At 74.7% G+C, this 112,530-nt stretch carries 100 protein-coding genes and 2 tRNA genes (1 of these 102 only partly in view); 66 read left to right on the top strand and 36 right to left on the bottom strand.

Annotation, left to right across the window (positions count from 1 at the left end; translation table 11 throughout):
- From ACFQ80_RS02505 to ACFQ80_RS02475, 7 genes are all read left to right on the top strand, one after another.
- Positions 1-287, top strand: the end of a protein-coding gene (locus tag ACFQ80_RS02505; RefSeq protein WP_430562434.1) for an ABC transporter substrate-binding protein. Its footprint begins 1,330 nt before the window's first position; the window shows 287 of its 1,617 coding nt (coding positions 1,331-1,617); the start codon falls outside the window, past its left edge; it ends in the stop codon at positions 285-287.
- Positions 288-373: 86 nt separating this feature from the next.
- Positions 374-1,378 carry an ABC transporter permease gene (locus ACFQ80_RS02500; RefSeq protein ID WP_430562433.1) on the top strand — a complete coding sequence of 335 codons (1,005 nt, stop codon included), beginning with the start codon at positions 374-376 and terminating at the stop codon, positions 1,376-1,378.
- A complete protein-coding gene (locus ACFQ80_RS02495) occupies positions 1,371-2,318 on the top strand; it encodes an ABC transporter permease (protein ID WP_430548765.1) in 948 nt (315 codons plus the stop codon). The genes ACFQ80_RS02500 and ACFQ80_RS02495 overlap by 8 nt, the downstream gene beginning before the upstream one ends.
- A 5-nt stretch (positions 2,319-2,323) precedes the next feature.
- Positions 2,324-3,376 carry an ABC transporter ATP-binding protein gene (locus ACFQ80_RS02490; protein WP_430548766.1) on the top strand — a complete coding sequence of 351 codons (1,053 nt, stop codon included), beginning with the start codon at positions 2,324-2,326 and terminating at the stop codon, positions 3,374-3,376.
- A complete protein-coding gene (locus ACFQ80_RS02485) occupies positions 3,369-4,625 on the top strand; it encodes an ABC transporter ATP-binding protein (RefSeq protein WP_430562432.1) in 1,257 nt (418 codons plus the stop codon). The genes ACFQ80_RS02490 and ACFQ80_RS02485 overlap by 8 nt, the downstream gene beginning before the upstream one ends.
- A 2-nt stretch (positions 4,626-4,627) precedes the next feature.
- Positions 4,628-5,455, top strand: coding sequence for a type 1 glutamine amidotransferase (locus tag ACFQ80_RS02480; RefSeq protein WP_430562431.1), 828 nt, complete (start codon positions 4,628-4,630; stop codon positions 5,453-5,455).
- Entirely contained in the window at positions 5,455-6,252 is a 798-nt protein-coding gene (locus tag ACFQ80_RS02475; protein WP_430548769.1) for a serine hydrolase, read from the top strand. The genes ACFQ80_RS02480 and ACFQ80_RS02475 overlap by 1 nt, the downstream gene beginning before the upstream one ends.
- On the opposite strand, the gene ACFQ80_RS02470 is transcribed toward ACFQ80_RS02475, so the two are convergent.
- From ACFQ80_RS02470 to ACFQ80_RS02460, 3 genes are all read right to left on the bottom strand, one after another.
- The gene (locus tag ACFQ80_RS02470) at positions 6,230-7,501 is read right to left on the bottom strand and encodes a CynX/NimT family MFS transporter (protein WP_430548770.1); all 1,272 of its coding nucleotides are present in this window, start codon (positions 7,499-7,501) and stop codon (positions 6,230-6,232) included. The genes ACFQ80_RS02475 and ACFQ80_RS02470 overlap by 23 nt on opposite strands.
- 52 nt (positions 7,502-7,553) lie before the next feature.
- Positions 7,554-8,057 (bottom strand): MarR family winged helix-turn-helix transcriptional regulator, encoded by a 504-nt coding sequence (locus ACFQ80_RS02465; RefSeq protein ID WP_429764450.1) that lies wholly within the window; start codon positions 8,055-8,057, stop codon positions 7,554-7,556.
- Positions 8,058-8,149: 92 nt separating this feature from the next.
- Positions 8,150-9,697 carry an MFS transporter gene (locus ACFQ80_RS02460; protein WP_430562430.1) on the bottom strand — a complete coding sequence of 516 codons (1,548 nt, stop codon included), beginning with the start codon at positions 9,695-9,697 and terminating at the stop codon, positions 8,150-8,152.
- A gap of 133 nt (positions 9,698-9,830) precedes the next feature.
- On the opposite strand from ACFQ80_RS02460, the gene ACFQ80_RS02455 reads away from it, so the two are divergent.
- A complete protein-coding gene (locus ACFQ80_RS02455; RefSeq protein WP_430562429.1) occupies positions 9,831-10,289 on the top strand; it encodes a MarR family winged helix-turn-helix transcriptional regulator in 459 nt (152 codons plus the stop codon).
- 72 nt (positions 10,290-10,361) lie between these two features.
- On the opposite strand, the gene ACFQ80_RS02450 is transcribed toward ACFQ80_RS02455, so the two are convergent.
- Positions 10,362-12,689, bottom strand: coding sequence for an FdhF/YdeP family oxidoreductase (locus tag ACFQ80_RS02450; RefSeq protein WP_430562428.1), 2,328 nt, complete (start codon positions 12,687-12,689; stop codon positions 10,362-10,364).
- On the bottom strand, positions 12,686-13,555 hold the full coding sequence (gene fdhD / locus ACFQ80_RS02445) for a formate dehydrogenase accessory sulfurtransferase FdhD (protein ID WP_430562427.1): 870 nt from the start codon (positions 13,553-13,555) through the stop codon (positions 12,686-12,688). The genes ACFQ80_RS02450 and fdhD overlap by 4 nt, the downstream gene beginning before the upstream one ends.
- A gap of 143 nt (positions 13,556-13,698) precedes the next feature.
- Here fdhD and fdhA point away from each other — a divergent pair, with 143 nt between their 5' ends.
- Positions 13,699-14,922, top strand: a complete 1,224-nt coding sequence (fdhA, locus tag ACFQ80_RS02440; protein ID WP_430562426.1) for a formaldehyde dehydrogenase, glutathione-independent — start codon at positions 13,699-13,701, stop codon at positions 14,920-14,922.
- A 53-nt stretch (positions 14,923-14,975) separates the two neighbouring features.
- On the opposite strand, the gene ACFQ80_RS02435 is transcribed toward fdhA, so the two are convergent.
- Positions 14,976-15,896 (bottom strand): alpha/beta fold hydrolase, encoded by a 921-nt coding sequence (locus ACFQ80_RS02435; protein ID WP_430562425.1) that lies wholly within the window; start codon positions 15,894-15,896, stop codon positions 14,976-14,978.
- A 98-nt stretch (positions 15,897-15,994) separates the two neighbouring features.
- Between ACFQ80_RS02435 and ACFQ80_RS02430 the strand changes: the two genes are divergently transcribed.
- A complete protein-coding gene (locus ACFQ80_RS02430; protein ID WP_430562424.1) occupies positions 15,995-16,651 on the top strand; it encodes a TetR/AcrR family transcriptional regulator in 657 nt (218 codons plus the stop codon).
- Positions 16,652-16,672: 21 nt separating this feature from the next.
- Here the strand turns inward: ACFQ80_RS02430 and ACFQ80_RS02425 are convergent, their stop codons facing one another.
- Positions 16,673-17,272: a TetR/AcrR family transcriptional regulator gene (locus ACFQ80_RS02425; protein ID WP_430549030.1), complete on the bottom strand. Its 600-nt coding sequence runs from the start codon at positions 17,270-17,272 to the stop codon at positions 16,673-16,675.
- A gap of 216 nt (positions 17,273-17,488) precedes the next feature.
- Here ACFQ80_RS02425 and ACFQ80_RS02420 point away from each other — a divergent pair.
- The 9 genes from ACFQ80_RS02420 (at position 17,489) to ACFQ80_RS02380 (ending at position 27,492) form a co-directional block, all read left to right on the top strand.
- Positions 17,489-17,560, top strand: a tRNA-Gln gene (locus ACFQ80_RS02420).
- A gap of 171 nt (positions 17,561-17,731) precedes the next feature.
- Positions 17,732-19,348, top strand: a complete 1,617-nt coding sequence (gene glmU / locus ACFQ80_RS02415) for a bifunctional UDP-N-acetylglucosamine diphosphorylase/glucosamine-1-phosphate N-acetyltransferase GlmU (RefSeq protein WP_430549031.1) — start codon at positions 17,732-17,734, stop codon at positions 19,346-19,348.
- Positions 19,345-20,328, top strand: coding sequence for a ribose-phosphate diphosphokinase (locus ACFQ80_RS02410; RefSeq protein WP_430548778.1), 984 nt, complete (start codon positions 19,345-19,347; stop codon positions 20,326-20,328). The genes glmU and ACFQ80_RS02410 overlap by 4 nt, the downstream gene beginning before the upstream one ends.
- A 75-nt stretch (positions 20,329-20,403) precedes the next feature.
- Positions 20,404-21,543, top strand: a complete 1,140-nt coding sequence (locus tag ACFQ80_RS02405) for a glycosyltransferase family 2 protein (RefSeq protein WP_430562438.1) — start codon at positions 20,404-20,406, stop codon at positions 21,541-21,543.
- 318 nt (positions 21,544-21,861) lie between these two features.
- Positions 21,862-22,482 carry a 50S ribosomal protein L25/general stress protein Ctc gene (locus ACFQ80_RS02400; RefSeq protein ID WP_430548779.1) on the top strand — a complete coding sequence of 207 codons (621 nt, stop codon included), beginning with the start codon at positions 21,862-21,864 and terminating at the stop codon, positions 22,480-22,482.
- A 107-nt stretch (positions 22,483-22,589) separates the two neighbouring features.
- The gene (gene pth, locus ACFQ80_RS02395) at positions 22,590-23,192 is read left to right on the top strand and encodes an aminoacyl-tRNA hydrolase (protein ID WP_430548780.1); all 603 of its coding nucleotides are present in this window, start codon (positions 22,590-22,592) and stop codon (positions 23,190-23,192) included.
- A 138-nt stretch (positions 23,193-23,330) separates the two neighbouring features.
- Positions 23,331-24,488, top strand: a complete 1,158-nt coding sequence (locus ACFQ80_RS02390) for a glycosyltransferase (RefSeq protein ID WP_430562423.1) — start codon at positions 23,331-23,333, stop codon at positions 24,486-24,488.
- Positions 24,485-26,290 (top strand): hypothetical protein, encoded by a 1,806-nt coding sequence (locus ACFQ80_RS02385; RefSeq protein ID WP_430562422.1) that lies wholly within the window; start codon positions 24,485-24,487, stop codon positions 26,288-26,290. The genes ACFQ80_RS02390 and ACFQ80_RS02385 overlap by 4 nt, the downstream gene beginning before the upstream one ends.
- Positions 26,287-27,492, top strand: coding sequence for a glycosyltransferase (locus tag ACFQ80_RS02380; protein WP_430562421.1), 1,206 nt, complete (start codon positions 26,287-26,289; stop codon positions 27,490-27,492). Before ACFQ80_RS02385 ends, ACFQ80_RS02380 begins: the two co-directional genes overlap by 4 nt.
- Here ACFQ80_RS02380 and ACFQ80_RS02375 read toward each other — a convergent pair.
- From ACFQ80_RS02375 to ACFQ80_RS02360, 4 genes are read right to left on the bottom strand one after another with little or no spacing between them, the layout of a single operon-like run.
- Positions 27,440-28,633 carry a glycosyltransferase gene (locus tag ACFQ80_RS02375; protein WP_430562420.1) on the bottom strand — a complete coding sequence of 398 codons (1,194 nt, stop codon included), beginning with the start codon at positions 28,631-28,633 and terminating at the stop codon, positions 27,440-27,442. The two genes, ACFQ80_RS02380 and ACFQ80_RS02375, sit on opposite strands and share 53 nt — an antisense overlap.
- Positions 28,630-29,655, bottom strand: coding sequence for a glycosyltransferase family 4 protein (locus ACFQ80_RS02370; RefSeq protein ID WP_430562419.1), 1,026 nt, complete (start codon positions 29,653-29,655; stop codon positions 28,630-28,632). Before ACFQ80_RS02370 ends, ACFQ80_RS02375 begins: the two co-directional genes overlap by 4 nt.
- The gene (locus ACFQ80_RS02365) at positions 29,652-31,121 is read right to left on the bottom strand and encodes an O-antigen ligase family protein (RefSeq protein WP_430562418.1); all 1,470 of its coding nucleotides are present in this window, start codon (positions 31,119-31,121) and stop codon (positions 29,652-29,654) included. Before ACFQ80_RS02365 ends, ACFQ80_RS02370 begins: the two co-directional genes overlap by 4 nt.
- Complete coding sequence (locus ACFQ80_RS02360) at positions 31,118-33,163, bottom strand: glycosyltransferase (RefSeq protein WP_430562417.1); 2,046 nt, start codon at positions 33,161-33,163, stop codon at positions 31,118-31,120. Before ACFQ80_RS02360 ends, ACFQ80_RS02365 begins: the two co-directional genes overlap by 4 nt.
- 196 nt (positions 33,164-33,359) lie before the next feature.
- Here ACFQ80_RS02360 and ACFQ80_RS02355 point away from each other — a divergent pair, with 196 nt between their 5' ends.
- From ACFQ80_RS02355 to ACFQ80_RS02345, 3 genes are read left to right on the top strand one after another with little or no spacing between them, the layout of a single operon-like run.
- A complete protein-coding gene (locus ACFQ80_RS02355; RefSeq protein ID WP_430562416.1) occupies positions 33,360-34,394 on the top strand; it encodes an NAD-dependent epimerase/dehydratase family protein in 1,035 nt (344 codons plus the stop codon).
- The gene (locus tag ACFQ80_RS02350) at positions 34,391-35,728 is read left to right on the top strand and encodes a methyltransferase domain-containing protein (protein ID WP_430562415.1); all 1,338 of its coding nucleotides are present in this window, start codon (positions 34,391-34,393) and stop codon (positions 35,726-35,728) included. Before ACFQ80_RS02355 ends, ACFQ80_RS02350 begins: the two co-directional genes overlap by 4 nt.
- Positions 35,725-36,924 carry a class I SAM-dependent methyltransferase gene (locus ACFQ80_RS02345; protein WP_430562414.1) on the top strand — a complete coding sequence of 400 codons (1,200 nt, stop codon included), beginning with the start codon at positions 35,725-35,727 and terminating at the stop codon, positions 36,922-36,924. The genes ACFQ80_RS02350 and ACFQ80_RS02345 overlap by 4 nt, the downstream gene beginning before the upstream one ends.
- On the opposite strand, the gene ACFQ80_RS02340 is transcribed toward ACFQ80_RS02345, so the two are convergent.
- Both ACFQ80_RS02340 and ACFQ80_RS02335 read right to left on the bottom strand, forming a co-directional pair.
- The gene (locus ACFQ80_RS02340) at positions 36,896-38,470 is read right to left on the bottom strand and encodes a DUF222 domain-containing protein (protein ID WP_430562413.1); all 1,575 of its coding nucleotides are present in this window, start codon (positions 38,468-38,470) and stop codon (positions 36,896-36,898) included. The two genes, ACFQ80_RS02345 and ACFQ80_RS02340, sit on opposite strands and share 29 nt — an antisense overlap.
- Positions 38,471-38,653: 183 nt before the next feature.
- Positions 38,654-39,232, bottom strand: a complete 579-nt coding sequence (locus ACFQ80_RS02335; protein WP_430548792.1) for a dTDP-4-dehydrorhamnose 3,5-epimerase family protein — start codon at positions 39,230-39,232, stop codon at positions 38,654-38,656.
- A 175-nt stretch (positions 39,233-39,407) separates the two neighbouring features.
- On the opposite strand from ACFQ80_RS02335, the gene ACFQ80_RS02330 reads away from it, so the two are divergent.
- Genes ACFQ80_RS02330 through ACFQ80_RS02305 form a run of 6 tightly spaced genes read left to right on the top strand, consistent with a single transcriptional unit; the run spans position 39,408 to position 45,930 of the window.
- Complete coding sequence (locus ACFQ80_RS02330) at positions 39,408-40,853, top strand: glutamate-1-semialdehyde 2,1-aminomutase (RefSeq protein WP_430562412.1); 1,446 nt, start codon at positions 39,408-39,410, stop codon at positions 40,851-40,853.
- The gene (locus tag ACFQ80_RS02325) at positions 40,850-41,701 is read left to right on the top strand and encodes a sugar phosphate nucleotidyltransferase (RefSeq protein ID WP_430547287.1); all 852 of its coding nucleotides are present in this window, start codon (positions 40,850-40,852) and stop codon (positions 41,699-41,701) included. The genes ACFQ80_RS02330 and ACFQ80_RS02325 overlap by 4 nt, the downstream gene beginning before the upstream one ends.
- Before the next feature lie 7 nt (positions 41,702-41,708).
- The gene (locus tag ACFQ80_RS02320) at positions 41,709-42,923 is read left to right on the top strand and encodes a polysaccharide pyruvyl transferase family protein (RefSeq protein WP_430562411.1); all 1,215 of its coding nucleotides are present in this window, start codon (positions 41,709-41,711) and stop codon (positions 42,921-42,923) included.
- Positions 42,920-43,570: a PIG-L deacetylase family protein gene (locus tag ACFQ80_RS02315; RefSeq protein WP_430562410.1), complete on the top strand. Its 651-nt coding sequence runs from the start codon at positions 42,920-42,922 to the stop codon at positions 43,568-43,570. The genes ACFQ80_RS02320 and ACFQ80_RS02315 overlap by 4 nt, the downstream gene beginning before the upstream one ends.
- A complete protein-coding gene (locus tag ACFQ80_RS02310; RefSeq protein ID WP_430562409.1) occupies positions 43,567-44,451 on the top strand; it encodes a glycosyltransferase family 2 protein in 885 nt (294 codons plus the stop codon). Before ACFQ80_RS02315 ends, ACFQ80_RS02310 begins: the two co-directional genes overlap by 4 nt.
- A 60-nt stretch (positions 44,452-44,511) precedes the next feature.
- Positions 44,512-45,930 (top strand): DUF4038 domain-containing protein, encoded by a 1,419-nt coding sequence (locus ACFQ80_RS02305; protein WP_430562408.1) that lies wholly within the window; start codon positions 44,512-44,514, stop codon positions 45,928-45,930.
- 9 nt (positions 45,931-45,939) lie between these two features.
- Here ACFQ80_RS02305 and ACFQ80_RS02300 read toward each other — a convergent pair whose 3' ends face one another.
- Positions 45,940-47,136 (bottom strand): glycosyltransferase family 4 protein, encoded by a 1,197-nt coding sequence (locus ACFQ80_RS02300; RefSeq protein ID WP_430562407.1) that lies wholly within the window; start codon positions 47,134-47,136, stop codon positions 45,940-45,942.
- Positions 47,137-47,310: 174 nt separating this feature from the next.
- Here ACFQ80_RS02300 and ACFQ80_RS02295 point away from each other — a divergent pair, with 174 nt between their 5' ends.
- Genes ACFQ80_RS02295 through ACFQ80_RS02285 form a run of 3 tightly spaced genes read left to right on the top strand, consistent with a single transcriptional unit; the run spans position 47,311 to position 51,034 of the window.
- Positions 47,311-48,900: a lipopolysaccharide biosynthesis protein gene (locus ACFQ80_RS02295; RefSeq protein ID WP_430562406.1), complete on the top strand. Its 1,590-nt coding sequence runs from the start codon at positions 47,311-47,313 to the stop codon at positions 48,898-48,900.
- A 23-nt stretch (positions 48,901-48,923) separates the two neighbouring features.
- Complete coding sequence (locus ACFQ80_RS02290) at positions 48,924-49,982, top strand: glycoside hydrolase family 99-like domain-containing protein (RefSeq protein ID WP_430562405.1); 1,059 nt, start codon at positions 48,924-48,926, stop codon at positions 49,980-49,982.
- Positions 49,979-51,034, top strand: coding sequence for a glycosyltransferase family 4 protein (locus ACFQ80_RS02285; protein ID WP_430562404.1), 1,056 nt, complete (start codon positions 49,979-49,981; stop codon positions 51,032-51,034). The genes ACFQ80_RS02290 and ACFQ80_RS02285 overlap by 4 nt, the downstream gene beginning before the upstream one ends.
- 44 nt (positions 51,035-51,078) lie before the next feature.
- On the opposite strand, the gene ACFQ80_RS02280 is transcribed toward ACFQ80_RS02285, so the two are convergent.
- Positions 51,079-52,884, bottom strand: coding sequence for a hypothetical protein (locus ACFQ80_RS02280; protein ID WP_430562403.1), 1,806 nt, complete (start codon positions 52,882-52,884; stop codon positions 51,079-51,081).
- Positions 52,885-52,893: 9 nt separating this feature from the next.
- Complete coding sequence (locus ACFQ80_RS02275; protein ID WP_430562402.1) at positions 52,894-53,565, bottom strand: hypothetical protein; 672 nt, start codon at positions 53,563-53,565, stop codon at positions 52,894-52,896.
- A 224-nt stretch (positions 53,566-53,789) separates the two neighbouring features.
- Here ACFQ80_RS02275 and ACFQ80_RS02270 point away from each other — a divergent pair, with 224 nt between their 5' ends.
- Both ACFQ80_RS02270 and ACFQ80_RS02265 read left to right on the top strand, forming a co-directional pair.
- A complete protein-coding gene (locus tag ACFQ80_RS02270; RefSeq protein ID WP_430562401.1) occupies positions 53,790-54,782 on the top strand; it encodes a GDP-mannose 4,6-dehydratase in 993 nt (330 codons plus the stop codon).
- Entirely contained in the window at positions 54,779-55,735 is a 957-nt protein-coding gene (locus ACFQ80_RS02265) for a GDP-mannose 4,6-dehydratase (protein ID WP_430562400.1), read from the top strand. The genes ACFQ80_RS02270 and ACFQ80_RS02265 overlap by 4 nt, the downstream gene beginning before the upstream one ends.
- Before the next feature lie 6 nt (positions 55,736-55,741).
- On the opposite strand, the gene ACFQ80_RS02260 is transcribed toward ACFQ80_RS02265, so the two are convergent.
- Entirely contained in the window at positions 55,742-55,999 is a 258-nt protein-coding gene (locus ACFQ80_RS02260; protein WP_429764490.1) for a PqqD family protein, read from the bottom strand.
- 211 nt (positions 56,000-56,210) lie between these two features.
- Here ACFQ80_RS02260 and ACFQ80_RS02255 point away from each other — a divergent pair, with 211 nt between their 5' ends.
- The 4 genes from ACFQ80_RS02255 to ACFQ80_RS02240 all read left to right on the top strand — a co-directional run bounded on the left by ACFQ80_RS02255 (position 56,211) and on the right by ACFQ80_RS02240 (position 59,002).
- Positions 56,211-56,324 carry a lasso RiPP family leader peptide-containing protein gene (locus tag ACFQ80_RS02255; protein ID WP_176168750.1) on the top strand — a complete coding sequence of 38 codons (114 nt, stop codon included), beginning with the start codon at positions 56,211-56,213 and terminating at the stop codon, positions 56,322-56,324.
- Positions 56,325-56,431: 107 nt separating this feature from the next.
- The gene (locus tag ACFQ80_RS02250; protein ID WP_430562399.1) at positions 56,432-57,586 is read left to right on the top strand and encodes an asparagine synthase-related protein; all 1,155 of its coding nucleotides are present in this window, start codon (positions 56,432-56,434) and stop codon (positions 57,584-57,586) included.
- Positions 57,583-58,023 (top strand): lasso peptide biosynthesis B2 protein, encoded by a 441-nt coding sequence (locus ACFQ80_RS02245; protein WP_430562398.1) that lies wholly within the window; start codon positions 57,583-57,585, stop codon positions 58,021-58,023. Before ACFQ80_RS02250 ends, ACFQ80_RS02245 begins: the two co-directional genes overlap by 4 nt.
- Before the next feature lies 1 nt (position 58,024).
- Entirely contained in the window at positions 58,025-59,002 is a 978-nt protein-coding gene (locus tag ACFQ80_RS02240; RefSeq protein ID WP_430562397.1) for a hypothetical protein, read from the top strand.
- Here ACFQ80_RS02240 and ACFQ80_RS02235 read toward each other — a convergent pair.
- Complete coding sequence (locus tag ACFQ80_RS02235; RefSeq protein WP_430562396.1) at positions 58,933-60,822, bottom strand: ABC transporter ATP-binding protein; 1,890 nt, start codon at positions 60,820-60,822, stop codon at positions 58,933-58,935. The two genes, ACFQ80_RS02240 and ACFQ80_RS02235, sit on opposite strands and share 70 nt — an antisense overlap.
- Positions 60,823-60,960: 138 nt before the next feature.
- Here ACFQ80_RS02235 and ACFQ80_RS02230 point away from each other — a divergent pair, with 138 nt between their 5' ends.
- Complete coding sequence (locus tag ACFQ80_RS02230; RefSeq protein WP_430562395.1) at positions 60,961-62,136, top strand: nucleotidyltransferase family protein; 1,176 nt, start codon at positions 60,961-60,963, stop codon at positions 62,134-62,136.
- On the opposite strand, the gene ACFQ80_RS02225 is transcribed toward ACFQ80_RS02230, so the two are convergent.
- Positions 62,103-62,744, bottom strand: a complete 642-nt coding sequence (locus tag ACFQ80_RS02225; RefSeq protein WP_430562394.1) for a phosphatase PAP2 family protein — start codon at positions 62,742-62,744, stop codon at positions 62,103-62,105. The genes ACFQ80_RS02230 and ACFQ80_RS02225 overlap by 34 nt on opposite strands.
- A 22-nt stretch (positions 62,745-62,766) precedes the next feature.
- Complete coding sequence (gene lhgO, locus ACFQ80_RS02220; RefSeq protein WP_430562393.1) at positions 62,767-63,978, bottom strand: L-2-hydroxyglutarate oxidase; 1,212 nt, start codon at positions 63,976-63,978, stop codon at positions 62,767-62,769.
- 201 nt (positions 63,979-64,179) lie between these two features.
- Between lhgO and ACFQ80_RS02215 the strand changes: the two genes are divergently transcribed.
- The 4 genes from ACFQ80_RS02215 to mfd all read left to right on the top strand — a co-directional run bounded on the left by ACFQ80_RS02215 (position 64,180) and on the right by mfd (position 73,206).
- Positions 64,180-64,812 carry a DUF4190 domain-containing protein gene (locus ACFQ80_RS02215; protein WP_430548816.1) on the top strand — a complete coding sequence of 211 codons (633 nt, stop codon included), beginning with the start codon at positions 64,180-64,182 and terminating at the stop codon, positions 64,810-64,812.
- A gap of 132 nt (positions 64,813-64,944) precedes the next feature.
- Positions 64,945-67,995: an endo-1,4-beta-xylanase gene (locus ACFQ80_RS02210; protein ID WP_430562392.1), complete on the top strand. Its 3,051-nt coding sequence runs from the start codon at positions 64,945-64,947 to the stop codon at positions 67,993-67,995.
- A 218-nt stretch (positions 67,996-68,213) separates the two neighbouring features.
- Positions 68,214-69,287 (top strand): DUF4190 domain-containing protein, encoded by a 1,074-nt coding sequence (locus tag ACFQ80_RS02205; protein WP_430562391.1) that lies wholly within the window; start codon positions 68,214-68,216, stop codon positions 69,285-69,287.
- A 313-nt stretch (positions 69,288-69,600) separates the two neighbouring features.
- Positions 69,601-73,206 (top strand): transcription-repair coupling factor, encoded by a 3,606-nt coding sequence (mfd, locus tag ACFQ80_RS02200; RefSeq protein WP_430562390.1) that lies wholly within the window; start codon positions 69,601-69,603, stop codon positions 73,204-73,206.
- Positions 73,207-73,238: 32 nt separating this feature from the next.
- Here mfd and ACFQ80_RS02195 read toward each other — a convergent pair whose 3' ends face one another.
- Positions 73,239-74,438, bottom strand: coding sequence for an oxygenase MpaB family protein (locus ACFQ80_RS02195; RefSeq protein ID WP_430562389.1), 1,200 nt, complete (start codon positions 74,436-74,438; stop codon positions 73,239-73,241).
- 192 nt (positions 74,439-74,630) lie between these two features.
- Positions 74,631-75,065, bottom strand: a complete 435-nt coding sequence (locus tag ACFQ80_RS02190) for a TIGR03618 family F420-dependent PPOX class oxidoreductase (RefSeq protein WP_430548821.1) — start codon at positions 75,063-75,065, stop codon at positions 74,631-74,633.
- Between the two features lie 189 nt (positions 75,066-75,254).
- Here ACFQ80_RS02190 and ACFQ80_RS02185 point away from each other — a divergent pair, with 189 nt between their 5' ends.
- Both ACFQ80_RS02185 and ACFQ80_RS02180 read left to right on the top strand, forming a co-directional pair.
- Positions 75,255-76,673 carry a hypothetical protein gene (locus tag ACFQ80_RS02185; RefSeq protein ID WP_430548822.1) on the top strand — a complete coding sequence of 473 codons (1,419 nt, stop codon included), beginning with the start codon at positions 75,255-75,257 and terminating at the stop codon, positions 76,671-76,673.
- Between the two features lie 79 nt (positions 76,674-76,752).
- On the top strand, positions 76,753-77,424 hold the full coding sequence (locus tag ACFQ80_RS02180) for a DNA alkylation repair protein (RefSeq protein ID WP_430562388.1): 672 nt from the start codon (positions 76,753-76,755) through the stop codon (positions 77,422-77,424).
- A 20-nt stretch (positions 77,425-77,444) separates the two neighbouring features.
- Here ACFQ80_RS02180 and ACFQ80_RS02175 read toward each other — a convergent pair whose 3' ends face one another.
- Positions 77,445-78,137 (bottom strand): hypothetical protein, encoded by a 693-nt coding sequence (locus ACFQ80_RS02175; RefSeq protein WP_430562387.1) that lies wholly within the window; start codon positions 78,135-78,137, stop codon positions 77,445-77,447.
- A gap of 177 nt (positions 78,138-78,314) precedes the next feature.
- Here ACFQ80_RS02175 and eno point away from each other — a divergent pair, with 177 nt between their 5' ends.
- Positions 78,315-79,598 carry a phosphopyruvate hydratase gene (gene eno / locus ACFQ80_RS02170; RefSeq protein ID WP_430557988.1) on the top strand — a complete coding sequence of 428 codons (1,284 nt, stop codon included), beginning with the start codon at positions 78,315-78,317 and terminating at the stop codon, positions 79,596-79,598.
- 243 nt (positions 79,599-79,841) lie between these two features.
- A complete protein-coding gene (locus tag ACFQ80_RS02165; RefSeq protein WP_430562386.1) occupies positions 79,842-80,654 on the top strand; it encodes a septum formation initiator family protein in 813 nt (270 codons plus the stop codon).
- Positions 80,655-80,676: 22 nt separating this feature from the next.
- Here the strand turns inward: ACFQ80_RS02165 and ACFQ80_RS02160 are convergent, their stop codons facing one another.
- Positions 80,677-81,528, bottom strand: coding sequence for an IclR family transcriptional regulator (locus ACFQ80_RS02160; protein WP_430562385.1), 852 nt, complete (start codon positions 81,526-81,528; stop codon positions 80,677-80,679).
- 71 nt (positions 81,529-81,599) lie between these two features.
- Here ACFQ80_RS02160 and ACFQ80_RS02155 point away from each other — a divergent pair, with 71 nt between their 5' ends.
- The 9 genes from ACFQ80_RS02155 (at position 81,600) to ACFQ80_RS02115 (ending at position 89,549) form a co-directional block, all read left to right on the top strand.
- Positions 81,600-82,655: a 2-dehydro-3-deoxygalactonokinase gene (locus ACFQ80_RS02155; protein WP_430562384.1), complete on the top strand. Its 1,056-nt coding sequence runs from the start codon at positions 81,600-81,602 to the stop codon at positions 82,653-82,655.
- Positions 82,652-83,269, top strand: coding sequence for a 2-dehydro-3-deoxy-6-phosphogalactonate aldolase (locus tag ACFQ80_RS02150; RefSeq protein ID WP_430562383.1), 618 nt, complete (start codon positions 82,652-82,654; stop codon positions 83,267-83,269). Before ACFQ80_RS02155 ends, ACFQ80_RS02150 begins: the two co-directional genes overlap by 4 nt.
- Before the next feature lie 28 nt (positions 83,270-83,297).
- On the top strand, positions 83,298-84,446 hold the full coding sequence (dgoD, locus tag ACFQ80_RS02145; RefSeq protein WP_430562382.1) for a galactonate dehydratase: 1,149 nt from the start codon (positions 83,298-83,300) through the stop codon (positions 84,444-84,446).
- 90 nt (positions 84,447-84,536) lie between these two features.
- The gene (locus tag ACFQ80_RS02140; protein ID WP_430562381.1) at positions 84,537-85,061 is read left to right on the top strand and encodes a DUF501 domain-containing protein; all 525 of its coding nucleotides are present in this window, start codon (positions 84,537-84,539) and stop codon (positions 85,059-85,061) included.
- Positions 85,062-85,128: 67 nt separating this feature from the next.
- Positions 85,129-86,109, top strand: a complete 981-nt coding sequence (locus ACFQ80_RS02135) for an exopolyphosphatase (protein WP_430562380.1) — start codon at positions 85,129-85,131, stop codon at positions 86,107-86,109.
- A 103-nt stretch (positions 86,110-86,212) separates the two neighbouring features.
- Complete coding sequence (locus tag ACFQ80_RS02130) at positions 86,213-86,545, top strand: PadR family transcriptional regulator (protein WP_430548833.1); 333 nt, start codon at positions 86,213-86,215, stop codon at positions 86,543-86,545.
- Positions 86,545-87,840 (top strand): hypothetical protein, encoded by a 1,296-nt coding sequence (locus ACFQ80_RS02125; RefSeq protein ID WP_430562379.1) that lies wholly within the window; start codon positions 86,545-86,547, stop codon positions 87,838-87,840. Before ACFQ80_RS02130 ends, ACFQ80_RS02125 begins: the two co-directional genes overlap by 1 nt.
- A 112-nt stretch (positions 87,841-87,952) precedes the next feature.
- Positions 87,953-89,404 (top strand): NAD(P)/FAD-dependent oxidoreductase, encoded by a 1,452-nt coding sequence (locus ACFQ80_RS02120; protein WP_430548835.1) that lies wholly within the window; start codon positions 87,953-87,955, stop codon positions 89,402-89,404.
- A gap of 71 nt (positions 89,405-89,475) precedes the next feature.
- Positions 89,476-89,549: transfer RNA gene (locus tag ACFQ80_RS02115), tRNA-Leu, on the top strand.
- A gap of 39 nt (positions 89,550-89,588) precedes the next feature.
- Here the strand turns inward: ACFQ80_RS02115 and ACFQ80_RS02110 are convergent.
- Both ACFQ80_RS02110 and ACFQ80_RS02105 read right to left on the bottom strand, forming a co-directional pair.
- Positions 89,589-89,858, bottom strand: coding sequence for a hypothetical protein (locus tag ACFQ80_RS02110; RefSeq protein WP_430562378.1), 270 nt, complete (start codon positions 89,856-89,858; stop codon positions 89,589-89,591).
- Positions 89,859-89,957: 99 nt separating this feature from the next.
- Positions 89,958-90,878, bottom strand: coding sequence for a LysR family transcriptional regulator (locus ACFQ80_RS02105; protein ID WP_430562377.1), 921 nt, complete (start codon positions 90,876-90,878; stop codon positions 89,958-89,960).
- A gap of 72 nt (positions 90,879-90,950) precedes the next feature.
- On the opposite strand from ACFQ80_RS02105, the gene ACFQ80_RS02100 reads away from it, so the two are divergent.
- Genes ACFQ80_RS02100 through ACFQ80_RS02090 form a run of 3 tightly spaced genes read left to right on the top strand, consistent with a single transcriptional unit; the run spans position 90,951 to position 92,885 of the window.
- Positions 90,951-91,889 carry an EamA family transporter gene (locus ACFQ80_RS02100; protein WP_430562376.1) on the top strand — a complete coding sequence of 313 codons (939 nt, stop codon included), beginning with the start codon at positions 90,951-90,953 and terminating at the stop codon, positions 91,887-91,889.
- 10 nt (positions 91,890-91,899) lie between these two features.
- Positions 91,900-92,304, top strand: a complete 405-nt coding sequence (locus tag ACFQ80_RS02095) for a helix-turn-helix domain-containing protein (RefSeq protein ID WP_430562375.1) — start codon at positions 91,900-91,902, stop codon at positions 92,302-92,304.
- Positions 92,305-92,318: 14 nt separating this feature from the next.
- Complete coding sequence (locus ACFQ80_RS02090) at positions 92,319-92,885, top strand: YciI family protein (RefSeq protein WP_430562374.1); 567 nt, start codon at positions 92,319-92,321, stop codon at positions 92,883-92,885.
- Here the strand turns inward: ACFQ80_RS02090 and ACFQ80_RS02085 are convergent.
- The 4 genes from ACFQ80_RS02085 to ACFQ80_RS02070 form a co-directional block, all read right to left on the bottom strand.
- On the bottom strand, positions 92,882-93,490 hold the full coding sequence (locus ACFQ80_RS02085; RefSeq protein WP_430562373.1) for a ClpP family protease: 609 nt from the start codon (positions 93,488-93,490) through the stop codon (positions 92,882-92,884). The two genes, ACFQ80_RS02090 and ACFQ80_RS02085, sit on opposite strands and share 4 nt — an antisense overlap.
- An 11-nt stretch (positions 93,491-93,501) precedes the next feature.
- On the bottom strand, positions 93,502-94,158 hold the full coding sequence (locus tag ACFQ80_RS02080) for a ClpP family protease (protein ID WP_430562372.1): 657 nt from the start codon (positions 94,156-94,158) through the stop codon (positions 93,502-93,504).
- Positions 94,159-94,259: 101 nt separating this feature from the next.
- Positions 94,260-96,755, bottom strand: a complete 2,496-nt coding sequence (locus tag ACFQ80_RS02075) for a hypothetical protein (protein ID WP_430562371.1) — start codon at positions 96,753-96,755, stop codon at positions 94,260-94,262.
- A gap of 143 nt (positions 96,756-96,898) precedes the next feature.
- Positions 96,899-97,420, bottom strand: a complete 522-nt coding sequence (locus ACFQ80_RS02070) for a MarR family winged helix-turn-helix transcriptional regulator (protein ID WP_430562370.1) — start codon at positions 97,418-97,420, stop codon at positions 96,899-96,901.
- A gap of 135 nt (positions 97,421-97,555) precedes the next feature.
- Between ACFQ80_RS02070 and ACFQ80_RS02065 the strand changes: the two genes are divergently transcribed.
- On the top strand, positions 97,556-98,788 hold the full coding sequence (locus ACFQ80_RS02065) for an MFS transporter (RefSeq protein ID WP_430562369.1): 1,233 nt from the start codon (positions 97,556-97,558) through the stop codon (positions 98,786-98,788).
- 222 nt (positions 98,789-99,010) lie between these two features.
- Complete coding sequence (locus ACFQ80_RS02060; RefSeq protein WP_430562368.1) at positions 99,011-102,430, top strand: efflux RND transporter permease subunit; 3,420 nt, start codon at positions 99,011-99,013, stop codon at positions 102,428-102,430.
- 83 nt (positions 102,431-102,513) lie between these two features.
- On the opposite strand, the gene ACFQ80_RS02055 is transcribed toward ACFQ80_RS02060, so the two are convergent.
- Together ACFQ80_RS02055 and ACFQ80_RS02050 are read right to left on the bottom strand one after the other, a co-directional pair.
- Entirely contained in the window at positions 102,514-103,383 is an 870-nt protein-coding gene (locus ACFQ80_RS02055) for an ABC transporter permease subunit (protein WP_430562367.1), read from the bottom strand.
- Positions 103,380-104,348 carry an ABC transporter ATP-binding protein gene (locus ACFQ80_RS02050; RefSeq protein ID WP_430548848.1) on the bottom strand — a complete coding sequence of 323 codons (969 nt, stop codon included), beginning with the start codon at positions 104,346-104,348 and terminating at the stop codon, positions 103,380-103,382. The genes ACFQ80_RS02055 and ACFQ80_RS02050 overlap by 4 nt, the downstream gene beginning before the upstream one ends.
- A gap of 200 nt (positions 104,349-104,548) precedes the next feature.
- Between ACFQ80_RS02050 and ACFQ80_RS02045 the strand changes: the two genes are divergently transcribed.
- Together ACFQ80_RS02045 and ACFQ80_RS02040 are read left to right on the top strand one after the other, a co-directional pair.
- A complete protein-coding gene (locus ACFQ80_RS02045) occupies positions 104,549-104,689 on the top strand; it encodes a hypothetical protein (protein ID WP_430562366.1) in 141 nt (46 codons plus the stop codon).
- A gap of 105 nt (positions 104,690-104,794) precedes the next feature.
- Entirely contained in the window at positions 104,795-105,667 is an 873-nt protein-coding gene (locus ACFQ80_RS02040) for a Bax inhibitor-1/YccA family protein (protein ID WP_430548850.1), read from the top strand.
- Positions 105,668-105,718: 51 nt separating this feature from the next.
- Here the strand turns inward: ACFQ80_RS02040 and ACFQ80_RS02035 are convergent, their stop codons facing one another.
- From ACFQ80_RS02035 to ACFQ80_RS02025, 3 genes are read right to left on the bottom strand one after another with little or no spacing between them, the layout of a single operon-like run.
- Positions 105,719-106,462, bottom strand: a complete 744-nt coding sequence (locus ACFQ80_RS02035; RefSeq protein ID WP_430562365.1) for a hypothetical protein — start codon at positions 106,460-106,462, stop codon at positions 105,719-105,721.
- Positions 106,459-107,076: a TetR/AcrR family transcriptional regulator gene (locus tag ACFQ80_RS02030; protein ID WP_430562364.1), complete on the bottom strand. Its 618-nt coding sequence runs from the start codon at positions 107,074-107,076 to the stop codon at positions 106,459-106,461. Before ACFQ80_RS02030 ends, ACFQ80_RS02035 begins: the two co-directional genes overlap by 4 nt.
- Positions 107,069-107,950 (bottom strand): alpha/beta fold hydrolase, encoded by an 882-nt coding sequence (locus ACFQ80_RS02025; protein ID WP_430562363.1) that lies wholly within the window; start codon positions 107,948-107,950, stop codon positions 107,069-107,071. Before ACFQ80_RS02025 ends, ACFQ80_RS02030 begins: the two co-directional genes overlap by 8 nt.
- Positions 107,951-108,104: 154 nt before the next feature.
- On the opposite strand from ACFQ80_RS02025, the gene ACFQ80_RS02020 reads away from it, so the two are divergent.
- The gene (locus tag ACFQ80_RS02020; protein ID WP_430548854.1) at positions 108,105-108,542 is read left to right on the top strand and encodes a YciI family protein; all 438 of its coding nucleotides are present in this window, start codon (positions 108,105-108,107) and stop codon (positions 108,540-108,542) included.
- A complete protein-coding gene (locus ACFQ80_RS02015; protein WP_430562362.1) occupies positions 108,539-109,849 on the top strand; it encodes an RNA polymerase sigma factor in 1,311 nt (436 codons plus the stop codon). Before ACFQ80_RS02020 ends, ACFQ80_RS02015 begins: the two co-directional genes overlap by 4 nt.
- A gap of 84 nt (positions 109,850-109,933) precedes the next feature.
- Here the strand turns inward: ACFQ80_RS02015 and ACFQ80_RS02010 are convergent, their stop codons facing one another.
- Positions 109,934-110,896 (bottom strand): DMT family transporter, encoded by a 963-nt coding sequence (locus ACFQ80_RS02010; RefSeq protein ID WP_430562361.1) that lies wholly within the window; start codon positions 110,894-110,896, stop codon positions 109,934-109,936.
- Positions 110,897-110,980: 84 nt separating this feature from the next.
- Between ACFQ80_RS02010 and ACFQ80_RS02005 the strand changes: the two genes are divergently transcribed.
- Positions 110,981-111,886 carry a LysR family transcriptional regulator gene (locus ACFQ80_RS02005; protein WP_430562360.1) on the top strand — a complete coding sequence of 302 codons (906 nt, stop codon included), beginning with the start codon at positions 110,981-110,983 and terminating at the stop codon, positions 111,884-111,886.
- An 83-nt stretch (positions 111,887-111,969) separates the two neighbouring features.
- Positions 111,970-112,371, top strand: coding sequence for an FKBP-type peptidyl-prolyl cis-trans isomerase (locus tag ACFQ80_RS02000; RefSeq protein ID WP_430548858.1), 402 nt, complete (start codon positions 111,970-111,972; stop codon positions 112,369-112,371).
- The last annotated feature ends 159 nt before the right edge of the window (positions 112,372-112,530 follow it).

Raw genomic sequence — 112,530 nt, 5'->3', positions numbered from 1 at the left:
TCGCCCCCGTGTACGGCAGCGGTGACGAGAAGAACGGCAACGTGGAGTTCGGGTACTACAGCGCGGACTTCGAGGCGGCGATCCAGGCCGGCGACGAGGCCGCGACGCTCGACGAGGCGATCACCCAGTACCAGGAGGCGGAGAAGATCCTCGCGGCCGACTTCCCGACGATCCCGCTCTTCGTCGCGCAGAACACCGACTACTACAGCGAGAACGTGTCGAACGTCGTGCTCGACCCGTTCAGCGGTGAGCCCAAGCTGCGCCTCCTCGAGGTCACGAACGGCTAGTCACCACGTCGTCGGTCGGGCCTGTCGGGACCGCGTCACAGGGTCCCGACAGGCTCGACCGGCATCACCACCAGAAAGTTCCGTGAATGGGCCGCTACATCCTGCGCCGCTCCCTCCTGGGGGTGGCGACCCTGCTGCTCGTGATGTTCGTGCTGCACCTGCTCACGACGTTCGCGATCCAGCTCAACGGCAACCCCGCCCTGGCGTTCTTCGGCGACAAGGTGCCGACCGCGTCGCAGCTCGCCGCGGTCGAGGCGCGCTACGGCCTCGACGACCCCTGCTACGACCAGACCGGCAACCCGTGCCTGGGCCCGTTCGTGGAGCGGCTCGGGCAGTACGCGCAGGGTGACTTCGGCACCAACCTGCGCGGCCGCGAGGTGACGGACATCGTCGCGACCGCCGCCCCGAACACGCTCAAGCTGTTCCTCGTCGTGACGATCGTCTGGTTCGTGCTCGGGATGGGGCTCGGCACGATGGCGGCGCGCCGGCGCGACCGGTCCGCGGACCACGGCATCCGGCTCACGTCGGTGCTCATCGACGCGTTCCCCATCTTCGTGCTGCTGCTCGTGTACCGGTACGTGTTCGCGGTGCCGCTGAACGGCTGGGCCGAGGACACGTTCGGTGCGGACAGCCTGCCCGCCCTGTGGTTCAGGCCGTCGTTCGACGACGACCACCCGTGGGCGACCCTGCTCGTGCCCGGCATCCTGCTCGGCCTGGCCGGGTCGGCGGCGTTCATCCGCCTGGTCCGGGCGAGCCAGCTCGAGTCGTACGCGGGCGACCACGTGCGCACGGCGCGCTCGCGCGGACTGAACGAGCGGCACGTCGTGACCCACCACGTGGTGCGCAACTCCGCGGTGCCGGTCGTGACCGCCGTCGGCCTGACGTTCACCGAGGCGCTCGCGGGCGCCGTCGTCACCGAGGGGATGATGAACATCTACGGCATGGGCGGGGTGCTCTGGGAGGCCGTCCGCGCCGCGGACGTGGCGCTCATCCTCGGCATCGTGACGATCCTCGCCGCGGTGACGGTCGTCGTGATGCTGGTCGTCGACATCGCCTACGCCGCCCTGGACCCGAGGATCCGTTATGCCTGACCGCACCGCACCCGAACCCACGGCGGCCACCACCACCCCGGACGCGCCGGCGGTCGACGCGTCGACGTCGCTCGGCGGGGACGCCTGGCGCCGTCTGCGCCGCCGGCCCGACGTGATCGCCGCGGCCGTCGTCGTGGTCTTCTTCGCCGTGATGGCGGCCTTCCCCCGGCTGTTCACCAGCACCAACCCGCAGAGCTGCGTCATCGGGAACTCGAAGATCCGCCCGCAGGGCCTCGGGTCGGAGCACCCGCTCGGCACCGACGTGCACGGGTGCGACCTGCTCGCCCAGCTCGTGCACGGCGCCCGTCCGTCGCTGACGCTGGCGTTCGTGGTGGTGGGCGCGTCCCTCGTCATCGGCGTCACGCTGGGCCTGCTGGCCGGGTACTACCTCGGGTGGGTGGACACGGTGGTGTCCCGCACGATCGAGGTGTTCCTCGTGATCCCGCTGCTGCTCGCCGCCCTGCTGCTCCTCACGCTGTTCCGCAAGGTGAGCGTGGGCGGCGGCACGTTCGACGTCATCCTCCTGCCGGCGGTGGTGCTGACCCTGTTCGGCTGGATGGCCTACGCGCGCTACGTGCGCGCGGCCACCCTCGAGGCCAAGAACCTCGACTACGTGACGGCGGCGCGCGCGCTGGGCGCCTCCGACCTGCGCGTCATGGTGCGGCACGTGCTGCCCAACGCGATCGGCCCGGTCACGGCGCTCGTGCCGACGGCGATCGCGGGCGTGATCAGCACCGAGGCGGTGCTGGCGTTCCTCGGCATCGGGGTGCGGCCGCCCGCCATCAGCTGGGGGATCATGATCACGAACGGTGCGGACTGGGTGACCGGCGGGTACGCGTACCTGCTCCTGTACCCGCTCGGGTGCCTGGTCCTCACGGTCCTGGCGCTCGTCGCCCTCGGCGACGCCCTGCGCGACGCCCTCGACCCGAGGCTCCGGTGACCGACATGACGGAAACCCTGATCACACCGACCGACACCGAGCGGTCCGCCGGCGACGTGCTGCTCGAGGTGGAGGACCTGGCGGTCGAGTTCCGGTCCGACGACGGCGCGGTGCGCGCCGTCGACGGGCTCGGCTACCGGGTGGAGGCGGGCCGCACCCTGGCCCTGGTGGGCGAGTCCGGCTGCGGCAAGTCGGTGAGCTCGCTGGCCGTGATGGGGCTGCTGCCCCCGACGGCGCGCGTCGTGCGGGGCACCGCGCGCTACCGCGGCACCGACCTGCTCGCCCTGTCGCCCGCCCAGCACCGGGCGCACTGCGGCACGCACGTCGCGATGGTCTTCCAGGACGCGCTGGCCGCGCTCAACCCGGTGCACACGGTGGGCTACCAGCTCACCGAGTCCCTGCGGGCGCGCACCGGGACGTCGCGGCGGGAGGCCCGGCGGCGCGCCGTCGAGCTGCTGGACCTCGTGAAGGTGCCGAACGCGGCGCAGCGGGTCGACGAGTACCCGCACCAGTTCTCCGGCGGCATGCGGCAGCGCGTGATGATCGCGTCCGCGCTGGCCCTCGACCCGGACGTGCTCATCGCCGACGAGCCGACGACGGCGCTGGACGTCACCGTGCAGGCGCAGGTGCTGCGGCTGCTCGCGGAGATCCAGGCGGAGCGGCAGATGGGGCTCGTGCTGATCACCCACGACCTCGGCGTCGTCGCGGGCGTCGCCGACGACGTCACCGTGATGTACGCGGGCCGGGCCGTCGAGCACGCGCCCGTGCGCGACCTGTACGCCGCGCCCGCGCACCCCTACACGCGGGCCCTGCTGCGCTCCGTGCCGCGGCTCGACACCCGCGCCGGCGACGAGCACGCCGTCGGCGGCCGGCTGCCCGTCGTGCCCGGCCGGCCCCCGGCACCGGGTCGCGTCCCGCCGGGCTGCTCGTTCCACCCGCGGTGCGACCTCGCGCAGGACGTGTGCCGCACCGACGAGCCGTCGCTCGACGACGTCGCCCCCGGGCGGACGTCGGCCTGCCACTTCGCCGCCGAGCTCCTGGGAGGCGCCCGTGCCTGAGACCGTCACGACCGACCCCGCCGCCGCACCCGCGACGTCCGACGACGTCGTCCTCGAGGTGCGCGACCTGGCCAAGTCGTACCCGGTGCGCCGCGGCGTCGTCCTCAAGCGCACGGTCGGCCAGGTGCAGGCCGTGGACGGCGTCTCGCTGGCGCTGCGCCGCGGGCGCACGCTCGGCCTCGTGGGGGAGTCCGGCTCCGGGAAGTCCACGCTGGCGCGCGTCCTGGTCGGCATCGAGAAGCCGACGCGCGGGCAGGTGCTGGTCGACGGCGAGGACGTCTCGACGATGTCGCGCGCCGCGCGCCGCGAGCTGCGGCGCAACGTCCAGATGGTCTTCCAGGACCCGTACACGTCGCTCAACCCCCGCATGTCGGTGGGGGAGATCGTCGCCGAGCCGTTCCGCATCCACCGCGACGCCGTCCCGGCCGGCGGCCGGCGACGCGCGGTGGCCGAGCTGCTCGAGCTCGTCGGCCTCGATCCCGACCACGCCCACCGCTACCCGCACCAGTTCTCCGGCGGGCAGCGGCAGCGCGTCGGGATCGCCCGGGCGCTCGCGGTCAAGCCGCGGGTGCTCGTGTGCGACGAGCCCGTCTCCGCCCTCGACGTGTCCGTGCAGGGCCAGGTCATCAACCTGCTGGAGGACCTCCAGGACGAGCTGGGGCTCGCCTACCTGTTCATCGCGCACGACCTCGCCGTGGTGCAGCACATCGCCGACGAGGTCGCGGTCATGTACCTGGGCCGCGTCGTCGAGGAGGGCGACCGGCCCGCGGTGTACGACGACGCGCACCACCCGTACACCCGGGCGCTGCTGTCCGCGGTGCCCGTGCCCGACCCCACCGTCCGGCGCGACGACGAGCTGATGCTCGAGGGCGACCCGCCCTCGCCCGCCGACCCGCCGTCCGGGTGCCGCTTCCACACGCGCTGCTGGCTCGCCCATCGGCTCGCCGCGCAGGAGGGGGCCGTGCCGCCGGACGGTGTCGACGGCGCGGACGCCGTGCCCGCGCGGTGCCGCACGGAGGACCCGGTGCTCGTGCCGCTCGGCCGGCTCGACGGCGAGGGCGACGTCGGCGCTCGCGGGGCGACGCCGCCGACCGTGCCGACGGTGCCGACGGTACCGACCGTGCCGCACGCCGCCGCGTGCCACTTCGCCCGGGAGGCGGCCGCGCTCGGCGGGCGCCCGACGGCGGGTGCCGCCGCCGTGCCCGAGACCGTCCCCGAAGGCCCCGTCCTCGAGAGCAGGGAGCGCTGACCGTGACCGACCGCCGACCGACCGTCGTCCTCGTCCAGAACTCGCCGCACAGCGGCCCGGGCCGCCTGCCGGGCTGGTTGGAGGCGGACGGCGCCACCGCCGTCGTCGTGCAGGGCGCGGACCTCGTGGAGCAGGTCCCGTCGCTCGCGGGCGGGGGAGCCGCGCCCGACGGGGTGGCCGGTCTCGTGCTGCTGGGCGGCGGCCTGCTGCCCGACGAGGACGAGCGGGCGCCGTGGCTGCCGCACGAGCGCGCGCTCGTCGCCGAGGCCCTGGACGCCGGCGTCCCCGTGCTGGGCATCTGCCTGGGCGGGCAGGTGCTCGCGCACGTCACGGGCGGCACCGTGACGGGCCGGTCGGGGGAGACGGAGAAGGGGCTGTGCCCCGTGCGCCTCCTCGACGACGCGGCCGACGACGCGCTGCTGGGACCGCTCGGCGGGCTGGCCGAGAACGGTGAGGTCCGCATGGTCGAGAGCCACGTCGACTCGATCACGGGGCTGCCGCCGCGGGCCGTGCACCTCGCGACGAGCGACGCGTGCGGTGTCCAGGCGTTCCGCGTGGGCGACGTCGCGTGGGGGCTCCAGTTCCACCCCGAGGCGGCGCCGGAGCGCATCGGCACCTGGGACGTCGACGAGCTCGCCGAGCTCGGCTTCGACCGCGACGAGCTGCTGGCCGCCGCCCTCGAGCGCGCCCCCGAGAACGAGAAGCAGGCCCGTGCGCTCGCGGCCGCGTTCGCCGCCGTGGTCCACGACCGCCGTGAGCATGGGACACGCCCACGACACGCCGAGGACCAGGGCCGGGACCACGCCCACCACGTCTCGGGGGTGCGCTGATGCCGAGCACGGGCACGCACTCCGACGGCGTCCCCGTCGTCGCCTACCAGGTGCGGCGCGCGGGGGGCGAGGTGCTCGCCGAGCGCGACGCGGACGCCCCGTTCTACGCGGCGTCGACCGTCAAGCTGGCCGTGCTGGTCGCGGCGGCCCGTGCGCTGGACGCCGGGGAGCTCACGCTCGACGAGGAGGTGGCCAGCACCGACACCTTCCGCTCCCAGGTGCCGGGCGAGCCCGACTACCGCATCGAGCCAGACGACCTCGACCCGGGCATGCCGCCGCCCGGCACGTCCATGCCCGTGGGGCTGGTGGTGGAGCGGATGATCGTCGTGTCGTCCAACGAGGCCACCAACATGGTGATCGACCTCGTCGGCCTCGACGCCTGCAACCGTGTCCTGGCGGACGTCGGGGCCGCCGCGAGCGTCGTCGGGCGCAAGTACAGCGACCTGGCCGCCGAGGCCCGCGGCGACTCGCACCGCACCACGCCGGCCGACCTGGCGGCGCTGATGTCCGCGGTCGTCACCGGGCAGCTCGCCGGGCCGGAGCGCACGCTCTGGATGATCGACCTGCTCGCGCGCCAGACCGACCGGCAGCTCACCGCCGCGGTGCCCGAGGGCGTGCCGTACGGCTCCAAGTCGGGCTGGGTGGACGGCATCCGGCACGACGTCGCGTTCGTCGGCACGCCCGGCCCGGGCGCCCTGGTCGTCGCGGTGTGCACCCGCGGCTACGACGAGTCGCACGCGGAGGAGACGCTGCGGGCGCTCGGCGCCCTCGCGGTCACCCTGACGGAGGACCGCTAGGCGGGTCGGCGGGCCGGGCCGACGCCACCCACATCGCCGTGGCCATCGTGGCGAGCACACCCGCGACGAGGGCCAGCGGCGTCGTCCAGCCGTGGGACGCCTCGTGCACGGCGCCCATCGTCGTGGGGGCGAGCACCGCGCACCCGTAGCCCGCCGTCTGCACCACCGCCGACGACCGGCGCGCCACCGCGACGCCCGGGCTGCGCTGCGCCACGAGCGTGAAGATGACGGTGAAGTTGCCGCCCTGGGCGGCGCCCGCCAGCCCCACCCACAGCCACCACAGCCCGGGCGCGAGGAGCAGCCCCAGCGGCAGGGAGATCCACATCGCCGCCATGAGGACCGCGACCGCGCGCGCCGACAGGCCGCGCGAGAACGCCGCCGGCACGAGGAACGACCCCAGCACCGCGCACAGCTGGAACGGGGCCGCCGCGCTGCCCGCGCCGGCGGCGGTCATGCCGAGCCGGTCGTGCAGGATCTCGGGCAGCCACGCCGTCACCGCGTAGTAGCCGAAGGCCTGCCCCGCGAACGCCACCGACAGCAGCACGACGAGCCGCCGGACGGCGGACCGGGCGTGAGGGTCGAGGGCGTCGAGCTCCGCGCGCGCCGACGGCGGCCGGACGCGGGCGCCGCCGTCCCCCCGCGGGGCCGAGGCCCGTCCCCGGGCGGCGAGCCGTCGCCCTGCGGGCACCCACGCCGCGAGCGCGACCACCGCGAGGACGCCCCAGCCCGCCAGCGCCCACTGCCAGCCGAACGCCGTCGCGAGGGGCACGGTGAGCATCGTGGTGAACGTCGACCCGAGGTTCATCGTCGCGCTGTACGCGCCCGTGACCGCGGCGGCCCGACGGCGGAAGTCGCGGGTGATGACCACCGGCACCGCGACGTTGCCGATCGTGATCGCGACACCGAGCACCGCGCTGCCGGCGAGCGCCGTCGGCACGGAGCCCGCCGAGCGCAGCAGGGTGCCCGCGAGGATCCCCGCCATCGAGGCGCCGAGCGCGAGCTCCGGCCCCAGCCGGGCCACCAGCACCGACGCCAGCGGCGTGCAGAGCGCGAAGCAGAGCACCGGGACCGAGGTGAGCAGGCCCGCACCCGCGGGCGTGAGCTGGAGGGCGGCGGCGACGTCGTCGACCACGGGCGGCAGCGACGTGATAGGTGCCCGCAGGTTGAGCGCGACGAGCAGCAGCGCCGCCAGCAGGAGGCCGGCGCGGGCGCCGTCGTCGCGGGCGGAGGGGGAGGGGTAGGACGTCACGCGGCGGGCATCTCCGGGCGGGGCGGCGTGGTGGGCACGGTGGGCACGCGGGTCACTCGTCGAACTGGGCGACGACGGTGCGCAGCAGCGCGGCGAGCTGCGGGCGCACCGCGGCGGGCAGCGCGTCGAGCACGCGGGCCTCGACGTCGAGCAGGTCGCTCATCGCCGCGTCGACCCGCTGCCGGCCCGCGGCGGTGAGCTGCACGAGCACGCCGCGTCGGTCGGACGGCGCGCGGTGGCGTTCCACCAGCCCGCGCTCCTCGAGCCGGTCGATGCGGTTGGTCATGGTGCCGCTCGTCACGAGGGTCTGGGCGACGAGGACGCCGGGGGACAGGCGGTAGGGCTCGCCGGCGCGCCGCAGCGCGGACAGCACGTCGAACTCCCAGGTCTCCAGGTCGTGCCGGGCGAACGCGCCGCGCCGCGCGCGGTCCAGGTGCCGCGCCAGCCGGCTGACGCGCGAGAACACCGTCAGCGGCTCGACGTCCAGGTCCGGGCGCTCGCGGCGCCACGCGTCGACGATCCGGTCGACCTCGTCGGACCGTGCCTCCACATCCATGCGCCGAGACTACTCCCGGTCTCTCGACGTCAAGAATCTTGACGCGTGTGATCTGTGCCGAGGTAGTTCGAGCCACCTCGGCGGGCTTCGCACTACCCCGCCTGAGGCTTCGGGCGCAGGGTGAGGGCCGCGACGACGGCGACGACGGCGACGACGGCCGCGGCGACGAGGAACGCGGCGTGCACGCCCGCGACGTAGGAGCCCTCGGCGGTCCGCGCGGCGACGGCGTCCAGCCCGGCGGGCACGGAGCCCTGCACGAGGCCCTGGTGCTCGCCGTCGTCGAGGCCGAGCCCGGCGGTGCCGGCGTGGACGTGGGCGGCGACGACGGCGGACATCACGGCGGTGCCGAGGGCGCCGCCGATCTGGATGCAGGTGGACTGGAACCCGCCGGCCACCCCCGCCAGGTGCACCGGCGCGGACCCGACGATCGCCTCGGCGCCCGCGGTGATGGTCATGCCGGTGCCCATCGCGAGGACGACGAACGCGGCCGCCATCACCCCGTACGGCGAGGTGGCCGTCGCGCCGAGCAGCACCAGCAGCCCCACGGCGGTGAGGCCGAGGCTCAGGGTGCCGGTGGCGCGGGTGCCGATCCGCGCCACGAGCAGGGCGCCGACCGGGGCCGACACGATCGACACGGCGGACATCGGGAGCAGCATGAGGCCGGCGTCGAGCGCGGAGGCGCCCCGCAGGTTGATGAAGAACATGGGCAGCAGGAACGTGGCGCCCATGAGGACGAAGAAGTTGGCGGCGATCATCAGCCCGCCGGTCCCGACCGTCGTCCCTCGGAAGAGGGACAGCGGCAGCAGGGCGTCGCCCGTGCGCGCCTCGGTGCGCCCCTCCAGAACGACGAAGCCGACGATGACGAGGACGCCGAGGCCGAGCAGTGCGAGGGTGCGGGGGTCGCCCCAGCCCCAGGCCTCGGACTGCACGATGGCGAAGACGGTGGCGACCAGGCCGAGCGCCAGCACGACGACGCCGCGCAGGTCGAACCGGCCCGTGGCGGGGAAGCTGGTGCGCGGGAGCAGGCACAGCCCGTAGACGAGGCCGACCGCGGCCACCGGGATGTTGACGAAGAACACCGACTGCCAGCCGGCGGCCGCCTCGAGCGCGCCGGCCAGCGTGGGGCCGACGGCGATCGCGATGGAGGAGACGCCGCCCCAGATCCCGACGGCCATGCCGAAGCGCTCGCGCGGGAACGTGGCCCGCAGCATCGCGAGGGTCTGCGGCATGAGGACGCCGGCCGCGACGCCCTGGACCACGCGGAACGCGATGAGCCCGGCGGCGGTGGTCGACAGCCCGATGGCGGTCGACGCGACGGTGAACAGCACGAGCCCGGCCAGGTAGAGGGTGCGGTGGCCGTACCGGTCGCCGAGCTTGCCCGCCAGGATCAGCGTGACGGCCAGCCCGAGCAGGTAGCTGTGCGTGACCCACTGCAGCTGGACGAACGTGGTCCCCACGTCGGCGGCGATCGCGGGGTTGACGATCGAGACGACGGTGGCGTCCAGGCCCACGAGGAACAGGCCGAAGGCGACGCCGACGAGGGTCAGCGCGGGGCGCCCGCGCAGCGGCCGGCGCGCGGGCAAGGGCGAGGGGGTCGGGGACGCGGTGGCGTCGGAGGCGAGGGCGGGGACGCTGCTCACGAAGGCTCCTGGGTGGGGCGGTGCGGGTGGGTGGGGTGCGCCGTCGTCGGCGCAGAGGAACGCCCGGGACAGAGGCGACCCGGGCGAGAATGATTATGAAACTATAACTATCGAGACCGCCTAGGATCGGGCCATGCCCGACGAGACGATCGTCACGCCCGGCCTCGCCGACCTCGCCGACGCCGTCGTCGAGGTGGCCCGCCACCTGGACGTCCGCTCCCCGGAGCTGCGCGGCATCGTCCCGCTGACCGGCACCGAGGTGGCCGTGATCCGCGAGGTCCACCGCACGGCCCGCCCGACTCCGTCGCGCATCGCCGTCGCGACCGGGCTCGCGCGCAGCAACGTCAGCACCGCGCTGCGCACGCTCGAGGCGCGCGGGCTCGTGGTGCGCGAGCATGCCGACGGCGACCGGCGGACCGTCCGGCTGGTCGCGACCCCGCTGGCCGACGAGCACCTCGCCCGCATCCGCGACTTCTGGAGCCGCCGGCTCGGGGGCGTGCCCGACGACGTGCGCGACGCCGCGCTCGACGCGCTGCCGGCCCTCGGCGCGCTCGCGGAGGCCCTCGTCGAGCCCCGGGCGCAGGAACCCTGAACTACCTCGGCGGGGCCTGAACTACCTCGGCGGGGCCAGAACTACCTCGGCACGGTGCGAGCCACGTCGGCGTCAGGCCGGCTCGAGCCGGACGACGACCGCCTTGGACACGGGCGTGCGGCTCGTCTCCGCGGTCGCGCCCAGCGGCACGAGCACGTTCGCCTCGGGGAAGTAGGCGGCGGCGCACCCGCGCGCCGTCGGGTAGGCGACGACGCGCTGGCCGCGCAGCACGCGGTCGGCGCCGTCGTGGTACTCGCCGTGCACGTCGACCGTCGCGCCGTCGGCGATGCCGAGCTCCGCGAGGTCGTCGGGATTGACCAGCACGACGGAGCGGCCGCCCTTGATGCCGCGGTACCGGTCGTCGCGGCGGTAGATCGTGGTGTTGAACTGGTCGTGCGAGCGGATCGTCTGCAGCAGCAGGCGGCCGGGCGGGCACTCGACGGGGGCGAGCTCGTTGACGGTGAGGTGGGCCCGCCCGTCGTGGGTGGGGAAGGTGCGCGAGTCGCGCGGGCCGTGCGGCAGGCGGAAGCCGTTCGGGCGCCGCAGCTGGGCGTTGTAGTCCTCGCAGCCCGGCACGACGCGCGCGATGTGCTCGCGGATCACGTCGTAGTCCCGCTCCATCGCCGCCCAGTCCACGGGGCGGTCCGAGCCCGGGCCGCCGGGGCGGGCGCCGAGCACGGCGCGCGCCAGCCGCGTGACGATCGAGACCTCCGACAGCAGGCCCGGCGCGACCGGCTCGACCTTGCCGCGCGACGCGTGCACCGCGCAGACCGTGTCCTCCACCGACACGAACTGTTCCCCCGACGCCTGCCGGTCGACGTCGGTGCGCCCCAGCGTGGGCAGGATGAGCGCCTCCCGGCCGACGACGGCGTGCGACCGGTTGAGCTTCGTCGAGATCTGCACGGTGAGGTCGGCGCGGCGCACCGCCTCCTCGGCGGCGCCCGTGTCGGAGATCGCCCCGACGAGGTTGCCCCCCAGGGCCACGAGCGCTTTCACGCGCCCTGCGGCCATCGCCTCGACCGTGCCGACCGCGTCGAGGCCGTGCTGCCGGGGGACCCTGAGCCCGAACTCGGCGTCGAGCGCGTCCAGGAAGATGTCCGGCATCTGCTCCCAGATGCCCATCGTGCGGTCGCCCTGCACGTTGGAGTGGCCGCGGATGGGGGAGGCGCCCGCGCCGGGCCGGCCGATGTTCCCGCGCAGGAGCAGCAGGTTGACGATCTCCTTGATGGTCGGCACAGCCTTGGTGTGCTGCGTCAGGCCCATCGCCCACGTGACGATGACGCGCTCGGCGCGCAGGTAGCGGTCGGCGAGCTCGTCGATCTCAGTGCCCGTGAGGCCGGTCGCGGCCAGGACGGCGTCCTCGTCGAGGTCCGCCAGGTGCGCCCTGAGCTCCTCGAGCCCCGACGTGTGCGCGGCGAGGAACTCGTGGTCCAGCACCGTGCCGGGCGCGGCCGCCTCGGCGTCGAGCACCCGCTTCGACACCGCCTGCAGCAGGGCCATGTCGCCGCCCAGCCGGATCTGCAGGAACTGGTCGGCGAGCCCCGTGCCGCGACCCGCCAGGCCGCGCACCGTCTGGGGGTTCTTGTACCGCTTGAGCCCGGCCTCGGGCAGCGGGTTCACGGCGACGATGCTCGCCCCGTTCTCCTTGGCCTCCTCCAGGGCGGTGAGCATGCGCGGGTGGTTGGTGCCGGGGTTCTGCCCCATGATCACGATGAGGTCGGCCAGCGCGAAGTCGTCGTAGGTGATCGTCGCCTTCCCGACGCCGATCGTCTCGCCCAGGGCGGCGCCGGTGGACTCGTGGCACATGTTGGAGCAGTCGGGCAGGTTGTTCGTGCCGAACGCGCGCACGAACAGCTGGTAGACGAACGCGGCCTCGTTGGACGTGCGCCCGCTGGTGTAGAACGACGCCTCGTCGGGGGAGTCGAGGGCGTTCAACCGGTCCGCGAGGATCGCGAACGCCTCGTCCCAGGTGATCGGGACGTAGTGGTCGGACCCGGCCGCCTTGTGCACCGGCTCGACGAGCCGCCCCTGCTGCCCCAGCCAGTGCTCGGTCCGGGTGAGCAGGTCCGAGACCGGGTGCTCGGCCCAGAACGACTGGTCGACGACGAGCGGCGTCGCCTCCCACGTCACGGCCTTCGCGCCGTTCTCGCAGAACTCGGCGGGCTTGCGCCGGTCCGGGTCCGGCCAGGCGCAGCTCATGCAGTCGAAGCCCTCGCGGTGGTTCATCGACAGCAGCAGGCGCGCGGTGCGCGTGGGCCCCATGTCGCGCAGCGCCGGGACCAGCGCGTGCACGATGCCGGGCACGCCGGCCGCCCAGTCCTTCGGCGGTCGGACCTCCTCCGGCTGCGGCTCCAGCGGCTCGCCCTCGTCCCGGACGTCCTCCGGCTGCTGCGTGGTCATGCGGCGTCCCCCCTCCGGTCGCGGTGCCCGCCGTCCTCGACGACGCGGTGGTCGCCGGCGTAGACGACGAGGGTCGGGTCGCGCACGAAGCCGACGAGCGTGAGCCCCGCGGAGTCCGCGAGCTCCGCGGCGAGCGACGACGGCGCGGAGACGGCGGCGAGCACGGGCACCCCCGCCATGACGGCCTTCTGCGTGAGCTCGAAGCTGGCCCGCCCCGACACCACGAGCACCGTGCCGCGCAGCGGCAGCATCCCCGCCGCGGCGGCCCAGCCGACCACCTTGTCGACCGCGTTGTGCCGGCCGACGTCCTCGCGCACCACCAGGGCCTCGCCGGTCGCGGCGTCGAACAGTCCTGCCGCGTGCAGCCCCCCGGTGCGGGCGAAGACGTCCTGCGCCGCGCGCAGCCGGTCGGGCAGGGCGGCCAGCAGGGCGGCCTCGACCCGGACGGCGTCGTCGGCGACGTCGAACGCGCTGCGGGTGAACACCGCGTCGATCGACGCCTTGCCGCACAGACCGCAGGCGCTGGAGGTGAAGAACTCGCGCGCGAGCGCCGGGTCGGGCGGCCGCACGCCCGCGGCGAGGGCGACGTCGAGCACGTTGTAGGCGTTCTCGCCCGGGACCCGGCCGGCACCCGCGCAGTAGCGCGCGCCGGCGACCTGCGCGCCGTCGGTCACGACGCCCTCCGAGACGAGGAAGCCGGTCGCGAGCTCGACGTCGTGCCCCGGGGTGCGCATCGTCACCGCGTACGAGCGCCCGCCCACGCGGATCTCCAGCGGCTCCTCGCCGGCGAGCAGGTCCTCGCGGCGCGCGGTGCGGCCGCCGATGGTGACGCGCCTGACGCGGCGTCGGACGGTGACGCGGGTCATACCCGCAGGCCTAGCAGACCCCCGCGCCGGGCACAACGGCAGCGCGTCGGGGCGCCCCGCGCTCGACCTGCCGAGGACGCGCGACGCGCCTACGGTCGGAGGACCGGCTCAGACCGGGCCGGACGTGTTCAAGGAGGAGCACCATGGCAGACACGAATCGCGCGGTCGCGTACAAGGGGCCGGGCGAGGTCGAGGTCATCGACATCGACTACCCGACGTTCGAGCTCAAGGACGGCCCCGGGGTGAACCCGGCGAACGTCGGCCGGCAGGTACCGCACGGCGCGATCGTCAGGACCGTCGCGACCAACATCTGCGGGTCGGACCAGCACATGGTCCGCGGCCGCACGACCGCGCCGAAGGATCTGGTGCTGGGCCACGAGATCACCGGCGAGGTCGTCGAGGTGGGACCCGGCGTCGAGTTCGTCAAGGTGGGCGACCTCGTCTCCGTCCCGTTCAACATCGCGTGCGGGCGCTGCAAGAACTGCAAGGAGCGCAAGACCGGCATCTGCCTCAACGTGAACCCGGACCGCCCGGGCAGCGCGTACGGGTACGTCGACATGGGCGGCTGGGTCGGCGGGCAGGCGAACTACGTGCTGGTCCCGTACGCCGACTGGAACCTGCTGGTCTTCCCGGACAAGGACCAGGCGCTCGAGAAGATCATGGACCTGACGATGCTGTCCGACATCTTCCCGACCGGCTTCCACGGTGCCGTGACCGCGGGCGTCGGGGTGGGGTCGACGGTGTACGTCGCCGGGGCCGGCCCGGTGGGCCTCGCGGCCGCGACCGGCGCCCAGCTGCTGGGCGCGGCCGTCGTCGTCGTGGGGGACATGAACGCCGACAGGCTCGCGCAGGCCCGCTCGTTCGGCTGCGAGACCGTGGACCTGACGAAGGGCGGGCCGGCCGAGCAGATCGAGCAGATCCTGGGCGTGCCCGAGGTCGACTGCGCGATCGACGCCGTCGGCTTCGAGGCCAAGGGGCACGGGTCGGACTCCGGGCACGAGGCCCCGGCGACGGTGCTGAACTCGCTGATGGAGATCACCGCCGCGGGCGGCGCGCTGGGCATCCCGGGGCTGTACGTCACGGGCGACCCGGGGGGCATCGACGAGGCCGCGAAGAAGGGGTCGCTCTCGCTCAGCCTGGGCACGGGGTGGGCGAAGTCGCTGGCGTTCACCACCGGCCAGTGCCCCGTGATGAAGTACCACCGCGGGCTGATGCAGGCGATCCTGCACGACCGGGTGCAGATCGCGAAGAACGTCAACGCGAAGGCCATCACCCTCGACGAGGCCCCGCAGGGCTACGCCGAGTTCGACGCCGGCGCCGCGACGAAGTACGTCATCAACGCGAACGGCTACCTCGACGGCAAGTGACCTGTCGGGGCCACGCGCACGACGGGCTGCGCGTGGCCCTGACGGCTCGGGGGTCAGGCGTCGTCGTGCTCGCGCAGGAACCCGTCGACGAGCGGGAGCACCTGGTCGGGGAGCTGCCACAGGACGCCGTGCCCGCCGCCGGGCACGAGCTCGACGCGGGAGCCGCGCACCTGGTCGGTGACGCGGCGGCCCGCGGCGACCGGGTCGCCGAGCCTGGTGGCCGCGCCGAAGAACGCCAGGGTGGGCGCGGTGATCGCGCGGAGCCGCTCGTCGGTCAGGGGGCTCGGCCACGGCGTCCGACGGCGGTAGCGCAGGGCCGCGCGGGCGAGGGCGCGGTCCTCGTCGTCGAGCGTCACGCCGGGGGTCAGCCACTCGTCGAGGCGGGCGAGGTGGCGCGCCGTCGGCAGGGCCGCGGCCCGGACCATGCGTGAGACCACCTTCCTGTCGGGCCTGACCAGCGCGGTGATGCCCTCGCCGAGGACGAGCGCGCCCACGCGGTCGGTGGCGCGGTCGGTGGCGCGGTCGGTGGCGCGGTCGGTGGCGCGGTCGGGCGTGCCGGACGCCAGCAGCGCGGCGAACCAGGCGCCCTCGGAGTAGCCGAGGACGTGCGCGCGCTCCAGCCCGAGCCCCTCGAGGAGCTGGACGCCCCACGCGGCGTAGTCGTCGGCCGAGCGCAGCGCGGCGGTCTGCTCGCTGCGCCCGGCCGTGCCGACGACGTCGGGCGCGTAGACGACGCGGTCCGCGGCGAGGGAGCGCACCACGCCGTGCCAGCTCAGGCCCGTGCCGTTCAGCCCGTGCAGCAGCACGAGGGGCGTACGGGTCCCGGTGCCGGAGCGTCGCACGTGCGTGGGGCCGTAGGCGGTCTCGACCCGGACGTCCTCGGACGGCAGCGGCCAGCGGGTCTCGAGGTCGCGGTACGCCGCCTCGTAGGCGGTGCGTGCGGCCTCGCTGGTGAACCGGCCTGTCGACGGCATCGGACCTCCTGGTGCACAGTTGATGGTATGACCGTACCATCAACGTGGTACGGACGTATCATCAACACGACCGACCAGCACCGCCGAGGGGAGCGACCGTGCCGCGACGGGTGGACCACGACGAACGCCGCCGCCAGATCACCGACGCCTGCCGCCGGGTCGTCGCGCGCGACGGGCTCGAGGCGGCCACGTTCCAGGCCGTCGCCGCCGAGGCGGGCGTCTCCGTGCGCCTCGTGCAGTACTACTTCGGCCACAAGCACGGGCTGCTCGTCGCGACCCACCGCGCGGTGATCGAGGGGTCGGCGGCCCGGTTCGGCGGCGGGACGTCCCCTGGGGAGAGCGCCGAGCCGGCTCCGCCCCGCGCCGTCCTGCGCGCCGTGCTCGCCGCGCTGCTGCCGCTCGACGACGCCCGCCGCGCGGACGCCGTCGTCCTCGCGGCCTTCCACGCCGCCGCCCTGACCAACGAGGCCGTCACGCCGGAGGAGCTGCGCGGCGCCCCGCGGGCGCTCGTCGACCTCGTCGCGGCGCTGCTGCTGCGGGCGCGCGGAGACGGCACGGGCGCGGGGGAGGGCTCAGGGCCGGACGACGCGGCCCGGCTCGACGCGGCACGGCTCGACGCGGCACGGCTCGACGCGGAGGTGGTGCTCGCGTCGGCCGCCGGGCTCACGCAGGGGGTCCTCGCCGGGCACGTCACCGGCGAGACGGCGCTCGCCGTCGTCGACCGGCTGCTCGACTACCTCGTCGGCCCCGGCTGACGCTCGACGCGCCGGCGGCGGTCAGCGGGACTTCGTCAGCTCCGGCTTCTTGACCATCCCGGACAGCCCGTTCCAGGCGAGGTTGGTCAGGTGCGCGGCCACCTCGGCCTTGTCGGGGCTGCGGGCGTCGAGCCAGTACTGCCCGGTGAGCGCGACCATGCCCACCAGCATCTGCGCGTAGAGCGGCGCGGCCTTGCGGTCGAGCCCGTTGGCCTTGAACTGGTCGCCGAGGATGTGCTCCACCAGGGTCGCGACGTCGCCGATGAGGCTGGAGAACGTGCCGGTGGCCTGGGCGACGGGAGAGTCGCGCACCAGGATGCGGAAGCCGTCCTCCGACGCCTCGATGTACCCGAGCAGGGCCAGCGCCGTGCGCTCCACCAGCACCTTGGGATGGCCGCCCTCCTCGAGCGCGCCGGTCAGCGCGGACGTCAGCGCGCGGACCTCGCGGTCGACGACGACGGCGTAGATGCCCTCCTTGCCGCCGAAGTGCTCGTAGACCACCGGCTTGGACACCTCGGCGCGGGCCGCGATCTCCTCGACGCTGGTGCCGTCGAAGCCCTTCTCGGCGAACAGGCCGCGGCTGACCGCGATCAGCTGCTCGCGCCGCTGGCTCGCCGTCATCCGGGCGCGCGGCGGACGCTTGGGCGCACGGGAGTCGGTGGGCATGGGCCCCATTGTGCCCTCCGGACGATGCGGCCGGTGTGGCGCGTGCCACGGCGCCGGTGGACGCCGAGAAGCGGGACGCGTGCCGGGGCGGTGGTGCGGACCTGGCAGACTGAGGACGGACGCCCGACGGTGCCGCGCCTGCTGGGGCGTGAACCCGGCCCGGGGGACCGATCCGCCTTGGTGTAATCGGCAGCACAGAGGTTTTTGGTGCCTTTGGTCCAGGTTCGAGTCCTGGGGGCGGAGCTCGGCACCATCGACAGAGCACACCCGAGAAGAGACGGAGCACTCGTGGTCTCGACAGGACCGGACGCCGCAGGACGCGTGGTTCAGGACGACGTTCAGGACGACGTTCAGGACGACACCGTGGCGAGACCGGCGGCCGTCGTCGTCCTCGCCGCGGGGCAGGGGACGCGGATGAGGTCCGCGACACCGAAGGTGCTGCACGCCCTGGGCGGGCGGACGATGCTCGGGCACGCGATGGCCGCGGCCCGCGAGCTCGACCCGCAGCAGGTGGCGGTCGTCGTCCGCCACGAGCGCGACGTCGTGGCCGCCGCCGCGGCGCAGATCGACCCGGCGGCCCTCGTCGTCGACCAGGACGAGATCCCCGGCACCGGCCGCGCCGTCCAGTGCGCGCTCGACGCGCTCGACGCCCGCGCCCACGCCGGTCGGGCCGCGCAGCTCGTGCACGACGACGCCGTCGACGACGAGCTGCACGCCGACCACGCCAACGGCGGCGACCACCCCCTGGGCGACGGCCTGGACGGCGCCGTCGTGGTCCTCGCCGGCGACATCCCCCTGCTGGACGGCGCCACGCTCGGCCAGCTGCTCGCCGCGCACCACGCGGACGGCAATGCCGTGACGATCCTCACGACCGAGGTCGCGGACGCGAACGGCTACGGCCGCATCGTGCGCGAGCCCGGCACCGGCGACGTCGTGGCGATCGTCGAGCACAAGGACGCGACGCCCGAGCAGCTCGAGGTCCGCGAGATCAACAGCTCGGTCTACGTCTTCGACGCCGCGGTGCTGCGCCGCGGGCTCGGCGGCCTGGACCGCGACAACGCGCAGGGCGAGGTCTACCTCACCGACGTCGTCGCGTCCGCGCGGGCCGAGGGCGGCGCCGTGCGCGCCGTGCTGAGCGACGACCCCATGCTCGTCGAGGGCGTCAACGACCGGGTGGCGCTCGCGACCCTGGGCGCCGAGCTCAACCGCCGCGTGCTCACGGAGTGGATGCAGGCCGGCGTCACCGTCGTCGACCCGGCGACCACCTGGGTGGACGTCGACGTCGAGCTCGCCCCCGACGTCACGCTCCTGCCCGGCACGCAGCTGCACGGCGCCACGAAGGTGTCCTCGGGCGCGACGATCGGCCCGGACACCACGCTGACCGACGTCGAGGTGGGCCCCGGCGCGACCGTCGTGCGCACGCACGGCTCGCTGTCCGTCATCGGCGAGAACGCGTCCGTCGGCCCGTTCGCCTACCTGCGCCCCGGCACCGAGCTGGGCACGAAGGGCAAGATCGGCACCTTCGTCGAGACGAAGAACGCGCAGATCGGCGAGGGCTCCAAGGTGCCGCACCTGTCGTACGTCGGCGACGCGACCATCGGCGAGCACACCAACGTCGGCGCCGCGTCGGTCACGGTGAACTACGACGGGCAGAAGAAGCACCGCACGGTGATCGGCTCGTACGCGAAGACGGGCGCCGACACGATGTTCGTCGCCCCCGTCACGGTGGGCGACGGCGCGTACACGGCCGCGGGCTCGGTCATCATCAAGGACGTCCCCGCCGGCGCGCTCGGCGTCGCCCGCGCGCAGCAGCGCAACGTCGAGGGCTGGGTCGAGCGCCGCTGGCCCGGGACGCCGGCCGCCGAGGCCGCCGCCCGCGCCCGCACCGAGGGCTCGGGCGGGGAGCTCGGTGCACAGGCGCAGCGCCAGCTCGCCGCGCACAATGCCCTCACCGGCGCCATCCCGGTGGTGCCTCCCGCCGACAGCTCCGACCCGACCGCCGACCCGACCGAAGGAAGCACGCAGCGATGAACAACTTCATCCCCGGCACCGGTGAGCGCACGCTCGTCCTCGCCACCGGCCGGGCGCACCCGGAGCTCGCGGAGGCCGTGGCGAAGGAGCTCGGCATCGAGCTGCTGCCCGTGTCGGCGTACGACTTCGCGAACAGCGAGACGTACGTGCGGTTCAGCGAGTCGGTGCGCGGCTCGGACATCTTCCTGCTGCAGAGCCACACCGCCCCGGTGAACCAGTGGCTCATGGAGCAGCTGCTCATGGTCGACGCGGCCAAGCGTGGCTCGGCGCGCTCGATCACCGCCGTGGCGCCGTTCTACGCGTACGCACGCCAGGACAAGAAGAGCCGTGGCCGCGAGCCCATCTCCGCCCGCCTCGTCGCCGACATGCTCAGGACGGCGGGCGCGGACCGGATCCTCAGCATCGACCTGCACACCCCGCAGATCCAGGGCTTCTTCGACGGCCCGGTCGACCACCTGTGGGCCATGCCCGTGCTGGTCGACTACGTGCGCACCCGCGTGGACGTGTCCAACGCCGCCGTCGTCTCGCCCGACGCCGGCCGCATCCGCGTCGCCGAGCAGTGGGCCGCCAAGCTGGGCGGCTGCCCGCTGGCCTTCGTCCACAAGACGCGTGACGTCACGCGCCCCAACCAGGCCGTCGCCAACCGCGTGGTCGGCGAGGTCGAGGGGCGCGACTGCGTGCTCGTCGACGACCTCATCGACACCGGCGGCACCATCGCCGAGGCGGTCAAGGTGGTCATGGACGCCGGGGCCCGCTCCGTCACCGTGGCCGCCACGCACGGCGTGCTGTCCGACCCCGCCGCGCAGCGCCTGCAGGAGTGCGGCGCCACCGAGGTCGTCGTCACCGACACGCTGCCGATCACGGCCGACAAGCGGTTCGACAAGCTCACCGTGCTGTCCATCGCCCCGCTCGTCGCCCGCGCCATCCGCGAGGTCTTCGACGACGGCTCCGTGACGAGCCTGTTCGACGGCAACGCCTGACCGACGCCGGTGGCCCGGGGCGTGCGTCGTCCCGGGCCGCGGCGTCCCCCGGAGGGGAGGCACGGTGACATGACGGTGGACGTGACCGTGGTGGTCCCCACGTACAACGAGGGCCCGAACGTCGCCGAGCTGGTCCGCCGGCTCGCCGCCGCGCTCGGCCCCGACGGCGAGGGCCGCCGCGTCGCGCCCGGTGGCGTCGAGGTGCTGTTCGTCGACGACTCGAAGGACGACACCCCCGCCGTCATCGAACGGGTCGCCGCCACCTCCGCGGTGCCCGTGCGCCTGATCCACCGCGAGGTGCCCGACGGCGGCCTCTCGGGCGCCGTCGTCGCCGGCCTGCGCGCCGCGACCGGCGAGCGCGTCGTCGTGATGGACGGCGACCTGCAGCACCCGCCCGAGATGGTGCCCGTGCTGCTCACCACCGCGCGCGAGACCGACGCCGACGTCGTCGTCGCCTCCCGGTACACCGGCCGCGGTGACGCCGGCGGCCTCGACGGGCGCTACCGTCGCTGGGTCTCCAAGGCCTCGGGGCTGCTGGCCCGGTCCATGTTCCCCGTCAAGCTGCGCGACGTCTCGGACCCCATGACCGGGTTCTTCGTCGTCCGCACCGGCGCCGTCGACCTCGCGGGGCTGCGCCCGCGCGGCTTCAAGATCCTGCTCGAGATCCTCGCGCGGCAGCGGCTCGTCGTGGTCGAGGAGCCGTTCGTCTTCGGGGAACGGTTCGCGGGCCGGTCGAAGGCGACCGTCGCCAACGGGCTGCGTTACGTGCAGCAGCTCACCCTGCTCCGGTTCGGACGGCTGTCCCCGTTCGCGCTGATCGGTGCGCTCGGCGCCGTGCTCAACCTCGCGATCCTCGCGGGGCTCCAGGGGCTCGGCGTGCACTACCTCCCCGCGGTGATCTGGGCCAACGCCGTGACGATCGTCATCAACTTCCTGCTGCAGGAGCGGTTCGTGTTCGCCGACCTGCGTGACGGCGCGCACGGCTTCTGGGGCCGCTTCGTGCGGTCCTTCGCCTTCAACGGCACCGAGGCCGCGGTCCGCACCCTGCTGCTGTGGTGGATCGTCGAGCGCGCCGTGCCGCACCCCGAGCTGGTGCAGGCGGTGCTCATCCTCGTCGCCTTCGTCGTGCGGTTCGTCTTCCAGGCGCAGGTCGTCTACCGCCCCCGCGGGGCGGCGCGGGCCCGGGCGCGCGCGGGCGAGGACGCCCGGCACTGACACCCCGTCCCGAGGGGGCTATACTCGTCCGGTTGCCTCGGCGAGGGACGTCTGACGGGCGCCGGTCACCCAGGTCGTACAGGTCCAGCACCTGCGACCCGGCCGCCACCCTCAGCGCAGGATCCGTCGGATTTCCGTGATCGACTGGGCGGCTGTCGGTGCACCGCACTCTGCGGGTGCCCCCACGGCGCGCTCTCGATCGCGTCCGTCACGTGTCCCACGCCGACGCAACCGCAGTTCGCGGGGACCACCACCTCGTGGACAGCCGACGGCTCCCTCTGGCCGTCGGCACGCACAGACATCCCAGGAGTGATCCACGTGTCCGACATCAAGCTCGCCGCCGAGGCCCGCACCGAGTTCGGCAAGGGCGCCGCCCGCCGCATCCGTCGCGAGAACAAGATCCCCGCCGTCCTGTACGGGCACGGCACCGACCCGCTGCACATCACCCTGCCGGGCCACGAGACGATGCTCGCCACGCGCCACTCCAACGCGCTGTTCACCATCGAGCTGGACGACAAGTCCGAGATGGCCGTCGTCAAGGACATCCAGCGCGACGCCGTCCGCGGCGTCATCGAGCACATCGACCTGCTGCTCGTGAAGCGCGGCGAGAAGATCGCCGTCGACGTCACCGTGAACGTCGTGGGCGAGTCGGCCCCGGGCACCATCCACTTCGTCGAGGCGCAGACGCTGTCGGTCGAGGCCGAGGCCACCCACCTGCCCGAGTCGGTCGAGGTCTCCATCGAGGGCCTCGAGGCCGGCCAGCACGTCACCGCCGGCGAGGTCGAGCTGCCGAAGGGCTCCACGCTGCTGACCGACCCCGAGGCGACCGTCGTCCAGATCGCCGAGCCGCGCGCCGAGGTCGCCGCCGAGGACGAGGAGGCCGCGGAGGGCGAGGCCGCCGAGGAGACCACCGAGGCCGCCGAGTCCACCGAGGGCTGACACCGCCTCACGCCCAGGGCGCCCGGTACCGTTCGGTTCCGGGCGCCCTTCGCACGTCCGCGCCCTGAGCGGCCGACCACCTGCTGCACCACGGAGAGAGAACGCAGATGACCGACACCCCCTGGCTGGTGGTCGGGCTGGGCAACCCCGGCCCGAAGTACGCGGGCAACCGGCACAACGTCGGGCACATGGTGCTCGACCTGCTCGCCGAACGCACGGGCGCGCGGTTCTCGCGGCACGCGCGCGCCCAGGCGGTCGTCGCCGAGACGCGGCTCGGCGTCCTGCCCGGCGGGCGCCCCGGGCCCCGCGTCGTGCTGGCGAAGCCCACCACGTACATGAACACGTCCGGCGGCCCCGTCGCCGGGCTCGTGAAGTACTACGGCGTCGACCCGGCCCAGGTCGTCGTCGTGCACGACGAGGTCGACATCCCGTTCGACACCATCAAGCTCAAGTCCGGCGGCGGCGAGGGCGGCCACAACGGCCTGCGCGACATCACCAAGGCCCTCGGCACCAAGGACTACGTCCGCGTCCGCGTCGGCGTCGGGCGCCCCCCGGGGCGCATGGACACCGCCGACCACGTGCTCAAGGACTTCTCCGCCACCGAGCGCAAGGACCTGCCCATCCTCGTCGACGACGCCGCCGACGCCGTGGAGATGGTGCTCGCCGAGGGGCTCCTCGCCGCGCAGGGGAAGTTCCACACGAAGGTCTGACACGGACGTCTGACGCGGCGCGGCCCGCGGCCTGACCGGGCTCTTCACCCGGGTGGAAAGGTCGCCGCGGGGTCCTTTCCGTGCGCCGGTCTCCTTACGCTCGACGGGCGGTCCCGACCGTCCGCACGAGGAGGAACCATGGGCCCGACGGTGGCACTGGCGCACGACTACCTGACGCAGCGCGGCGGCGCCGAGCGGGTGGCGCTGACGATGGCCCGGGCCTTCCCGTCGGCACCGCTCTACACGACGCTGTACCACCCCGACGGGACCTTCCCCGAGTTCGCGGACGTGGACGTGCGCCCGTCGCGCCTGGACCGGGTCGGCACGCTGCGGCGCCACCACCGCCTGGCCCTGCCGCTGCTCCGCGGCGCGGTCGAGAGCCAGCCCGTCGACGCCGACGTGCTCCTCGCCAGCTCCAGCGGGTGGGCGCACCGCTACCGCGGCGCGCGGCGCACGGTCGTGTACTGCTACGCGCCCGCGCGCTGGCTCTACCAGCGCGACCGGTACCTCTCCGGGGCCTCCGGGCGGGCCTGGAAGGACCGTTGGCGCACCGGGATCGCCGGCGCCGCGCTCGACCTCCTCGGCCCCGGGCTGCGGGCGTCCGACACGGCCGCCGCCGCCCGTGCCGACGTGTACCTGGCCGTCTCGACCGTCGCCCGGCGCGCCGTGCGCGAGGCCTACGGCATCGACGCCGAGGTCGTGCCGCCCCCGCCCGCGATGGAGCCGGAGGGGCCCGTGACCGCGATGCCGGGGATCGCCCCCGGCTACCTGCTGTGCGTGGCGCGGCTGCTGCCGTACAAGAACGTCGACGTCGTCGTCGCGGCAGCGCGACGGCTCCGGCTGCCCCTCGTCGTCGTCGGCGACGGCCCCGACCGCGAGCGGCTCGAACGGCTGGCGGACGAGAGGGTCCGGTTCGTCGGCAAGGTCGACGACGCGCAGCTGCGGTGGCTGTACGGCCACGCGTCGCTGCTGGTGGCCACGTCGTACGAGGACTACGGGCTCACGCCGCTGGAGGCCGCGGCGTTCGGCGTCCCGGCGGTGACGCTCGGCACCGGCGGCTACCTGGACACCGTGGTCGACGGCGTGACCGGGCTGTACGTGGACCGCCCGGACGCCGCGCCGGTCGCCGAGGGGATCGAGGCCGCGCTCGCCCGCTCCTGGGACCAGGAGGCCATCGGCGTGCACGTCAAGGGGTTCTCCCGGGACGCGTTCGTCGCCCGGCTGCAGGACGTGGTGGCGCAGGAGGCCGTGGCGGCCGGGGTGCCGGGGACACAGGGGGAGGTAGGGGGCCGATGACCGTCCGGGAGTTCCTGCGGGTGATGTGGGAGGGCAAGTACCTCCTGATCGGGTCGGTCGTGCTCGCGCTGGCCGCCGCGTGGGTGTACGCCGACCGCAAGCCCGAGGTGTTCGAGGCGACCGCGACGGTCCAGATCAACGCCGTCGAGCTGGGCGACAGCACGTCGCCGGCGGCCACCACCACGAGCGTCGACACCGACCCGGGGCTCGTCGAGGCGCCCGGTGTGCTCCAGGTGGTGGCCGAGGGCGTGGCCGCGGGAGCGGACCCGAAGGCGCTCGCCGCCCAGGTCTCGGGAGCGTTCGACGCCTCCACGCAGGTCATGGCGGTCACCACCACGGCGGGCGCCCCGGGCGACGCGGTCGTGCTGGCGAACGCGGTGGCGTCCGCCTACGTCGATAGCCTGCCCGGGGTCATCGACGACCAGATCGCCGAGATCGACGCCCGCCGCGACGCGCTGCGGGGCCAGCTCGACGCGGTCGACAAGCAGGTGAAGGACAAGCCCAAGGACCCCCTGGCGGGCGCGGAGCGCTCCACCATCATCGACCAGTACCAGACCCTGTCGGCCAGCAGGAGCACGCTCGAGTCGATCGTGACGCCCGCCCAGATCCTCACTCCCGCCACCGGTTCCTCAGCCGTGGTGGTGGGGCTGCCGCGGGCCAGCATCGTCCTTCTCGGCGCGCTCGCCGGGCTCGCGATCGGGGTCGGCCTCGCCCTCGCCCGCCGGGCCCTCGACTCCCGGCTGCGTGGCCGTGCCGACGCCGCGGCCGCGGCCGGCGTCCCGGTCCTTGCCGAGCTCTACGGGGTGACCCGGGCCGCCAAGTCATACCGCCGCACCCCGGTGCTGCCGATCTCGAGCCGGGTCGCCTCCCCGTTCACCGAGTCGATCCGGGAGCTGCGCACCGCCCTGCACGTGGCGATGCAGGACCGCGAGCACGCCGTGGTCGTCGTGACGGCCACCGACCCGCACGCGCCGCGGCCGTTCATCGCCGCCAACCTCGCGGCGTCGTGGGCCATGAGCGGGCGGGCCACCGTCGCGGTGTCGGGCGACCTGCGTCGTCCGGACCTGGAGGACCTCCTGCCGCGCCCGAACGGTCCGGGCACCGGTCCGGACGGGTTGCGTCCCACCCAGGTGCCCAACCTCCGCTTCCTCGCCCTCCACGACCCGACGATGGACCCTGCGGACTACCTGGCGACGGACCGGGTCCGTGCGACCGTCGAGGCGGCGCGGGACGCCGGCGAGGTGCTCGTCATCGACGCGCCGCCCGTGCTGGCGGCGGCGGACGCCACGATCCTCGGCGCCTACGCGGACTGCGTCGTCCTCGTCGCCACCGCCGGCCGGACCGCGCGGAGCGTCCTCGCCGAGGCGGCCGAGCGGCTGCGCATCAACGGCGTACCGCTCACCGGCGTCGCGCTGGCCGGGGTGAAGGGCGACAGCCGGATGGTCTACGCGTCGACCTACGGCGAGCCTGTCGAGTCGGACCCGTCCGACGGTCCGTCCGCCGCGGTGCCCGACCCCGTCGACGAGACGGCGGACCGCACCCCGAGCGGTCCGCAGGGCACGCCGGACGACCGGGCGCCCACCGGCTCGGACGACGACGCGTCCCCGGCCCCGGCGCGCGACGAGTCGGGCCCCGCGAGGGCCGTCACACCGCCGACGCCGGTCCGCCCCCCGGCGTTCCCGCCCACGGGGGTCCGGGTCGCGACCGTGGCCGCACCGCCGTCCGCGGAGCAGGAGCCGCCGACGCCCGCGCAGGTCGCGCCCACGATCGGCCGGCTGCTGCGGACCGCGCGCTCGTCGTGACGGTGCCACCGGGCGCTGCCGAGCGGCCGCTGCGCGTCGTGATCGTCGACCACACCGCGGCGCTGGGCGGAGGGGAGCTGGCGCTGCTCCGGCTGGCCGCGGAGCTCGACCCGAGCCGCGTCGAGCTCCGCGCGGTCGTGCTGGACGACGGCCCGCTCGTCGAGCGGCTGCGGGCGGCCGGAGTGCGGACGCTCGTGGTCCATGCCGGGGCGCGGTCGCGGGGCATGGACCGGCACGCGCTCGGCGGCTCCTGGCGCGCGGTGCTCGCGGTGGGCGAGACCGCCCGGCTCGTGGTCCGGGTGGCCACGGTGCTCCGGAGCGCGGACGCCGACGTCGTGCACACCAACTCGCTGCGCGCCGACGTCGTCGGGCTCCTCGCGGCCCGGTGGTGCCGGGTCCCGGTGGTGTGGCACGTCCACGACCGGATCGCCGACGACTACCTGCCGGCGGCGGCGGTGCGGCTCCTGCGCGCGCTGGCCCGCCGGGGCCCGCGCGCGGTCGTCGCGAACTCGCGGGCGACCGCGCGGACGCTCCCGGGGGTGCGCGACCTCACCGTCGTCCACCCCGGGTACGCCCCGGACCAGGCGGTGCCGGCGTACGACGCCCGCGTGCCGCCGGAGCGCCCGGTGGTGGGCCTGGTCGGCCGGCTCAGCCCGACCAAGGGGCAGCTCGAGCTCGTGCGGGCCGCGCGGACGGTGCTCGACCGCCGCCCCGACGTGCGCTTCCGCCTGGTCGGGGGCGCGTTGTTCGGGGCCGACGCCTACGCGGACGCGGTCGACGCGGAGATCGACCGGCTCGGGCTGCACGGCGCCGTCGACGTCGTCGGGTTCAGCGACGACCCGGCCGGCGAGCTCGACCGGCTGTCGGTCTGCGTGCACGCGTCGCCCGTACCCGAGCCCTTCGGGCAGGTGGTGGTCGAGGCGATGGTGCGCGGCGTCCCCGTGGTCGCGACCGACGCGGGCGGCGTCCCGGAGATCGTCCGGCCGCCCGGCCGGGACCTGGGCCTGCTCGTCCCGCCGGGCGACGTGGAGGCGCTCGCGGCCGGGCTCCTGGCCGTGCTGGACGACCCCGGCGCGGCCGAGCGGCGCGCCCGGGCGGCGTACGACGACGCGACCCGGCGGTTCCCCGCCCGCGGGACCGCGCGGGCCCTCACCGAGGTGTGGGAGCGGGTCGCCGGACGGCCTCGACGACGTCGGACATGAGGGCCACCTGGCGCACCCAGGTGGGGATGGGCTCGGGGTCCGTGCCGCAGTCCTCGTCGAGCGGCGCGGCCGGCCCGCGCGACGGCTCCGCGAGCGCGTCCCGGACGGCGGCGGCGAACCCCTCCGGCGACGCGACGGCGACTCGCGGGTCGGCGGTGTCGCGGAAGCCGGCGACCGGCGTCGAGACGACGGGACGCCCCACCGCCCGGTACTCGTAGAGCTTGAGCGGGTCGAGGCTGTCCGTGAAGTCGTCGACGACGTGCGGGACGACGAGCGCGTCGGCGTGCTGGAGGTAGGCCGGCACCGCGTCGAACGGTCGGGCACCCAGGACGGTCACGCCCGCCCGGCGGAGCCGCTCGACGTCGGGCCGCTCCAGCGAGACCGGGCCGACGAGCACCAGGGAGCCCACGCCGTCGAGGGCGCGGGCGGTGTCCTCGCAGAGCCCGACGTCGAGCCGGTCGGCGTGCAGCGTGCCGACGTAGACGGCCGTCGCGCCCGGCGGGAGGTCCGCCGGGCGAGCCGCCGGGCGCCGGTACCGCTCGACGTCCACACCGTTGGTGACCAGCACGACCGAGCGGGCGTCGGCCTTGCGGGCCGCGAGCGTGGGGGAGCAGACGGTGACCGCCGCGGCGTGCTCCACCAGGTAACGGTCCGACTCGGCGACCCGGCGGGACTCGGCCGGGCCGCGCGTGGCCGCCGTCCAGTCGTCGGTGACGTCGTACAGGGTGGGCCAGCCGCTGACGCGCGCCAGCGTGGCGCCGTACGGGTCGTTGACCCACAGCACCGGCAGTGTCAGCCCGAGGCGGCGCGCGGCCCGGACGACGACGGCCGCGCGCCGCTCGTCGCCGTGCGGGGCGACCCGCCGGGGCAGCAGCTTGGTCGGCTCGAGCAGCCAGAGGCGGCGCGGGCCGACGCCCTCGACGTCCGGGGCGGGCCGCAGCCCTCGACCGGGCCGTGGCCGGGCGCCACGGGTCACGGCGTGCACAGGGTCGCTGACCGGCTCGACGAAGAGCACCCGGGCCGACGGGCGTTCGCGCAGGAGACCGGCGACGAGGTACTGGTTGCGCCGCCAGACGTCGTCCCACGGCTCGAGCGACATCACGACGATGTCGGGGCCGACGGTCTCGCGGACCGGTGTCACGACAGCACCTGCCGGTACACGCGCTCGGTGGCGGCCGCCTGGCGTGCGACGGAGAACTCGGCCTGCTGCCGGGCCTGCAGGGCGGCGCCGTAGCGGTCGCGCCGGCGGGGGTCGTCCGCGAGGGCGCGCAGCCGCCGCCCCGCGTCGTCGACGTCCCCGGTGGCGTACAGGCCGGGTCCGCCGGCGGAGCCGAGGGACTCGACGTGCCCGCCGGAGCCGTCGGCCACGACCGGGACGCCGCTCGCCATGGCCTCGAGCACGCTCAGCCCGAAGCCGTCGCCGGGGGTCGGGGCGAGGAAGAGTCCCGCGTCGGCCAGGAGCGCGGGCACGTCGTCGCGGTGGCCGAGGAGATCGACGGCCCCGTCCAGCCCGAGCTCGCTCACGAGCTCCTTGGTCGCCACCTCGAGCGAGCCCGACCCGGCGACCCGCAGGCGCCAGCCGCGGTCGGCGAGCCCCGACGCCGCGAACGCCCGGACGCCGGAGTCGACCCGCTTCTCCGGCTCGAGCCGGGACGCGATCAGCACCACGGGCGACCGGAGCGCCGCGCCGCGCGGGTGCGGTCGCTCCTCGAGGCCTGCGACCACCACCCGGCTCGGGCCGTCGATGCGGTCCTGCACGAAGGCGCTGATCGCGATCTGGGCGGCGACGGTGCGACGGATCACCGGCGCGGCGACGCGGCCGGCGGCGCTGCGCCCCCGGACCAGGGCGAAGTGCCGCGTCACGACGAGCGGCACGCGGTGCAGGAGCACCCGGGGGACGAGGCACGCCGCGAGCTCGCCCGCCGTCATGTGCGCGTGGACGACGTCCGGCTGCGGCCCCCGCACGAGCGAGCGTCGCGCCCGGGCGACCGTCGACCCCGGCCTGAGCTCGACGTCGTCGCCGACGACGGCGCGCATCGGCTCCTCCGCACCGCCCACCACCGCGACGACGTGGCCCGCCCGCGCCTGCGCCCGCGCGAGGCGCGCGACGTGGGCCTCGACGCCGGCGTACGCGTCCGTCACGACGACGTGCGTGATCCTCATGAGCGGCCACCGGGGAGCAGGAGCTCCTCGCCCTGCGCCGGGACCGGCTGCTCCACCGGGGCCAGGGCGGCTCGCGCCGCGCGTCGACGGACGCGCGCCGGCCGGTCGTCGAGGAGGGGCGCTCCTGGCGCCTTCGCGAACCCTTCGGCGCCCAGGCAGACCCCTACGAGCAGGAAGGGCAGGGACACGATGATCGCGACCCAGAACTGGTCGAACTGGCTCGCCACGAGGCGCGACGCGAGCAGGGCGACGGCGAGCGTCCCGAACCGGCGGTCCATCCGCCACGCGACCACGAGCGTGCCCAGCATGAGGACCGCGAACCCGGCGAGGCCGACGATGCCGACCGAGGACAGCACCTCCGCGACCGCGTTGGGCGGTTGGAACCCGAGCTCGGGCCCCACGGTCCACCAGCGCAGCCCGGCGCCGAACCACAGGTGCTCCCGCCAGACGTCGAACCCGCCCTCGATGCCCACGGCGCGGAACGCCGTGGAGTTGAACGGGTCGTCGCCGGAGAGGTCGTCCTGCACCCGGCTCGCGACGAAGATGGCGGCGGGGGCCATGGTGAGCAGCATGAGGATCGGGGTCTGGCGGCGTCCGCGCCCGGCACGCAGCGCGAGCACGATGAGGCCGACACCCAGGCCGACGATCGCCTGGCGAGACTGCACGGCCATGAGCGCGAGCACGAGCAGGTAGAAGGCCGGCACCCGGAACCAGGCCGGCCACCGCAGCCACGGCTGACGCACGAAGACGAGCAGGGCGACCGAGGCGAAGATCGGGCCCGCGAGGTTCTTGTGCAGCTCGAACGGCCAGCTCGGGTAGACCGGCGACACGTCGCCCTGCGCGAGCTGCACGGCGGCGGTCGCGCAGGCGTCGAGCGCGATCGCGAGCACGAACACGGTCAGGAGCGTCAGCCCGAGCGTCGCGTGCCCGGACCGCCCCACCGCCCAGCCCACGACCAGGGCCCCGCCCACCAGCAGCCACGCGTGGAACCACTCGATCGAGTTCTGGGCGAAGGGGGTGGCGACGACGGCGAAGAGCGTCGCGAGCTGGTACACCGCCGACAGCCAGAGCATGGACCGCAGGGCGGGCGTGAACGGGCGCGGTGAGAAGAGGACGGCGACCCAGAAGGTCGCGAACAGGGTCACGTCGCCCAGCGACATGTTCAGGGAGTCCCCGCCCACCCGCTCGGCCACGACGAAGGTGGGCATCGCGACCACGGGGACCAGCGAGGGGTCGTAGAGCATCACGCAGGCCAGCACCGCGACGGAGGTCACGGCCACCCCGAGGGTGAGATCGTGGGCGAGCACGTAGGTCGCCGCGAGGACGACGACGCCGAGGACCGCGGCCCACGTCGCGACGCGCGTCGTGGACAGCAGGCTCGACTCGATGCCCGTCTTCATGCCCGTCCGCGGCTCCCCGCTCGTCCGCGGGCGCAGGTGGTGGGCGCCGGGCCCGCCGGCGCTCACGACGGCACCGCTTCGCGGTCCTCCAGCGACGCCGGCCCGCCGAGGTACGCGCGCAGACGCCGCTGGGCGTGCTCCCGGCGGGGCCCGCGCAGCGCGGCGGAGCGCAGCACCGCACCCGCGACGAGACCGGCACGGGCAGCGGTCCAGCCAGCCGCACCATAGTGCTTGCGCAGGTAGCGCTCCTGCGACGCGTGGAAGTGCAGCTCGCGGACCCGGACGTCACCACCCGTGCCCGCGCCCTCGTGCACGACCTCGGTGGTGGGCACGAGGGCGTGTCGCCAGCCCTGCCGGTCGGCCCGGTACGCCCAGTCGGTCTCTTCGGCGTAGAGGAAGAACCGCTCGTCGAGCCCGCCGACACCGCGCAGCGCGGCTGCGCGGATCAGCAGCGCGGAGCCGATGACGAAGGTGCGCTCACGCGGCAGCCGGAGCCGGCCGAGGCCGGCGGCCTCCAGCCATGCCCGCGCCGGAGAGGGGAACGGCCAGACGACGCGTCCCGGTCGGCCCGCGCCGTCGACCTGCGAGGGGCCGACGCTCGCCAGCCCGGGGTCCGCGTGCAGGGCCTCGTGGAGCGTCGCGACGGTCTCGGGCCCGACGACGGCGTCGGGGTTGAGGAGGAACACGTCCGCTCCGGGGTCCTGCCGGTGCGCGAGCGCCACGTTGACGGCCGCCGCGAACCCGAGGTTGCGCCCGGGGTCGTGGTAGGCGGCGCCGAAGACCTGGGCGAGCGCGCGGTGCCGCGGGTCGGACGAGTTGTCGACCACGGTGATCGGAAAGGCTCCCGCCAGTGGCTCGAGCGCGGAGCGCAGCAGGTCGGGGTGGCCGTAGGCGACGACCACCACCTCGACGCGGGGGGCCGGCCGACCTGCCGTGCCTTCGTGCGCGGCCGGACCGTGGTCGCGTGCCGGCGCGCCGAGGGCCGCCTCGTAGACCGCGCGGTACCGACGGGCGACCTCGGGCCACGAGCACTCGCGTGCACGATCGAGCCCGGCCAGGCGCAGCGTGCGCGCGGTCCGCGGGTGGGTCGCCTGCCGGATCCCGTCCAGCAGGGCATCGGGTTCGTCCGGTGCCACGAGGACACCGGCGCCGGCGACGAGGTCCGGCACGGAGCCGACACGGGTCGCCACGACCGGGGTGCCGCACGCCATCGCCTCGACCACCACGCGGCCGAACTGCTCGGCCAGGCCCGGGGCGTGCCTCGACGGCACGACCAGGACGTCCAGCCCGCGGTAGAAGGCGGGAAGGTCGTCGGTGTCGAGCGGGCCGAGGAAGTCGACGCGGTCGCCCCACGGGGCGGCGATCCGCCGCAGCCTCGCCTCCTCCGGACCGGCGCCCGCCACCACGAGGTCCAGCGCCTCGTCCCGGGCGACGGCCGCGAGGAGCACGTCCACCCCCTTCTGGGCGGTGAGGCGCCCGGCGTACCCGACGCGCACCTGTCCCGGCGTGCGCGGCCCGGCTGGCCGCCTCCCGAGCTCTGCTTCGTCGGCGGGAGAGAACACGGTGGTGTCGAGACCGAGCGGGATCCGCTCGACCAGCCCCCGGGCGCCCTTGTAGCGCACGATACGGGCGGCGTCGTGGTTGCAGGTGACGACGGCGGCGGCGCCGCGCAGCGCGGCCGCCTCGAGCGCCCGGAACGGCCACGGGTACCGCTTGAGGAGGTTCTGCGCGGAGTAGAGGAGGTACGGCGCGGGGCGGGAGCGCCGCCCGCGCGCCGCGTCCACGAGCCGCCGCGCGGCGCGGACGCCCAGGATCTCGGCGGTCGCGAGCGCCACGGGCTCCTCGTGGATGTCGAGGACGTCCCACTGCTCGCCGAGCACCCGCCACAGGGCCCGCGGGTCGTAGAGGAACAGGGCGGGGTGCCTGCCGAACGTGCGCGCGGTCTCGAGCTCCTCGTCCGGCGAGGGCGCGGGGCGCACGTCGCGGCCGCCCTCGTCCCAGACGGCGGCCGTGAGGACGCGGACGTGGTCGCCGCGCCGGCGCAGCTCGGCCTCGCGGCCGCGCCACGCGTCGACCACCGCGCTGTGGGAGATGCGCAGGATCCTCATGGCTCCCGATCCTCGTCGCCGGGGTGCGGCCGGGGAACGTCGCAGGCCCGGAATCACCCGGGTGACGAGGCTTTTCACCCCGGGCAACCCTCACGGTGGGAGGCGGCTGCTGGTTAGCGTCGAGGCGGCGGTGAAGCCACCGGCCCGAGGGCTTCCCTGCCCGCGGGACCGGCCGGACGACGACGGGGGACGGACGATGCGAGTGCTCGTCGATGGTGACCGCGGGTACGTGGGTGCGGTGCTGGTGCCGTTCCTGCAGGCGGCAGGCCACGAGGTGGTCGGCTTCGACGCCGGCTGGTACGACGGCTGCGATTTCGGCCCTCCGGTGACGGGGTACGAGCAGCGCACCGGCGACGTCCGGGACGCGCGGCCCGAGGACCTCGCCGGCTTCGACGCCGTGATCCACCTCGCGGCCATCTCCAACGACCCGCTGGGGCACCTGAACCCCCAGGCCACCTACTCGGTGAACACCGACGGGGCCGTGCGCATGGCGCGGGCGGCGAAGGCGGCCGGGGTGACCCGCTTCCTGTTCTCGTCGTCGTGCTCCCTGTACGGCGCGGCGGGCGACGAGCCCGTCGACGAGGGTGCCGAGTTCCACCCCGTCACCCCGTACGGGGAGTCGAAGATCCAGGCCGAGCGCGGCCTTTCCGCGCTCGCCGACGACGACTTCTCGCCCACGTTCCTGCGCAACGCGACCGCGTACGGCTCGTCGCCGCGGCTGCGCGCCGACATCGTGGTCAACAACCTCACCGGTACCGCGTACACGCGCGGGGAGGTGCGGCTGGCGTCCGACGGGACGCCGTGGCGCCCCCTCGTGCACGTGGAGGACATCGCGCGGGCCTTCCTCGCCGCGCTCGAGGCCCCCCGCGAGGTGGTGCACGACCGAGCCTTCAACGTGGGCCGTGACGAGGACGTCGTCCAGATCCGCACCGTCGCCGAGCAGGTCAGCGACGTCACCGGGGCGCCCGTGACGTTCGCCGCGGGGGCCGGGGCGGACACCCGCAACTACCGGGTCGACTTCACGCGCATCCGCACCGAGCTCCCCGCCGCCGCACCGCGCTGGACGGTGCGGGACGGGATCCGGCAGATCTGGCAGGACGTGCACCGGTTCGGGCTCACCGCCGACGACTTCGAGGGCCCGCGCTTCGTGCGCCTGCACCGGGTGAGCGAGCTCGCCGCCAGCGGCGCCCTGGACCTCGAGAACCTGCGCACCACGGCGGTGCGGGCATGACCGCCGTGTCGGCGCCGCGGCATGCCGCCACGCCCGAGAGGTCCGCCGCGCCCGAGGGTTCCGCCGTGCCCGCGCCGTCGTGCCGGCTCTGCGGCGCCCCGCTCACCCGCACGTTCGTGGACCTCGGGATGTCGCCGCCGTGCGAGAGCTACCCGACCGCGCAGGAGGTGGACGGCCCCGAGGTCTTCTACCCCCTGCACGTGCGGGTGTGCGAGCAGTGCCTGCTGGTCCAGCTGCCGGCCTACGTGCCGGCGGAGGACATCTTCGACGACTACGCCTACTTCTCCTCCTACTCCGCGTCGTGGGTGGAGCACGCACGGCGGTACGTCGACGACGCCGTCGGGCGCCTCGGCCTCACCCCGGAGCGGTCGTTCGTCGTCGAGGTCGCGAGCAACGACGGCTACCTGCTCCAGCACGTCGTCGACCGGGGGATCCGCTGCCTCGGCATCGAGCCGTCGGGCAACGTGGCCGCGGCCGCGGTCGAGCGCGGTGTGCCCACGGTCGTGGAGTTCCTCGGCGAGGAGACGGGGCGGCGCGTGCGCGCCGAGCACGGGCCCGCGGACCTCGTCGTCGCCAACAACGTCTTCGCGCACGTGCCGGACATCGTCGACTTCTCGCGTGGTCTGCGGCAGCTCGTCGCCGACGACGGGCGCGTGTCGATCGAGATCCCGCACCTGCTGCGCCTGGTCGAGGGCAACGAGTACGACACGATCTACCACGAGCACTACAGCTACCTGTCGCTCCTCACGACGCAGCGCGTCCTGGCCGCCGCCGGGCTCACCGTGGTGGACGTCGACGAGCTGCCCAGCCACGGCGGCTCGCTGCGCACGTGGTCCGTGCCGACCCCCGAGGCGGGGACAGGATCCGACGACGCCGCGCCGGAGCCCTCCGCCGCCGTCGCCCGCGTCCTCGCCGCCGAGGCCGCCGCGGGCCTGCACACCCTGGAGGGGCACGCGGGCTTCGCGGAGCAGGTCGCGGCCGTGCGCGACGACGTGCTGCGCTTCCTGCTCACCGCACGCCGCGAGGGCAAGCGGGTGGTGGCGTACGGGGCGCCCGGCAAGGGGAACACGCTGCTCAACCACTGCGGCGTGCGCTCCGACCTCGTCGAGTTCGCCGTCGACCGCAACCCCTACAAGCACGGCCGGTTCACCCCCGGCATGCACCTCCCCATCCACGCTCCCGAGGCGCTCGACGCCGCCCGGCCGGACTACGTCGTCGTCATGCCGTGGAACCTGCGGCGGGAGATCTCGGCCCAGCTCGCGCACGTCGCCGACTGGGGCGGCCGGCTGGTGACCTTCCTGCCCCGCCTCGAGGTCTTCGAGCCGGGCACGTGAGCGCCGTCGTAGCGGGCTGGCGCTGCCGGTGGTGCCGGTCGGACCGCGCCACGGTGGTGCTCGACCTGGGCGCGCAGCCCGCGGCAGACCTGTTCCCCGAGCCGGAGGCGTCCCTCCCCGACCCGGTGCACCCGTTGCGCATGGTGATGTGCGACCGGTGCCGCCTGGCCCAGCTCGAGGCGGACCCGACCGGTCCCGAGGAGCCGCGCGGCGTAGAGCCCGCCGCTCTCGTCACGCAGGCGCGGGCGGGGGTGGCCGACCTCGTCGGCGGCGGGCTGCTGGGCCCGGGGACCTGGGTGGAGGAGATGCGCTCCCCGCACGGGGGCTCCTGGTCGGCGCGCGTGCACGAGATCGTGCCCGACGCCGTGCTGCTCGACGGCCCCGGCACGGTGCCGGGGCTCGCCGCCGACCTCGTCGTCGACTCTCTCGGCCTCATGCACGAGCCCGACCAGCGTGCGGCGTGGAACCTGCGCCTCGACTCCCTCGCCCCCGACGGCGTCGTCGCGCTGCACGTGCACCCGCTGTCCGTGATCGTGCGCGACGGCACCTGGAACGCACTGCGGCACGGGCACTTCGCGTACTACTCGCTCACGGTGCTCGTGGAGATGGCGCGCAGCACCGGTCTCGTGCCGGTCGGGCTGTGGCGCTACCCGCTGTACGGCGGGACGCGGCTGCTCGCGCTGGCGCGCGAGGGGTCGCAGCCCGCCCGCCGGCACGCCCGCGCCGCGGGCGACCTCGTCGCCACCGAGCTGGCGGCCGAGGCCGCGGCGGGGACCACGGAGCCGGCGGTCGTGTCGGTGCTCCAACGGCAGGTGGCCCGGTCGGCGGCGGCGCTCCGTGACTGGCTCGACGCGAGCGAGGGGAAGGTCGTCGCCTACGGCGCCGCGTCGCGCGCGGTCGCGCTCTTCGCGCTCGCCGGGGTCACCGCCGACGACGTGCTCGCCGTGGTGGACGCGTCCCCCGCGAAGCGAGGCAGGTCCATGCCGGGCGGCCCGGGGCCGCGGGTGCCCGTGCTCGGGCCCGACATCCTCGCCGAGATCCGCCCCGACCGGGTGCTGCTGCTGGTGCCCGACCTCCTCGACGAGGTGCGGTTCGCGCATCCGGAGGTGGAGGCGCTCGGGGGTCGATGGGTGGTCGCGGAGCCCGAGCCCGTCGAGGTCGAGCCGCTCAGCCGGGACCGCGGTCACCGTCGCTGAGCGTCGCGACCGCGTCGGGGTCTCGAGCCACGGGTATCCGCGTCACGGGTTCTCGGGCCACGGGCGCCCGGGCCGCGGGTGCTTCCGGCTGCCGGGGGTTCGACGCCGCCGCGGCAGGTGGTGGTGCGGTGCCGAACGCGGAGCGTCCGTGGCGGTCGGTGAAGAGCCACGTGCCGCCGGTGCGACGCATGGTGATGCCGAGCGCGTCGACGCGGTCGTGGTGGTGCCAGCACAGCAGGGCGGAGTTGTCGACGGACGTGCTGCCGCCGTCCGCCCAGTGGGTCACGGCGTGGTGGACCTCGCAGCGCGACCGTGGCTCGTCGCAGCCGGGCCAGGTGCACCGCCGGTCGCGGGCGACGACGGCGCGCCTGAGCTGGCCGGTGACGGTGCGCCGGGCGCGCCCGACGTCGAGCACCTGCGACTCCGGGCCGAGGACGACCCGCGTCACCTCGCTGTCGCACACGATGCGGCGCAGGAGGGACGGGGGCAGCGGGCCGCGGCCGTCGACGAACTCGGCGGGGTCGACGCCGAGCGACTCGGCCCAGCTCGTGGTGGAGGAGCCGACGTCGATGGCGCCGCCGCTGGAGAGCAGGCGGCGGAGCTCGGTGACCGAGACGGTGACGGTCAGGTGGGGCCGCACGGCGGATCCCGACCCCACGCTGCCCGTGTCGAGGGTGACGCGTGCGAGGTCGGCGAGCGCCTGGGCGCGCCGCTGTGCGGTTGTGCGGGTCTCCCCGGCGGCGGGCCGGCCGGACACGGCGTCGAGGGCGGCGCGCAGCGCCTGACCGTGCTCCTCCGTGCGGAACCCGGCGAGGTGGTAGCCGTCCCACGTCGGCGACAGGTCGACGAACTCCTTCTCGCGGGCGTGCGCGTAGCCCCGCTCGTCCGACTCCGGGTCCGTCACGTACGCGAACCGCCGGACCAGACGGCGGAACTGCGCGGGCGTGTACCAGGAGCCGGTGGCGAGCAGGTGCTCCTCGCCGGTCGGTGGGGCGAGGGCGGCGTCCGGCGCTTCCGGGTTCTCGCCGCCCGCCTCGCCGCCCGTCTCGCTCGCGGTCGGCGCGGGGGCGACGAGCGCGTCGCGGCGGGCCTCGGAGGTCGGGGCGACGTCGACGATGGCGCGCAGGTGGTCGGCGCCGAGCCGACCGTCGAGCGCGGCGGCACCGGTCGCCGGGAGGACGTCGCGCAGGGCGTGGGCCGTGCGGACGTCGCGGCGCGCTGTGGCCAGCCCGACGTTCTCCGCGCGGGCGAGCCAGTGCGCGAAGGTGCGTGACCCGTCGAGCGACCACCGGCCGTCCGACTCCAGCGCGGGCAGCACGCGCCACCGGGCGGCGTCCACCCGGGTGCCGAGCGTCCTGAGCCGGCCGGATGCCTGCTCGAGGACGTCCCGGCCGACGTCGTGCAGGCCGGCCTCCTCGACGGCCGCCGCGAGCGCGGCGAGCCCGCCCTCGAGGGTGGCCAGGGCATCGAGCAGCCGGGACGCCGGTGTGGCTCTCGGCAGCGCCGGGACGGCGGGTAGCGGAGCAGGGGCGGTGGTGGCGGGCATCGTCCCTCCTCGGTCGGCGCGCCGTGACACGAAGGACGCTATCGAACGGACGTTCGAACCGTCTCGGGTGCCGGCGAGACCTGTGGAGGAGTCGGTCGTCCCCAGGGGAAGGGGCAGGTTCGCCGCGGCGCCACGCCGCGGTGCGTCCCCGGGGAGGGGCGTGCCGCACGTGCCCGCGTCGGCCTACAGCACGTCTGCGCCGGGCCCCGACGTCGCGCCGCCGAGCTGCTGGACGAGCGCCACCCACGACCCGGCGGCGGCGTCGCGGTCGCTGACGAGCGAGACGGGCAGCGGCCACCGGACCCCGAGGTCGGGGTCGAGGTGGTGCACGGCGACGTCCTCGGCCGGGTCGTGCTCGGCGTCGATGCGGTAGCAGACGTCCGCGGTGTCGGTGAGCGTCTGGTGGCCGTGCAGGCAGCCGCGCGGCACGTACAGGACGTGGAAGTCGACGTCGTCGAGCCGGAACGCCTCCCACCGGCCGAACGTCGGCGAGCCGGGCCGGGCGTCGACGACGACGTCGTGCACGGCGCCGTGGGCGACGCGCACCAGCTTGGCCTCGCCGCCCCCCACGCGACCGTGCAGCCCGCGCACGACGCCGCGCCGCGAGCGGGACTGGCTGTCCTGCACGAACGCCGCCGGGTCGAGGCCGGCGCGCTCGGCGGTGGCGGTGTCGAACGTGCGCGTGAACAGCCCGCGCTCGTCGCGGTGCGGGGTGGGGGCGAGGATCAGCACCCCGTCGAGGGTGGTGGGCAGCACCTGCATGTCCACACGCTACGAAAGCGGGCGCGACCCGGTCGGGTGAAGTCGGCCGGGGCGCCGGATGAAAAGGCCCGCGGGGCCTTCAACGCCGCCGGGACGCGCCGCAGACTGGCGGCGGGGCCGGCCCCCTGCCGGCCCCACCAGGCTTACGACCCACCTCCCGACACCCGGGGGCACCATGACACAGCTGGCGCAGCACGCTTCGCAGCCCGACCAGATGCAGCCCGACCCGACGCAGCCCGGGGAGCCCGTTCGCTCCTTCGAGCGGTCCACGGCCGCGCAGGCCCGGCTGCACCGTCTCGTGCCGGGCGGCGCGCACACCTACGCCCGCGGGGCGGACCAGTACCCGGAGGGCATGGCCCCGGTGCTGGCGCGGGGCGCGGGCGCGCACGTGTGGGACGTGGACGGCAACGAGTACGTCGAGTACGGGATGGGGCTGCGCAGCGTCACGCTCGGCCACGGCTTCCGGCCCGTGGTGGACGCCGTGACGGCGGCGATCGCCGACGGCGTGAGCTTCTCCCGGCCCAGCCGGTGGGAGCTGGAGGCCGCCGAGGCGTTCTGCGCGCAGGTGCCGGGCGCCGACATGGTGAAGTTCGCGAAGAACGGTTCCGACGTCACGACCGCGGCCGTCCGGCTGGCGCGCGCCGCCACGGGCCGCGACCTGGTCGCCGTCTGCGCGGACCACCCGTTCTTCTCCACCGACGACTGGTTCATCGGCACGACCCCGATGGACGCCGGGATCCCGCGGGCGATCAGTGACCTCACGGTCCGCTTCCCGTACGGCGACCTGGCCGCCGTGGAGGCCCTGCTCGCCGCGCACGAGGGCCGGGTCGCCGCCGTCGTCCTCGAGGCCGCGACCGCGCACGCGAGCCCCCCGCCCGGCTACCTGGAGGGGCTGCGCGCCCTGTGCGACCGCACCGGGACGGTGCTCGTGTTCGACGAGATCATCACCGGGATGCGGTGGTCCGCCGGCGGCGCGCAGACCGTGTACGGCGTCGTGCCGGACCTGTCGACGTGGGGCAAGGCGCTCGGCAACGGGTTCGCCGTCTCGGCGCTCGCGGGCCGGCGGGAGCTCATGGAGCTCGGGGGGCTGGCGACGGACGCGCGCCGCGTCTTCCTGCTCTCCACCACCCACGGCGCGGAGACGGCGGGTCTCGCGGCGTGGCTGGCGGTGCACCGCGAGTACGCCGCGAGCGACGTGCCCGGCGCGATGGCCACCCAGGGCGAGCGGCTGCGTGCCGGCGTGCAGCAGGCGGTCGACGCCGCCGGGCTGACCGGCTGGGTGACGGTGTCCGGGCACCCGGCGTGCCTGGTCTTCGGCACCCGCGACCACGCCGGCGCGCCCTCGCAGGCGTACCGCACCCTGTTCCTCGCCGAGCTGCTGCGCCGGGGCGTGCTGGCGCAGTCGTTCGTGATCTCCGCCGCGCACACCGACGCGGACGTGGACCGGACGGTCGAGGCCGTCGCCGGGGCGCTGCCCGTCTACGCCGCCGCCCTGGACGCGGGCGGCACCGAGGGTTTCCTCGTCGGCCGGCCCGTCGCCCCCGCGCTGCGGGAGCGGGCCGCGCCGCGCCGTGTCCGTCAGACGCCCGACGACGGGCAGGCCCTGGGAGGGACGTCATGAAGGTCGTGCTGTTCTGCGGCGGGCTGGGGATGCGGATGCGGTCCGGCCCCGACTCGCTGCCCAAGCCGATGATGCCGATCGGGTCGCGACCCGTCCTGTGGCACATCATGAAGTACTACGCGCACTACGGGCACACGGAGTTCGTGCTCGCGCTGGGGCACGGCGCGAACGCCGTGAAGGACTACTTCCTCCACTACTCGGAGACGCACTCCAACGACTTCGTGCTCACCAAGGGCGGCGAGCACGTCGAGCTGCTCAGCAGCGACATCAGCGAGTGGCGCATCACGTTCGTCGACACGGGGATCGACACGGCGATCGGCGAGAGGCTGCGGCGCGTGCGCCGGTTCCTCGACGACGACGAGGTCTTCCTCGCCAACTACGGCGACGTGCTCACGGACGCGCCGATGGACCGGATCGTCGACGACTTCCTCGCCACGGACGCCGTCGGGTCGCTCATGGCGGTGGCCCCGCAGGACTCGTTCCACGTGGTGCGCTACGACCCGGACGGCACGATGCGCGACCTGGAGCCCGTGGCCGACATGAGCATGTGCATCAACGGCGGCTACTTCGTGCTGCGGCAGGGCATCTTCGACTACCTCGGCGAGGGCGAGGACCTCGTCATGGACGCCTGCGTGCGCGCCGCTCGCGCCGGCCGCTTCCGCGTGCACCCGCACACCGGGTTCTGGGCGCCGATGGACACGCTCAAGGAGCGCTCCGCGCTGGAGGAGATGAACCGCGTGGGCGACCGGCCTTGGGCGGTGTGGGACCGCGGCGCGCGCCCCGCGCCGCGACGCGTGCCCGAGGTCGAGGTCGGCGAGGTCGTGGGTCCGGCTCGTGCCGGCGCGTGAGGTCCCGGTGCCTGAGCTCCCGGTGCGTGAGGTGAAGGTGCACGTCGGGCTGCTCGGCGAGTTCGGGGTCCACAACTTCGGGAACGAGGCGTCGCTCGCCGCGATGCTGGGCGTGCTCCGTGCCGACGACCGGCTGGTCCCGGTGGTGGTCGCCGACCGCTGCGAGGCGGTGACGGCGGAGCACGGCGTGGCGGCCGTGCCGTTGCACCATCCCGGTGTCCGTCGCGGGGGAGCGGGCGGCCTGCTCGGCAAGCTGGCCGACGCGCGCCGCGCGTGGCGAACGGTCGGCGACCTGGACGCCGTGGTCGTGCCCGGCACCGGGATCTTCGAGGGGCTGGCGATCGCCCCCGGGGGGATCCCGCTCACCCTCTTCTGGTACGCGCTCGCCGCCCGCCTCCGACGACGGCCGTTCCTCGCCCTGTCGGTCGGGGTCGACGCCGCCTTCCACCCCGTGACGGCGCGACTGTTCCGCTGGACGCTCTCCGCCGCGACCCTCGTGACGGTGCGCGACGACGGGTCGGCGCGCGCCGCACGCCGGCTGGGGGTGCGACGCCCCCTCGACGTGGTGCCCGATCTCGTCCTCGGGCTCCCGGCCCACGGCGCCCCCCGCCGTGAGCGTCCGCGCGTCGTCGTGGGAGTCATCGACTACCGGGGCCTCGGGACGGCGGAGGGGGAGGCGGACCGCGCCGCCTACGTCGCGCGGATGGTGCGGGTCGTCCAGCGGGTGGCGGCGTCCGGCGCCGACGTCGTCGTGCTCGGTGGCGCGCTGCCGGACGCGCCGACCGCCCGCGAGGTCGCCGCCCGTGCGGCGTCGGCCGGCCCCGGCAACGTCGAGGCCGTGGAGGCGGGGTCGCTGGCGGACGTGGCGCGGGAGACGGCCGGGTCACGGGTCGTCGCGGCGGCCCGGTACCACCACCTCGTGACGGCGCTGCGGCTGGGGGTCCCGGCCGTGTCGCTCGGCTACGGCGCGAAGCAGGGACGGCTGCTCGAGCAGTTCGGCCAGGGGGACCAGGTGCACACGGTCGACGGCTTCGACCCGGACGAGGTGGCCGACCAGGTGCTCGCCCTGCTGCGGGAGCCCGCGCCGGACACGAGGCCGGTGCTCGCGGACGCTGCCCGGCGGCTGGCGGCCCAGGAGGAGCGGCTCCGCGACGTCCTCGCCTTGACGCTTCCCGGAGCCGCCGCCGGCAGCCCGCACGAGTGGTCGGGGGCCGCCCGATGATCGGCCTCGCGCTGCCCGACGGCCCGCTGCGGGTGGTGTGCCTCGCCGCGCACCCGGACGACGTCGAGATCGCCTGCGGCGGCACGCTCCTGGCGCTCGCGGCGCGGGGTGGTGTCGAGGCGGCGTACCTCACGCTCACCGGCGACCCGTCCCGCCAGGACGAGGCGCGCACCGCCGCCGAGGCGTTCCTCCCCGGCGCGACGAGCGTGTTCGGCGGGCTGCCGGACGGGCGCCTGCCGGATCGGTGGGGTGAGGCGCGGGCCGCGCTGCACGAGCACGCCGAGCGGGTCCCGGCACCGGACCTGGTGCTGGCGCCGCGGCCCGACGACGCGCACCAGGACCACCGGCTGGTGGGGACGATGGCTCCGACGGTCTGGCGCGACGCCCTCGTGCTGCACTACGAGATCCCCAAGTGGGACGGCGACATGGGTCGCCCGTCGACCTACGTGCCGGTCCCCGACGCGCTGGCGCAGCGCAAGGTCGAGCTGCTCGACGCCTGCTACGCCTCCCAGAAGGCTCACGACTGGTGGGACCACGAGGTGTTCCTCGGGCTCCTGCGCCTGCGCGGGATGGAGTGCCGCAGCCGCTACGCCGAGGCGTACACCGTGACCAAGAGCGTGCTGTCGCTCGGCCGGGGGACACCGTGACGCGGGGCGCGCCGGCCCCGGTGCTGTCCTTCGGGCTGCCGGTGTACAACGGCGAGCGGTTCCTCGAGGGAGCCCTCCAGGCCCTGCTCGCGCAGGACCTGGAGGACCTCGAGGTCGTCGTCTCCGACAACGGCTCGACCGACGGCACCCAGGAGATCTGCCGGGCCGTCGCCGCGGCCGACCCCCGCGTGCGGTACCTCCGCGCCGAGACGAACCACGGTGGGACGTGGAACTACCGGCGCGTCCTCGAACGGTCCGCGGCCCCCCTGTTCAGCTGGGCGGCCGTGGACGATCTCTGGCTCCCCACGTTCGCCTCCTCGTGCGTGCGGGCCCTCGACGAGCGCCCCGACGCCGTGCTGGCGATGACGCGGGCCCGGCTGGTCGACGGTGACGGCACGGTCACCGACGGCCTCGGGGACGCGGACCTCGGGTTGGACGCCGACGCCGCGCACGAGCGGCTGCGCCGGTTGTTCCGGTCGCAGGCGTCGCACGTCATGTACGGCGTGATCCGGCGCTCGGCGCTCGCCCGTGCGCGCCCTCTGCGCCCGATGGTGGGCGACGACATCGTGCTGCTGACCGAGCTGCTCTGCCAGGGGCTGGCCGTCGTCGTCGACGACCGGGCGTTCCTGCAGCGGCGGGTGCCCGAGCAGCTCTCGCTGCAGGGCCAGGAGCAGGTGAAGTGGCACGCGCCGTCCGCGCGGGTCCGCTTCGCCTTCCCGCAGACGCGGCTCAACCTCGAGCTGTACCGGGCCGTCGCGACGACGCGCCTCCCGCTCCGGGAGAAGGCGCGGTGCTGGTCGCAGATCGTGCCGGGCTGGGTGCTGCCGAGGTGGCGGGGGATGGCCCGCGACGTCGCGACCGCTGCCGGGTTCGCGGGCTGATCGGGCGGCGTCGTGGTGCGGGAGAGGTCGCACGGGCGGAGACGCCGGGTCGTCGCCGTCGTGGCGACGACGGCCGTCGTCGCGCTCGCGGTCGCCGGCGCCGCGTGGTGGTGGGACCGGGAGCACCAGGGGCAGGCGAGCCGGATCGGTGGCACGGCCGGGCCGGTCGCCGCGGAGCTGCCCGCGACGCCGCCGCCCGCGCCCGAGACGCCGGACGGGGCACACCTCGTCGCGGGCGTGGGTCCGGACGGGCGGTACTTCGTCGACCAGGACGGCGCGCCGGTCCTGGTGCGCGGCGACTCGCCCTGGTCGCTGCTGGTCGACCTGTCGCCCGAGGAGGCGCTGACCTACCTGGACGACCGGCAGGGACGTGGGGTCAACGCCCTGATCGTCTCGCTGCTGGGCGCGACGGCCAACGGCGGGCCGTCCGACGACGGCGCGACCGCGGACGGTCTGCTCCCGTTCGTGGACGGTGACGTCCTGTCCTGGGTGCCGGAGTACTGGGACCGGGCCCACGCGACCCTCGCCGCCGCGGCGGAGCGCGGCATGTCGGTGTTCCTCTACCCGGTGGACGGCTGGACGGTGGGTCGCGCGTTCTTGCCGTCCTCGCAGCAGGAGTGCCGTACCTACGGCGAGCGGGTGGGCACGTGGGCAGCCGACCTGCCCGGCGTCGTCTGGATGACGGGCGGGGACTACTTCCCCGCGGCGGACGACCCGGCGGCCGGCAGCGACGTCGACCGGTGCTTCGACCAGGTGGTCCAGGGCATCCGCGACACGGGAGACCACCGGCCGTTCTCGATCCAGCTGGGCTACCCGCGCTCCGTCTCCACCGACGACCCGTACTGGGCCTCCCGGGTGGACTTCACCTTCGTCTACTCCTACCCGCCCGCCTACGACGCCGTCCGGCAGGCCTACGACCGCGAGCCCGCCGTCCCCGCGCTCTTCGCCGAGGGCGGCTACGAGGGCGAGAACAACGACGGCGGGCCGCCGACGAGCCCCGAGTCGCTGCGGCGTCAGGCCGCGTGGGCCCTGACGTCGGGTTCGCCGGGGGACTTCTACGGCAGCGACGACTGGGAGTTCCTCGACGGTTGGCAGGGCCGCCTCGACGCGCCGGGCCTCCGACAGGTCGGCGTGGTGCGGGACGTGGTCGAGGCGCTCCCCTGGTGGGAGCTGCACCCCTCCGACGACCTCGTCATCTCCGGCGCGGGGGCGGCGCGGACCGGCGACACGACGGACGTCCTCGACGGCGACCGCGCGACGGCGGCGGCCACGGCAGACGGTCGCGCCGCCGTCGTCTACGTCCCGACGGAGCGTGTGCTCGGGCTCGACCTGGCGGTGCTCGCCTCCGCGGGGAGGGCGCGCTGGGTGGACCCGTCGTCCGGGGCGGCGACTCCTGTGGCGCTGACCGAGCGGATGCGCACCCCGGGGCGGAACGCCGACGGCGCGGGCGACTGGCTGCTGGTGATCGGACCGGGCTGACGCCGGCTCTCAGGTCGCGGGCATCCCCGCCGGCCTGACGGACGTCAGGCCGAGGTCGCTGAGGACGACGTCGAGGGTCCGCCGCGCCGCACGCCAGTCGTGCGCCCGCGCGTGTCGCAGGCCGCGTTCACGGGTCGTGGCCAGGAACACGCTGTCGTCGGCGAGCCCCTCCAGGGCCGCGGCCAGGGCGTCGGGGGACCCGGGCGGCACCAGCACCCCGGCGTCGCCGGCCGCCTCGGGGATGCCTCCGGTCCGTGCGGCGACGACGGCGGCGCCGGACGCCATCCCTTCCAGCACGGTGAGGGCGAACGGCTCGGCCCACCGGGAGGGCACCACCACGACGTCGGCGGCGCGCATCAGGGCGGCCACCTCGTCTCGGGGCCGGAACGGGAGCCAGCGCACGGCGTCGCCGAGCGGCCGGGCGGCGGCCCGCAGCTCGCGCTCGTACCGGGTGAGGGGCGCGCCGGGGGCGAAGTGCGGCGTGCCGACGACGGTGGCGACCACGTCCGGCCGGCGGAGCCGGAGCAGGGCGTCCACGAGGACGTCCGGCCCCTTGTCGGGCACGGTGCGCCCGACGAACACGACCCGCAGCCGCTCCCCGGCGACCCGTTCGGCGTCACCGGGACGGAAGAGCGCGGTGTCGACCCCGTTGTGCACCACTCGAACGCGGTCACGCAGGCGCGGCGGCAGGCGGTCCGCGGTCCGCTCGGCGACGTAGCCGCTGACGCAGACGACGGCGCCCGCGGGGTCGAGCACCCGGGCCGCCTCCCGCGGGGAGTACGTGCGCAGCAGCTCGTTGTGCGCGTAGAGCACGGCAGCGTGCCGGTCGACGTCCACGAGCGGGACGAGCTGGGGGAGGTTGTGGCCGAGGACCACGGAGGCGGGCCACCGCGCCTGGTCCGCGAGCGCGGCGGCGAGCGGCCGCCGGGCGCCGGTCCGGGGCAGGCCAAGGCGCGCCGCCGCGGCGTCGCGGTAGCGGTCGGCGCGCTGCTGCGGCACGGGGTCGTACTCGACGACGTCGGCGCTCGGGTAGCGGTCGGGGTAGGTGCCGCGCGCGACGGCGACGACCGACCGCGGGGCTCCGGGCGGGGTCGCGGACGCGAGGCCGTGCACGACCGAGGGCAGGGCGCTCCCGGTCGAGGGGGAGAAGTGGTCGCCGGGCGTGATCACGTGCAGGTGGCTCCCGGCCGGGACTCCGATGGCCATGCCGTCGAGCCTAGGTCGGGGGCGGCATCCTCCCGGGGGTGAAACGTGCCCGCGCCCGGCTGAAAAACCGCTCCGGCCCTCGGAATGCCGGCGGTCGTCGGAAACGATGGCCGGTGTGACAGCACACGTCGTCCTCGTCCGCGCCGACCGTCCGGCGGCGGCCCGGTGCGTGCGATGAGCACGGACGAGAGGTCCGCCCCACCGGCGCCGGTACCGAGCGCGGACGCGCGCGGCGAGGCCATGACGCGCGGCGAGCTCCAGGATCGGGCGATCCGGGGCGCCCTGTGGACGTTGGTGCACGTCGCCGTGATGCTGCCGCTGGCGTTCGCCGTCAACATCGTCGTCGCGCGAGTCCTCGGTGTCGTCGACTACGGGCGCCTCGCGTACCTCTCGACCGTGCTCGCGCTCGTCCTCACGACCATCGACCTGGGCGTCGGGACCGGCCTCGTCCAGTTCGGGTCGAAGGCGCACGCCGCCGGCCGGTTCGCCGAGGTGCGGCACATGCTCCAGGCGGCGCAGGGCTACAAGATGCTCGTGGGCGTGCCCGTGGTGGGCACGGCGGTGCTGCTGCTCATCGACGCCGATCCTGTGCTCACGGTGATCGCCCTCGTCTTCGGCGTGCTGGTGCCCCTGACGTTCTCCGGGGCGGGCGACGCGCTCGCCATCGAGAACAAGACGGCGCAGAACGCGCAGGCGGCGATGGTCGTCAACCTCGTCGCGCAGGTCCTGGTGGTGGTCGCGGCCACGACGGTGGGCACGGCCGACGCCATCTGGGCGGTGCGCCTCGTCGCGGCCGGCCTGGGCGCGGTGGCCTACCTGTACTTCGTGGCGCCCCTGTACCGCAGGGTCCTGCTGCGCCCGCGTCTGCGCCGGTTTCCGCCGGGCTTCTGGGCGTTCGCGCTGCCGGCCGGCGCGGCCGGCCTGGTCGAGGCGTTCGTCTCGTCGCGCAGCGAAGTGCTGGTGCTGACCTGGATGTCGGAGCCGGAGGCCGCCGGAGTGTTCGCCCTCGCGATCGGGCTCGGCGTCCACCTGTTCGCCCCGGCGCAGTCGCTGCTGGGGCCGCTCGTGCCGGCGATCTCGGGGCTGCGCGAGGTGGACCACGAGGCGGTGGCGCGCGCGCTGGGCCGCGCGCTGCGCGCATCCTCGACCGCGACGGCGGGCGTGGTGGCGGCGGCGACCCCAGCGTTCGCGCTGCTCGTCCCGACGATCTACGGTGCCGAGTTCTCCGCCGTGCCCCCGGTGCTCGTCGTCCTGAGCGTGGCCGGCGGCCTGCTGGTGATGGCCGGACCGCTCAAGGCGTTCCTCATGGCACGGCTCAAGGGCACCTGGCTGCTGTGGGCGAACCTCGCCTGCCTGGTGGTCGACGTCGGGCTGACGGTGGCGCTGATCCGGCCGCTCGGGGTCTGGGCCGCGGTGCTCGGCAACGCGACGGCGGCGGTGCTGCTCTTCGGCGGCCTGCTGGTCCTCGAGGCGCGGTCGCTGGACCTGCCGGTCCGGCGGGCGCTGGCCATGGTCCAGCCGTTCGTGCTCGGCGCCGCGATCTCGGTCCTGACGTGGTGGGGCGTCGACGAGGTCGGGGCGCCCCCGGTGCCGTCGGCGGTCGTGGCCGCCGTGCTGGGCCTCGGGCTGTTCGTGGGCGCGGTACGGCTCACCCGGTCGGGCCTCACGCCCGCCGATGCCGACGCGGTGGCCCGGTCCGTGCCGGCGCGGGTGCGCGCCGTGGCCGTGCCGCTGCTCAAGGTCGTCTCCGCGAGCCGGGCATGACGTCGAACGAGAGGGACGAAACGTTGGAAGCCAGGGCCGTCGCCTTCTACCTGCCGCAGTTCCACCCGATCCCCGAGAACGACGCGTGGTGGGGGCCGGGGTTCACCGAGTGGACCAACGTGGCGCGGGCGCGCCGCCTGTACCCGGGGCACCGGCAGCCGCTGGTGCCCGCCGACCTCGGCTTCTACGACCTCCGGCTGCCGGAGGCGCGGGCCGCGCAGTCGGAGCTGGCCGCGCAGTACGGGGTGGAAGCGTTCGCGTACTGGCACTACTGGTTCGGCAACGGGCGCCGCATCCTGGAGCGGCCGTTCGCGGAGGTGCTGGCCTCCGGCGCGCCCGAGGTGTCGTTCTGCCTGGCGTGGGCGAACCAGACGTGGAGCGGCATCTGGCACGGCGAGGCCGACCGCATCCTGGTGCAGCAGCACTACCCGGGCGTCGAGGACTACACCGCCCACTTCGAGGCCGTGCTGCCCGCGTTCCGCGACCCGCGCTACCTGCGCGTGGGCGGGCGGCCCGTCTTCTACGTCTTCCGCCCCGAGGAGCTGCCCGACGCCGCGGACTTCGTCGACCTGTGGCAGGGCCTGGCACGCAAGGCCGGGCTCGAGGGCCTCTACCTCGTGGCGGAGATGAGCGACCTGCTCGGCGGTGGGCCCCGGTACGACCGGGTCAAGGAGGACGGGTTCGACGCCGGGGTGTACATGCGGATGCCGGCCGGGGCGTCGCGGGCGGAGCTGCTGAGGATGCGCGCCCTGCGGCGGGCGGCGGGCGGGCCCGAGGTCTTCCCCTACTCGACGGACTGGTCCGGGCAGAACCGCACCGGCGACCTGGTCCAGCCGTGCGTCTACCCCAACTGGGACAACACGCCGCGCTCCGGCCGCGGGGGCGTCGTGCTGCACGGTGCGACGCCGGAGAAGTTCGGGGAGAACGTGCGGCAGGCGGTGGCGTCGATCGCGCACCGGCCCGCCGACGAGCGCCTGCTGTGGGTCAAGTCGTGGAACGAGTGGGCGGAGGGCAACCACCTCGAGCCCGACCTCCGGCACGGCCGCGGCTGGCTCGAGGCGCTGCGGGACGGCCTGCGATGACCCCGGGCACGCCGCCGGGACCCGCGCGGCCCCTGCGCATCGCGATCGTCTCCTACTACCTGCCCAGCACCAGCAAGCAGGGCATCGGCTACCAGGTGCACGAGCTCGCGACCGAGCTCGCGCGGCGCGGTCACGACGTCACGGTGCTCAGCGACTGCCCGCCGGTCGACGGGGCCGTGTACGCGCACCGGCACCTGCGGATGACGGGCTCGCTGCGCACGTTCCGGTTCGCGCTCGCGCTGCGCCGCGTGGACCTCTCGTCCTTCGACGTGCTGCACGCCTGGGGCGACGACTACTGGCTGTGGCGCCGCCGCGTGCCCCGGCACGTGCGCACGCTCGCCGGGTCGTGCTTCGAGGAGGCCCGCACCATCAGGGGCGCCAAGGAGAAGGCGCGGATGGTGCTCCTCGGGCTGTCCGAGGTGCTCGCGTCCCTCGTCGCCGACCACACCGTCGTCATCTCGCCCGAGACGCGCCGCTGGTATCCGTGGGTGCGCGACGTCGTGCCCTGCGGCACGGACGTCAGCCGGTTCCGGCCCGACGCCGCGCGGCGGGCGGACCACCCCGTGGTCCTGTTCGTCGGCTACTGGCGCGGACGCAAGCGCGGCGCGGAGCTGGCGCGCCAGTTCCAGGAGACGGTGCTGCTGAAGCACCCCGACGCGGAGCTCTGGATGGTCAGCCAGGACGTGCCCGACGACGTGGGCCCCGGGGTCCGAGCCCTGGGGCGGCTGACCGACGACGAGCTGGCGCTCGCCTTCCAGCAGGCGTGGGCGTTCTGCCTGCCGAGCGACTACGAGGGCTTCGGCATCCCGTACGTGGAGGCGATGGCGTCCGGCCTGCCGGTGGTCGCGACCCCCAACCCCGGGGCGCGATACGTGACGGACGGCGGCCGCACCGCCGTCGTCGTGCCGCTGGAGGACGTCGGCACGGCGCTCGCCGAGCTCCTGGCCGACGACGCGCGGCGGGAGGAGCTCGCGGCCTCGGCGCTCGAGCGCGTCCAGGAGTTCACGCTGGAGCGCGTCGTCGACCGGTACGAGTCGCTCTACCGCGCCTGACCCCTACCCGTCGGCACGCCCGTCGGCACGCCTGACGGCGGCGGTCAGGGCAGCGGCTGCGGGGCGCAGTCGGTCAGCGCGACGCTGAACGTGGTGGGCGTGTCCGGCGTCTCGATCATGGCGCCGTCCTCGTCGCCCTCGAGCTCGATCGTGTAGACGTCGCCGGGGGACAGGTACGTGGGCCGCCACGTGTCCGTGCCGCGCTTCCACTCGATCACCAGCACGTCGCCCTCGAGGACCTGGATCCGGCAGCCGTCGGCCCACGACCCCATGTAGGGGTGGATGACTTCGCCGTCGAGGTCGCGCACGGTGCGGGAGTTCGAGCCCTCTCGCGCGTTGGTGGGGTACGCGGCCCACTCCGGCCAGGCGAGCGCGCCGCCCACCCACGGCGTCCAGCCGTCGTCCGCGCACGTCGCGTAGGCGTCGCAGTGCCAGAGCGCGAGCGTCGAGTCCATCACGACGGCGTCCGCGGGGACGGTGGGCGTGGGCGTGGGAGTCGGCGTGGGGGTCGGCTCGGGGTCCGGGGTCGAGCCGTCCCCGGGGGTGTGCACGTAGGTGAACGACGAGTCGTCGTTCTGCACCGACAGCACCTGGTCGGACGGCAGGCCGGTCACCGTGTGCTGCTCGCCGGCGGACAGGCGCGCGATGCTGCGGTGCGGTCCCGTGGGCGTGCCCGCGTACAGCGTCGCGGAGCCCGTGACGACGGCGACGGTGTCGCCGTTGGCCGCGGCGGCAGGCAGGTAGACGGCCTCCGACGTCGTGTACCCGTGGCGGGTCGTGATCGCGCCGGACGTCTCGGGCCAGGCGATCGCGTGGCCCGACGTCGTCTCTCCCCACGGGCAGGGCTCGCCGGTGCAGCGCCACGTGACCGGCAGGGATGCCGCGTCCTGGCCGGGCGTGGGTGTCGGGGTCGGCGTCGGCGTGGGTGTCGGGGTGGGCGTCGGCTCCGGGGTGGTGGCGTCCCCGGGGACGTGGAGGTAGCGGAACGGACCGTCGTCGTTCTGGACGGACAGCACCTCGCCCGCCGGAAGGTCGGCGACCGTGAGCTCGTCGCCCGCCGAGAGCTGGCCGATGCTCCGGTGGGGTCCGGAGGGCGTGCCCGCGTAGAGCCGGGCCGACCCGGAGACGACCGTGATGGTGTCGCCGTTCGCCGCCTCGGCGGGCAGGTAGACGGGCTCGGACGTCACATAGCCGTGCCGTGCGGTGATCGCCCCGGAGCCCGCGGGCCACGCGACGGCGTGACCGGTCGTCGACGCACCCCAGGGGCACGGGTCACCGGTGCAGGTCCAGGTGACGGGACGTGACGCGGCGCCCTGGCTCGGCTGGGGGGTCGGCTCGGTGGACGGCTCGGGCGTGGGCGTGGGCGTCGGTTCGGGGTCGGGCGGGGCCTCGCCCCCGGGCGTGAACGCGTAGGCGAAGGTCGCGCCGTCGTTCTGGAGGGACACGACCTCGCCGTCGGCGAGGTCGCCGACCGTGAACGCGTCGCCGGCCGACAGCGCGGCGAGGTGGCGGTGCGGGCCGTCGAGCTGGCCGGCCCACACGCCCGCCGAACCCTCGACGACGGTGATCGTGGCGTCCTCGGCCGCGTCGTCGGGCAGGTAGATGGCGTCCGACGTCGTGTAGCCGTACCGCTCCGACAGCGCGCCCGAGCCCTCGGGCCACACGGCCGCGTTCCCGGTGGTCGTCTGCCCCCAGGGGCACGGCTCGCCGGTGCATGTCCAGGTCACCGCCCGGGACTCCGTGCGCGCGGGCGCGTCTCCGTCCTCGGCCGCGGCCGGGGAGATCGAGCCGGCGGCGAGGACGAGGGCGGGGGCCAGGAGCCGTGTCGCGCGGCGGCGTCGCGTGGTCATACGGTGACGCTATGCCGCGTCCTGCGCCCGCAGGGCGGCGACCTGGGTGAACTTGCCGTCGGCCCGGGGTGAAAGCGCTCCGGGGAACGCGGCGGAGGCCGCCGAGGCGGCAGCCCCGACGAGCAGCAGCGACCCCAGGACGTCGACGGGGCGGTGGGCGAAGGCGACCACGTTGACCACGCAGGCGACCAGCACGGCGGCGACCGCCACCTCGCGCACGACGACGTGCCCGGCCCTGGCACGGCCGGGCCAGAGGACGACGAGCGCGATGGCGAGTGCCGCCGTCGCCGCGACGTGCGTGCTCGGGAACGTGTTGTACGGGTAACCGAGCGCCACCTCGTGCACGGGGCGCGGCAGGACGGCGCCGCGCAGCACGAGGGCGAGGACCGCCGCGGCGGCGAGCGCCAGGCAGGCTGCCAGGGCCCGCCATCGCCGGTCGCGGACCGCGCGGACGGCGAGCGCCGCGACGACGACGCCGAGCCCCAGCACCAGGACCTCACGGGCGACGGCCGCGACGGGGTGCAGCATCGCGCCCGCGCCGGTCAGGACGCTGAACGCCACCGCGTCGACCCACTGTCCCCACGGCGCGACGACGCCGGCGCCGTACAGCAGCACGAAGCCTGCGGCCAGCGCCGCGGCCCGCGCGGCGTGGTCGCGGCGTCCCCGCTCCCGGCGTGACATGCCATCGATGGTTCTCGCTCGCGTGCGGCCCGGTCGAGGGCACGGGCGGATGAAGTTCGAGCGGGCGGGCAGGCGCGGCGGGCGCACTTTCACCCAGGTACGCGCCCTGTTCACCCGGTGCAGACGGTCTCCACGCCCCTCTTGCTGATTAGCGTGGTGGCGTCCCAGAAGGGGAGTGCCGCCGGGGGACGGCGCTGACTCGGCGCACAGAAACGGTGAGCAAAATGCCTCGAGCACTGATTACCGGGATCACCGGCCAGGACGGTCTCTACCTCTCCGAGCTCTTGCTCTCGAAGGGCTATGAGGTCTGGGGTCTGATCCGCGGGCAGAACAACCCGAAGCTCGACCTCGTGCGGCGCACCGTGCCGGACGTGCGGCTCGTGACCGGCGACCTGACCGACCTGTCGTCGCTGCTGCGGGCGCTGGACGCGGCGCGGCCCGACGAGGTCTACAACCTCGGCGCGATCTCCTACGTCGCCTACTCGTGGGAGAACGCGACGCTCACCAGCGAGGTGACCGGCAAGGGCGTGCTCAACATGCTCGAGGCGGTGCGGCTGCACGCGGGCGACGACCCCGCCGCCGTGCGGTTCTACCAGGCGTCGAGCTCGGAGATGTTCGGCAAGGTGCAGGAGGTGCCGCAGCGCGAGTCGACCCTCCTGTGGCCCCGGTCGCCCTACGGCGTCGCGAAGGTGTTCGGGCACTACATGACGATCAACTACCGCGAGTCGTACGGGCTGCACGCCTCCAGCGGCATCCTGTTCAACCACGAGTCGCCGCGCCGGGGGCCGGAGTTCGTCACCCGCAAGGTGTCGCAGGCGGTGGCGCGGATCAAGCTCGGCCTGCAGGACTCGCTCACCCTGGGCAACCTCGACGCCCGCCGGGACTGGGGGTTCGCCGGCGACTACGTCGACGCGATGTGGCGGATGCTCCAGCAGCCGCAGGCGGACGACTACGTGGTCGCGACCGGCCGGACCCACTCCATCCGCGACCTGCTCGACGCGGCCTTCGGGTGCGTGGGCGTCGAGGACTGGTCGGGCTACGTCACGCAGGACCCGCGCTTCATGCGGCCGGCGGAGGTCGACCTCCTCATCGGGGACCCGTCCAAGGCCCGTGACGTGCTGGGCTGGGAGCCGCGCGTCGACTTCGAGCGGCTGGTCGCGATGATGGTCGAGAACGACCTGGACGAGCAGGTGGAGCTGGCCGGGATGCGCCCGTGACGGTCGCCCTCGTCACCGGTGTCGCGGGCCAGGACGGGTCGTACCTCGCCGAGCGGCTCGCCGCCGAGGGGGCCGAGGTGCACGGGCTGGTCCGCGTCGGCGAGCGCACCGTCGGGCTGCCCGCCGGGGTCCGTCTCCACCAGGGCGACCTGCGCGACGCCGAGGGGCTCGCGGAGCTCGTGCGCCGCACGGGTCCGGACGAGATCTACAACCTGGGCGGGATCAGCTCGGTCGCGTACTCGTGGCGGCACCCCGTCGAGACGGGCGCCGTGTCGGGGCTCGGCGCGGTGGCCCTCTACGACGCGGCGTGGCGCCTCCAGGAGGACACGGGGCGGCCCGTCCGGGTGCTCCAGGCCTCGAGCGCGGAGATCTTCGGCACGCCCGACCGCGCGCCGCAGGACGAGGGCACGACGGTGCGGCCGTCGTCGCCCTACGGCGCCGCCAAGGCGTACGCCCACCAGATGGCCGCGGTGTTCCGGCTCCAAGGGCTCGGCGTGTCGACGTGCGTGCTCTACAACCACGAGTCGCCGCGCCGTCCGGAGACGTTCGTGACCCGCAAGATCACCGCCGCCGCGGCCCGGATCGCACACCGCGGCTCCGGCACCCTGGCGCTCGGCAACCTCGACGCGCGACGCGACTGGGGCTGGGCGCCCGACTACGTCGACGCGATGGTGCGGTCGGTCCGGCACCCGGTCGCGGACGACTTCGTCGTGGCGTCCGGGACGACTCGTTCCGTGGCCGACTTCGTGGCCGCCGCGTTCGCCGCGGCCGGCGTCGACGACTGGGAGCCCCACGTCACGGTCGACCCGCGGTTCGTGCGCCCTGCCGACCCGACGGAGCAGGTGGGGGACGCCCACCGGGCCCGGACGGTGCTGGGATGGGGCGGCACGCTCGCGTTCGAGGAGATCGTCGACCGCATGGTGCGGCACGACCTCGCCCTGCTCACGGCCTGACCGCGCTCACTCCTCGACGAGCAGGCCGCGGTCGCGGAGCGCGTCCACGAAGGCCTCGGCGTCGCGCCGCGCGACGTCGGCGGGGATGTCGTACTCGACGGCGAGCGCGTCCGCGAGGTCGCCGGTGGTGCGGTCCTCCTGCAGCAGCTTCGCCGTGAAGGCGCCGGAGCCGTTGGTCGTGAGGTACGTGGACGACGCGAGGTCGAGGATGACCAGCTCGCCGTCGATCTCCTGCCAGGTGACGCCGTCCTCGCGCAGCCTCATCGCCGTGCCTCTCGTCGCGGTTCTCCGGTCGTGCCGCCCCGAGGATAGGCCGATCCAGGGCCCGGGGTGGGGGCGGGACGGAGGTTTCACCCGGCGTCGGGTGAAAGGCGTCCGGGTGCGGGGTGACTTCGGCCCGAAGTCCTTGACCGGTCGTTGCTCGCGGCGCGACGTTGGGCGCGTCCTGCACGAACGAGGAGAGGGGAGTGCTCCGATGTACGAAGCACCGCGCATCACCGAGGTGGGCTCGGTCAAGGACGTCACGCTCGAGCAGCAGTTCGCCTTCGACTACGACGGCGACCTGTTCCACAAGGGCAAGGCGTCCTGAACCCACTCAGGGACAGGGTGCCGGTCGTTCCGACGTCGGAACGGCCGGCACCTCCGGTGTCCTCCGAGCCCTCCCCGCAGCGTCCCCCCGAGCAGCCTGGAACGACGATGACGTCCTTCTACCGCCCGACGGCCTTCGAGGTCGCCGCGTGCTGGCTGCCCGGGCTGGTGCCCGACCCCGTGCCGACGACGCCCCGCGAGGTCGGGAGGCCGCTGGAGGCGATCAAGTCGTCCGTGCGGCGCGCCTCCGGCGGGCGCCCGGTGGCCGTCACCTTCTCGGGCGGTCGGGACTCGTCCGCCGTGCTCGCCGTCGCGACTGCCGTCGCCCGCGAGGACGGGAACCCCGACCCGGTGCCCGTGACGTTCCGCTACCCCGGGGTCGCGGAGGCGGACGAGTCCGCGTGGCAGGAGTCGGTCGTGCGGCACCTCGGGCTCTCCACGTGGCGGCGGATCGACGTCGGAGGCGAGAACGACCTGCTGGGAGACGCGGCGCGGGAGAGCCTGGTGCGCCGGGGGCTGCTCTTCCCCGCCACCATGCACGTGAAGGACGCGATGCTGCGCGAGCTGCGAGGGCATGTGGTGCTGACGGGGGAGGGCGGCGACGAGGTGCTCGGCGACCGCCGCTCCCGGGCTCTGCTGAGGGTCGCGCGCGGCCGGGGGAGGGCGGGGACCCCCCGCCGGGCCGCCCTGGACTCGCTGCTGCCCGCGCGGCGGTGGCGCGAGCGCACCGCCGCGGCGCGCAGCACGGCGGCGCTCACCTGGCTCGGGCGCGAGACGACGGCTCGGCTCGCCGACGAGATCGCGCGCGACGCCGCGGCCGAGCCGCTGTCGTACGCACGCGGCCTGCGCTGGCTGCGCCGGAGGCGCGCGAGCCGGGTCTTCCTGGACACGTTCGGTCAGGTGGCCGCCGACCACGACGTCGTGCTCGCCCACCCGCTGCTGGACGACGACTTCCTCGGGGCGCTCGGCGCGGCTCACCCGTGGGGCTTCCCCGACCGCACCGCGGGCATGCGCGCCGTCTTCGGCACGCTGCTGCCGGACGCCGTGTGCGCCCGGTCCGACAAGGCGTCGTTCAACCGCGCGTACCTGGGCAGCGCGACGCGCGACTTCGCCCGCCGGTGGGGCGGGGACGGCGTCGACGCCGCGCTGGTCGACGTCGACGGGCTCCGCGCCGCGTGGCTGTCCGGCTTCCCGCCCGGTCCGACGAGCCTGCTGCTGCAGCAGGCGTGGTTGGCGTCCGTCGGGGCGGAGCCGGTCCGGTGACCCCGTCCGGGGTGTGGCGCCGGGTGAGCGCCGTCCCGCTGGCGCTCCGGCTCCTGGGCGCCCTGCTGCTGCTCGAGCGCCGGCTGCGGCGGTGGGACGTGGCGCGCGTCGCCCGGCGGTACGACCTCACCCTGCTGGCGTCCGCCGAGCCTGCGTCCGGCGACCTCGACCCCGGCGTGCTGGACGACGCGGAACGGCGGCGGCTCCGCGTCCTGCGGCGGGTGCTGCGGCTGCCCGGCGTGAACGGTACCTGCCTGCGCTCGGCGATCCTCGCCGGCCGGCTGCTGCGCCACCGTCGTCCCGCGCTCGTGCTGGGCGTCGCCAAGGCGGGTGGCGTCGTGCGGGCGCACGCCTGGCTGCGCATCGACGACAAGGACCTCGACCCGGACCGCGGCACGGGCTTCCGGCCGCTCGCGGTCCCCACCCAGGGAGCGTGACATGGACCGCCAGCTGCTGTACGGCCTGATCGTGGAGGCGCCCTTCGACCTGCACCAGGACCGGGCGGAGGAGGGCGCGGCCCGGGCCGACGTCGTGGTCGCCGCCGGCCCGGGCACCGACCAGCGCACCGCCCCCGACGGGCGGCCGGTCCTGCACCACGAGCTGGCCGGGGACCCCTGGTACACGGCCTGGGACCTGGGCGCCGACGGCTACCTGCTCCGGTTCCACGAGGCGTGCGACTTCGAGGTGTCGGCCGACCTGCGCCACGTCGTGCTGCGGGAGGCGGACGGCGTCGACCCCGGGCTGAGCCGGGTGCTCACCACCGGCGGGATGCTCGCGTTCCAGCTGTACCTGCGCGGCGAGGCGGTGCTGCACGCGAGCGCGGTGGAGGACGACGACGGCGTGGTGGCGTTCGTCGGTTACTCGGGCATGGGCAAGTCGACGATGGCGACCTTGCTGTGCGCGGAGGGGGCCGCCCTCGTCACCGACGACGTGCTGCGCCTGGACCGCGGCGACGACGGCTTCGCGGCCCGGCTGGGTGCCACGGAGGTGCGGCTGCGCAAGGGTGCCGACACGCTGGCCGAGCGGTTCGCCGCGCGGGTGCCCGGGCGCCGCGTGAGCGCCGACGCCCGCCACGTGCTGCAGCTCGGCGCTGGAGCGCGCGACCGCCGCCCGCTGCGCGCGATCGTCGTGCCGCAGCCCGACCGTGCCGGCGGGGAGCTCGTCGTGCGCCGACGGACCGGCACCGCGGCGCTCTTCGAGCTGTTGCACTACCCGCGGCTGCACGGCTGGCTGGACGAGCGCGTGCAGAGCGCCCACCTGCGCCACCTCGCCGACGTCGCCCGCACCGTCCCCGTGCTGGTGGCGGACGTCCCGTGGGGGCCTCCGTTCGCGCCGGGGCTGGGCGCTCAGGTCCTCCGGTCGGTGGGCGAGGCCTCGGCGCGCCCGTTGGTCGGGGCCGACGCGGCGTTCAGGTAGGACCGGGCCTGGACCGTGAACATCTCCGCGTAGGCGCCGTCGAGGGCCATCAGCTCGTCGTGCGAGCCCTGCTCGACCACCACGCCGTCGTCGAGCACGACGATGCGGTCCGCCGAGCGCACGGTGGAGAAGCGGTGCGACACGAAGAGCGCGGTCCGCCCGTCGAGCGTGGCCCGCAGCGACGAGAACAGGTCGTGCTCCGCGAGCGGGTCCATCGCGGCGGTCGGCTCGTCGAGGATGACGAGCGCCGCGTCCCGGTAGAAGGCCCGGGCGATCGCGACCCGCTGCCACTGGCCGCCGGAGAGCTCCGTGCCGCCGGGGAACATGCGCGAGAGCCGCGACTCGTAGCCGTCGGGCAGGCCGGCGAGTGCGGCGTCCACGCCGGCGACCCGGGCCGCACGCCGTACCCGCTCGTGGTCGACCGGGACGTCGGGTCGGCCGAGGGCGATGTTCCACGTGGCCGTGTACGCGTAGTGGACGAAGTCCTGGAAGATCACCGCCACCTGGGGGCGCACGGCCGCGCCGCGCATCCCGGACAGCGGCCGGTCGCCCCACAGGACGGTGCCCGACGTCGGCTCGTACAGGCCGCCGAGGAGCTTGGCGAGGGTGGTCTTGCCGGAGCCGTTGGCGCCCACCAGGGCCACGACCTCGCCGGGGCGCAGCGCGAGGTCCACGTCGCGCAGCGCCGGTCGCCGCGAGCCCGGGTAGGTGAAGGAGACACCACGGGCGAAGACGCCCGGGAAGGCGGCCGGCGGCTCCTCGCTCCCGGTGGCCGCGCGCGCCGCGGCCCGCCCGTCGGTGAGGAACGCGTGCACGTCGTCGAGGAACAGCCCCGACTCGAAGATCTGCTGGACGCCGCCGAAGATGCCCTGGATCTGCCCCTGGAGCATCCGGACCGCGACCACGGCGGCCCCCGCCTCGGAGAACGTCACCTCGCCGCGCGTGATGAGCCAGGCCAGCAGCAGCAGCACGCCCGCGAGCACGACGGCCGCGGCGAGGTTGCCCGCGCCGTTCGTCAGCGCCCGGCGCCGCACGTGGCGGGCGAGGTCGGCCAGGTACGTGCCGTACAGCTCGCGGTAGCGCGCCTGCAGCCACGGGGCCGACTGGAAGGCGCGGATCTCCTTGGCCTCGTCCCGGCTGCTCTGCACGTAGTTGGTGTAGATGCGCTCGCGCTCGTTGGTCGTCTGCGCCACCTTGAACGCGAACTCCAGCCTGCCCTCGCGTCGGCCCGTGACCAGCAGGGGCAGGCCGCCGAGCGCGAGCAGCGGGAGCAGCACGGGGTGCAGCGCGACCAGCGCGGCGCCCACGCCGACCGTGGCGATCGACGACCCGAGGAGGTCGAACATCCCCTGGGTGACCTGGAAGGGCCTCGAGAGCGCGTTGACGCGGACCCGCTGCAGACGGTCGTAGAAGACAGGCGACTCGAAGTGCTCGAGCGGGACGCTCGTCGCGACCTCCTGCACGTCCTCGGCCATCAGTCGCGCCACGTGCTCGCCGAGCACCCGGCGTGCCGAGGCCTGGAGCCCGCCGGCGACCGAGGCGAGACCGGTCAGGGCGGCCAGGGCGAGGACCGGTCCGGTGACCGCCGCGACGCCGCTCGTGCCGTCGGCGAGCGCGAGCAGCACGTCGAGGAGTGCGGAGACGACGAGCACCTGGCCTGCCAGCGCCCCCGCGACGAGGACCTGGAGGACCAGCATCGCGACGAACAGGGGCCGGCTCGCGCGCCAGGACACCTGCAAGGAGCCGCCGAGCAGGCGCAGCAGGCGGCGTCCCCTGCGCTCGTCGCTCTCCGGCGTCCCGCCCACCGCGCTGTCTGCCACCGACCGCTCCGTCCTCCGCCGGGGCCCGGCCCGGCCTCACACACGCTAGCCGCGCCGGGGCGGCAGGAGGACGGTCCGGGCGAGAATTCGCCCGCTGCCGACGCCCCACCGTCGCCGAGCGCTCCCTATCCTGCCGGGATGGGGGCACGACCGACGGTGCGCCGCCCGCTGGCGCAGATCCTGCTCGACTCCGTCGCGCCCTCCGATCGTCCGCCGCCACGCGCCACGCCCGTCCCCCTCGACGGCATACGACTCGAGCTCCTGGCCGACGCCGCCCAGGACCACCGGATCCTGCCCGCGGTGGCGAAGCACGTCGCGGGCCGCCCGGACTGCCCCGAGCCGTGGCGTGCGCCGCTGCGGCGCGCTCGCGACGAGCAGGTGGTGCGCCACCTGGGGGCGCTCGCCGAGCTGGCCGTCCTGGGTGCGGCGCTCGACCGCGCCGGGGTGCCGTGGGTGGTGGCCAAGGGGCCGGCGGCGGCCGCGCTCTGGCCCTCGCCGGACATGCGGGAGTACTACGACCTCGACCTGTACGTGCCGCGGGCAGGTTTCCGGGCGGCGGTCGAGGCGCTGGACGCGGCAGGCTGCACGGGCGTCGACCGCAACTGGCCCCTCATGGCGCGCGAGCGGCGCGCTGAGTACGCGATGCGAGGGCCCCTCGGCGTGCACCTCGACCTGCACTGGGACTTCGCCGTGCCGCACGGGCTGCGTCGCAGCTTCCGCACCGACCCCGAGGCGATGATCGCCCGGCGCCGCACGGTGGCGCTGGGCGGCGGACGGGACGTCCCGACGTTCGACCCGGTCGACTCGGTCCTGGTGCTGGCGTTCCACGCGGCTCAGGCGGGTGCGGGGCGGCTCCTGTGGCTCGTCGACATCGCCGGCGCCGTCGCGGCGTGCGACGGCGCGCGGCAGGAGGTCGGCCCGCGTGCCCGGGCCATGCGGATCGATGCGCCGGTGGCGCTCGTCGTCGACCGCGCCGCGCGGGTGCTCGGTGGCCCGGGCGGTGGGTCGATGGGTGGCACGGGGCTGCGGGCACCGAGCGCGCTGCGGGGCGCCGCCGCCGCGCTCGACCGCCGCCGCGGCGTCCCCGACCTGCCCGGCGACCCGCACCGCGGCGGCCGGCTCTACACCGCCGCCCGGCCGGGGGCATGGATGACGGCGACTGCCCTGGTGGGGCACGCCGTCGCGCAACGCCGGATCGAGCGTGCGCTCCGGCGGGGGCTGCCCGACGCCGGGGAGAAGGCGCTGCGCCTCGACGTCCCGGACGCGCGGGCCCGGGAGGACTACCTCCGGTTCGTCGACTCGGGGGACGGCTGACCGTCTCGCGAGCCCGGCCGGCTCGCCAGCACCGCCCACGGCGCGACGACCCCGACCAGCAGCAGGGCTCCCACGACGTCGCTGGGCCGGTGCGCCTGGGTCGCGACGTTGGCCCACGCGGCCAGGAGCACGGAGGTCGCGAGCGTCGCCGTCACCCACCCGCCCGGGCGGCGACCGAGCAGGAGGACCACGGCCACGCACGAGGCCGCGAGCGTCGCCGTGTGGGCGCTCGGGAAGGTGTTGTGGAGGTAGCCGTGGGCACCCAGGAAGGGCCGGGGCAGGACGACGTCCCGCAGGACGGTCGCCAGGCCGAGGACGAGGAGCGGGAGACCGCCCACGACGAGGGCGCGCCCGCCCGCTCGCCGCCGCACCGCCACGACGAGGACCGCGACGAGGACGCCCGCCGCGACGACCGGCAGGAGCGCGCGCACCAGACGCGCTGCGCCGGCGAGGATCGGCTCGGGCGCGGTCAGGAGCGCGAGACCCGCGACGTCCGCGCGCTGTCCCGGCTCGGTCAGCACCGCCAGCGCGAAGAGGGCGGCGAGCAGGCCGGCCGACGTGGCGGACACGGCGAGCGCGACCGGGCCGCGGCGTCGCCGGTCGGTCACCCGGCCCGCCGTCCCGGGCGCGTCACCCGATGGCCGCCATGGTGCGGTCCAGCTCCGCCTCGACGTGCCGCGCGATCTCCAGCGACGCGGTGGCGGCGGGCGAGGGCGCGTTGATGACGTGCACCTGCCGGGGCGCGGTGCGCACGAGGAAGTCGTCCACCAGCCGCCCGTCGCGGTGCAGCGCCTGGGCGCGGACGCCGGCGGGGGCCGGGTGCAGGTCGTCGGCGGTGGTGCCGGGCAGCAGCCGTGCGACGGAGGCGGCGAACAGCGTGCGAGAGGCGGAGCGGGCCACCTCGGCCGCGCCGGGCACGAGGTTGCGCCCGGCGAGCCGCCAGAGGCCGGGCCAGGAGGCGGCGTCGACGACGTCGCGCCAGGCGACGTCGCGCCGCCGGTAGCCCTCGCGGGCGAGGGCGAGGACGGCGTTGGGCCCGGCGTGCACGTCGCCGTGCACGCCCCGCGTGAGGTGCACGCCCAGGAACGGGAACCGCGGGTCGGGCACGGGGTAGACCAGGCCGCGCACGCGGTCGGCGGCGCGCGGGGCGAGGTCGAAGTACTCGCCGCGGAACGGCACGATGCGGGCCCCGGGGTCGACGCCGCAGGCCTGCGCCAGCCGGTCGGCGTGCAGGCCGCCGCACACGACGAGGGCGTCGGCGACGAGCTCGAACCCGGCGTGCTCGCCGACCTCCTCGACGTCGACCCGCACCTGCGTGCCCACCGTGCGGGCGCCGCGCAGCGCGCGGCCGAGCAGGACGGCGCCGCCGGCCTCGGCGACCTGCCGTGCGAGGACGGCGCACACGGCGCGGTAGTCGACGACGCCCGTCGTCTCCACCCGCAGCGCCCCGACGCACGCGATCTCGGGCTCGTGCTCGCGCGCCTCGACGGGGTCCAGCTCGCGCACGGGCACTCCGTTGGCGGTGCCGCGCTCGGCGAGGGCGCGCAGCCGGTCGCGCTCGCCGGCGTCGGTCGCCACGACGAGCTTCCCGGTCACGGCGACGGGCACGTCGTGCTCGGCGGCGAACCGCGTCATGGACGCGGCCCCCGCGGTGCCGAGGCGCGCCTTGAGGCTGCCCGGCGCGTAGTACAGGCCGGAGTGGATGACGCCCGAGTTGCGGCCCGTCTGGTGGCACGAGAGCTCGTGCTCCTTCTCGAGGACGGTCACGTCGTCGCCGCGGCGGGCGAGCCGTGCGGCCGTCGCGAGCCCGATGATCCCGCCCCCGACGACGACGACCCGCATGCTGCCTCCTCCGGACGGTGGTGGCGGGCCTGGTCCCTGGCCGGGCCCGCCGCTCTCAGGATGGCAGTCCCGGTGCGCTGCGGGGAGGGGTCCCCAGGGTGAACGGTGAGGTGAACCCGCCTGCGCCCGCGTCCTCCGGCATAGTGGGAGGAGCGGGGGCGGCCGGCCCGGCCGTCGCGCCTCGCCGACGAGGAGGAACCCATGACTCACGACGACGGCACGCAGCCGGGCCCCGACGAGCCGCGGCCGGGCGAACCCGGTGCGGACGCGCGGCCCGACGGGGTGGGACCGCCCGCGCCCCCGGACCCGTACCGGCAGCCCGCGGAGCCCCCGCCGTCGGGAGCCACCCCGTCGCCGGGGGCCGCCCCGCCCCCCGACCCGAACCAGCCCGGGGTGCAGCAGCCGCCGCCGGGGTATCCGCAGCAGCAGCCCCCGGGATATCCGCAGCAGCCGTACCAGCAGCAGCCCCCGGCCCAGCCGTACGCGCAGCCCTCCCCGCAGCAGCCGTACGCGCAGCCGTATGCCCAGCCGTACGCCCAGCCGTACGCACCGTCGGCGGGGACGGACGGGTGGTCGATCGCGGCGCTGGTCACGGGCATCCTCGGCCTGGCGGTGGTGCCGATCGTGCTGGGGATCATCGGCCTGTCGCGGATCAACCGCACGGGCCAGCAGGGCAAGGGCCTGGCGATCGCCGGCATCGTGCTCGGCGCGGTCGGCGTCGTCGTGTGGGTCCTGGTGCTCGTCTTCGCGGTCGCGCTGGTCTCCCAGCTCGACCCGAGCGACTTCGAGTCGTTCGACGTGTCGATGGCGCTGCCCCTCCTGGTCGCGCGGTAGGAAGTTTCGTTCAGCCGTTGCCCTTAATGTCGTCGGCGCCCTACGGTGTGCCCGACGGCGCGCGGACGCGCCGTCGGCCCCGGGCGCCGGCCGAGCCGTCGCCAGGGCCCCACCGATCGCGAGGGAGCGACGATGAGGCAGCGGGTGAGACGGGCGGTCGCCGGTACGGCGGCCGCGGCGGTGATGGCGAGCGGCGCGGTGGTGACCGGCGTCGTGGGCGCGAGCATGGCGGCGGGGGACGACTCCGTCGTTCTCGAAAACGATTTCGACACGTCCTACGACCCGTGGGGCCCGCGGGGCGCGGTCACGCTCGAGATCTCGGACGACGCGCGGACGGGCGCCGGGGCGCTGTCCGTCACCGGGCGGACGGCCGAGTGGAACGGCCCGGCCACCGCCGTCGGCGGCCTGTTCGCCGCGGGCGGGGACTACGACGTCGAGGCCTGGGTGAAGCTCCCGGCGGGGACGGCGGGCAGCGCGGCGGTGCACTTCACGGTCCAGGAGACCTCGGCCGGCGGGGACGCCTACACCTGGGTGGGCGGCGCCGTCGACGCGACCGCCGACGGCTGGGTGCGCGTCGGCGGCACGTACACGATGCCGGCCGACCTCACCGCGGCCCAGCTCTACGTCGAGGCGGCGCCGGTCGGCGGCGCGCACCCGTCGTTCCTCGTGGACGACCTCGTCGTCACGGGCGGCGAGCGCACGTCCCCGCCGGTGCAGGACCTCACCGGCGTCAAGGAGACGGTGGACTTCCCCGTCGGCGTGGCGATCGACCAGCGCGAGACCACGGGCGACGCCTCCGAGCTGCTGCTGCGCCACTTCGACCAGATCACGGCCGAGAACCACATGAAGCCCGAGGCCTGGTACGCCGACGACCGCACGTTCCGCCCCGACCCGCAGGCGGTGGCGCTGATGGACTACGCCGCCGAGCACGACCTGCGCGTGTACGGGCACGTGCTCGTGTGGCACTCGCAGACGCCGGAGTGGTTCTTCCAGGCCGAGGACGGCACGCCGCTGACGACGTCCGACGCCGACCGGGCGGTGCTGCGCGAGCGGCTGCGCACCCACGTCTTCTCGGTGGCCGGCTGGCTCGCGGAGCGGTACGGGCAGTTCGGCGGCGACAACCCGCTCACGGCCTTCGACGTCGTCAACGAGGTGGTGAACGACGGCGCGACGAGCGACCCGGACGACGGCCTGCGACGCAGCGAGTGGTACCGGATCCTCGGCGAGGACTTCATCGACCTCGCGTTCGGGTACGCCGACGAGGCGTTCAACCACACCTACGCGGCCGAGGGCGCCGACCGGCCGGTGGCGCTGTTCATCAACGACTACAACACCGAGCAGTCGGGCAAGCAGGACCGCTACCTCGCGCTCGTCGAGCGGCTCCTCGCCCGGGGCGTGCCGGTGGACGGCGTGGGCCACCAGTTCCACGTCTCGCTGTCGATGCCGGTGGGGCAGCTGGAGGCGGCCGTCGAGCGGTTCGCCGACCTGCCCGTCACGCAGGCGGTCACCGAGCTCGACGTCACGACCGGCACCCCCGAGACCCAGGCGAACCTCGTCGAGCAGGGGTACTGGTACCGCGACGCGTTCCGCATGTTCCGCGAGCACGCGCAGGACCTGTACTCCGTCACCGTCTGGGGCCTCACCGACGACCGGTCGTGGCGCGCGGACAGCGGAGGGCCGCTGCTCTTCGACCGCGACCGGCAGGCCAAGCCGGCCTACGTCGGCGCCGTCGACGGCGACGTCCCGCCGCGCCTCAAGGCTGCCCGCGTCTTCGCCGGCGACGTGCCGCTCGACGCCGACGCCGCGTCGTCGGCCGTGTGGGACCGCCTCCCGCGGCACATCGTCACGGCGGACGGCAGCGGCGAGGTCGTGGCCGACTTCCAGCTCCGCTGGGCGCCCGACCACCTCACCGCGCAGGTGCGGGTGACGGACGGGACGGTGGGCACCGGAGGCGACGACGCCGTGACCTTCGACGTCGACGGCGCGACGACCACCGTCGGGCGGGACGGCACGGTGACCGGGCCGGACGGCGCGGCGGCCGTGGTCGAGGCGGTCGACGGCGGATACGTCGTCGTCGCGCACCTGCCGTTGGCGGGCGCAGCCCAGGGCGACACCGCGGGCCTCGACGTCCAGGTCGCCGACGGTGCGACGACGTCGGGCTGGAACACCCCGGGCTCGCTCGGCACCCTCACCCTCCTGGAGGAGCTGAGCTACCTCGAGGTGGCCGAGGCCACGACGCCGCCGCAGGTCGACGGCACGGTGGACGAGGCGTGGGCCGACGCGTCCGCGGTGACCACCGACCGGCAGATCGAGGGCGAGGGCGGCGCCACGGCGACCGTGCGCACGCTCTGGTCCGGCGACACGCTGTACGTGCTCGCGGAGGTCGCCGACCCGACCGTGGACGTCAGCGGCTCCGACCCGTGGGTGCAGGACTCGGTCGAGATCTTCCTCGACGCCGGCAACGCCAAGAACGGCTCCTACCGGGACGTCGACACGCAGATCCGCATCAGCGCCGAGAACGTCACGTCGTTCGGCACCGGCGACGAGGCCGCGCAGGCCGCCCGCCTGACGTCGGCCACCGCGACGGTGGACGGCGGCTACGTCGTCGAGGCGGCGGTCGACCTGCTCGGCACCGGGGGCGCGGGCACCTTCCACGGGCTCGACTTCCAGGTCAACGACGGCACGGCCGGCGCGCGCACCGCGGTGCGCGACTGGGCCGACCCCACGGGCACGGGCTACCAGTCCACCGCCCGGTGGGGCGTCGGGAGGCTCGTGGCGGCGGTGCAGCCCGAGCCCGAGGGGCTGGTGAACGTCGCGGCCCCGGCCGTCGTCACCGACGACCGGAAGGGCACCGCGCCCGGCGCCGTCCTCGTGGCCGAGCCGGGGGAGTGGACCGCGCCCGACGGCGAGCGGGTGCGGTACACGTACCGGTGGCTGCGCGACGGCGAGCCCGTGCGTCGGCCCCTCGGCGCCCTGACCGACCTCGCACGCCTGCTCGACCTCACCGGTCAGGTGCTGCGCGGGACGGCCGAGCCGGAGGTGCTCCTCTCCGTCGCGGGCTCCACCTACCGCGTCGGCGGGGCGGACGTCGGGCACGAGGTGAGCGTCGAGGTGACGGCGCACGCCCGCGGGCTGGACGACGTCACGGCGGTCTCGGCGCCGGTCACCGCCGCGCGGAGGTAGTCCTGCGCGCCGGCCGGCGGCCCCGCCCGCGCAGGTGGGGCCGCCGGCTGCCGGTCGTGTGGGGGTCCGGCGAAGACGCCGGTCGGGACGCCCGCACGGCCGCCGCGGGTGGGTAGCATCGCGGACCGGACGCAGGGCCGGACCGTCCACGAGGCCGAGGCCGACCGTGACGTCGACCATGACGCCGACCATGCCGCCCACCACGACCCAGGAGGACCATGAGCCACCCGCGCGGGTACGACCCCCACGACGCACCGCCCACCCAGGCGATCCCGCCGCGCGAGGACGGCACCGGCGTGCTGCCCCCGACCCAGGCGATCGGGTCGCGAGGCGGCGAGGGCACGACGGTGCTGCCGGCCGCGCAGCCGACGGGCGGGTACGACGAGGGCACGACCGTGCTGCCGTCCGCGCACGAGTTCGGCGGGTACGTCGACGGGACGGCGGTGCTGCCGCAGACCCAGGGGTGGGGCGGGTACGACGACGGCACGCAGGTGCTGCCGCCGTCGCAGGCGCACGGCGGGTACGACGACGGCACGGCGGTGCTGCCGAACGCCGCGCCGCCGCGGCGCACGTCCTCGCGTCCGGTCGGGTCGCTGTCGGCGCCGAGCGCGACGCCCGCCCCGCACGCGCCGCCGGCCCGCCCGGCGCCGCAGCAGCCCGCCGCCCCGGCGCCGCAGCCGGCTCCGCAGCGCGCGGCCGCCCCGACGCCGTGGGGCGCGGCTCCCGCGGCCGCGCACGGGGGACCCGCGGGCCCGGGCCGTGCCGCCCCCGAACCCGCGCGGCGCGGCACGGAACCGACGGCGGTGGCGGCGCTGGTCACCGGCATCCTCGGTTTCGTCGTGCCGCTGGTGGGCGTGCTCGCGATCATCCTGGGCGGCATCGGCCTGGACCGGACCCGTCGCCGCCGCTCGGGCGGGCGGGGCATGGCCAAGACCGGCATCGCGTTCGGCTCGATCCAGGTCGTGTTCACGGCGCTCGTGGTCATCGCCGGGCTGTGGCTCTGGAACACCTACGGCGACGACATCCAGCAGGCCCTGGACGAGGCGGAGCAGCTCACGCAGACGGACCTGTCCGTCCCCGACCTGCTGCTCGGCGGGCTCACCGGCGACCTCTCCTTCGGCGACCTGCAGGACCTCGCCGGCACCCTCGGCGACGCGGACCAGCTCCAGGAGCTCGGCGGCCAGTGCCAGGCGGGCGACCCCGTCTCCTGCGAGGACCTCCTGGACCGCCTGCCCGACGGCATCCTCGACCAGCTCCCCGAGGACCTCACCAGCCGCATCCCGGGGAGCTGACTCCGGACACAGTGCCGAGACCGCGTGGTGGTCCCGCATCTGCCGAGGTGGTACCGGTCTCCGCGAGGTAGTACGGCTCTCCGCGAGGTAGTACGAGATCCCGCGAGGTAGTACTACCTCGGCAGGGTCCGTGCTGCCTCGCGGGGCGACGTCGGAGGGTCGGCGTAGTCTGGTGCGGCACGCCCGGCACCCCGCCGGTCGCACCGTTCCGAGGCCCAGTGACCCCAGAACCCCGTGCGTCCCGGGGAGAGCTGGGCCTGTCGTCGTGCCCGCACACGACTGCCGCGCCGCAGACCCCGCCCGAAGGACCCGCATGAACCTCACCGGCATCGTCCCCGCCCTCCTCGCCGACCCCGGCGCCGCTGCCGCGCTCGAGCACGTCCGGGCGCGCGGCTTCGCGGACGTCGTCGGGCCGGTCGGCGTGCGTGCCCCGCTGCTGGCGGCGGCGGCCGAGCGGCGGCCGCTCGTCGTCGTCACCGCGACGGGCCGCGAGGCCGACGAGCTCGCCGCCTCCGTGCGGGCCTACCTGCCTGACGACCGCGCCGACGACGTCGCGGTGCTGCCGTCGTGGGAGACGCTGCCGCACGAGCGGCTGTCGCCCCGCGCGGACACGGTCGCCAAGCGGCTCGCGGTGTTCCGCCGGCTCGCGCACCCGGACCCGGAGCCCGGCCAGACCGGCCCGGTCCGCCTGCTCGTCATGCCCGCCCGCGCGCTGCTGCAGCCGGTGGTCGAGGGGCTGGGCGAGCTGGTGCCGGTCGAGCTGCACACCGGCTCGACGGCGGACCTCACGGACGTCGCCGACCGCCTGGTGGGCGGCGCCTACACCCGCGTGGACATGGTGGAGCGCCGCGGCGAGTTCGCGGTGCGCGGCGGCATCCTCGACGTCTTCCCGCCCACCGAGGACCACCCCCTGCGCATCGAGTTCTGGGGCGACGAGGTGACGGAGATCCGCTGGTTCGCGGTCGCCGACCAGCGTTCCCTCGAGATCGCCGAGCACGGCCTGTGGGCCCCGCCGTGCCGCGAGATCCTGCTCACCGACACGGTGCGCGAGCGCGCGGCGGGCCTCGTGGAGCGCCTGCCCGGCGCGATCGAGATGCTCGACAAGCTCGCCGCGGGCGTCGCCGTCGAGGGCATGGAGTCGCTCGCGCCGGTGCTCGTGGACCGCATGGTGCCGGTGCTGGAGCTGGTGCCCGACGACGCGCTGCTGGTCATCGACGAGCCCGAGCGGGTCCGCCGCCGCGCGCACGACCTCGTCGCCACCACCGAGGAGTTCCTCGCCGCCGCCTGGACGGGCGCCGTCGCGGGTGGGGCCGCGCCGATCGACCTGTCCGCCGCGTCGTTCGAGACGTTCACGGAGGTGCGCGACGTCGCCGCCCGCCGTGGCCTGGGCTGGTGGACGCTGTCGTCGTTCGCGCTCGACGCGGGGGGTGACGAGGGCACGGAGCCCGAGGCCGAGGTGGACGGCGTCACGACCTTCACCGTCGGCGCGCGCGATGTCGAGTCCTATCGCGGCGACCTCCAGCGGGCGCTGGACGACGTGCAGACGCTGCAGCGCGCGGGCTGGCGGCTGCTGCTCACCACGGAGGGCCACGGGCCCGCCAAGCGCATGGTCGAGCAGCTGGCCGCGCAGGACACGGCGGCGCGCATGGTCGCCGAGCTGGGGGAGGAGCCCGAGGGCGGCGTCGTCCTCGTCGCGCCGGCGCTGGTGGGCAAGGGCTTCGTCGCGACCGACCTGAAGCTCGCGGTGTTCAGCGAGTCGGACCTCACGGGGCGGCAGGGCTCCACCACCCGCGACATGCGCAAGATGCCGAGCCGGCGGCGCAACGTCGTCGACCCGCTGCAGCTGCGCGGCGGCGACTACGTGGTGCACGAGCAGCACGGCGTGGGGCGGTTCGTCGAGATGGTGCAGCGCACGCTCGGCGCGGGCGCCAACGCGGCGACCCGCGAGTACCTCGTCATCGAGTACGCGTCGTCCAAGCGCGGGCAGCCGGGCGACCGGTTGTTCGTGCCGATGGACCAGCTCGACCAGGTCACCAAGTACACGGGCGGCGAGGCGCCGTCGCTGTCCAAGATGGGCGGCGCGGACTGGAAGAACACCAAGGCGCGCGCCCGCAAGCACGTCAAGGAGATCGCGGGCGAGCTGATCCGCCTGTACTCGGCGCGCATGGCCACGCAGGGGCACGCCTTCGGCCCGGACACCCCGTGGCAGCGGGAGCTGGAGGACGCGTTCGCGTACGTCGAGACGCCCGACCAGCTCGTGACGATCGACGAGGTCAAGGCCGACATGGAGAAGGCCGTGCCGATGGACCGCCTGGTCTGCGGCGACGTCGGTTACGGCAAGACGGAGATCGCGATCCGCGCCGCGTTCAAGGCGGTGCAGGACGGCAAGCAGGTGGCCGTGCTGGTGCCGACGACGCTGCTGGTGCAGCAGCACTTCGACACGTTCTCCGAGCGGTACGCCGGGTTCCCCGTGACGGTGCGGGCGCTGTCCCGCTTCCAGTCCGACAAGGAGTCGGCCGAGACGGTGGAGGGGCTCGGCAAGGGCACCGTCGACATCGTCATCGGCACGCACCGCCTGCTCACGGGGTCGGTGCGGTTCAAGGACCTCGGCCTCGTGATCGTGGACGAGGAGCAGCGGTTCGGCGTGGAGCACAAGGAGACGCTCAAGCAGCTGCGCACCAACGTCGACGTGCTGGCGATGTCCGCGACGCCGATCCCGCGCACGCTCGAGATGGCGGTCACCGGCATCCGCGAGATGTCGACCCTCGCCACCCCGCCGGAGGAGCGCCACCCCGTGCTCACCTACGTGGGCGCGTACGAGGAGAAGCAGATCGGGGCGGCGGTCCGGCGCGAGCTGCTGCGCGAGGGCCAGGTCTTCTACGTGCACAACAAGGTGGAGACCATCCAGAAGACGGCGTCGCGGCTGGCGGAGCTCGTGCCCGAGGCCCGCATCGGCGTCGCGCACGGCAAGATGAGCGAGCACCAGCTCGACCAGGTGATCCGCGCCTTCTGGGAGAAGGAGCTGGACGTGCTGGTCTGCACGACGATCATCGAGACCGGCCTGGACATCTCCAACGCCAACACGCTGATCCTGGAGCGCGCGGACGTGCTGGGCCTGTCCCAGCTGCACCAGCTGCGTGGGCGCGTGGGCCGTGGCCGCGAGCGCGCGTACGCGTACTTCCTGTACCCGCCGGAGCGGCCGCTCACCGACACCGCGCACGACCGGCTGTCCACGATGGCCGCGCACACGGACCTCGGCGCCGGCATGCAGATCGCCATGAAGGACCTGGAGATCCGGGGCGCGGGCAACCTGCTCGGCGGCGAGCAGTCGGGCCACATCGCGGGGGTCGGCTTCGACCTGTACGTGCGCATGGTCGGCGAGGCCGTGGCCGCGTTCCGCGGCGAGCGCGAGGAGGAGCAGCCCGAGGTCACCATCGAGCTGCCCGTGGACGCCCACCTGCCCGAGTCGTACATCGCGACCGAGCGGCTGCGCCTCGAGGCGTACAAGAAGATCGCCGCGGCACAGGACGCGACCGCGCTCGCGGAGGTGCGGGCCGAGCTGGTGGACCGCTACGGCAAGCTCCCCGAGGTCGCCTCCGCCCTGTTCGACGTCGCCGACTTCCGCAACCACGCCCGCCGTGCGGGCCTCGCGGACGTCACGGCGCAGGGCAAGTTCGTCCGGTTCGCGCCGGTGGACCTCGCCGAGTCGGCGCAGCTGCGCCTCAAGCGGCTGTACCCGGGCACGATCCTCAAGCCCGCGATCCGCGCCTTCCTCGTGCCCTTCCCGACGACGGCGCGCATCGGCGGCCGCCCGCTGCGCGGCGCCGAGGTGCTCGCGTGGGCGCGGCAGCTCATCGACGCGGTCGTCCTGGGCGAGGTGTCCGCCGCGGCGAGCGTCGGCACCGGGTCGCCGAGGTAGTCCCCGGCACGGGGACCACCTCGGCGGGGGCGTCAGACGCCGGGGCGGTTGCCGTCGGGGATGGTGATGGGCGTGGTCTTGCCCGACTCGCCCTTGTTGAGGAACGCCATGCCGAGCGCCTTGACGAACTGGTCGAACAGGCGGAACGACACGGGCGCGACGGGGATGAGGCCCTCGCGGAACTTGATGTATGCCGGCCAGACGCTGCGGATGAGGGCGCGGGAGGCCGGGTCGCGCTTGAGGTTCAACCACTCGGCGACGTCCTCGCCCAGCTGGTAGACCACGAACTCGTTGAGGAACCCGCGCGTGACGCCGAGGTCGACCTGGGCGGTGAGGCCGAGGAGCACCTCGGCGAGGTCCTTGCCCTCGGGCGTGGGCGCCAGCAACGGCGTCAGCACCTGCTCGGACTGGGCGTGCGCGTCGGCCCAGGTCGCGGGGATGTACTCGTCCATGACGCCCAGGAAGTGCAGCGCCACCTGCCAGTGGTGCAGGAACGCCTCCTCCTCCGCCGCGGACATCCTGATGCCCCACTTCTTCATGGTCTGGTGGGCGAAGGTGCCGGTGCTGTGGAAGGTGACGAGGATGTCCATGTTGCTGATCGGGATCGTCTCGTCCGCGACCGCCTTCCAGTACGGGGACTGGGGCAGGAGGTGGCGCACGGCCGCGTGCACCATGCGGGTCTTGTTCGCCGTGACGATCATCTGGCCGTCGGGCTCGTAGGCGTTGAGGTCGGTGAGGTCGTAGCCGAACGTGAACGTCTTCGCCGCCCGGTCCTGCATGTCGGCCCCGCCCTTGGACCAGTACACGGACTTCGCCTCGCGCGGGATGACGGTGCTCATGATGCCGCCGCCGAGGCCGTAGATGAGGAAGAGGTACAGGTCCTTGCGCCGGTTGAAGTCGGCGGCGAGGCGCAGCTTGTCCCGGTCGGCCCAGTCGGGCAGGCGCGTCGAGCGCTGCAGGAAGCCGGCCAGGTCGGCCGGCAGGCCCGCGGGGACGGGGTCGTCGTTGTCGACCCAGTCGCCGATGGCCTGGTTGACGGCGGGCACCTGGCCCGTGTCGACGACGGAGGCCATGATGGCGTCGATCTCGTCGTCCCAGACCCACAGCGGGTCGACGCCGGTGCCGCTGCCCGACAACGATCTGGCCGGTGACCAGGACCAGGCCGCCCCGGGGGCGACCGCGCCGGACAAGCCGAGCGCGGCTCCCAGCGTCAAGAGGGTGCGTCGTTTCATCTCGCTCACGGGACCACCTGTTTCCGACGGGGATGGACCGCGCTGCGGCATCGTCGTCGACGCCGGCCAGAGACGTGCGGCCCATCCGGATGTGATTGGCCGTTCACTTGTGATTCGCCGTTAACATATGACCGTTGGCGGCGCGGCACAACCCCTGGCCGGGACACGGTGGCCCTCGACGTGCTCGCCCCGTCAGCCGAACGACTGCGCGGCGGCGTGCTCCACGTCGACGAGGAAGGCGACACGCTCCTCCCCGCGCGGGTAATCGGCACCGGTGTGCACGCGGGCGATCCTGTCGACGACGGCCCACCCGCGGTCGCCGTCGAGCACCTGAACGACGCGGCCGCGCAGCATGGCCATCTCCCAGGGACGCTCGGTGTGCGTCACGGACACGGCGACGCGCGGGTCGCGCCCCACGTTGCGTGCCTTCTGCGAGCGCGGGCCCGTGAGGAACGCGAGGTGGTCGCCCTCCCACGCCACCCACAGCGGCACGCTGTGCGGCGAGCCGTCGGCCAGCAGCGTCGCCAGGTGTGCCACGTGGGGCTCGGCGACGAGACGGCGGGCGGTCTCGGGCAGGTGGGCGGGACCGGGCAGCGGGTCGAGGCGGGGCTCGGGGGCGGTCGTCATGACGGGTCGACCCACGCGGGCGCCGGGAATGAGCGCTGGTGCCGCACCCGGGTGGATTTGCCGTCCCGCCAGGTGGAGCGCGGCTTCCGTTCCTAGCATGAGGAGCGGACGGCGCGGCGCGGGCTGGCCGCGCCCTCCGCGAGGGCCCGCGACCCGCGGGCCGGGCACGGGGCGGCGGACGGGGACGCGATGAGCGGCACGATCGACGACGGCGGCACCGGGGTGCCGGGCGACGCGGCGGCTAGGCTCGCCGCGCTCGAGCGCGAGAACGCCGAGCTGCGCGCGCGGCTCGCGGCGGTCGGCGGCCAGCCCGTCGTCGTGGCCGCGGCGCCGGCGGCGTCCCGCGAGCCGCGCCACCGCGGCCGGGCCGCGGCCGCCGTCGTGCTCGTCGTCCTCGGCGCGCTGCTGGCGCCCGTCGCCGTGGTGGCCGCCTGGGCGGAGCGCACGCTCACCGACACGGACCGGTACGTCGCCACGGTGGGGCCGATCGCCTCGGACCCGGCGATCCAGGGCGCCGTCGCCGGCCGGCTCACCGACGTCGTGATGGAGCAGATCGACGTGAACGCCATCGTCGGCACGGTGGTCGACGGCCTGGAGGAGCGGGGGGTCGGGCCGCGGGCGACGGAGGCGCTCACCCAGCTCGAGGGCCCGCTGACCAGCGGCGTCGAGTCCTTCGTGCGTCGCGCGGCCGACGGCGTCGTGACCAGCGACGCGTTCGAGGACGCCTGGGTGCAGGCCAACCGGGTCGCCCACCAGCAGCTCGTCGCGACGATGCGCGGCGAGGGCGGGGAGCTGCTGCAGATCGGGCAGGACGGCCAGCTCACCATCCAGCTCTCCGGCATGATCGACCTGCTCAAGCAGCGGCTCGTCGACCGGGGTCTCGGCATCGCGGCCCGGATCCCGGAGGTGAACGCGACGTTCACGCTCATGCAGACGTCGCAGCTCGTGCAGGTGCAGAACCGGTACGCGCAGGTCGTGGCGCTCGGGACGTGGTTGCCCTGGATCTCGCTCGGCCTGCTGGCCGCGGGCGTGCTCGTCGCACGGCACAAGGCGCGCGCCCTGGTCGTCGCGGGCCTGGCGCTGGCGGCCGCGATGGTGGTGCTCGCCGTCGGCCTCGCGATCGCGCGGGGGATCTACCTCGACGCCCTGAAGGACGTGGTGCTGCGGCTGGACGCGGCCGAGGTGCTGTTCGACCAGGTGGTGTCGTTCCTGCGGGTCACGCTGCGCACGGTCGGCGTGCTCGGCCTCGTGGTCGCGATCGTCGCGTACCTGGGCGGGAGCAGCGCATCGGCTCGGTCGCTGCGCGCGGGCGCGGGCCGCGGGTTCGCGCGGCTGCGGGACTACGGCGAGGGGCGCGGGGTCTCGACCGGGCCGGTGGGCGACTGGCTGGGCCGGTACCGCACCGTGGTCCGCGTGGCGATCATCGTCCTCGCTGCACTGGTGCTGCTGCTCGCGGGCAGCCCCACCCCGGGGCTCATCATCGGCACGGCGCTGGTGGCGGGCGTCCTCATCGCCCTGCTGGAGCTGGTGGCGCGGCCGCCCCGGCCCGACGTCGAGGCCGCGACCGGCGCGCCCGACGTCCCCGACGTGGCGCAGCCCAGCCGCTGACGGTCGGCGCCGCGCCGACGCCGGCCGCCTGAACCGCGCGCGCCGGGCAGGTGCCGGCCCGGGTCCCTACCGTGGTCCCGTGGACCTCACCGCCGACGCCGTCGTCGCCGACCTGCACGCCGTCGCGGACCCGGCGGCGCACCCGAACCGGCACTACGCCGGGAGCGGCGAGGTGCTCGGCGTCCGGATGGGCACGCTGTTCGACGTGGCGAAGCGGTACGCCGCGATGCCGCTGGACCAGGTGCACCGCCTGCTCGACGAGCCCGCTTACGAGCCGCGGCTCGCCGCGTTCTGCGTGCTGGACTTCGCCGTCCGGCGCCCGCGCGTCACCGACGCCGAGCGGGAGGCGCGGTACCGCACCTACCTCGACCGGCACGACCGCATCGACACGTGGGACATGGTCGACCGGGCGGCGCCGCGCGTCGTCGGGCTCTACCTGCGCGACCGTTCCCGCGAGCCGTTGTTCGACCTCGCCCGCTCGGACGACCCGCTGCGCCGCCGCACGGCGCTGACCGCGCCGCTGGCGTACACGCGGCCGCCGCACCCCGCCGGGATCGCCGACCTGCTGCGCCTCGTCGAGCTGCTGCACACCGATCCCGACCCGGTGGTCCGCAAGCCGGTGGGCATCGCCCTCAAGCACGCCGGTGGTGCGGATCCCGCGGCCGTCCGCGCCTTCCTGGACCGGATGGGCGACGCGCTCGCGCCGCCCCTGCGGCGCGAGGCCCGGCAGAAGCTGCCCGACGAGCGCTGACCGGTGCCGGCCCGGGCGGGTCAGTCGCCCGCGGCCCGCCCCAGCTCGCCCGCGATGCGCTGCTCGAGCGCGTCGGTGGCGGCGTCGGGCAGCACGACGATCCCCTCGAGCTCCTTCATGGCCCGCCGGTACGCGGACTGCCGCTCGGCCTGCGACGAGCCCTCGTCGTCGGCCATCGCCAGGAGCTTCTTCGCCCGGTCGAGGGCCTGCCGCTCGGCGGGGGAGAAGTCGGACGCACGGCGCCGCTTCGCCTCCCGCTCCGCGACGTCGAACCGGACCTGCATCTCGCGGACCGCGTCGCGGTAGCGGTCGAGGCGGCGGCGGTCGCGCAGCTCGTCCAGGTCGTCGGGTCGGAGGTCCTCGGCCGCCCGGCGGGCGCGGTGGAAGTCGACGGTGACCTGCTCCCGCATGTCGGACATCAGCGGGAACTCGAGCGACTTCACGGCGTCGAGCTCGTACGCCAGCCAGCGCTGCTGCGTCGCGTCGTGCGCGGCCACGGTGCGCTCGATCTCGCTGGTCAGGGCCTCCTCGTCGGCCTGCGCGGCCGGGGCGGCGGGCGGCGGGGCGCCGTGCTTGATGCGGTACATCTCGAGCTTGTCCTGGCGGCGCTGCCGGTCCCAGCTCGAGATGCCCCGCGCGGCACCGCCGACGGCCGGGCCGACGAAGAAGATCAGCCACCAGTACGAGCCGAGGAAGTCCCAGACGCTGTCCACGGGGTCCACGCTATCGGCGCGACCGTGACCGCTGGGTGGTCGAGGGAGCCACCGGGTGGACGCCGGTCTAGGCTGGGCGGGTCAACCCAGCACCGTCGCGGGCGTCAGCGGCCCCGGGCACCTTCGCCTGGGCCTTGCCGCGCGGTCGCCCGCGAGCCCCGTCTGAAGGAGCAGCCCGTGGCAAGCATCGAAGCCGTTGGAGCACGCGAGATCCTCGACTCGCGCGGCAACCCCACCGTCGAGGTGGAGATCGCGCTGGACGACGGCACGTTCGCCCGTGCGGCGGTCCCGTCGGGCGCCTCGACCGGCGCCTTCGAGGCCGTCGAGCGTCGTGACGGCGACAAGGGGCGCTACCTGGGCAAGGGCGTCGAGGGCGCGGTCAACGCCGTCATCGACGACATCGCCCCCGAGCTCATCGGCTACGACGCCGAGGAGCAGCGCATCATCGACCAGACGCTGATCGAGCTGGACGGCACCCCGAACAAGGGCAAGCTGGGCGCCAACGCGATCCTGGGCGTCTCGCTCGCCGTCGCGAAGGCTGCCGCCAAGTCGGCCGGCCTGGACCTGTTCCGCTACGTGGGCGGCCCGAACGCGCACGTGCTGCCCGTGCCGATGATGAACATCATCAACGGCGGGTCGCACGCCGACTCGACGGTGGACTTCCAGGAGTTCATGATCGCGCCGATCGGCGCGCCGACCTTCAAGGAGGCCCTGCGCACGGGCACCGAGGTCTACCACGCGCTCAAGAGCGTGCTGAAGGGCAAGGGCTTCTCCACGGGCCTCGGCGACGAGGGCGGCTTCGCCCCCGACCTGCCGTCGAACTCCGCCGCCCTGGACCTCATCGTCGAGGCGATCGAGAAGGCGGGCTTCACGCCGGGCTCCGACGTCGCCATCGCGATGGACGTCGCCGCGACCGAGTTCTTCAAGGACGGGGCGTACCACTTCAAGAACGGCGAGGTGCACTCCACCGAGGACATGATCAAGCTCTACGAGGGCCTGGTCGCGAACTACCCGATCGTCTCCATCGAGGACCCGCTGTCCGAGGACGAGTGGGCCGCCTGGACGCAGTTCGTCTCCGAGGTCGGCGACAAGGTGCAGGTCGTCGGCGACGACCTGTTCGTCACCAACCCCGAGCGCCTCGCCCGTGGCATCGAGGAGAAGGCCGCCAACTCGCTGCTGGTCAAGCTCAACCAGATCGGCACGCTCACCGAGACGCTCGACGCCGTCACGCTCGCGCAGCGCAACGGCTTCACGACGATGACCTCGCACCGCTCCGGCGAGACCGAGGACACCACCATCGCCGACCTGTCCGTCGCGACCAACGCCGGCCAGATCAAGACCGGTGCCACCGCCCGCGGCGAGCGCATCAACAAGTACAACCAGCTCCTGCGCATCGAGGAGGCGCTGGACGACGCCGGTCGTTACGCCGGCCGTTCGGCCTTCCCGCGCTTCCAGGGCTGACGCCCCCGGACGCCGCACGACGACGGCCGGTCGCTCCCTCGGGGGCGACCGGCCGTCGTCGTCCCGTGAGGTAGTACGAGCCGTGCCGAGGTAGTGGTCCCACCTACTGCCTCGGCGCGATCCGGACTACCTCGGCGCGATCCGGACTACCTCGGCGCGATCCGGACTACCTCGGCGGGTCTGCTCGCGGGCGCGCCGACGACGGTCCCCGGCCCGGGCGGTGCGGCTCGGCAGAATCGGGGCGTGCCTGCCCGTCGCCCGACCTCGCCCGCCGCCCGCCGCCCGGCGTCGCGGCCCTCGGGGGCGCGCGGCGGCTCCGCACGGCCCACGACGACGTCGAACGCGTCGGTGGGCACCAAGCCCAAGGCGCCGGCGAAGGGCACGAGCAAGGCCGCGAGCAACGGCACGAGCAAGGGCGCCGGCAGCGCGAAGGGCGCCGCCCCAGCCTCCGGCAAGGGCTCCGGAAGGGGCTCCGGCGCGAGCGCCGGCAAGGGCACGGCGAGCGGGCGACGCGGGTCGCGTCGCCCGGCGGGGCCGGCGCGCGAGGACCGGCGCCGCAGCCGTTACGGGCTGGTGCTGCCGGAGGTGCTCACCGTCCGGCTCATCGTGCTGTCGGTGGTCGTGCTGCTCGCGGTGGTGCTGCTGCTGCCGACGGTGCGCGGCGCCGTGTCGCAGGCCCACGAGCTGGACCGGCTGCGCACCGAGCTGGCCCAGAACCGGGCGGAGCGCGACCGTCTGGAGGTGGAGCTCGGTCGCTGGGAGGACCGGTCGTACGTCGAGGAGCAGGCGCGGTCGCGGCTGAGCTTCGTCATGCCGGCCGACAAGGTGTGGCGCGTGGTCGACCCGGACGCGGCGGGGGACGACGACGTCGACCCCGTGACGGGCGAGGCCGTCGGGTCCGGCCCGGTGGGGACGTCCACCGGGCCGAGCGTGCCCTGGTACCAGTCGGTCTGGGAGTCGGTGCGGGTGGCCGACGGCCCCGCCGGCACGGACGACGCCACCGACGACGAACCCGAGCCCGGCGGCTCGGGAAGACCGTCGCCCGGAGCCGGCTGAGCGGCGCCGGACGACGCGGCGCTCAGCGACCGCCCGGCCGGTGGCCGAGCCCGGCCGCGACGGCCGCGGCGGCGTCGAGCACGACGGGCACGAGCGACTCCACCCGCGCGGGCGGCATGTACGGGCGGGTGGCGGAGACGCTCACGGCGGCGACGACGGCGCCGGACGCGTCGCGCACGGGCGCGGCGACGCAGAGGATGCCGGGTTCGTTCTCCTCCAGGTCGAACGCGACGCCCCGGCGGGCGGACGCCTCCATGACGGCGACGAACTCGTCGGGCGTGAGCACGTCCGCCGCGGGGCCGTCCGAGGCGTCCCCGCCGACGCGCCGCTCGGCGACGAACTGCTCGCGCCACCGCTCGGGCTGGTCGAGCAGCAGGGCCTTGCCCACCCCGGTGCGCGTGAGCGGCATCCGGTGCCCGACCCGCGAACGCATCTCCGCGCCGCGGGTGCCGGGGATCTTGTCGAGGTAGAGCACCTGGCCGCGGTCCTCGATGGCGAGGTGCGCGGTGTCCGAGACCCGGGCGGCGAGCGCCCGGAGCGGCCCGGCCGCGACGTCGGCGACCGGGTTCTCCTGCAGCGCCTGGTAGCCGAGCTCGATGAGCGCCGGGCCGAGCGCGTACCGCCCGTCGTCGAGCTGGCGCACGTAGCCGGTCGCGAGCAGCAGCTGCAGGAGGCGGTGGGTGGTGCTGCGGCCGACGCCGGTCTCGGCGGCGATGTCGCGCAGGCGTCCGTGTCCGCGCGCGACGGCGTCGACGACGGCGATGCCGCGGGCCAGCGTCTGCGTGCCGGGGGGCGGGGGCGCCGCCGGGGCGCGGGTGCCGGCCCGGGCCCCGGGAGGGGGCGTCGGGGCGTCCGGGGAGGCGGAGGGGCTCACGGCGAGGAGCGTATCCCGATAATAGGGACGCGGTTCTCATAGTCGGGATCGGCTGCCTACCGTTCCCGATCATGGCCGATGACGCACCCCGGCGCGACGCAGCGCTCGTCGCCCTCGACTGGGGCACCTCCAGCTTCCGCGGTTGGCTCCTGGACGCCGCGGGCGGTGTCCTCGACGAGGTCCGCACGGACGACGGCACCCTCCGCTGCTCCGCGGGCACCGGCTCCGCGCCCGAGCGCGCCGCCGCGTTCGAGCGGACGTTCGCGCGCCTGTGCGGGCCCTGGCTCGAGCGCCACCCGGACCTGCCCGTGCTGGGCGCGGGCATGGTGGGCTCCAACCACGGCTGGGCCGACGCGGGGTACCTCGACGTGCCCGCCCGGCTCTCGCGGCTCGCCGACCACCTCACGCCGGTGCCGGCCGCCGGTTCCGTCGTGCACCTGGTGCCCGGCCTGCGGGTCGTCGGACCGGACCCCGACGTGCTGCGCGGGGAGGAGGTGCAGCTGCTCGGCGCGCTGGAGGAGACCCGCGAGGAGGGCGGGGCGCCGCTCGCCACGGCGGTGCTGCCCGGCACGCACTCCAAGTGGGTGCGCCTCGACGGCGACCGCGTCACGGGCTTCGCCACCGTCATGACCGGCGAGCTGTACGGCCTCCTGCTGCGCGACAGCATCCTGGCCCGCCTCGCCGAGGACGGCCCCCACGGCGACCCGGCGGCCGGGCGGGATGCCGTCGACCAGGAGGCCTTCGACCGGGGCCTCGACACCGACGCGCGGCGGGGGGACGAGCGCGGGCTGGCGGCCCTGCTGTTCACGGCCCGCACCCTGGTCATGGCCGGCGCGCTCCGGCCTGCCCAGGTGGCGGACTACGTGTCGGGCCTCCTCGTCGGCTCGGAGGTGCGGCACGCGCTGCGCGCGGACCCGGCCGCGCTCGTCACGGTGTGCGCGTCACCCGCGACCGCGCGGCGCTACCGCCGGGCGCTCGAGCGCCACGGCGCCGCGGTGCGGACGGCCGGGGAGGACGTCGCGGTGCGCGGCCTGTCGCGCGTCGCCCGCGACGCCGGGCTCGTGGCCGGCGCCCGGACCCCGCAGGACCCCACGACCCTGCCCAGCACGGAGGAAGGAACCTCATGACGCACCGACCCACCGGCCTCGTCGCCATCCTGCGCGGCATCACGCCGCCGGAGTCCGTCGACGTCGCGACCGCCGTCCTCGAGGCGGGGTTCGACGCCGTCGAGGTGCCGCTCAACTCTCCCGACCCGTGGGCGTCGGTCCGCCGCATCCGCGACGCGGCCGGCCCGGACGCCCGGGTCGGCGCGGGCACCGTGCTCACGCCCGAGGACGTGCGCCGCGCCGCCGACGCCGGAGCCTCGCTCGTCGTGTCGCCGAACACGCGGCCCGACGTCGTCGCCCAGACGGTGCGCCTCGGGCTGGAGAGCTACCCGGGGGCGGCGACGCCCACCGAGGCGTTCGCCGCGCTCGACGCCGGGGCCACGGCCGTCAAGCTCTTCCCGGCCTCCGCGGTCGGGGTGTCGGGCCTGCGCGCCTGGGCGAGCGTGCTGCCGACCGGCACGGCGCTCGTCCCGGTGGGCGGGGTCGACGCCACGAACCTGGGCGAGTGGGCGCGCGCCGGCGCGGCGGGCGCGGGCCTGGGCACCTCGCTGTACCGGCCGGGCGACGCCGCCGAGACCGTCGCCGCGCGCGCCGCCGAGCTCGTCCGCGTCTGGGCCGACCACACCGACCACTGACCACGCGTCACACGCTGAAAGGCAAGCCGTGAAGATCACGTCGTTGACGACGTTCGTCGTCCCGCCCCGCTGGCTCTTCCTGAAGATCGAGACCGACCAGGGGATCGTCGGCTGGGGAGAACCCGTCCTGGAGGGCCGTGCCGCGAGCGTCGCGGCCGCCGTCGAGGAGCTGTCCGACTACCTGGTGGGCAAGGACCCCCGGCAGATCGAGGACCACTGGACCGTGCTGTACCGCTCCGGGTTCTACCGGGGCGGCGGCGTCCACATGAGCGCGCTGGCCGGCATCGACCAGGCGCTGTGGGACATCAAGGGCAAGGCGCTCGGCGTCCCCGTGCACGAGCTGCTGGGCGGGCGGGTGCGCGACCGCATCAAGGTGTACTCGTGGATCGGCGGCGACCGGCCGGCCGAGACCGCCGCGGCCGCGCGGGAGGCCGTCGCGCGCGGCTTCTCCGCCGTGAAGATGAACGGCCCGGAGGAGCTCCAGTACCTCGACACCCGGGACAAGGTCGAGAAGGTCGTCGCCAACGTCGCCGCCGTCCGCGAGGCCGTGGGGCCCGACGTCGGCATCGGCGTCGACTTCCACGGGCGCGTGCACCGCCCGATGGCGCGCGTCCTCCTCGAGGCGCTGGAGCCGTACCACCTGATGTTCGTCGAGGAGCCGGTGCTGTCCGAGCACGTCGACGGCATCGCGGACGTGCTCCGCGCGTCGAGCACGCCGATCGCGCTGGGGGAGCGGCTGTACTCGCGGTGGGACTTCAAGGACGTCATCACGTCCGGCGTCGTCGACGTGATCCAGCCCGACCTCTCGCACGCCGGCGGCATCACCGAGGTGCGCAAGATCGCGGCGATGGCGGAGGCCTACGACATCGCCGTCGCCCCGCACTGCCCGCTCGGGCCGATCGCGCTCGCCGCCTGCCTCCAGCTCGACGCCGTCGCGTACAACGCGGTGATCCAGGAGCAGAGCCTGGGCATCCACTACAACACCTCCAACGACCTGCTCGACTACGTCGTCGACCCGACCGTCTTCGCCTACTCCGACGGGTCCGTCGAGATCCCGCGCGGCCCCGGCCTCGGCATCGAGGTGGACGAGGACTACGTGCGCCAGCGGGCCGCCGTCGGGCACCGGTGGCGCAACCCCGTGTGGCGGCACGCCGACGGCTCGTTCGCGGAGTGGTGAGCGGGCGCACCCCGGCAGCGGCGCGACCGGGGCCGGGCCCGGGGGAGAATGGGGGCTGCCCCGCCCGCGAACGCCCCGAGGACCGCCCCTATGACCGACCACTCCGCCCCCGTCGGCGACGCCGACCCGACCGTGGTCACCGAGCGCGACCTCGAGGTGCTCGCCGAGCAGCTCGGGCGCGAGCCGCGCGGCGTCGTCGGCATCGCCGCGCGCTGCGTGTGCGGTCGCCCGCTCGTCGTGCGCACCGCGCCGCGGCTGCCCGACGGCACGCCGTTCCCGACCACGTACTACCTCACGCACCCGGGGGCGGTCGCGGCCGCCTCGCGGCTGGAGGCGGACGGCGTGATGAAGGAGATGACGGCGCGCCTCGCCGAGGACGAGGAGCTCGCGGACGCGTACCGCCGGGCGCACGAGCACTACCTGGCGCGGCGCGCCGAGCTCGGGCAGGTCGACGAGATCGAGGGCATCTCCGCCGGTGGCATGCCCACGCGCGTCAAGTGCGTCCACGTCCTCATGGGCCACGCGCTGGCCGCCGGTCCGGGCGTGAACCCGCTCGGCGACGAGGCGCTCGCGCTGGTGCGCGACCAGTGGCGGCCCGACCGCTGCAGCTGCTGAACGACGTCCGTCACACGTCCCGGTCCCGAGAGGCGTGGCGTCGGTGTCGGATGAGATCGTGTCGCCCGTGACCGAACGCCCCGCGCCCTCCGCACCCTCCACGTCGACCCGGGTCGCCGCGATCGACTGCGGCACCAACTCCATCCGCCTCCTGGTCGCCGACGTCGCGCCCGGCGGCACCCTCACGGAGGTCGACCGGCGGCTGCGCATCGTGCGCCTCGGCCAGGGCGTGGACCGCACGGGCGAGCTCGCCCCGGAGGCGCTGGCGCGGACGCTGGAGGCATCGCGCGAGTACGCCGCGGTGATCGCCGAGGCAGGGGCCACGCGGGTCCGCTTCGTGGCGACGTCGGCCACGCGCGACGCGCGCAACCGGCGGGAGTTCTTCGACGGCGTCCGCGCGGCCGTGGGCGTCGACCCCGAGGTGGTCTCCGGGCGTGAGGAGGCGGAGCTCTCCTTCCGCGGCGCCACCGCGGGCGTGGCCTCGCAGCACCCCGGGCCGTACCTGGTGGTGGACCTCGGCGGCGGCTCGACCGAGCTGGTGCTCGGCACGACGACGCCGGAGGCCGCCCTCTCGCTCGACGTCGGCTCGGTGCGGATGACGGAGCGCCACCTGCACTCCGACCCGCCGGCGCCGGCCGAGGTGGAGGCCGCGCGCGCCGACGTGCGCGCCGCGCTCGACACGGCCGCCCGGACCGTCCCGTTCGGCCGGACCACGACGCTCGTCGGCCTCGCCGGCTCGGTGACGTCCGTGACCGCGCACGCCCTGGGGCTGGCCGAGTACCGGCGCGACGCCGTGCACGGCGCCGTCCTGGGCGTCGACCGGGTGCTCGCCGCGTGCGACGACCTGCTGCACCGCAGCCGCGAGCAGCGCCTCGCCCTCGGGTTCATGCACCCCGGTCGCGCGGACGTCATCGGCGCGGGCGCGCTGGTCTGGGCGGAGGTCGTGCGGCGGGTGCGCGACGACGTCGCCGCCGCGGGCGGCGAGCTCGCGGACGTCGTCACCAGCGAGAGCGACATCCTGGACGGCATCGCGCTCTCCCTCGCCTGAGCGCACGCCGGCCGAGACGCGCCGACGGCTCGTCGGCGCGTCGCCTGTACTACTGCGCATCGCGCACTAGTGTCTGTCGCGAAGCAGTCGGGAGGAGAGGTCGATGGACACGACGCAGCTGCTCAAGGGGGTGCTCGACGCGGCGGTCCTCGCCGTCGTCGAGGACGAGGACGGGTACGGGTACGACGTGGTGCGGCGCCTGCGCGCCCGAGGGCTCGACGACGTGGGCGACGCCTCCGTCTACGGGACGCTCCGGCGGCTCTACGCCGCAGGGTCTCTCACCAGCTACGTGGTGCCGTCGGGGGCGGGCCCGCACCGCAAGTACTACGGCATCACCGCGCACGGGCGGCAGACGCTCGCGATCCAGCGCAAGGAGTGGCAGGAGTTCGCCGGCACCGTCGGCGGCCTCCTCGGGAAGAGGGACGAGGCAGCCTGATGACCAGCATCGCGCCCGGCGAGGACGCCGGCACCGCCACGACCGCGACGTCGCTCGCCGACGTCCTCGCCACGCACGCCCGGGGCTACGCCCAGGCGGTCCGCCTCAACCTGGCAGACCTCGGGCCGGAGGTCGTGGACGAGCTGACCGACGGGATGGAGGCCGACCTCGCCGAGGCGTTCACGGAGGCGACGGCGCCGCTGAGGGCGGGGCGGGCCCGGTCCGACGACGACGACGTCGCGCTCGACCTCGTCGCGCACTTCGGCCCGGCCGCGGACTACGCCGCCGAGCTGCGGGCAGCCGCCGGCCTGCCCGCCGAGCTGCCGGGCGCACGGAGGCGTGCGGGTGCGCGGCCCACGCTCGCGGCCCGGCGCGTCCTGCTGGGCGAACGGTGGCGCCGGGCCTGGCAGCCGGTGACCAGCACTCCCGCATGGGCGCGGCTGCGCGGGCTGGGCCGGGACGTGCGGCCGGCGTGGTGGGTGGCGCGCGGCTGGATCGTCGGCGCGCTGCTCGTCGCCTTGTTCACGCGGTCGACGGACGGTCAGCCGTCGCTCGTCCCGGAGGGAGCGGGAGACCTGTTGGTCATGGGCGGGTCCGCCCTGGTGAGCGTGCAGTGGGCGCGCGGTCGATGGCTCCCGCGCCGGTGGCAGCCGCGGCTCACGGTCGCGGCGTCGCTCGCCGCGGTGCTGCTGGTGCCCGCCGTGGCGGTCGCGACGCACGACGAGTCCGTGCGGGGCTCGGCCTCGGGCGGCAGCTCGTACGACGCCGGCTACAGCGCCGGGCACTCCGACGCGCTGAACGTCGGCTACGGCGACGGTGCCGAGGGCGACGGCGTCTGGGTGGACGGCGAGCCCGTGGCCAACCTCTTCGCCTTCGACGCGAACGGCGACCCCATCAAGAACGTCCAGCTCTTCGACGACCGCGGCCGGCCCGTGCGCACCGTGACGACGGAGGGAGACGAGCAGGCATGGTCGGTGCCCGACCTCGACGGCATCTGGTACTTCCGGCCGGCGACGGCGGACGACGGCCGCAAGCGGTGGAACGTCTACCCGATGCGCGCCGTGCCGGAAGAGGGCATGGAGTGGTCGGAGGACGGCGGATCGTGGCAGCCGCAGGTCGGCGTGCAGCCCGAGGACATGCCCTGGCCCTTCCTCAAGGCACCGACCGCGATCGGCGAGCGGACGGGCGGCGCGACGGAGGAGGACCCGGCGCCGGAGCCCTCCGCGGAGAGCACCGCCGGTCGCTCGGGCGGCGCCGTGGCCAGGACGACGGCCGCCGTGGCGACGGGCCGCTGACCTGCGGCTCCGTGGGGCGGCGGCACCCCCGCCGGCGCGCCACGGAGCGGGGGAGGGTCACGGGCTGGACGGCCCGACTGCATGCCCCCGGCACGGTCGTAGAATGGTGTTCATGCCTCAGAACGTTCTGTCGTCGGACACCTCTGTCCAGGACGCGCCCGCCGCGGCCCCGCGGCCCCGCAAGGTGCCCCGCATCGTCGTCCTCGGCGGTGGTTCCGTCGGCCTCTACGCGGCGCGTCGCCTGCGCCGCAAGCTCGGCAAGCAGGACGCGGCGATCGTGGTCGTCGACCCGCGGCCGTACATGACCTACGCGCCGTTCCTGCCGGAGGCGGGCGCGGGCTCGATCGACGCCCGCGACGTCGTCGCCCCGCACCGCAAGGCGCTCAAGGGCATCGACGTGCTGCAGGGCCTGGTCAACCACATCGATCACGCCGGCCACAAGGTCACGATCCACCCCGAGGAGGGGCCGGACTACGAGGTCTCGTACGACCAGCTCGTCATCGGCCTCGGCTCGGTGTCCCGCACGCTGCCCATCCCGGGCCTCGCGGAGAACGCGATCGGCTTCAAGAACGTGGAGGAGGCCATCGCGGTCCGCAACCACGTGCTCAACCGCATGGACGTCGCCTCGTCCACCTGGGACGCGGACGCGCGCAAGCGCATGCTGACGTTCACGTTCGTCGGCGGCGGGTTCGCCGGTATCGAGGCCCTGGCCGAGATCGAGGACATGGCGCGCTACGCCACGCGCAACTACCCGACGATCGACGCCGAGGACCTGCGCTTCGTCATGATCGAGGGCTCGGGCCGCATCCTGCCCGAGGTCTCCGAGCCCATGGGCCTGTGGGCGCTCGACGAGATGAAGAAGCGCGGCATCGAGTTCCACCTCAACACGTTCCTGTCGTCCTGCGTCGACGGGCACGTCGTCACCTCGACGGGCGTCGAGTTCGACACCGAGACGATCGTGTGGACCGCGGGCGTCAAGGCGAACCCGGTCATCAAGGAGGAGTCGGACCTCCCGTTCGACCGGATGGGCCGCGTCATCGTCAAGCCCACGCTCCAGGTCGCGACGGAGGACGGCGAGATCGTCCCCGACGCCTGGGCCGCGGGCGACTGCGCCGCCGTGCCGGACGTGCTCAACCCGGGCCAGTTCTGCCCGCCGAACGCGCAGCACGCGATCCGCGAGGCCACCAAGCTCGCCGACAACCTGGTCGCCGTCCTCAAGGGCCAGCAGCCCGAGGACTACGCCCACAAGAGCGTCGGCGTCGTCGCGTCCCTCGGCCTGTACAAGGGCGTCGCGGAGCTGTTCGGCTTCCTCAAGCTGCGCGGCCCGCTCGCGTGGCTCGCGCACCGCGGCTACCACGTCATGGCGATGCCGACCGGCAACCGCAAGGTGCGCATCCTCATCGGCTGGATCGGCCAGTTCCTCATGGGCCGCGAGATCGTGTCGCTCGGCTCCCTGCACGACCCGCGCGACGAGTTCCGCAAGGCGTCCGTGCCGCCGAAGCAGCCGGGCGAGAAGGTGGAGCAGAAGGCCGAGTCGTCGGCCGCGCGCGCCGAGAAGGGCTGACCTTCCCTAGTACCGTGAGCGGGCGTCGGCGATCTCCCTCGAGAGGTCGCCGGCGCCCGCTCCGTCGTCCCGCCCCCGTAGCCCAACTGGCAGAGGCAGCCGGCTTAAACCCGGCCCAGTCCCGGTTCGAACCCGGGCGGGGGCACGTGTCGCCCGCAGGCGCCGGTCAGCGGGACGCTGCTGGTCACTTCCAGTAGTGGAACTCGTAGAGCCAGGGCCGAACCGAGCTGTCCACCTTGTACTGGCAGCTGTGGTAGACGCGGAGGGTGTATCCCTGCGCCGCCAGGGGGGCGGCCGCCGAGGCGTACGCGATAGCGCACTGGGTCTGCGTGGTGAACCGCTTGGCCACCTTGTTGACGGCGGCCTCGGCGGGCAGCGCGGTGCCCACCCCGATGCCGAGTGCGAGCAGTCCCGCGAGCGTGCTCCCGAGGATCGACGTACGGCGCCTGCGCATCTGGCTCCCTTTCGTCAGGGTGGCCCGGCCGGGTGCCGAGCCGCGAATGTCGGGATCGTAGCGGGTGTCGCCGCAGGTGGCGCGGGGTATCCGGGCGCGTCAGGCCGTGCCTGGACCCGTCATGACGGTCTCGACGTCGGCGCCCGCACGGCGGAAGGCGTCGACGACGCGGCGCACCGCGAGCCGCTCGGCGCGGTCGGGGCGGAGGACGGCGGAGACGTGCCGCGCGGACGCGATGTCGGCGAGCTCGCGCAGCACGAGCCGGTCGCCGGTGGGCGTGGTGAAGCGGGGCAGGACGGCGACCTGGTCGCCGGCGGCGACGAGCGCCTCGATGAGGCGGTTGTCGCGCAGCCGCTGGACGACGCGCAGCTCGGCCCCGGTCGCCTGCTCGACGGCGAGGCGCACGGTGTCGAACGGGTAGCCGAGGGGCACGCCGATCCAGTCCTCGTCGACCAGGTCCGCCGGCCGTACGCGCGGCAGGCGGGCCAGCGGGTGCCCCGCGGCCATCGCGATGTCGAGCGGCTCGCGGGCCAGCGGCACGACGGTGAGCCCCTCGGCCCCGGCGGGCCGCACGCTGGTGAGCGAGTGCGCGACGACGACGTCGTGGTCCGCGGTGAGCGGACCGTACTCGGCCTCGGCGATGTCGACGTCGACGCACCGCAGGGTGAGGGCGGTGCCCTCGAGGTCGGCCATGGCGCGGGGGAGCAGGAACGTGGCGGCGCTGGCCAGGGCCGCCACGGTGACCGTGCCGGACGGCTCGCCCTGGAACTCGTCCCAGCGGGCCTGCACCTGCGCGAGCGCGGCGGCGACGCTGGCCCCGCCCTCGGCCAGCAGCCGGCCGGCGTCAGTGAGGCGCAGCCCGCGGCCGGACGGCTCGACGAGCGGGGCGCGCAGCTCGCGCTGGGCGGTGCGCAGCTGTTGGGAGACGGCCGACGGCGTGCGGTGGGTGGCGCGGGCGACGGCCGTGACGCTGCCCCGGTCGGCGAGCTCGCGGAGCAGCTCGAGGTGCCGGACATCCATGAAGTCAGCCTACAGACACGATGAAGCAACTTTCGCTTGTCCTTCACCGTGCCGCCGGGTGAGGCTGGGCGCATGCCCGCCCGCCACCGGCTGCTCGCCGTCCTCGTCGCCCTCCTGTGGGGGTTGAACTTCATCGCCATCGACGCGTCGCTGCAGCACTTCCCGCCGATGTTCCTCGTCGCGCTGCGGTTCGCGCTCATCGCGCTGCCGACCGTGTTCCTGGTGCCGTGGCCGGACGTCCCGGTGCGCTGGGTGGTCGGCTACGGGCTCGGGTTCGGCGCGCTGCAGTTCCTCTTCCTGTACTGGGGCATGGCGGCCGGGATGCCCGCCGGGCTCGCGTCGCTCGTGCTGCAGATGTCCGGCCCGTTCACCGTGCTGCTCGGCGCCACGTTCCTGCGCGAGCGCGTGAGCGGCCGGCAGGTGCTCGGCATCCTCGTGGCCGTCGGCGGGCTCACCCTGGTGGCGTGGCAGCAGGCCGCGACCGCCACCGTCGTGCCCTTCCTGCTCACCCTGGCCGGCGCGTTCGGCTGGGCGATCGGCAACATCTGCAACCGGCAGGCGAAGCCGCAGAGCCCGCTGCGCCTCACCCTGTGGATGTCCGTGGTGCCTCCGCTGCCGATGCTCGCGCTGTCGCTGCTGGTCGAGGGGCCGGGAGAGATCGCGCACTCCCTCACGTCGTGGGACGACCCGGGGGCCGTGGGCGCCGTCGTCGGCCTGCTGTACACGGTGCTCGTCGCGACGGTGCTCGGCTCCGGCGTCTGGACCTGGCTCATGGCCCGGCACCCGGCGGGCGTGGTCGCCCCGTTCTCGATGCTCGTGCCCGTGGTCGGGATGTCGGCGGCCTGGGTGCTGCTCGGCGAGCGCGTGACCCCGCTCGAGGGCCTCGGCGCCGTGCTCGTCGTCGGCGGGGTCCTGTTCGGCAGCACCCGGGCCGCCCGCCGCCTTCTGCCGTCAGCAGAACGGCCGACCGCGGAGCCGCTGGCGGAGCCGTCGGCCGCCGGTCGCGGGTAGCGTCGTCGGCATGACGGCGGACACGGGGTTCGGCACGACGACGACGGAGCACGTGCGCGAGCCGCTGCTGCGGCACCTGGTCGGGGCGATCCTGCGCCGGGCGCGCCTGGCGCAGGGCCGCACGCTGCAGGAGGTCTCCGGCACGGCGCGCATGTCCACGGCGTACCTGTCCGAGGTGGAGCGCGGGCGCAAGGAGGCGTCGTCCGAGGTGCTCGCCGCGGTGTGCGCGGCGCTCGGCATCCGGCTCGTCGACCTCGTCGCCGAGGCGCACGACGCGCTCGCCGCGAGCGCCGAGCACCAGGAGCGCGTCCGCGTGCTCACGTCCCTGCGCGACCGGTCGCCGTCGTCCCGGCACGTGCGCTCGGCGACGGCCGTGCGCACGACGATGTCGGACGTCGTCGCCCTCGCCGCGTAGCGCCGGCGCCGAGCATGGAGTTCTTCGTCTACCACCGTGACCGTGCCGGGTCGATCGCCCTGCGCGAGGCGCTCAACGACGAGCACCTGGCCTACATGGACCGGTTCGCGGACGGGATGATCGCGCGCGGTCCGACGACGACGGACGGCGGCGAGACGCTCACCGGGAGCGTGCACGTCCTCGACCTGCCCGGGCCCGAGGCCGCCCGGGCGTTCGCGTTCGACGAGCCCAACTACCAGGCCGGCGCGTACCGCGACGTGCTGCTGCGCCGGTGGCGCAACACGCTCGGGCGCACGATGTGGGACTACCCCGGCGGGCCGGAGGGCGATCCCCGGTACCTGGTCCTCGGGCTCGGGTGGCGGGGGACCGGCGAGCCCCTGGTCGCGCCGGGAGCGGGGGTCGGCCTGGTCGCGGCGGGACCGCTCCTGTCGGACGACGGCGCCGCGGTCCTCGGCGCCGCCGTGCTGGTCGAGGCCGCCGGGCCCGACGACGCCCGCCGGGTGCTGGTCGCGGACGACTACGCGGACGTCGAGGTCCACGACTGGCACGTCGGCGGCCGCCCGGTGGCGCGGGACGGCTAGGCCGCGGCGCGGTCCGACAGCTTGCGCGAGGTGACGACCGCGTCCGCCACCCCGTAGTCGACGGCGTCCTGGGCCGACAGGATGAGGTCGCGGTCGGTGTCGGCGCGCAGCCGGTCGGCGGTCTGCCCGGTGTGCCGGGCCAGGAGCTGCTCGGTCTCGGCGCGCAGGCGCAGCACCTCGCGCGCCTGGATGGCGAGGTCGGACACGGTGCCCTGCCCCTGGGTGGACGGCTGGTGCAGCAGCACGCGGGAGTGCTCCAGCACCGTGCGCTTGCCGGGCGTGCCGGCGGCCAGCAGCACCGCGGCGGCGGACGCCGCCTGCCCCATGCAGGTGGTGGCGACGTCGCTGCGCACGTACTGCATGGTGTCGTAGATCGCGGTCATCGCGGTCGCGGAGCCGCCGGGGGAGTTGATGTACAACCCGATCTCCTGCTCGGGCGCCTCGGACTCCAGGTGCAGCAGCTGCGCCATGACGACGTTCGCCACGCCGTCGTCGATCTCGGTGCCGAGGAAGATGATCCGGTCGCGCAGCAGGCGGGAGAAGACGTCGGAGTAGCGCTCTCCCAGCGGGGTGCGCTCGACGACGTTCGGGATCGTGTAGCTCATCCGCTCGTCCATCACAGCCCCGCCTTCCGGCCGCCGGCCGACGGCCGCACGTCCTCGACGCTCTCGACGATCCGGTCGACCATGCCGTACTCGACCGCCTCGGTGGCCGTGAACCAGCGGTCGCGGTCGCTGTCGGTGGCGATCTGCTCCACCGTGCGGCCGGTGTGCTGCGCGATGAGCTCGTGCATCACGCGCTTGGTGTGCTCCAGGTTCTCCGCCTGGATCGCGATGTCGACGGCGGTGCCCCCGATGCCGGCCGACGGCTGGTGCATCATCACCCGCGTGTGCGGCAGCACGTAGCGCTTGCCCTTGGTGCCGGTGGTGAGGAGGAACTGGCCCATGCTGGCGGCGAAGCCGAACCCGACCGTCACCACGTCGTTCGGCAGCAGCCGCATGGTGTCGTAGATGCCGAGCCCCGCGGTGACGGAGCCGCCGGGGGAGTTGACGTACAACGCGACGTCGGACCGCGGGTCCTCCGCCGACAGCAGCAGGAGCTGCGCGACGACGCGGTTGGCGACGGCGTCGTCGATCTCGGTGCCGATCACCACGATGCGCTGGTGCAGCAGCCGCGCGGTGAGCTGGTCGTCGAAGGCGGGCGCGGTGGGCGGTGCCGGTGTGCTCAGGGTCGGTGTGCTCAGGGTCGGGGTGCTCTGGATCGGTGTGCTCATGTCCCCACCGTCCGACGACGACGGCCGCAGCGGGAGGGTTCTCTGCCGGGAGCGCATCTGCTCAGGGCAGATCCGGCGGGAACCCTCTCGCGGGCGGGCGGTCAGAGTCGCGGGAACCAGCGTCGTCGCACGCCGACGAGGACGAGGCCCACGAGGACCAGGACGATCGCCGCCACCATCAGCCCGACGTCACCGAAGCCGGTGGATGCCAGCGCGCCCGGCAGCGGGGCCTGGGACGACGGCGGTGCGTCGGCGTGCGGTGCCCCGGGCCGTTCGTCACCTCGACCGGCGGGCCCGTCGGAGGCATCCGGGGGCACCGCGTCGTCGCTGCCGTCGCCACTGTCGCCACCACCGCCACCGCCACCGCCACCGCCACCGCCACCGCCACCGCCACCGCCACCACCACCGTCGTTGCCACCGTCGCTACCGCCATCGCCCGGCGGGTCGGTCGGGTCCGGCTCGTCCGGCGGGTCGGTGGGGTCGGGCTCCTCGGGTTCGGCGAGCGTCCCGCCGCCGAGCCATGCCGTCGTGGTCGCGTCGTCGAGCGTGCCGACCTCGTCTCCCTGCGGCGCCTGGACGCCCACGGGAAGGCTCGTCGCCTCGAACCGAGCGCTGCGGACGGTACGTGGCAGCTTCGGGTGGTCGCGCTCGAACTCCGCCTTCGGCGTCTGGTCCCGCGGCGCGTCGGGGAGCACGATGCCGCCGAAGATCTCGATGTAGAACTCCTGCTCGCCGTGCTCGTACTCGTAGCGGTACTGCACGGTCTTCAGCAGCTCGCGGTACTCGTCGTACACGTCCTTCGGGTCGTACTCGGTGCGCGCCGGCCAGGCGCTGACGTCGCCCGAGCCGATGACGTCGTGGAAGGCTCCCGGGCGCTCCGCGTCGCGGTCCTTGATCCACTCGGCGGCGACCCGGGCCGTGTAGACGCGGCGCAGGTCCGCGTACTCCGGGGCGGAGTTGACGTAGTCCTCGAGCGGTTGCTCGAAGTCGTCGACGATGCGCTGCGTGTTCCGCTCGACCATCTTCGGGGGCGCGTCCTGGCAGACCTCGTTGCCGGGTACCTCCCAGTCCACGTCGAACGGCTCGATCTGGACCTGCAGCGGGGCGTCCAGGATGTAGAGCTGGTCGTCCTCGACGCGCACCTTGGCCGGCTGCGGCTCGATCCACAGCCGGGTCCAGTCGGAGCAGATCAGGCCGTCGTCGGTGCGCTCCAGCGACTCCCAGTGCTTCTTACCCTGCTCCGTCTCGGGGCGCATGAGGTCGTTGAGGCTCTGCTTCATCTCCAGGTCCGCCTCGAGCAGCACGCGACCGGCGTCGGTGGAGCCGAACTCCTCGTCGACGATGGTGTCCGGCGTGTCCGGGTTGAGGTTCACCCAGAACTGCTCGGGGTCGAGCGCGAGCCACGTCATGAGGGCGTCGGAGGACAGGTCCAGCGCGGCCTCGCCTCCGTACCCGGGTTCCGCCACGCCGTCGTCGGGGAGCTCGTCCGCCGAGAAGGCGTACCCGTAGTCGCCCGCCTTCGGGTCATCGGTGACGTAGCGCAGCTCGAGGGAGCGCCAGTCGATCCCGCCGGGGCTGCGCGGCATGAACCCCTGCCGGCGGCCGTCGGCGCCGAACGAGGCCTGCATCCGCTGGCCCTCGCGGGCGAGCGCCGGGGTGCGTCCCGACCGCTGGGCGAGATCCTTCGCCGGCCCCGCCGTCGAGCGGCGCGGGCACGTCGCCGAGAGCGTGGACGGGCCCGCGGACTTCGGGGCGGGCCCGCACGTCGGGTTCATCGCGGTGCTCGACGACGGTGACGGGTTCTTCTGGACCGCGGTGGAGCGCAAGGTCGTGTGCTCGACCTTGTGCGTGCGCATCTGCTCGAGCTGCTTCGGTGTCGGCTCCTTGCTGAAGATGTAGACGACGCGCCAGCCCTTCGCGCGCAGCGCGGCGTCGGCCTTGAGCTGGCTGGCGCGCAGCGAGGAGTTCCCTGACTTGACCTCGTACGCGATCTTGAGGGTCCGGTTGACCGAGTCGTAGCGGCGGTTGGAACCGAGCTTCTGCTCCTTCGCCAGCTTGGTGTCCTCGCACATCCAGCTCGGGCCGCCGAGCTTGAGCCGCCGACCCACGTTCCCGTGGAACGCGTCGCCGCGGGCGTCGTTGGCCTGGTTCGGGATGTAGGAGTTGCGCCACTGGTCCCACCCCCACGTGCCCTTGTAGACGTTCCATCGCCGGATCATGCGGTCGCGGGAGCCGACCGGGAACGTCTTGTAGCTCCCCTTGAGCTTCTTCAGCTCGGCCTTCGTCGGCTCCTTCTCGCCGCTGAGGTGCTCGGCCGGGTTCTCGTACTCGTAGTCGGCGATCGTCTCGGCGTGGCCGCTGGGCAGGCCGCCGCCGGGCAGGTCGACGGGATCTGCCGCTTCCGAGATGCCGTCGATGAGCTCGTCGCACTGGACGTTGAACTTGGGCGCGCCCTCGCTGGCGAGTCCGGGCACCAGTACGAGGGAGACGGCGAGCACGAGGGCTGTGGCCATGGCGGACGCGACGGCGCGTCGCAGGCGGTCGCGTCGCAGCACGGCGGCGGTGGACTCGTCGACCTCGTTGGCGTGCCTGCTCACGACGCTCTCCTTCGACGCGGGGTGGGTCTGCCGCCGGGGTGGTCACACGTCTGTGACGCAGGCAACCCTCCCGACGGTAGCCAGGAGCGACCGGTTCCGCGCTCGTGACAAATATTGCGTGAGGCAACCGAGTGTCGCGACGGTCAGGCCGGGGGCGTGTCCCGCTTGTAGGCGTCGAGGTCGGCGTTGAGGCGCTCGACGAGCTCGGCGAGCAGGGTGCGGTCGGCGGGGCTCCAGTCGGCGAGCACGGCGGAGTAGGTGGCGCCGCGCCGGCGTCGCTGCGCGCGCAGGGCGTCCCGGCCGCCGGCGGTCGCGGAGACGAGGACGGCGCGCCCGTCGTGGGGGTCGCGGGAGCGCTGCACGTGGCCCGCGCGTTCGAGGGCGACGACCTGGCGCGTCACGGTGGAGGCGTCGATCCCGAGGCGGTCCGCGAGCGCCTGGACGCGCTGGGGGCCGCCGTCGCGCAGGGCGTGCAGCAGGAGGTAGCCGGAGCGGTCGAGGTCGTGGCCGCCGGTCCGGACGGTGGTCGCCGCGGTGGTGCGCTCGGCGCGGCGCAGCAGCTGGGCGAGGCCGAGCTCGACGCGGGCGACGACCTCCGCCGTCGCGGCGTCGTCGCCCTGGTCGGGGCGCTTCTTCTCGACATTGTTTCCCCGGGAAGCGGTCATAGGTGTATCCTACAGGTAATTACCTGCACCATGCAGGTATCTCGGCGCCCGAACGGCCCGTGGCCGGCGACGACGACGGCGCAGCAACCAGCAGACGACGCCCGCGACCGACCGTGGGGCAGGAGTGAGGAGTCCGTGGCAGGCACACGCAACGAACCGAACAAGACCGCGATCTACGCGACCGCGCTGACCGCGTTCTTCGCGATCGCCGGCATCGCCGTCGTCGACCCGATCCTCCCGGTGATCGGGGAGGCGATCGGTGCCACCACGTGGCAGATCGAGCTCCTGTTCACCGCGTACATCGCGGTCATGGCCGTCGGCATGATCCCGGCCGTGCTCGCCACGGGGAAGTTCGGCTACAAGAAGATCCTGGGCGCCGGCGTCACCATCGTCGCGATCGCGGCGATCCTCGCCGCGCTGAGCACGTCGATCGGCCAGCTCGCCGCGCTGCGCGGTCTGTGGGGCCTCGGCAACGCCATGTTCTTCGCCACCGCGATGGTGCTGCTCGTCTCGCTCGCCAACGACCGCGAGTGGGTGGTCGGCATCTTCGAGACCTGCGTCGGCCTCGGCTTCGCCGTCGGCCCCCTCATCGGGGGCCTGCTCGGCAGCATCAGCTGGCGCGTGCCGTTCCTCGCCTGCGGCCTGTTCATGATCGTGGCCCTCGCGATGTCGATCACGAAGCTCAAGGACCCGGCCGAGAAGCCGGTGCCGCTGCACGTGGGCCAGGTCTTCGGGCTCTTCCGCAAGCCCGCGTTCCTCGCGCTCGCGGTGGTCACCGCCACCTACAACTTCGTGTTCTTCGTCATCCTCGGCTACACGCCGATCTTCCTCGGGCTCGACGTCATCCCCCTCGGCCTGGTCTTCACCGCCTGGGGCCTCGGGCTCGCGTTCGGCATCCTCGTCGTCGGCCACAAGCTCGCGCACACGATCGGCGCCGTGCAGACCCTGGGCATCGCCGTCGCCGGCGTGCTCGTGATGACCCTGCTGCTCGCCCTCGGGCTCCCGACGGCGGCCTCCATCGTCGTGCTCGTCGTCGCGGGCGTGTTCATGGGTATCGCCAACGCCATCCTCACCGACCTGTCACTCGCCCTCGGCGACCCCGACCGCCGCGTCACGACCGGCGCCTTCAACCTCGTGCGCTGGGGCTTCGCCGCCCCCGCCCCGGTGATCGCCGGCCTGCTGCACCCGGTCGGCGCCTCCGCCCCGTACTGGGTCGGCGTCGGCGTGCTGGCCGTGGGCGTGATCGTCTTCCTGCTCACCGCGCACAAGATGGCCGGCCAGCTGGGCGAGAAGGTGCTGTGGGCGCGGTGGAACCGCGCCGCCCGCGCCGTCGAGGGCACGCCGGAGGAGGCCATGTCCGAGCTGTGACACCCCGTCGCGCACCGGCGCGACGCGGGCACCGACGGGCGTCGGGCGGGGGACCGCCCGGCGCCCGCCGCCGTCCGCGCGACGCACCCGTCCGACCTTCGGCCACGGCCGTCAGCCCTTCGGACGATGTCCCGGGGAACTCGGGCGGCGTATCGTCCGTTCAGCCCAAGCGTCACGACAGCGGAGTCGTGCCCCCCTGCCGACCGCCCGTCTGGAGTGAGCGTGTTCCGACTTGCCCGCCTGTCCCTGGCGAACCGCGCCGTCGTCGCCCTGGCGACGATCGCGATCTTCGTCTTCGGGGCGATGAGCCTGGGCTCCCTCAAGCAGGAGCTCATCCCGTCCCTGGAGCTCCCGGCGGGCGCGGTCGTCGCGACCTACCCGGGCGCGTCGCCGGAGGTGGTCGAGCAGCGCGTCACCGAGCCGCTCGAGGCCGCCGCGCAGTCCGTCGAGGGCATCGAGTCCATCGGCTCGACGGCGTCCACCGGCAGCTCGGTCACCACCGTGCAGTTCGAGTACGGCACCGACATGGACGCGGCGACCCAGCGGCTCCAGACCGCCGTCACCCGCGTCCAGTCCCAGCTCCCCGAGGACGTCGAGCCGCAGGTCGTCACCGGCTCGCTCGACGACCTGCCGGTCATCCAGCTGGCGGCGGCCGGCAGCCAGGACTCGGGCGAGGACGTGGACGCCGCGGCGCTCGCGGACACCGTCGACTCCGTCGTCGTGCCCGCGCTGGAGGACCTGGACGGCGTCCGCTCGGTCGCCGTCACCGGCGGCGAGACCGACCAGGTGCTGGTCGACGTCAAGACGAAGAAGCTCGCGGCGGCCGGCCTGACGACGCAGGACGTCGCCGACGTGCTCAAGGACAACGGCGTCGTGCTGCCCGCCGGCACCATCACCGACGACGACGTCACCTACTCCGTCCAGGCCGGCTCCAGCATCGACAGCGTCAAGGAGCTCAAGGCGCTCCCGCTCGTGCCGGACCCGGCGGCGGGCGCGACGACGGGCGCGGGCGACGCGACCGGCGGCACCACGGGCGAGGTCGGCGACGGCACGGGCGCCCCGCCCGCGGCCGACGGCTCTGCGCAGGACCCCGCGCAGGACCCCGCGCAGGACCCCGCGCAGGGCGCCGAGGGCGCCACCACCCCGCAGACCCCGGCCGCCCTCGAGCCCGTGACGCTCGCCGACGTGGCCACCGTGCAGGTCGTGCCGGTCGAGGCGACGTCGCACTCCCGGCTCGACGGCGAGTCCTCGCTGGGCGTCGCCATCACCAAGACCCCCGACGGCAACACCGTCGACGTCTCCCACGCCGTCCAGGACGCGATGGACGACCTGCGGCCCGAGCTCGAGGCCGCCGGGGTCACCACCGCCGTCGTGTTCGACCAGGCGCCGTTCATCGAGGAGTCGATCGAGGGCCTCGCCACCGAGGGCGGCCTCGGCCTGCTGTTCGCCGTGATCGTCATCCTCGTGTTCCTGGTCTCCCTGCGCTCCACGCTCGTGTCCGCGGTGTCGATCCCGCTGTCGCTGGCCGTGACCTTCGTGGTCATGAACGCCACCGGGTACACCCTGAACATCCTCACGCTCGGCGCCCTGACCATCTCGATCGGCCGCGTCGTCGACGACGCCATCGTGGTCATCGAGAACATCAAGAGACACCTGTCGTACGGCGAGGACAAGAAGGCGGCGATCCTCACCGCCGTGCGCGAGGTGGGCGGCGCCATCACCGCGTCGACCATCAGCACGGTCGCCGTCTTCCTGCCGATCGCGCTGGTCGGCGGCATGGTGGGCGAGCTGTTCCGGCCGTTCGCGATGACCGTCGCGATCGCGATGCTCGCGTCGCTGGTCGTGGCCCTGACGATCGTGCCCGTGCTGGCGTACTGGTTCGTCAAGGCGCCCGCCGTCGCCACGGACCCGGCCGAGGCGGAGCGTGTCCGCGAGGCCGCCGAGGCCAAGGAGCGCCGCGGCCTGTGGCAGCGCGCGTACGTGCCGAGCCTCGGCGCCGCGCTGCGCCACCCGTGGGTCACGCTCGTGGTCGCGGTCGCCGTCCTCGGCGGCACGCTCGCGCTGGTGCCGCGCCTGGAGACCAACTTCATCGGCGACTCCGGCCAGGACACCGTCACGGTGACGCAGTCGTTCGAGACGGGCGCGTCGCTCGAGGCGCAGGACGCCGCGGCCACCGAGGTCGAGGACGCCCTGGCCGACGTCGACGCGGTCGAGAGCGTGCAGACCACCGTCGGGTCGGGCGACGCCGCGATGGCCGCGTTCATGGGCGGCGGCTCCGCGCCGCAGGCCACGTTCGCGATCACGCTCGACCCCGACGCCGACGGCGTCGAGGCGCAGACCGAGATCCGCGACGCCGTCGAGCCGCTGGCCGAGACCGGCGTCACCACCGGGGTCAGCGTCTCCGGCGGGGACTCCGGCTTCGGCTCCAGCACCGTGGACCTCGTCGTGCAGGCGAACGACAGCGACGACCTGGACGCCGCGGCGCAGCAGGTCACCGACGCGGTGTCGGGCCTGGACGGCGTGGCCGAGGTGACCAACGACCTCGCCGCCGCGCAGCAGGTCGTGCAGGTGTCCGTCGACCGCGAGAAGGCGGCCGAGGCGGGGCTGACCGAGACCCAGGTCTCCGGGATCGTCTCGGCGGCCATGGGGCCCGAGCAGACCGTGGGCGAGGTCGACCTGGGCGACGGGCCCACCGACGTGGTCGTGAAGACCGGCGACGCCCCGGCCACGCAGGGCGAGATCGAGGACCTCGAGGTCCCCACCGCCGCAGGCATGGTGCCGCTCACCGACGTCGCGACCGTCGAGAAGGTGGACGTGCCCACGTCGATCTCCCGCACCGACGGCGCGCGGTCCGCGACCGTGTCGGTGACGCCCGAGACGCAGGACGTCGGCACGCTCACCGCGGACATCACGGCCGCGACCGACGACCTCGACCTCCCCGCGGGGGCGACCGTCGAGATCGGCGGCGTCGCCTCCGACCAGGCGGACGCGTTCGCCGACCTCGGGCTGGCGCTGGTCGCCGCGATCGCCATCGTCTACCTGGTGATGGTCGCGACCTTCGGGTCGCTGGTGCAGCCGCTGATCCTGCTGGTGTCGGTGCCGTTCTCCGCCACCGGCGCGCTGCTGGCGCTGCTCGCCACCGACACCCCGCTGGGCGTCCCGGCGCTCATCGGCGTGCTGATGCTCGTCGGCATCGTGGTGTCGAACGCGATCGTGCTCATCGACCTCATCAACCAGTACCGGGACCCGGCGCACGGGCACCCCCGGTCGCTGGAGGAGGCCGTGCGCGAGGGCGCACGCAAGCGTCTGCGCCCCATCGTCATGACGGCGCTGGCGACGATCTTCGCGCTGACGCCGATGGCGATCGGCCTCACCGGCGGCGGGTCGTTCATCAGCCAGCCGCTGGCGCTGGTGGTCATCGGCGGGCTCATCTCCTCGACGCTGCTCACGCTGTTCGTGGTGCCCGTGCTCTACGAGCTCATCGAGCGCCGCAAGGAGCGCCGGCACACGAAGCGCGACTCGCGCGTCGTGCGCCGGGCGGAGAAGGCCGAGCGGGCCGCGGCGCGCGCCGCGGAGAAGGCGGAGGCGGCCGAGGAGGCCGCCGCCGTCGCCCGCCGTCAGGCGGGTACCGACCCCGCCTGACCGCGCTCCGTGGGGGTGAGCGTGATCGTGGCCCTGTTCCGGTCGTGACCCAGGGCCACGATCACGCTCACCACGAGCGCGGGTCAGGCGTCGCGGCGCTTGAGCGTGATCGCCGCGGCGACGAGCAGCACCACGGTGTACCCGACGAGGACGGCGTAGCCGACCCACGGGTCGAGCAGGGCGTCCGTCTCGGCGCCGCGGGAGATGATCCGCTCGCCGGCCACGCTGGGCAGCAGCTTGTTCACCCAGTCCGTCCACGCGGCGTCGGACGCCTGCACGACGATGCTGAAGATGAGCGGCACCACGAAGAAGATCGCGACGATCGTGAAGATCGCGCCCGCGCTGTGGCGCATCAGCGTGCCCACGGCCAGCGAGAACGCGGCCACGGTGGCGAGGTAGAGCACGCAGCCGGCCAACGCCCGCACCTGCTCGGAGTCGGACAGGTCCACGCTCATCCCGGCGTCCTCGAGCAGGGGCGCCGTGGCGACGTACGCGATCACCAGGGCGAGGGCCACCACGACGGCGGTGGCGAGCACGATGACGACCAGCTTGGCCCACAGCACGGGCAGGCGGCGGGGCACGGCGGCGAACGTGGACCGCACGGTGCCCGTGGAGTACTCGCTGGTGACGATGAGCGTGGCCAGCACGCCCACGGCGAGCGCGCCGAACGAGTAGCCGAACGACACGATCGTCGTGCCGGTGAGGCCGATCGCCTGGAGCCCCGGGTCCTGCGACATGCCCTCGGCCATCTCGGGGGTGTCGACCATCGTGCGCACGATCGCGGCCATCATGAGCGCCAGCCCCACCATGACGACGGCCGTGATCACCACGGTCCACACTGTGGAGCGCAGGGTGCGGAACTTGATCCACTCGCCGCGCAGCACGCGGCCGAACGTCACCCGCTGCACGACGACGGCCGGCGCGGCCTCGCGGGTGGGTGCGGTGGCGGTCATCGGGGCGCTCCGTCCGTCGTCGCGCCGGTCTCGGCGCCCGGCGCCGGGGCGGCGCCGTCCAGGGCCTCGGCCTGGTACTCGACCGAGTCGGCGGTGAGCTCCAGGTAGGCCTCCTCGAGGGTGGAGGACACGGGGGTCAGCTCGTGCAGGACGACGCCGCCCGCGGCGGCGAGCTCGCCCACGCGGGCCGCCTCGACGCCCGTGACCTCGAGGACGCCGTCCTCGGCCGGGGCGACGTCGCCGCCCTCGCGCCGCAGGACGTCGGCGAGGTCGGCGGCCTGCGGCGAGCGCACCCGCACGAGCCGGCGGGAGGCGCCGTCGACCAGCTGCTGCACCGGCATGTCCGCGAGGATCCGCCCCCGCCCGATCACGATGACGTGGTCGGCGGTGAGCGCCACCTCGCTCATGAGGTGGCTGGACAGGAAGACCGTGCGGCCCTCGCCCGCCAGGAAGCGCGCGAGGTTGCGCACCCACAGCACGCCCTCGGGGTCGAGGCCGTTGACGGGCTCGTCGAGGATGAGGGTGCGCGGGTCGCCCAGCAGCGCGACGGCGATGCCGAGCCGCTGCCCCATGCCGAGGGAGAAGCCGCCCACGCGCTTGCGCGCGACCGCCGTCAGGCCGGTGAGCTCGACCACCTCGTCCACCCGCGCCGGCGCGATCGCGTGCGTGGCGGCCAGCGCCTGCAGGTGCTGGCGCGCCGTGCGGCCGGGGTGCACCGCCTTGGCCTCCAGCAGCGCGCCCACCTCGGCCAGCGGCCGGGCGTGCTGCGCGTACGGGCTGCCGTTCACCGTGACCCGTCCGGCCGTCGGGCGGTCCAGGCCCATGATCATCCGCATCGTGGTGGACTTGCCGGCCCCGTTCGGGCCGAGGAAGCCCGTGACCGTGCCGGGCCGCACGGTGAACGTCACGTCGTCCACCGCGAGCTTGGGTCCGTATCTCTTGGTCAGGCCGTGTGCTTCGATCATGTCGCCCCTGGAGGTCATCTCGGGTGCCGTCGTCGCGGGATCACGGGTCCTTCCCGAGCCTACGTGCTGGTCATCGCCGCGTCACGGGCAGGGAGCGGGTGATCCGGGCGGACAGGGCATGATGCGGCCATCCCGTCCGAGCTGCCGTCCGAGCTGCCGTCCGAGCTGCCGTCCGAGCTGCCGTCCGAGCTGCCGCCCGAGTGACCGAGGCCGACCTCGCGGTCGAGGAGCGGGTGCGGGCCGTGCTGCTCGCCGCTGGGCCCGACGACGCGTTCCTCGGCGAGGAGACGGGGAGCGCGCGCGGCGTCCTCGGAAAAGCTCGCCGACCTGGGAACGTCTGAGGAACGCCGCGCGTTCACTACGATGGATTGCACGGCCAGCGACCCGGCACTGCGCGCGCGACGACCCGTCGTCGGGCACCCGGCAGCCGCGACCAGGAGGAGTACATGACCAACCCCGTCTTCTCGAGCAGCAACGTCTTCGGCGAGCCGCGCCGTACCGGGGCTCGCCGGGGCGGCACCGCCACGGCCCAGCCGCAGTACGGGCAGGTCGCCTACGGTGCGGGCACCGCCGGTGCGCAGACCGCCGACGCCGCGAGCCTCGACGCCATGTACCAGGCGCCGTCCGCCACCACGGCCGACACCAAGCGCCTCACCTACGACGACGTCATCATCAAGACCGGCGGCCTCCTCGCGCTGCTGATCGTGGTGGCGGCCGCGACGTGGAACTTCGCCCCGAACCTGTGGCCGATCGGCATGATCGCCGGCCTCGTGCTGGGCCTGGTGAACGCCTTCAAGAAGAAGCCCAGTCCCGCGCTGATCGTGGCCTACACGGTCGCCGAGGGCGTCTTCCTGGGCGGCATCTCGATCGCCTTCGCGTCGATCGCGGTCGGCAGCTCCGGCGCCCCGCTCTCCGGCATCGTGCTGCAGGCCGTCGTGGCGACCCTGGCCACGTTCGCCGCCGCGCTGTTCCTGTTCAAGTCCGGCAAGGTGCGGGTCACCCCGAAGTTCACCCGCTGGCTGCTCATCGCCATGGTGGGCTACCTCGTCTTCTCGCTCGTCAACGTCGTCCTGACCTGGACCGGGGTCCTCGACGGCTGGGGCATGCGGGGCGGCGCGCTCGGCATCATCGTCGGCCTCGTCGCGGTCGGCCTGGCCGCCGCGTCGCTGATCGTCGACTTCGACTCGATCAAGCGGGGTGTCGAGCAGGGCGTCCCGGCGCAGTTCGCCTGGACCGCGGCCTTCGGGCTCATCGTCACCCTGGTGTGGCTGTACCTGGAGTTCCTGCGCCTGCTGGCGATCTTCCAGAGCGGCGACTGACGCTCCGGCTCGCCTCCGGCAGGCCTCTGACGGTCGAGGCCCGACGGCCGGTCACCCAGCGGGGTGGCCGGCCGTCGTCGTGCCCGGCGCGGTGCCGCGCCGCACCGCCCACGCGACCAGCAGCAGCCCGGCGGCGACGAGGACGCCGTGCCCGACGCGCACCGCCGGGGTGCCGAAGAACTGCGGCAGGTAGAGCAGCAGCCCGGCGGCCAGCGGGACGCCGACCCAGCGCGGCCGACCACCGCCGCGCCACAGCGCGACGGCCGCGAGCACGCCGGCCGCCGCGACGAGGGCCAGGCCGACGCCGAAGAGCGTCATCGCCGCGGGCTGGAGCCGCAGCACCTCGACGTCGGCGAGCAGCGCCGGGTCGTCCGTGCGCAGCGCGGCCTGCGCGATCGTGCGGATGCCGAAGATCTCGGCACCGAAGTAGAGGGAGCTCAACGCGGCCCCGGCCCAGGCGGTCGCGACGGCGGCGGTGGCGGCACGGGCGCCCGGGGCGGTGGGCCCCGGGGCCGTCGCCGCGTGCAGCAGCGACCGCAGGCCGAGGAACGTCGGCGCCAGCAGGAAGAGTCCCGCGATCCCGCACAGGTGCGCCAGCACCCACCGGTCGGAGGCGAACGCCTGGGCGAGCGCGAGGCTCGGCACGGACTCGTCGGGCCACGGTCGGAGCACGGGGAAGAGCAGCAGGAGGGCTCCTGCCGCGCCGGCGCCGGTCGCGGTCCAGGCCGCCACGGTGCTGTGGGCCGGGACGTGCGTCGTGGCGAGGGCGTCGGGGGACGGGGCGGTGCGGGTCATGGCTGCTCCTTCGGTGCGGGTGACGACGGTGCGTCGGCGAGGGCGGCGACCCCGGCGACGAGCATGTCGACCAGGGCGTCGAAGCTGCGGTCGAGGTCCTCGGGCAGACGGAACCCGCCGCCGAGCTCGAGGACCACGAAGCCGTGCACCCCGGCGCGCACCACGCGGACGGCGTCGATCGTGCGGTCGTCGGGGAGGCCGAAGCCGTGCAGCACCGCCCCGACCAGCGCGACGACGCGCGCCGCCGCGGTCCGGTGCCCGGCGTCCTCGGGGGCGTCGGGATCCGGCGCGAGCTGGACGGCGGCGTACCGGCCGGGGTGCGCGAGGGCGTAGTCCCGCCACGCGTGGGCGAGGGCGCGCAGGGCGTCGGGGCCGGCCCGGCCGACCGTCGCCGCCGCGCTCGTCGTCGTCAGCTCCTCGAGGGCGACCAGCGCGACCTCCCGGCGCAGCGCCGCGAGCGACCCCACGTGCTTGTAGAGGCTCGGGGTGGCGACCCCGGCGGAGGCGGCGACCTTCGCGAGCGTGAGGTCGGCGAGCCCGGTGGGCCCGCCGGCGTCCACCTGCTCGAGCGCGATGCGGACCACGGCGTCCCGCGACAGCCCGGCCCTAGGCACGGGCGCCCCGCTCGTCGGCGCCGTCGCGCTCGTCGTCGTGCCGGGTGACGGGCAGGCCGGCGACGAACTCCAGGACGGCCGGGGTGACGACCTCGGGTGCCTGGTGCTGCGGGTAGTGGCCCACGCCGGGCACCAGGAGCTCCTGGCCGCCGAGCGCGTCGCGCATGCGGGCGAGCTCGGCTCCGGCGTCCTTGTAGTCGGGGTCGAGCTCGCCGACGACGATGAGCGACGGCGCCTCGACCGAGGGGACCAGCGGCTCGATGACGGAGTGGTCGAGCGCGACGGCCAGGTCGCGGAACGACCGGAGGTGCGCCGGGTCGGCCATGCTGCGCCGGATCTCCGCGACGTGCTGCGCGTGCCCGGGCGAGCGGCGCCCCTTGGCGAACATCGAGGTGTAGAGCCACGCCCACGCCGCGGCGCCCCACGGGCGATGGAACAGCACGCGGTAGAGCAGGCGGTAGGTGCGCAGCGCCCCCGGGGAGGCGACCTCCCGCAGGTGCGGGGCCACCAGCACCAGGGCCCGCACGAGCTCGGGCCGCTCGGCGGCGGCCCACACGGCGGCGGACCCGCCCATGGAGCTGCCGACCAGCACTGCCGGCCCGGCGTCCAGGTGCTCGACGAGCGCGACGAGGTCGGTCCCGGTGGCGATGTCGCCGTGCGTGGTGAAGGTGGTGTCGGAGTCGCCGTGGCCGCGCAGGTCCGCGACGACCACCCGGTGGCCGGCGGCGACGAGAGCGGGGACGAGGTCGTCGTAGGTGGAGCGGAGGTCGCCCATCCCGGGGACGGCGACGACGAGCGGGCCGCTGCCTGCGTCGGTGTAGGCGATCCGCCCCTCGGGGCGGGTGAGGTACCGGACGTCCGGTGTTGTGGCCATGTCCATAGCCACAAAGCTAATACCGTTAGCCAGCGATCGCAAGAGGCTCCTCGAAGAAACTTCTGGGGCGATGTCGATCTCGCGGTTCCCCGTTCGACCTGGGGATGAGAAGGTCGCCACGAGGGTGACCGCGATCACGACAGGGAGCAGGACGATGGCCAAGTACATGCTGATCATGCGGGGGACCGACGAGGGCCAGGCTCAGTTCGAGCAGATGGACTTCACCGAGGTCATCGCGGCGATGGGCCGCTACAACGAGTCGATGATGAACGCCGGCGTGCTCGCCGCGGGCGAGGGGCTGTCCGACGCGTCCGAGGGCGCCGTCGTCGACTTCTCCACCGACACGCCCGTCGTCACGGACGGCCCCTACGGCGAGACCAAGGAGCTGTTCAACGGCTTCTGGATCGTCGACGTCGCCACCAAGGAGGAGGCGATCGAGTGGGCCAAGCGGGCGCCGCTGGGCGGACCCGGGACCAAGCTCGAGGTGCGCCGGGTCAACGGCCCCGAGGACTTCCCGCAGGACGACGAGTGGATCCAGAAGGAGCAGGGGTGGCGCGAGGAGCAGGCCCAGCGGGCCGAGCAGGCGCAGTGACCCCGAGCGCTCCCGACGGAGGCCGCGCCGACGACGGCGCGGCCTCCCGGCGCGTCGTCGAGGCGGTCTGGCGCATCGAGTCCAGCCGCATCGTCGGCGCGCTCGCCCGGTACACGAACGACTTCGCGCTCGCGGAGGACGTCGCGTCGGAGGCGCTGGCGGAGGCGCTGGTCGCCTGGCCGCGCGACGGCGTCCCGCGCGACCCGGTCGCGTGGCTGCTCGCGACCGGGCGGCGTCGCGCGATCGACGCGTTCCGGCGCCGCTCCGGGCGGGACGAACGGTACGCGGCGCTGGCCCGCGACCTCGGCGAGGGCGGCGCCGTCACGGGCGGGCCGGGCTCCGTCCCCGAGCCCGCCGACGACGTGCTGTGGGACCCGGACAAGATCGAGGACGACCGTCTCGCGCTGCTGTTCGTGGCCTGCCACCCGGTGCTGTCCAAGGAGGCGCGGGTCGCGCTGACCCTGCGCGTGGTGGCCGGCCTGAGCAGCGAGGAGATCGCGCGCGCCTTCCTCGTCCCCGTGCCCACCGTGCAGGCACGCATCACCCGGGCGAAGAAGACGCTGACGGCCGCGCGGGTGCCGTTCGAGGTGCCGGCCGCCGAGGACCGCGCGGAGCGGCTCGGTTCCGTGCTGAACGTCGTCTACCTCATCTTCTCGGAGGGGTCGACGGCGTCGGGCGGCGACGACTGGATGCGGCCGGACCTGGCGTACGAGGCCGTCCGCCTCGCGCGCGTGCTGACGCGGCTCGCCCCCGAGCCGGAGACGTTCGGGCTGCTCGCCCTGCTCGAGCTCACCGCGGCGCGGTTCCCCGCGCGCACCGGGCCGGACGGCGAGCCCGTGCTGCTGGAGGACCAGGACCGGCGCCGCTGGGACCGGTCCGCGATCCGGCGCGGGCGCGACGCCCTGGCCCGGGCCGTCGCCGTCGGGCGCGGGCTGGGGCCGTACGGGCTGCAGGCCGCCATCGCGGAGCAGCACGACACGGCCCGGTCGGTGCCCGAGACGGACTGGGACCGGATCGTGGTGCTTTACGAGGCGTTGAACCGCGTGGCGCCGTCGCCCGTCGTCGAGCTCAACGGCGCGGTCGCGGTGGCGATGGCGTCGGGCCCGGCCGCCGGGCTCGCCGTCGTGGACGACCTCGTCGCCCGGGAGGTGCTGTCCGGGTCGTACCTGCTGCCGTCCGTGCGCGGCGAGCTGCTCGCCCGCCTCGGGCGGAACGACGAGGCGCGGGGCGAGCTGGAGCTCGCCGCGCGCCTGTGCGGCAACGCCCGCGAGCGCGGCGTGCTGGAGGCGAAGGCCTCCGCCCTCTGACCCGCGACCTGTCGGGCCGAGCTGCACGGACACCTGCACGTGGCTCTGACGGCTCCACGGGCCGGAGGGTTGTCGGGGCCCGGTTCACGTATCGGTGCGCGTCGCCCTGACAGGTCGGCGGGGGAGGGTCGCCACGGCGACGCCCGCCAGGGCCAGCACCCCGCCGAGCAGCACGACGGGAGCGGGCACCTCGTCGAGCAGCGCCCAGGACATCAGCACGACGAGCGGCGGGACGGCGTACGTGGACGCCGCGGCACGACCGGCGCTGACCCGGGCCAGGGCGTATCCCCAGGTGGTGAAGGCGATCGCGGTCGGGAAGACGCCCAGGTAGACGACCCCGAGCAGGGACGACGCCGGCGCGACGGCGGCCTGCGACACGAGCGCGGGCAGGAACGGCAGCGCCGCGACGGTGCCCGCCAGGCAGCCCAGCCAGGTCATGGTGAGCGCGTCGAGCTGGGGGAGCAGGCGCTTCTGCAGGGTCGCCGCGCCGGCGTACAGGACGGCCGAGGCGAGGCCCAGGGCCACGCCCGCGGCGTCGAACCGGCCGGACGTCGTGGCGACGGCGATGACGACCACGCCGCCGAACGCGACGGCGATGCCCACGAGGAGGCGACGCGGGAAGCCCTCCCGCAGCAGGAAGCCGGCGAGGACGGCGACGAGCATCGGCGCGATGTTGACCAGCAGCGCGGTGGTGCCCGCGTCGAGGTGCTGCTCGGCCGCGTTGAGGGTCAGGTTGTACGCGCCGAACCAGGCCACCCCCCAGGCGAGCACGAGCACCAGCACGCGGCCGCGCGGGAGGCGCACGGGGGTGCGGCGCCGGGCGCGGGCCACGGCCAGGATGACGGTGAGGGCGGCGGACCCGACGGCGACCCGGCCGAGGGTGAGCGCCCCGGCGTCGAGGTCGTGGCCGACGGCGCGCACGCCCACGAACGCCGACGCCCACAGGACCACGGTCACGGCCATCGCGGCCACGGTGAGCGGGCCGACCCCGAGAGACCGGGCGGGGGCGGTGGTGGCGGGCGCGGTGCCGGCGGCGGTCTGGGCCATGCGGTCGATGATGCCCTGGAACTTTCCGTGAGCACCAGTTCAGATATCTACCGAATGCTTCAGTGTCGCTGTATCGTCGCGAGCATGCTCGACGTCCACCGGCTCCGCGTCTTCCGCTCCGTCGTCGCCAGCGGCTCGGTCGCCGCGGCGGCCGCCAACCTCGGGTACACGCCGTCCGCGGTCAGCCAGCACGTCGCCGCGCTCCAGCGCGAGACCGGGCTGCAGCTGCTCGCCCGGCACGGGCGCGGCGTGCGCCCCACCGCGGCGGGCCAGGCGCTCGCCGCCCAGGCGGACGGCCTGCTCGCCCGGCTGGGTGAGGTGGAGACGTTCGTGGCCGACCTGCGCTCCGGGCGCTCGGGCAGCCTGTCCCTCGCCTACTTCGCCTCCGTCGGGGCGGCATGGCTGCCGGCCGTCGTCAGCGCGCTCAGCACCGGGTTCCCCGGGGTGCGGCTCGACCTCGAGCTGACGGAGGAGATCCCCACCGACCCGTCGAAGCGCGCCGACCTCCAGCTCGCCGTCGCGCAGACGGACTTCCGGCCCGCCGCCGGGACGACGGCGCACCACCTGCTCGACGACCCGTACGTCGCCGTCGTCCGCCAGGACCACCCGTTGGCCGGGCGCGACGAGATCGAGCTCGCCGAGCTGGTCGGCGACCGGTGGATCGACAACGACTTCGCGCGCGGCTGGTGCCGCCGCAACCTGCTCGAGGCGTGCCGCGCCGCCGGGTTCAGCCCGGCGTTCGCGGTCGAGGCGCACGACTACCCGACCGCCCTCGCGTTCGTCGCCGCCGGCATCGGGATCACCGTGCTGCCTGCGCTCGGCTCCGCGCGCCCCGCGGCCGGGACGGTGGCGGTGCCCGTGGTACGGCCGGTGCCGGTGCGGTCCATCTACGCCCTGGTGCAGGACGCCGTCGCCGACACCCCGCCGGTGCAGGCCGCGCTCGCGGCGCTGCGCGACGTCGCCGGGTGCCCGGTCCCGTCCGCCGCGTAGGCTGGACGGCGCAGCTCCGCCGGGCCGGTGCCTGGCGGCCTCTGCACCCCGACTCTGCACGACGACGAAGACGAGGTACCCCTGTGACCACGCTCCCCACCGCCACCGGCGGCTTCGGCGACAAGCCCGAGATCACGTTCCCCGAGGGCGACGCCCCCGCCGGCCTGCAGGTGCAGGTGCTCGAGGAGGGCACCGGCCCGGTGGTCGACGCCGGCCGCACCATCGTCGTCAACTACCTGGGCCAGACCTGGGCCGGCGGCGTGTTCGACAACTCCTACGACCGCGGCCAGACCATCGACTTCCCGATCGGCGTCGGCGCGGTCATCGGCGGCTGGGACAAGGGCCTGGTCGGCCGCAACGTGGGCGACCGCGTGCTGCTGTCCATCCCGTCCGAGCACGGCTACGGCCAGCGCGGCGTGCCGCAGGCCGGCATCCCCGGCGGTGCGACGCTCGTCTTCGTCGTGGACGTCGTCGGCGTGCGCTGACCGCTCACGGCGAGGTAGCTCGATCCGCGGCGAGGTAGTCCCCTCCGCGCCGAGGTAGTTCGTGACCCCCCGTAACGAAACCCCCCCGCGCGACCCGGGCTACCCCGCCCGTGGGGTCACGGGCGGCGGGGCCCCGTGGACCGTGAAAGAGGGGTATTG

Source organism: Isoptericola sp. NPDC056578 (assembly GCF_042793275.1).
GTDB lineage: Bacteria > Actinomycetota > Actinomycetes > Actinomycetales > Cellulomonadaceae > Isoptericola.
Note: the sequence above shows the minus strand (reverse complement) of the source record. Positions and strands in the feature narration are given on the sequence as shown.

What these genes read in the sequence shown, in the direction of transcription:
- ACFQ80_RS02500 (WP_430562433.1), top strand. Translation starts at nt 374, where the DNA reads ATGGGCCGCTACATCCTGCGCCGCTCCCTCCTGGGGGTGGCGACCCTG.
- ACFQ80_RS02495 (WP_430548765.1), top strand. Translation starts at nt 1,371, where the DNA reads ATGCCTGACCGCACCGCACCCGAACCCACGGCGGCCACCACCACCCCG.
- ACFQ80_RS02490 (WP_430548766.1), top strand. Translation starts at nt 2,324, where the DNA reads ATGACGGAAACCCTGATCACACCGACCGACACCGAGCGGTCCGCCGGC.
- ACFQ80_RS02475 (WP_430548769.1), top strand. Translation starts at nt 5,455, where the DNA reads ATGCCGAGCACGGGCACGCACTCCGACGGCGTCCCCGTCGTCGCCTAC.
- ACFQ80_RS02465 (WP_429764450.1), bottom strand. Translation starts at nt 8,057, where the DNA reads ATGGATGTGGAGGCACGGTCCGACGAGGTCGACCGGATCGTCGACGCG.
- ACFQ80_RS02455 (WP_430562429.1), top strand. Translation starts at nt 9,831, where the DNA reads ATGCCCGACGAGACGATCGTCACGCCCGGCCTCGCCGACCTCGCCGAC.
- ACFQ80_RS02450 (WP_430562428.1), bottom strand. Translation starts at nt 12,689, where the DNA reads ATGACCACGCAGCAGCCGGAGGACGTCCGGGACGAGGGCGAGCCGCTG.
- fdhD (WP_430562427.1), bottom strand. Translation starts at nt 13,555, where the DNA reads ATGACCCGCGTCACCGTCCGACGCCGCGTCAGGCGCGTCACCATCGGC.
- fdhA (WP_430562426.1), top strand. Translation starts at nt 13,699, where the DNA reads ATGGCAGACACGAATCGCGCGGTCGCGTACAAGGGGCCGGGCGAGGTC.
- ACFQ80_RS02435 (WP_430562425.1), bottom strand. Translation starts at nt 15,896, where the DNA reads ATGCCGTCGACAGGCCGGTTCACCAGCGAGGCCGCACGCACCGCCTAC.
- ACFQ80_RS02425 (WP_430549030.1), bottom strand. Translation starts at nt 17,272, where the DNA reads ATGACGGCGAGCCAGCGGCGCGAGCAGCTGATCGCGGTCAGCCGCGGC.
- glmU (WP_430549031.1), top strand. Translation starts at nt 17,732, where the DNA reads ATGAGGTCCGCGACACCGAAGGTGCTGCACGCCCTGGGCGGGCGGACG.
- ACFQ80_RS02410 (WP_430548778.1), top strand. Translation starts at nt 19,345, where the DNA reads ATGAACAACTTCATCCCCGGCACCGGTGAGCGCACGCTCGTCCTCGCC.
- pth (WP_430548780.1), top strand. Translation starts at nt 22,590, where the DNA reads ATGACCGACACCCCCTGGCTGGTGGTCGGGCTGGGCAACCCCGGCCCG.
- ACFQ80_RS02390 (WP_430562423.1), top strand. Translation starts at nt 23,331, where the DNA reads ATGGGCCCGACGGTGGCACTGGCGCACGACTACCTGACGCAGCGCGGC.
- ACFQ80_RS02385 (WP_430562422.1), top strand. Translation starts at nt 24,485, where the DNA reads ATGACCGTCCGGGAGTTCCTGCGGGTGATGTGGGAGGGCAAGTACCTC.
- ACFQ80_RS02370 (WP_430562419.1), bottom strand. Translation starts at nt 29,655, where the DNA reads ATGAGGATCACGCACGTCGTCGTGACGGACGCGTACGCCGGCGTCGAG.
- ACFQ80_RS02360 (WP_430562417.1), bottom strand. Translation starts at nt 33,163, where the DNA reads ATGAGGATCCTGCGCATCTCCCACAGCGCGGTGGTCGACGCGTGGCGC.
- ACFQ80_RS02355 (WP_430562416.1), top strand. Translation starts at nt 33,360, where the DNA reads ATGCGAGTGCTCGTCGATGGTGACCGCGGGTACGTGGGTGCGGTGCTG.
- ACFQ80_RS02350 (WP_430562415.1), top strand. Translation starts at nt 34,391, where the DNA reads ATGACCGCCGTGTCGGCGCCGCGGCATGCCGCCACGCCCGAGAGGTCC.
- ACFQ80_RS02340 (WP_430562413.1), bottom strand. Translation starts at nt 38,470, where the DNA reads ATGCCCGCCACCACCGCCCCTGCTCCGCTACCCGCCGTCCCGGCGCTG.
- ACFQ80_RS02335 (WP_430548792.1), bottom strand. Translation starts at nt 39,232, where the DNA reads ATGCAGGTGCTGCCCACCACCCTCGACGGGGTGCTGATCCTCGCCCCC.
- ACFQ80_RS02330 (WP_430562412.1), top strand. Translation starts at nt 39,408, where the DNA reads ATGACACAGCTGGCGCAGCACGCTTCGCAGCCCGACCAGATGCAGCCC.
- ACFQ80_RS02325 (WP_430547287.1), top strand. Translation starts at nt 40,850, where the DNA reads ATGAAGGTCGTGCTGTTCTGCGGCGGGCTGGGGATGCGGATGCGGTCC.
- ACFQ80_RS02315 (WP_430562410.1), top strand. Translation starts at nt 42,920, where the DNA reads ATGATCGGCCTCGCGCTGCCCGACGGCCCGCTGCGGGTGGTGTGCCTC.
- ACFQ80_RS02300 (WP_430562407.1), bottom strand. Translation starts at nt 47,136, where the DNA reads ATGGCCATCGGAGTCCCGGCCGGGAGCCACCTGCACGTGATCACGCCC.
- ACFQ80_RS02295 (WP_430562406.1), top strand. Translation starts at nt 47,311, where the DNA reads ATGAGCACGGACGAGAGGTCCGCCCCACCGGCGCCGGTACCGAGCGCG.
- ACFQ80_RS02285 (WP_430562404.1), top strand. Translation starts at nt 49,979, where the DNA reads ATGACCCCGGGCACGCCGCCGGGACCCGCGCGGCCCCTGCGCATCGCG.
- ACFQ80_RS02280 (WP_430562403.1), bottom strand. Translation starts at nt 52,884, where the DNA reads ATGACCACGCGACGCCGCCGCGCGACACGGCTCCTGGCCCCCGCCCTC.
- ACFQ80_RS02275 (WP_430562402.1), bottom strand. Translation starts at nt 53,565, where the DNA reads ATGTCACGCCGGGAGCGGGGACGCCGCGACCACGCCGCGCGGGCCGCG.
- ACFQ80_RS02270 (WP_430562401.1), top strand. Translation starts at nt 53,790, where the DNA reads ATGCCTCGAGCACTGATTACCGGGATCACCGGCCAGGACGGTCTCTAC.
- ACFQ80_RS02260 (WP_429764490.1), bottom strand. Translation starts at nt 55,999, where the DNA reads ATGAGGCTGCGCGAGGACGGCGTCACCTGGCAGGAGATCGACGGCGAG.
- ACFQ80_RS02255 (WP_176168750.1), top strand. Translation starts at nt 56,211, where the DNA reads ATGTACGAAGCACCGCGCATCACCGAGGTGGGCTCGGTCAAGGACGTC.
- ACFQ80_RS02250 (WP_430562399.1), top strand. Translation starts at nt 56,432, where the DNA reads ATGACGTCCTTCTACCGCCCGACGGCCTTCGAGGTCGCCGCGTGCTGG.
- ACFQ80_RS02240 (WP_430562397.1), top strand. Translation starts at nt 58,025, where the DNA reads ATGGACCGCCAGCTGCTGTACGGCCTGATCGTGGAGGCGCCCTTCGAC.
- ACFQ80_RS02230 (WP_430562395.1), top strand. Translation starts at nt 60,961, where the DNA reads ATGGGGGCACGACCGACGGTGCGCCGCCCGCTGGCGCAGATCCTGCTC.
- lhgO (WP_430562393.1), bottom strand. Translation starts at nt 63,978, where the DNA reads ATGCGGGTCGTCGTCGTCGGGGGCGGGATCATCGGGCTCGCGACGGCC.
- ACFQ80_RS02215 (WP_430548816.1), top strand. Translation starts at nt 64,180, where the DNA reads ATGACTCACGACGACGGCACGCAGCCGGGCCCCGACGAGCCGCGGCCG.
- ACFQ80_RS02210 (WP_430562392.1), top strand. Translation starts at nt 64,945, where the DNA reads ATGAGGCAGCGGGTGAGACGGGCGGTCGCCGGTACGGCGGCCGCGGCG.
- ACFQ80_RS02205 (WP_430562391.1), top strand. Translation starts at nt 68,214, where the DNA reads ATGAGCCACCCGCGCGGGTACGACCCCCACGACGCACCGCCCACCCAG.
- mfd (WP_430562390.1), top strand. Translation starts at nt 69,601, where the DNA reads ATGAACCTCACCGGCATCGTCCCCGCCCTCCTCGCCGACCCCGGCGCC.
- ACFQ80_RS02195 (WP_430562389.1), bottom strand. Translation starts at nt 74,438, where the DNA reads ATGAAACGACGCACCCTCTTGACGCTGGGAGCCGCGCTCGGCTTGTCC.
- ACFQ80_RS02190 (WP_430548821.1), bottom strand. Translation starts at nt 75,065, where the DNA reads ATGACGACCGCCCCCGAGCCCCGCCTCGACCCGCTGCCCGGTCCCGCC.
- ACFQ80_RS02185 (WP_430548822.1), top strand. Translation starts at nt 75,255, where the DNA reads ATGAGCGGCACGATCGACGACGGCGGCACCGGGGTGCCGGGCGACGCG.
- ACFQ80_RS02155 (WP_430562384.1), top strand. Translation starts at nt 81,600, where the DNA reads ATGGCCGATGACGCACCCCGGCGCGACGCAGCGCTCGTCGCCCTCGAC.
- ACFQ80_RS02150 (WP_430562383.1), top strand. Translation starts at nt 82,652, where the DNA reads ATGACGCACCGACCCACCGGCCTCGTCGCCATCCTGCGCGGCATCACG.
- ACFQ80_RS02140 (WP_430562381.1), top strand. Translation starts at nt 84,537, where the DNA reads ATGACCGACCACTCCGCCCCCGTCGGCGACGCCGACCCGACCGTGGTC.
- ACFQ80_RS02130 (WP_430548833.1), top strand. Translation starts at nt 86,213, where the DNA reads ATGGACACGACGCAGCTGCTCAAGGGGGTGCTCGACGCGGCGGTCCTC.
- ACFQ80_RS02125 (WP_430562379.1), top strand. Translation starts at nt 86,545, where the DNA reads ATGACCAGCATCGCGCCCGGCGAGGACGCCGGCACCGCCACGACCGCG.
- ACFQ80_RS02120 (WP_430548835.1), top strand. Translation starts at nt 87,953, where the DNA reads ATGCCTCAGAACGTTCTGTCGTCGGACACCTCTGTCCAGGACGCGCCC.
- ACFQ80_RS02110 (WP_430562378.1), bottom strand. Translation starts at nt 89,858, where the DNA reads ATGCGCAGGCGCCGTACGTCGATCCTCGGGAGCACGCTCGCGGGACTG.
- ACFQ80_RS02105 (WP_430562377.1), bottom strand. Translation starts at nt 90,878, where the DNA reads ATGGATGTCCGGCACCTCGAGCTGCTCCGCGAGCTCGCCGACCGGGGC.
- ACFQ80_RS02100 (WP_430562376.1), top strand. Translation starts at nt 90,951, where the DNA reads ATGCCCGCCCGCCACCGGCTGCTCGCCGTCCTCGTCGCCCTCCTGTGG.
- ACFQ80_RS02095 (WP_430562375.1), top strand. Translation starts at nt 91,900, where the DNA reads ATGACGGCGGACACGGGGTTCGGCACGACGACGACGGAGCACGTGCGC.
- ACFQ80_RS02090 (WP_430562374.1), top strand. Translation starts at nt 92,319, where the DNA reads ATGGAGTTCTTCGTCTACCACCGTGACCGTGCCGGGTCGATCGCCCTG.
- ACFQ80_RS02085 (WP_430562373.1), bottom strand. Translation starts at nt 93,490, where the DNA reads ATGAGCTACACGATCCCGAACGTCGTCGAGCGCACCCCGCTGGGAGAG.
- ACFQ80_RS02080 (WP_430562372.1), bottom strand. Translation starts at nt 94,158, where the DNA reads ATGAGCACACCGATCCAGAGCACCCCGACCCTGAGCACACCGACCCTG.
- ACFQ80_RS02070 (WP_430562370.1), bottom strand. Translation starts at nt 97,420, where the DNA reads ATGACCGCTTCCCGGGGAAACAATGTCGAGAAGAAGCGCCCCGACCAG.
- ACFQ80_RS02055 (WP_430562367.1), bottom strand. Translation starts at nt 103,383, where the DNA reads ATGACCGCCACCGCACCCACCCGCGAGGCCGCGCCGGCCGTCGTCGTG.
- ACFQ80_RS02050 (WP_430548848.1), bottom strand. Translation starts at nt 104,348, where the DNA reads ATGATCGAAGCACACGGCCTGACCAAGAGATACGGACCCAAGCTCGCG.
- ACFQ80_RS02040 (WP_430548850.1), top strand. Translation starts at nt 104,795, where the DNA reads ATGACCAACCCCGTCTTCTCGAGCAGCAACGTCTTCGGCGAGCCGCGC.
- ACFQ80_RS02035 (WP_430562365.1), bottom strand. Translation starts at nt 106,462, where the DNA reads ATGACCCGCACCGCCCCGTCCCCCGACGCCCTCGCCACGACGCACGTC.
- ACFQ80_RS02025 (WP_430562363.1), bottom strand. Translation starts at nt 107,950, where the DNA reads ATGGCCACAACACCGGACGTCCGGTACCTCACCCGCCCCGAGGGGCGG.
- ACFQ80_RS02020 (WP_430548854.1), top strand. Translation starts at nt 108,105, where the DNA reads ATGGCCAAGTACATGCTGATCATGCGGGGGACCGACGAGGGCCAGGCT.
- ACFQ80_RS02010 (WP_430562361.1), bottom strand. Translation starts at nt 110,896, where the DNA reads ATGGCCCAGACCGCCGCCGGCACCGCGCCCGCCACCACCGCCCCCGCC.
- ACFQ80_RS02005 (WP_430562360.1), top strand. Translation starts at nt 110,981, where the DNA reads ATGCTCGACGTCCACCGGCTCCGCGTCTTCCGCTCCGTCGTCGCCAGC.